The sequence below is a fragment of the Streptomyces sp. NPDC050560 genome, assembly GCF_044457285.1.
Lineage (GTDB): Bacteria > Actinomycetota > Actinomycetes > Streptomycetales > Streptomycetaceae > Streptomyces.
The window spans coordinates 113,934-228,113 of record NZ_JBITGT010000005.1 but is presented as its reverse complement, the minus strand read 5'-3'; the positions used below and the strand labels follow the sequence as shown (position 1 = coordinate 228,113).

Genomic DNA, 114,180 nt, shown 5'->3' with positions numbered 1-114,180 from the left:
CGCGCGTCCAGAGGCCAGAGAAAGCAGGAGTCCGCATGGCCAACCCCCCACGTATGCCAGTCGACCTGAGCGGCGTGTCCGAGTCGCTGCTGTGGAACCTCTACCAGCGGGCCGCCGAGGCCGCCCGTCCCGACGCGATCCTGAAGGACCCGAAGGCCGTCGAACTGGTGAGTGCGCTCGACTACCCCTTCGCGGAGAAGTTCGGCAAGGGGAAGCTCGGCCAGTGGCAGGCGCTGCGCGTGCTGCGCTTCGACCAGGAGGTCGGCTCCTTCCTCGCCGACCATCCGTCGGGTCAGGTCGTGGCGCTCGGCGAGGGGCTGGAGACGCAGTTCTGGCGGGTCGACAACGGGCGGCTGCGCTGGCTCGGCGTCGACATGCAGAACATCGTGGACCTGCGCGCCCAGGTCCTGCCCGACGAGGAGCCCCGGCAGCGCACGCTCGCCTGCTCCGCCCTCTCCGAGGAGTGGATGGAGCAGGTCGACGCCTCCGAGGGCCTGCTGCTCACCGCCCAGGGCCTGTTGATGTACTTCAAGCCCGAGGAGGTGCACACCTTCATGACCACGTGCGCCCGGCGCTTCCCCGGGGCCACCCTGGTCTTCGACGGTGTACCCCCCTGGTTCAGCGAGCGCACCCTGGCCGGGAAGATGACGACCAGCGGCGGCTACGAGAGCCCGCCGATGCCCTGGGCGATCGACGCCGCGGAGAAGAACCGGCTGCGCGCGCTGCCCCACGTGGCCGAGCTGTCCGACCTGCTGCCTCCCCCGGGCCGCGGCCTGATGCGGGGGCATGTCTACCCGATGCTCAACCGCCTCACCGCGGTGCGCGAGATGGGCCTCACCGGACTACCGCTGCAAAGGGTGCGTTTCGGCGACGGCGCCGCGTCGGACTGAGCGGCGCCGCACCAGCCCTCCCAGTGGCACCTTGGGTGTACCCCCGTTGAGAAGTGCTCCCCGCTATGGCTAGCTACCACCCGGACCCATTCATCGTTGCAGCCCAATCTGCTGGAGATCTCCTTGAGATTCAAAGTGTTGGGCCCGCTCGAGGTTAGCCATGACGAGCAGGTCTGTACCCCCCAAGCCCCGAAGGTACGTCAAGTACTCGCACTGCTGCTGCTGCGCTCGAACCAGTTGGTCAGCATCGAGTCACTGATCGAGGAACTGTGGGGTGAGACGCCCCCCCACAGCGCCGTCACCACCACGCAGACGTACATCTACCAACTCCGCAAGGCGACCGCCCGGTTCATGGGTGACGAGACCGGCAAGAAGGTCATCGCCACCACACCGCCGGGCTACGTGTTCCACGTCGACAGCGACCAGTTGGACTTCCAGACGTTCAACAAGGCCACGGAGGAGGGCCGCACCCTGATGGAGCAGGGGCGCCACCTCCAGGTCTCCGAGCGGCTGAGCGCCGCGCTGGCCCTGTGGCGGGACCAGGCGCTCACCGACGTCGTGCACGGCCCGCTGCTCCAGCGCTACGTGACCCACCTCAACGAGCTGTACATCAGCGCGCTCGAACTGCGCATCCAGGCGGACATGGAACTGGGCCGGTACCGGCAGCTCATCCCCGAGCTGGGTGAACTCGTCCAGACCTATCCGTACAACGAGTGGTTCCACGGGCAGTTGATGATCGCCCTCACCCAGACGGGGCGGCGCAGGGACGCCCTCAACGCGTACCAGACGGCACGCCGGCTGCTCGACCAGGAGCTGGGGCTCGCCCCTTCGGCGAGTCTCCAGCACATCCACCAGAGTGTGCTGGGCGCGGACGTGAACGGGTTCCGGCCGGTGTCGGCGCTGCCGCAGCCGTACCACGCCCAGGCGGGCTGACCAGGTCCCGAGCCGACCGCGACGACACGAAGACCGGAGACGCCCCCCAGGCGCCCCCGGTCTTCGTCGTCGTGGCCCTCCCACCGCTCCGATCCGGCTCGAAGACGCCTCAACCACCCCTCCGTCAGCGGTCCCTAACGTGCCGCACATGACCACAGGTACGAGTCTCAAGGGAAGAGTCGCCCTGGTCACCGGGGCGGGCAGGAACATCGGCGCGGTGATCGCCGCCGAGCTGGCGAGGCGGGAAGCGGCCGTCGCGATCAACTACCGCAAGTCGGTCGAGGGCGCGGAGCAGGGGGTGCGCGACATCCGCGAGCGCGGTGGCCGCGCCGGTGCCTACCAGGCCGACGTCCGCGACATGGACGGCGTGCGCGGCATGGTCGACGCGGTCGAGGACGACCTGGGCCCGGTCGACACGCTCGTACTCAACGCCACCGGCTTCGACGACGTCCTGCGCGGCCCTGCGCTCGGCCACACCGTGGACGAGCTTCAGGAGGAGATGGCCGCGCAGTTCCGGGCCGCGCTGGTGCCCGCCTATGTGCTGGCGCCGCGCATGGCCGAGCGCGGGGGCGGCAACATCGTCTTCATCTCGGCCATCTACCCGCGGCGCACCATGGCGGGCGGGCTCGGGCACGCGCTCGCCAAGGTCTCCGTGGAGACGGCGATGAAGCACCTCGCGGTCGAGCTGGGCCCCCAGGGGGTCAGGGTCAACACCGTCATCCCCGACGTCACCCGCAGCGAGGGCTTCGAGCGGGCCATCAAGCTGGAGCACGTGGCCAAGCAGCTCGACTCCTACATCGGCGGTATCCCCCTCCGCCGCATCGCCGAGCCCGAGGAAGTGGCACGGGCGGTCGCCTCGATCGTCAGCGATGACATGTCGTACGTCACGGGCGCCTTCCTGCCGGTGGCCGGCGGAAACCTCATTCTCTGACACCGCGGTTCTCCGCAGGGGAGGAAGAACATGGCTGATCTGCCCTTCACGAGCCGGCACGCCGTCGTCACCGGTGGCGGCGCGGGCCTCGGCCGGGCGACGGCGCTCGCCCTCGCAGAGCGCGGCGCCGCCTCGGTGATCGTCACCGGCCGCCGCGAGGAGCCCCTGAGGGCCGTGGCCGACCTGCACCCGGCGATCAGGCCGGTGGTCGCCGACGTCCGTGACGAGGCGGGGGCGGCGGCCGTCGTGGCGGCGGTCACCGCGGGCTCCGGCCGTCTCGACGTGGTGGTCCACAACGCGGGGGTGTGGCGGTCCACACCGGTGGACGGCCTCGACGACACCGCCGTGCGGGAGGTCGTCGACACCAACGTGGTGGGCCCTCTCACCCTCACCCCCCGGCTGCTGCCGCTGCTGAACGAGGGGGCGTCGATCGTCTTCGTCTCCAGTGTGATGGGGCACCTGCCGGGCCCGGGGCAGGCGGTTTACTCGGCGAGCAAGGCCGCCGTCGACAGCCTGACGCGGTCGTGGGCGAGCGAGCTGGCCCCGCGCCGCATCCGGGTGAACGCCGTGGCGCCGGGGAGCGTGGAGACCGAGGGCCTGATCGCCACGGCGCGGGCCGCGGGCTGGAGCGACGAGAAGATCGAGGCGGTGCGCGCGAGCAAGGCGCGGACGTTCCCGCTGGGCCGGTACGGCACTCCGGACGACGTCACCGCGTGGATCACGCATCTCGCCGCGACGACGAGTTCATGGGTCACCGGCCAGGTGATCACCGTGGACGGGGGCTGGGATCTGCTGTCGGGGCCCGCCGTCTGAGGCCGAGTCCGGCCTAGAGAAATCCGATCAGCCCCTCAGGCCCCGCCCGGGAAGATCCCGGGGAGAAAGGGTTCGGCATGGAGAAGACCCCGAAGAAGAAGGTCCTGCTCATCCAGCAGGGCGTCTGGGCGATGTCGCTGGAGTCGATGCCCCTGGCCTCCGCCTACATCAAGGCGACGGCCCTCGACGACCAGCGGATACGCGACCAACTCGACATCGAGATAAGGAACTTCGACGGCGGCGCGACGCTCGTCAACATCGCTCAGGAGCTGTTCGGAAAGGGTGACGTCCCCGACGTCATCGCCTTCTCCGTGCTCGGCTGGAACTTCCGCACCTTCGGCTGTCTCGCCGAGACCTTCAAGCAGTTGAACCCGGACGGCTGGGTCGTCTTCGGCGGCACCCACGTGGCCCACCAGGCGGCGCGCACCCTGCGGATGTACCCCGAGGTGGACGTGGTCGTCAACGGCGAGGGGGAGCTGACGTTCCGTGAGGTCCTGAACGCCTATCTCGACGGCACCTCGCGGCACGAACTCGACCACATCCAGGGCATCTCCTTCACCGACGGCGGCGACAAGCTCGTCACCACCGAGGAGCGCCCCAGGATCGAGGACCTGGACGTCATCCCCTCGCCCTTCCTCACCGGCGCGATCAGTCTCACGGACGAGAACGGCGAGTTCCCCTACGATGTGGCCCTGTTGGAGACCAACCGCGGCTGCCCGTACAAGTGCGCCTTCTGCTTCTGGGGCGGCGCCGTCGGCCAGCGGGTGCGGGCGTTCTCCCGCGAACGGCTCAGGCAGGAACTGGAGTTGTTCGCGCGGCACAAGGTGCACACCATCGTGCTGTGCGACGCGAACTTCGGCATGCTGCCCATCGACCGCGAGTTCGTCGAGGACATGATCGAGGTGCGCGACAAGTACGGCTTCCCCAGGGCCCTTGAGACGTCGTGGGCGAAGAACAAGTCCAAGCTCTTCTACGACATCGTCCGCATGATGAAGGAGGCCGGCCTGCACAGCTCGTTCACGCTGGCGCTCCAGACCCTGGACGAGAGCGCGCTGTCCCTGATGAACCGGCGCAACATGAAGGTGAACTCCTGGGAGGAGCTTGCGGAGTGGCTCAACAAGGAGGGCATGGAGTGCTACGCCGAACTCATCTGGGGCGCCCCGGGGGAGACGGTCGAGTCGTTCATGAACGGGTACGACCGGCTCGCCAAGTACGTCACCCGGGTGGCGACGTACCCGATGCTGCTGCTGCCGAACACCGAGTACTCGGAGAACAAGGAGAAGTACGGGCTGCTCACCGTCCGGGGTGACCAGGACGACTTCGAGTACCTGCTCAAGCACCAGACGATGACCCCGCAGGACAACGAGCTGATCCACCGCTTCCTGTTCTTCTCCCGCCTCACCGCCGAGAACCCGGTGTTCCGCAGCCTGTGGACGGCGCTGCGGGTGCTCGGCGGCGTCACCCAGTCCCAGGCCATCCGGTCGATGATCGACTGGTTCGGCGCGACGCAGGACCCCGAGGCGGAGCCGATCCAGGACCTGCTCGCCCGCTCCTTCACCAACGTGGACGCGCTGGGCCCGGCCACCGAGTTCGTCTACGGGCGGGTCGCGGCGAAGCGGCTGTTCCAGGAGTGGTGGCAGGAGTCGATGCGGCCGCGCGTCCCCGAGGAGCACCGTGCGCTCCTCGACGAGGTGTTCCGCTACGACATCCAGACGCTGCCCGCGTACGTGTCGGGCGGCGAGGAGGCGTCCGAGCTGTTCCCGCACCCGGGGCTGCCGGTCGTCACCGTCGCGGGCGAGCGCTTCCACGTGCGCGCGGGCATGACGTTCCGCTGCGACGTGCCGGCCCTCGTGCAGTCCCTCAAGCGCGACGAGCCGTACGACCACGCGCTGGTGGAGTTCACCACGTCGCTGTACTACAAGGTGGGTGTCGACGGGTTCGTGGGCTCCACCAACCACGAGGAGATCATCTACTTCATGGGGCGCCTCGAACGGGAGATGGACGGCACCTCCTCCCTCGCGGCGACGGGGGCGGAATAGTGGCCGCGCCCCTCGTACGCCCCCTCGCACGCGGCGCCACGGCGGCGCTCGCCTTCGCCGCCGCCCTCGCCCTCACGGCCACCGACGCCTCGGCGCTGCCCCGGGGCTCCGCCGACGTCGCCTGCGCCGAGGTGTCCGTGCCGCTCTCCGCAGGCGACGGCCGGGCCGTCGGGGGCGAGCTGTGCCGTCCCGACGGGACCAACGGCGTGGTGGAGGTCCTGCTGAGCGGCCTCACCTACGACGCGCGCTACTGGACGCAGGCACCGGCCCCGCAGCAGCCCTCGTACGTCGCCGACGCGAACGCCCGCGGCTTCACCACCCTGACGCTCGACCGGCCGGGCACCGGCGCCAGTGGCCGCCCGCCCGCCGCCGACGTCACCTTCGCGAGCGACACCGCCTCGGTCCACGAGGCCGTCACCGCACTCCACGCCGGGCTCGGCGGCCACACGTACCCCCGGGTCGTGCTGGTGGGCCACTCCTACGGGGCCGGGGAGGCGCTGGCGGAGTCCGCGCGGCACGACGACGTGGCCGCGGTCGTCCTCAGTGGCTTCGCCCATGCGTCGGGACCCGAGGGGGACGCCATCATCCCCTCGATGATCCCCGCGTCGCAGGACCCGGTCGTCGGCCCCACGGGGCCGCCCGACGGCTATCTGACGACGAAGCCCGGCAGCCGCGAGGACCTGTTCTACGCACCCGGCGACGCCTCCGCGGAGACGATCGCGCGGGACGAGCTGACCAAGTCGACGATGACCACAGGAGAGCGGGACTCCCTCAGTGATCCTTATGCCGCCACGCTGGCCGCCATGGAGAAGGCTCCCGTCCTCCTCGCACTGGGCTCGAAGGACGCGCTGGTCTGCGGGGGGCCGTATCTGGCGTGTACGTCGCCCGAGGAGGTGACCACGTTCGAGCGGTACGTGTTCACCGGGGACAACCGTCTTGACGCCTATCTGCTCCCCGGGTCCGGGCACTCCCTGAACCTGCACGGCAACGCCTCCGCCTGGCACACGGCGGCGGCCGCATGGATCGAGGACGCCGTCGGTCAGGGCGACTGAGGCGTCTTGTCCGCAACCGAAGACAACACAACGCCGAGCGAAGGAGTTCCCCGGTGAAAGGTCTCGTGCTGTCCGGGGGAACCGGGACCCGTCTGCGCCCGTTCACCTATTCCATGCCCAAGCAGTTGATGCCGGTGGCCAACAAACCGGTGCTGCACTACTGCCTGGAGAACATCCGTGACCTGGGCGTCACCTCCGTGGGCATCATCGTCGGCCAGCGCGGCGGGCAGGTCGAGCAGGCCATCGGGGACGGCGCGGACCTGGGTCTCGACCTCACCTATCTGTTCCAGTCGGCGCCGCTCGGGCTCGCGCACTGTGTGACGGTGGCCGAGCGGTTCCTCGGCGACGACGACTTCGTCATGTACCTGGGCGACAACATGCTGGTCGGCGGTCTGGCCGACGCGGCACGTGACTTCGCCGCACGCCGCCCGGCCGCGAAGGTGCTCGTCACGAAGGTCGACGACCCGCAGCACTACGGTGTCGCGGAACTCGACGCCGAGGGGCACGTGGTCTCCCTGACCGAGAAGCCCGAACACCCCAGGTCCGACCTGGCGATGATGGGGGTGTACTTCTTCACCCCCGCGGTCCACGAGGCCGTGCGCGGCATCCGGCCGAGCGCACGGGGCGAGTTGGAGATCACCGACGCGGTCCAGCGCCTCGTCGACAGCGGACGGGACGTCACCGCCGAGGTGTACCAGGGGTACTGGGCCGACACCGGCGGTGTGCGGGAGCTGCTGGGCTGCAACCGGGTCGTGCTCGACGCCATCACGGGCGATGTGCGCGGCCGGGTGGACGGCACCTCCGTGCTCACGGGCCCGGTGGTCGTCGGGGCCGGCACCGAGATCGTGGGCTCGCGCCTCGAAGGGCCGCTGACCATCGGCGCGGGGTGTGTGGTGCGCAACGCCAGGATCGGTCCGCACACCGCTGTCGGACAGAACTGCCAGATCGAAAACGCGGACGTCCAGGAGTCGATCGTGCTCGAAAACGTTCATGTCGAGGGAGTGCGCGGGGTGCGCGACTCGGTCATCGGCAGAGGTGCCCGGGTACGGGGCACCTCGTGCGGGTCCGGGGCCCAGCGCCTGCTGTTGGGTGACCAGGCCAGCATCCAGGTGCGCTCCGCATGAGGGTCCTGGTCACCGGAGGCGCCGGGTTCATCGGCGCCCACTACACGCGGGGGCTGCTGAACGGCGAGTACCCCGGCAGCGAGGGCGCCGAGGTGACGGTGCTCGACAAGCTGACGTACGCGGGCAACCTGGCCAACCTGCCGGTCGGCCACCCGCGGCTGCGCTTCGTGCACGGCGACATCACGGACCGGGAGCTGCTCGAACGGGAGCTGCCGGGCCACGACGCCGTGGTGCACTTCGCGGCGGAGTCCCATGTGGACCGCTCCATCACCGGCGCCTCCGCGTTCGTGGAGACCAACATCGTCGGTACCCAGTGCCTGGCCGACGTGTGCGTCAGCGCCGGGGTGTCGCCGTTCGTGTACGTGTCCACGGACGAGGTCTACGGGTCCATCCCCCACGGGGCCTGGGACGAGTCCTGCCCGCTGGCGCCGAACTCGCCCTACGCCGCTTCCAAGGCGGGCGGGGAGCTGATGGCCCGCGCGTACTGGCGCACCCACGGTCTCGACGTCCGTATCACCCGCTGCTCCAACAACTACGGCCCGTACCAGCACGTCGAGAAGCTGATCCCGCTGTTCGTGACGCATCTGCTGTCCGGCCGCCCGGTGCCGCTGTACGGCGACGGCGGGAACGTCAGGGAGTGGATGCACGTGCGCGACCACTGCGCCGCGGTGCACCTGGTCACGGTCGCGGGGAAGGCGGGCGACGTCTACAACATCGGCGGTGACACGGCCCTGAGCAACCGGGAGGTCACCGAGCGCATCATCAGGCTCTGCGACGCCGACTGGTCGCAGGTGCGGTACGTGCCCGACCGGCGGGGCCACGACCGCCGCTACGCGCTGGACGCGAGCCGCATCCGCGAGGAGCTGGGGTTCGTCCCGCGCATCGGCTTCGACGAGGGTCTGGCCGAGGTGGTGCGCTGGTACCGGGACAACCCCGCGTGGTGGAAGCCGCTGGAGAACGCCCCGGCGTCGGGGTGAGCACACCGGCCCCCGCACAGGACCCGTACGCCGCAGCCGCACCGCCCGGCGCCGCCCCCCGCACGGCAGGGGGCGGCGCCGGGTGTGCTCAGCCCCGGGCCGCGCGGGTGAAGACCTCCTCGACCAGGGCGGACTGACGCAGAATCATCTCCAGATGCGGTTCGACGTCGCGGCGTTCCGCGATGGTGTCGGCGAACTCCGCCGCGATGTTCGCGAACTGGTCGTCGGCGGGCAGGGTCCGCTCCTCGCGGACGTCCTGCCGTTCGAGCCTGATCACCGGCTGGAACCCCGCGGGGGGTGTGAAGGCGCGCTCCACGCCGATCCGCCCGGAGCTGCCCCACAGTTCGTAGCGTGAGCGGTAGGCGTGGACGAAGCCGAAGCCGATGTGGGCGGTCACCCCGTCCTCGTCGTGCAGCAGGGCGCCGCCCGCCACGTCCACCCCGCGGCGCGGATCGACCCGCAGATACGATCCGGTGACCCGGATGTCGGAGCCCAGGTACAACTGGGCGGCCCGCAGCGGGTAGACCCCGACGTCGAGCAGCGCGCTGCCGCCCAGTGCCCGCTGGTAGCGGGTGTCGCCGTCGGGCAGCGGAGGAATCCCGAAGTCGGCGGTGAGGCTGCGCAGGGTGCCGATGGCCCCGTCGGCGACCAGCTCGCGCACCCGGGCGTGCTGGGAGTGCCGCAGGAACATGAAGCTCTCCATGAGCAGCAGTCCGCGCTCGCGGGCGAGCGACACCGCCTTGGCCGCCTCCTCGTACCGGGTGACGAGGGGTTTCTCGCAGAGCACGTGTTTGCCCGCCGACAGCGCCCGGGTGATCCACTCGGCGTGCAGCCCGGTGGCGAGGGGGATGTAGACCGCGTCCACGTCGTCCCGTTCGAGCGCGGCCGCGTATCCCGCCACCGGCTCCCCTCCGAAGGTGTCGGTGAAGGCCCGCGCCTTGGCCGGGTCCCGGCTCGCCACCGCCGTGATCTCGATGCCTGGCACGGTCGCCATCGCGGGCAGCATGCGCCGCCTCGCGATGTCGGCGCAGCCCAGCACGCCGACGCGCAGCCGGCCGTCGGGGCGGCCGTTTTCGTTCGTTCGCTGCTCTGCCACTGTCTGCCACCTCGGTCTCGGCCGGTCAGGCACGGTCGGCGACGATCGCCTTGTGCATGGAGTTGGTGCTTGCGTGGAAGCGGACGTTGGTGAACCCGGCTTCGGTGAACATCCACCGGTAGGTGTCGAGGGAGTGGGGCTCGCCCGTCTCGGTCTGCATCAGCATGATCAGGGCGAACAGGTGCGGGTTGGGGTCGTCGGCCGGTGACACCCTCTCGTCGAAGGTGTGCCCGACGACGCCGATCCGGCCGCCGGGGCGCATCGCCGCGTGCAGCCTGCGCAGCAGACCGGCCGCCTGCCGCGCCGAGCGGTGGTGCAGTACGTGGGCCATGGTGACCAGATCGTAGGGGCCGCCCAGCGGGTCGTTGAAGGCGTCGCCCTGCCGGAACTCGGTCCTGTCCGCGACCTCAAGGCGCCGGGCGTTCTCCTCCGCCACCGCGAGGACGCGCGGCGCCCAGTCGAAGGCGCAGAGCCGGGCGCGGGGCTCCCTGCGGGCGATCTCGAAGCCGTACCATCCTGAGCCGCAGCCGACGTCCAGCACGTCGACCCGCTCGGCCGCCGGGTTCCAGGGCAGCAGCAGGTCGGCGACGAGCTGGGCGGCGCCGGTGTTGAACGTCGAATCGGCGCTGTGCTCCGCCCACACCCCGAAGTAGTCGAAGTCCGGGGTGTCCGCGGTGGTCTCCATGACGGGGGCGCCCTTGCGCACGGACTCGGCGAGCCGCTTGTGCGCGTCCCACTCCCAGGAGTCGATGCCGAGCCTGATCGGCCCGCCGAAGTAGTCCTTGCCGCCCTTGACCAGCAGGTCCTCGGCGCCCGGCACCAGTGAGTAGCGCCCCGCCCCGTGGTGCAGCAGGCCGATGGCGGCCAGGGCGTTCAGCAGGATGCGGGTGCCGCGCTCCGACGTGCCGAGGCGGGCGGCGAGGACGTCGACGTCGGCCGGTCCCTGCGCGACGGCGTCGTAGACGCCCAGTTCGACCGAGCAGCGCAGCAGGCTGGAATGGGTGTAGCCGCGCATATAGGTGTGGAGCTTCTTCCGGGTCAGCGCGTCGGCGTTCTCCTGTGGCATCCCTCATCCTCCCGGTCGCGGGGCACGAACTCGGACGCTCCCAGCCTCACCGGGCGCGGTCCGCAGGCGTTCGAGGCCGACTTGAGCGGGGGTGGGGGCAGGGCGCTTCGAACGTTCCTCGACCGGCCGGTGGCACGGTGCCCGGATGGATCTGGGTCTGTCCGGCAGGACCGCGCTGGTGACGGGTGCGACGGGCGGCATCGGGCGGGAGGTCGCCCGTGCCTTCGTCGCCGAGGGTGCCACCGTCGCGCTCGGCTACCGCAACGACCGCGAGGGCGCCGAGCGGCTGGCGCGCGAGCTGAAGGACGCGTTCGCGGTCCGGTACGCGCTCGACGACGCCGACTCGGCGGCCGAGGCGGTCGCGGCGGTGCGCGAACGGCGCGGGGGGACGGACGTGTTCGTCGCCAACGCGTTCAGCTGGGGCCGCAGGCGTGCCCCCGGCACCCGGTTCGAGGACGTCGCGCCGGACGAGTGGGGCCCGGTGGTGGGGCACAATCTGGCGCCGGTGGTGCGTGCCACCCAGCTCGTGCTGCCGCAGATGCGCGAGCGCGGCTGGGGACGCATCGCGTTCGTCTCCTCGCACAACGCCTTCGACGGCCAGCGAGGCCAGGAGTTCTACGGCACCGTGAAGGCCGGCCTCTACGGGCTCGCCCGCAGCCTGGCCTGGGACGTGGGCCAGGACGGGGTCCTCGTCAACGTGGTGGCGCCGGGGCTCACGCTGACCGAGCGGGTGCGCACGGGGCTGCCCGAGGAGATCAGGGAGCGCGAGCGGTCGAGGACCCCGACGGGGCGGCTGAGCACCCCTCAGGAGGTGGCGCGCACCCTGCTGTTCCTGTGCTCCGCGGCCAACGGGAACGTCACCGGCGAGAACGTGACGGTGGCGGGCGGGCGTTGAACCCAGCGGCGCTCCATCAGGGCTCAAAGGACCGGCCGTAGCGTCCGCGCCATGGTCTCGGACTCACTGCAAGGCAAGGTCGTCGTGGTCACGGGCGGCGACTCGCCGTCCACCGTTCCGGTCGCGGCCGAGCTGGCACGGCGCGGCGCGGTGCTCTCCGTGCAGTACGACACCTCGTTCGCCGACGCCAGGGACCTGGTGCGCGGCATCGAGAAGGACGGCGGGCAGGCGATCGCGGTGCGGGCGGCGCTGACGGACGAGTCCCGGATGGAGGCCCTGTGCCGCCGCACCATGGGCGCGCTCGGCGCCCTTGACGCGCTGCTGGTCGACACCTCCGCCGCCGCGCCCGGCCACGGCGAGGCGGCGCCCGCGGAGGCGTTCGACGCGCTGCGGCACCGTCTTGAGGGCTGGCTGGCTCCCGCGCACGCGGCGCTGCGCACCCTGGCGTCCCAGCAGCGGTCGGGCGCGGTGGTGTACCTCACCGCAGGCGCGGGGCCCGACGCCGCCCTGGCCAGGTCCTTCGTACCGCAGCTCGCGGCCGGGGCGCGCCGCTGCGCCGTGCGGATCAACGCGGTCGCGGCGGCCCCGGGGCCCGCGGACGCCGTACGCGGGGTGGTGGACCTGGTGGCCGCGCTGACCGCGGGCGAGCTGTCCCGGCTGAGCGGCGCCGTACTCGCCCTGGACACCGCACCGCTCGACTGACGGCCGCACCCCCCTTCCCCGTCCGAGGAGCCCGGCATGCGCGTGCTGTTCACCACCACCAACTGGAAGGGCGCCTACTTCTGCATGGTCCCGCTCGGCTGGGCGCTGAACGCCGCGGGACACGAGGTGCGGGTGCTGTGCGCGCCCTCGCAGGCCGACGCGGTCCGCTCGGCGGGGCTGGCGCCCGTCCCCGCCCTCGGGGACATCGACATGATGGTCTTCGAGCGGATGGCACGCCACGCCGAGGCGCGGGCGGACGACGGTCTTCCGGTGCTGCACCCGGTCACCGGGCGGCCGCTGGCCTCGCCCGACGAGTACGACGCCGAGGTGGAGGGCGCCGCGTTCCTGAGGGAGTGCGAGGACATCACCCGGTCCAACCGGGACGCCGCGGTGGCGTGCGCCCGCGCGGTCCGGCCCGACCTGGTGGTGCACGACCTGATGTCGCTCGAAGGGCCGCTCGCCGCGCGCGTGACGGGCGTTCCCGCCGTGTACCACTCCCCCGGCATGTTCGGCGCGTACGAGACCGGGCTCGACGACACCGTCGGGTCCTTCGCCCACCACGGGGTGGCGCCGTGGGAGCCGTCGCAGGTGAGCCACTTCATCGACCCCACACCGCGGTCGCTGGCCCAGGACGCGGGCGACGCGGTACGGCTGTGCAGCGGTTACGTCCCGTACAACGGCCCGGGTGAGGTGGCCCCCTGGATGTGGGAGCGCCCCGCCCGCAGGCGGGTCTGCCTGCTGTGGAGCAACTCCGCGCTGGAGATCTACGGCCCCTCGATGCCCGCGCTGCGCCACGTGGTGCAGGCGGTGCGCGCGCACGGCGCCGAGCTGCTGCTCACCGCCTCGGCACGCCAGGTGGCCGTCCTGGGCGAACTCCCGGACGGTGTACGGGTGTTGCGGCAGTGCCCGGTGAACCTGCTGCTCGACTCGTGTGACGCGCTGATCCACCAGGGCAGCGTCAACCCGATGATGGCGGGGGCGGTCGCCGGGCTGCCGCAGCTCATGCTCCCGCTCACCGACGACCAGAGCGAGATGAGCAGGCGGTACGAGAAGGCCGGGGCGGGGCTGCGCGTTCCCGGCCTGACCGCGCGGTACGACGCCGTGCACCGGGCGGTCGGCAGGCTCCTCGGGGACGACGCGCTGCGCTCCGCGGCGCGCACGGTGCGGGACGACGGTGCGCGGCGGCCCCGTGTCTGCGCCCTCGTCGCACCGCTCGAACGTCTCGCCCGGGGCGACGACCCCGTCCTGTGACCGGCCAAGCGACACGACCCAGAACGGTGGTATCCAGTGACGACAGACACCGGCCTCGACGAGATGCGCTCCTGGCTGCTGACGGAGCATCACGAGACCGTCGATCCGGCGCGGTTGGGACATGTGCGCGCGGAGCTTGAGCGTGTCGTGCGCGACGGTGTGCCGGGGCCCGTGGCCGAACTCGGCTGCTACCGGGGCGCGATGACCCTGTGGATGCGGGCGGTCCTCGACGCGTGCGGCGACGACAGGGCCATCCATGTCTTCGACTCCTTCGAGGGGCTTCCCGACACCACCGAGGAGGACGAGATCGTCATGCCGTCCGGGGTGTTCGCCTGCTCGCCCGACGACCTGCTCGCGGCCTTCGACACCTGGGGCAGGCGGCGCCCCGAGGTGCACCCCGGCTGGTTCGACAGCACGCTCCGCGACCAGCTCCCCGACCGGATCGCCTTCGGCTACCTGGACGGGGACCTGTACGCCTCCACCCTGGTCTCGCTGACCGAGTGCGTGCCGCGTCTCGCGCCCGGCGGCGCCCTCATCATCGACGACTACACCGACCCCGCCGCGGGCCCCGACACGATCGCGCCGTTCCCCGGCGTCAAGGCGGCCTGCGACGCGTACTTCGAGGGCCGCTCCCCGGTCGAGACCCTCCCGGGCGACGTCGCGTACGGGCGCCTGCGCCGCGAGCGCGGGTGAGCGGCGGCCGCCCCGGCGCCCCGCCACCCGGACGGCCCCGCCGTACCCACGGCCGCAGGACCCACGCCCCGAGAGAGGACACCCCATGCCCGACGAGCAGCCCGACGCCTCCGTCTACAAGGAGCTGGTCCAGCTCATCAGCTCGTTCCCCTCGGCCCAGTACATCAGGGCGCTGACCCTGCTCGGCGTGCCCGACCACCTGCTCGACGGGCCGCGTCCCGTGGCCGCGCTCGCGACCTCGATCGGGGCACACGAGCGGACGCTCGGCCGCTATCTGCGCTCCTGCGCGGTCCTGGGGCTGACCACGGAGGACGAGCCCGACGTGTTCGGGCTCACCCCGATGGGCGCGCTGCTCGCCACCGGCGGCATGTTCGCGGCCATCGCGCGGGCGACCGCGGGCATGCACCACTACCTGCCGTACTCCAGGACGGCGGAGTGCGTACGCACCGGGAGGCCCATGGGCGAGGAGACCCTGGGGACGTCCTTTCAGCGGCACCTCCAGGAGCGCCCCGACGAGCTGCTGGCCTTCTACCAGTTGGACTCCATGGCCTCGGGCGACTGCGGCGGCTCACTCGCGAAGGCGTTCGACTTCGGGCGCTACGGGACGATCGTCGACGCGGCCGGGCGGCACGGCGACACGCTGGCGCAGGTCCTGGCCGCCGCCCCCGGCGCCCGTGGCGTCCTCTTCGACCTCCCGGCGATCATGCCGGCCGCCCGCGCGAACCTCACGGAACACGGGGTGATCGACCGGGTGCGGCTGGCCGGCGGGGACGTGGGCGAGGAAGTGCCGCCGGGCGGCGGGGACTTGTACCTGCTCAGGACCGTGCTGTGGGAGAACGACGACGACAGGGCCGTACGCATCCTGCGCAACGTCGCCGCCGCCATGCCGGACTCCGCCCGTCTGCTGGTGGTGGAGACGTTCCTGCCGGAGCTGCCGAACGGCATCGGCGGCCCTGACGTGGACGAGGAGACACGGGAGCTGCACCGGGTCAACTTCTCGGTGTTCCTCCAGCGCGGCGGCCGGGTGCGCACCGAGGAGGAGAACAGGCGGCTGCTGGAACGGGCCGGGTTCACCGTCGAGCGGGTCGCCCATGTCGCGGGCGACGCGCGCGGCTGGGACCTCATCGAGGCACACGGACGCCGCCCCTGAGGGGTGTCGCCGTGAACGCCGGTGCGGGCGGGCGCGTCCGACGCCGCTCCCCGCGCGTCCTCATGCCGCGAGCGCCCTGGAGAACCCGCCGTCGCGCTAGCCGTCCCGGTCTCTCCCGTCGGCTGCGGCTTTCCCCTCACCCGCGGCTTTCCCCTCACCCGCGGCTTTCCCGTCGACTGCGGCCGCGTAGGCGGCGGCGAGGCGTTCCAGCGGTCCCGGCCCCTCGTGCGGTGCCAGCTCGGCGCCGAGATGGCGGACGCGCAGCTCGTCCATGAACTCCTCGACGAACGCCGGGCCCTCGGCCCGCATCAGCTCCTGACGCGTCCTCAGCTCCTCGCTCCCGGTGCGCCAGTCGAGGCCCCAGTTGCCGAGCGCGTAGATGATGGGCAGCGTCCGGATGCCGGCTTCGGTGAGGCTGTAGCGGGCGCGCTGTCCGCGCGCGGCGCCCGCACGGGTCAGGATGCCCGCGGCGACCAGGCGCTTCAGCCGGTCGGCGAGGATGTTCGACGCGATGCCCTCGATCGAGCCGTGCAGCAGCTCCCGGAAGTAGCGGCGGTCGCCGAAGATCACGTCGCGCAGCACGAGGAACGACCACTGGTCGCCGAGTGCTTCGACGGCGGCGTTGATGGGGCATCCGGAACGCGGGTCCACGACTTCTCCTTGACGGGGTCTGCGCCGCCAGTATAGTGATTGCGAAATGCAACCACTTAAGGATGGAGCAACGGTGGCCGTACGTGTGGACCTCAACATCTCGCTCGACGGGTTCGCGACCACAACGGGCCAGACGCCCGAGAGCCCGATGGGCGAGGACTGGTCGCGCCTGGTCGCCGCCTACGTCGCGACCCGCACCTTCCGCGAGCGCGTCCTGCACGACACGTCGGGCGAGGGCACGACGGGGGTGGACGACAAGTACGCGCGGGCGTACTTCGACGGGATCGGCGCGGAGATCATGGGCGCGGGGATGTTCGGCCTGCACCACTACCCCGACGACCCGGACTGGCGCGGCTGGTGGGGCGATGAGCCGCCGTTCCGGGCCCCCGTGTTCGTCTTGACGCACACCGCCCCGCGGCCGCCGATGGAGATGGCGGGCGGCACGACGTTCCACTTCCTCACCACGACACCGCAGGAGGCGCTGAAGCTGGCGCGGGAGGCCGCCGACGGCAAGGACGTCCGCGTCGGCGGCGGCGCCACCGTGGTGCGCGACTTCCTCAAAGCCGGCCTCGTGGACCGGCTCCACGTCGGCATCGCCCCGGTCCTGCTCGGCCGCGGCATCCGGCTCTGGGACGATCTGCGCGGCCTGGAATCCGACTACCGGGTGACGGCGGAGGTGGCAGAGAGCGGCACCACGCATCTGACGTTCAGCAGGTGAGAACGCGCGGCGCCGCCGCTAGGGAACGGTCGTCTCCACGAGGAACGAGGCGGGGCCCGCGGGGGTGATCTGCGGGGCGGGGAGGCCGGCTTGTTCCAGGAGGCGGGTGAAACCGGTGGTGGTGCGTTCGCGGCCGCCCTGTGTCGCCAGCATCAGCAGGTCCATCGTGGTGGCGCTGCCCAGCGTCCGCGTCGCGTCGAGCACCTGCTCGACGATCACGATGCGGGCGCCGGAGGGCGCCGCGGCCACCAGGGAGCGCAGGACACCCACCGCCGTGGTGTCGTCCCACATGTGGACGACGTTCTTCAACAGGTACAGGTCGGCCTCGACCGGCAGCGCCCGGTGGGCGTCGCCGCCCAGCACCCGGCACCGGTCGGCCAGGTCGCCGTCGACCAGGCGCCGTTCCGCCCCCTCGACCACCCGCGGCAGGTCGAACAGGACGCCCAGGGCGGTGGGGTGGCGTTCGAGCAGCATGCGTAGCAGGGTGCCCCGGCCCCCGCCGACGTCGGCGACCGTGACGTCCTCGTCGACGCGGAGCGCCTCGACGACCGGCCGCAGGGTGGCCTCGCCCGACTGGGACATGGCACGGTCGAACAGGGCGCCCAGGCCGGGGTCGTTCTTCTCCAGATGGCTGAACAGGTCGGTGCCGAACAGGTCCTGGCAGACGCTGCCGCCGGTGCGCACCGCGTCCGTGAGGTGCGACCACACCTGCCACGCGAACGGCGCCCCGGCCAGCAGGACCATGCTGCGCCTGCTGCCAGGGGTGTCCTCGCGCAGCAGCCGCGAGGCGTCGGTGTGGGCGTACCTGCCGTCGGGCAGGGCCCGGAAGACATCCCTCGCGGCCAGCGCCCGCAGCAGTTGCTCCAGGGCCTCGGGGTGGGCGTCCACCCGCTCGGCGAGCCTCGCGGCGGTGGCCGGTTCGTAGTCCAGGGCGTCCGGCACCCTGAGCTGTACGGCGGCCACCAGGGCGGCCGTCGTACCCAGGCTGAACGCCATCTCGTGCAGCAGCAGCGGGGTGGGAACGCTGTCGGGGGCGTCGTTCATCGGGGTCTCCAGAGTCTCGTTCGGGCCCGTGGGCGCGGCCGGGCGGCGGCGCGCGGTCAGCCGCCGCCGGACAGGGCGTGGCGGGCGTACGCGGCGGCGTTGGGCTGGAGTTGCAGTGCGGCATGGCTCGTCGCGGCGTGCACGTCCCGCCAGGCCCGTTGCAGCGGGTGGTCGCTGCCCTGGGCGCGCGCGCCCGCCGCGCGCTGAAGGCTCTCGACCGCGTCCGTCAGATACTCGGCGGTCACCGCGTAGTCGCGGTGGCTGCGCGCCACCATGTCCGCCGTCACGGGCGCCGTGCCGTCGGCACCGGCCGCGATCCGCGACAGCAGCAGCTCCGCGGCGTCCAGGGCGGTCCCGACGCGGGCGAGGGTGGCCTGCACCGACTCCTTCTCACGGGAGCGGACCCTGCGGCCCATCAGGACCTCGGTCCTTTCGGCCATCCACCCGGTCCAGTGCCGCAGTCCCGCGCGTGCGGCGCCCAGCGCGGGCGCCACCAGGCTCAGGCCGCTCACCAGGCGGAACGGCACGGAGTGGCAGCGCGGCACACCGGAGGGACCGGCCGCGACCGCCGCCCCGTCGAGCAGCGCGCGCTGGGTGAACGAGCGGTGCCCGGGCACGAAGACGTCGTCGAGGACGACGGTCCTGCTGCCGGTGCCGCGCAGTCCCACGGTGAACCAGGTGTCGACCACCGTCCACGCGTCGCGGGGCACGGCGAAGAACCGTATTTCCGTGTCGGTGTCCGGTTCGACGGCGGAGAGCAGCGCCCAGTCCGCGAAGTCGATACCGCTGACGAAGCCCCACCGCCCGCCGAGCCGCCAGCCGCCCGGCGCGGTGCGTACGGTGCCCGAGGGCACGATCGCGGCGCAGACCCGGGCGTCGGGCCCTTCGGCCCACAGCTCCTTCTGCCCCGCGGCGGGCAGAAAAGCCGCCATCCGCGCGTGCGACGCGAACAGGGCGGCGCACCAGCCGGCCGACGCGCACCCCCCGGACACCGCCGCCACCGTCCGCAGCAGGGTGGCGAACGTGCCCTCGGTGCCTCCGAACGCCCGGGGGACGAAGTGCCGTGGGAAGCCCGCGGCGGTCAGCGCGTCCACCACCGCGGGCGACAACCGGCGCTCGTCGTCGGCCCGTTCCGCGTGCGCGGCAGCCAACTCCGCGAGGGCGGCATCGTGGACCCCCGCCGTGTCCCCGGCGCCGCCGTGCGGTGGTGACACGCTCGCCTCGGACATGGCCGTCCCCTTCCCGTTCTTCCCGTTCTTCCCGTTCGGCGTAGGACGGCGGCGGGCGCCGTCGCGCCGCCGCCGAAAGCCCGCCCGCACTATCGGCGAAACGTCTCAAGGGCGGCTCGAACACCGGCGGAGTCGAGCGGCCGTCCAGCCGGTGCCGAGCCGGCACCCGCAGGCTGGTGCGAGCAGGCCGCCCGGCCGTCGAGCGCGAGGGAGTGGGGATGCACAACGAGGTGCGGGTACTGATCGTGGGTGGTGGTCTCGTGGGGCTGTCCCTGGCCGTCTTCCTCGCCGACCAGGGGGTGGCCGCGCACGTGGTGGAGCGCCGTCCCGGCACCTCCGCACTGCCCCGCGGGCGGAGCCTGAACGTGCGCTCCATGGAGGTGCTGTCGTCTGCGGGGCTGGCCCCCGCGCTGCACCGCGCGCCCGCGTCGGTGCTGCGGGACTTCCCCGAGATCGCCAGGGCGCGCACCCTCGACGGGCAGGAGACGTTCCACGCCGTGCGCCCCGCGCCCGACTCCTACGCCCGGGTCAGCCCCACGGCGCCGCTGATGATCGACCAGAACGCGGTCGAGCCGGTGCTGCGCGCCCACGCGTCGCGGCTCGGCTGCCGACTGGGCTTCCACACCGAACTGCGGTCGTTCTCCCAGGACATGGACGGGGTCACGGCCCACCTCTTCGACCGGGCGAGCGGCCGTACGTCCACGGTGCGCGCCGCGTACCTCGTCGGGGCCGACGGGCACCACAGCAGGGTGCGCGAGGAACTCGGCATCGGGGTCGACGGGGGTGCCGAGTCGACCCGTTACGTCAGCGTCCCCTTCGGTGCCGACCTCGAACCCGCCCTGCGGGGGCGCCGGTTGGCCCTGTGCTATCTGGAACGCCCGGCGGCGAAGACCGTGTTGACGCGGCTCGACGATCCGCGGCGGTGGGTGCTGATGGTCCCGGCCGAGGCCGCGGGCGACGACCCGTCCGACCGTATGTGTGCGTCGCTCGTCAGGCAGGCGGTGGGCCGTGACGACGTGGAGATCGAGCTGCTGCGCCGCGACGACGTGCCGCTCGACCGCTGGGAGCTGACGTCGTGGGTGGCGCGGAGCTACCGCGACCGGCGGGTGCTGCTCGCGGGGGACGCCGCGCATGTGACACCTCCGGCCGGTGGCCTCGGCGGCAACACCGGTATCCAGGACGCGCACAACCTCGCCTGGAAGCTGGCCGCGGTCCTCGGCGGCCGGGCGGGCGGCGGCCTGCTGGACACCTACGAGGCGGAGCGCCGTCCGGTGGCGGTGGCGGCGGGCGCGTTCTCCGCCGCGAGCCAGCGTGGCCGCACCGGGACCGGGGGCGCGCACGCGCCGGGGCCCGTGGACCCGCTGGCGGTGGCGCTCGGCTACCGCTACCGGTCGGCCGCCGTGGCGGGCGACGAGGGCGGCGGACCGGCCGGGTCCGACCCCGCCCCGGTGGCCCGCTGGGACGGGGAGCCCGGCAGCCGCGCCCCCCATGTACCGCTGCGACGCGACGGTGTCCCCGGCTCCTCGCTCGACCTGTACCGTGACCGCTTCGTGCTGCTGGCGGGGCCGGGCGCGGGCCGCTGGGCCGAGGCGGTGCGGCAGCCGGGGCTGCCGGTGCCCGTGCGCGTCCACCAGGTCGGCGCGGACCTCGACGTGGAGCCGGACTCATGGGCCGAGGCGCACGGTGTCACCGGCTCCGGTGCCCTCCTGGTGCGCCCCGACGGCTTCGTGTGCTGGCGCGCCAGGGGCGCGGCGCCCGCGGACGCGGCGGGCAGGCTGGCCGGGGTGCTGCGGCGGGCGCTGGCGCTCGACGCGGAGCCCGCGGCGTCGGCGGGCGCGCGAGGCTGACTCTAGCGCGGTGGCGGACGATCCGTGGGCAGGCACATCCGCTCAGGGAGGGCATGTGACGTCCGCAGAGAACGCGCACCCCACGGACGGTGCGGATCGGGCAGCCGGAACACCCGGAGTACACAGGGCGAGCGCGGCGCGGGGCGCGGGCGGCGGCGCCGAGGGGCCGCCCCCGATGCTGGTGGCGGGGGCGGGCCCGGTGGGCCTCACCCTGGCCCACGAGTTGGCGCGCCACGGGGTACGGGTGCGGATCGTGGACGCGCGCCGGGCCCCGGTCACCACGAGCCGGGCCATCGCGACCCACCCCCGCACCCTGGAGACCTACGCCCAGATGGGCATCGTCGACGAGGTGCTGCCGCTCGGCCAGCGGGTCAGCGCCTTCACGCTCTTCCAGAACGGCAAGCGCCTGACCAGGCTTGAGGCCGACTACGGGCGCACCCCGACCCGCTACCCGTTCACGCTGACCATCACCCAGGTGCGCACCGAGAGCGTGCTGCGGGCGGCGCTGGCGCGGCGCGGGGTGGAGGTGGAGTGGGACACCCGTCTCGACGCGTTCGAGCACGACGCCCACGGGGTACGCGCCCGGCTGGCCGGGCCCGGCGGCACCGAGGAGGTGGACGTCCCCTGGCTCGTGGGGTGCGACGGCGGGCACAGTGTCGTGCGCAAGCGGCTCGGGCTGCGGCTGCTGGGCGAGCAGAGCGAGACATGGATGCTGGCGGACGCCCGGGTGGACACCGAACTGCCGCGGCACAGCATCTACTGGGTGCGCACCGGCGGCACCACCCTGATGATGGTCCCACTGTCGGAGCCGGGCCGCTGGCGCCTGCTGGACACCTCACGGCCGCCGCACGACGAGGACCCCGGCCGGGTCGCCGGACGGATGGCCGCCATGCTGTCCTCGGGCACCGGGGGCACGGTGCGGGTGGGCCGCCCCGACTGGGTGTCGGTGTTCACCTTCCAGCAGCGGATGGTGGAGCGGATGCGGGTGGGCCGGTGCCTGGTCGCCGGGGACGCGGCCCATGTGCACAGCCCCGCGTCCGGGCAGGGCATGAACACCGGTATCCAGGAGGCGTACAACGTCGCCTGGAAGCTGGCGGCCGTCGTCCACGGCAGGGCCCCCGAGGAACTGCTCGACAGCTACGGCGAGGAGCGCGTCCCGGTGGGCCGGTCCCTGCTGGACTCCACGAAGACCGCGACGCGCCTGATCCAGCTCAGGAACCCGGTGCTCCAGCGCGCGCTGCCGGTCTTCTTCGCCCTGGTGCGCACGGTGCCCGCGCTGCGGCGGCACATGCAGCACAAGATCCTCGGCACCATGTCGGGCCTTGAGGTGAACTACGCCGCCTCGTCGCTCTCGCTGCCGGAAGACGGCGCGCCCGCGCCGCGCCCGGGCGACCGGGTCTCCCGGATCACGGCGGAGTCGGCCGGCTCCCCGGGCCCCGCCGCCCTGTTGACGGAACTGGCGGGCACCCGGTGGACGCTCCTGTGGTTCCGCGGGGCCGAGGAGGGCGCGAAGGAGCTGGCGAACATCCAGGCACGGCAGGGCAGTTGGCTCTCGGTACGGACCGTCGTGCCGGAGGACGTCCCTGACGTGCCGTCAAGTGACGCTGAAGCTGTCCTGGATGACGGCTCCCTGCGGCGGGCCCTGGGTGCGGAGGCGGACTCCTGGCTGCTGGTCCGTCCCGACGGCTATCTGAGCGCCAGGGGTGTGGGGCTGACCGAGGACGGGTTCGCGGGGCTGCTGGCGCGGCTGCCGCTCGCCGCGGACGGCTGACGGCGGTACGCGGGCGGGTGCGGGGAGGGGGCGGGCGCGTGTGGCGTCCGCCCCCTCCCGTGGCAGCTCCTCAGTGGTCCGCGGTGCCCTCCTCGACGGCCTCGAACACGTCGGGCTCGGCCTCCGCGTGCTTCATGAGCCGCGGTATGTGGGCCTGGAACTCCGGGCTCTGCATGGCCTGCCGGTGGTCGGAGGCGTCGCGCCACTCGGCCAGTTCGACGTAGACGTCGGGGTTGCGTGCCGAGCGGTACAGGCGGTGCGAGACGAAGCCCGGCCTGCCCTTCATGAAGGTGGTCATCGATCCGAGGAGCCGCTCGAACTCGTCGCGGTCCCCCGTCAGCCTGAGGCGGTTTATCACTGTGGCCATGTCAGCCTTCCCCTTCCGTGGAGTTCTCCGGTGGCCTGGCCGGCAACGTCCACCGGGCCACCCTGTCGCGCAGGTCGAGTCGTTGGACCTTGCCGGTGGCCGAGCGCGGGATGCGGTCGACGATCTCCACCCTCCAGAGCCGCTGGTAGTAGGGGACCCGGCCGTTCACGAACGCCGCGACATCCTCGGCCGCCACGTCCGGGTCGCCGGTCTCGACCAGCGCGCAGGCGAGCGCCCCGCGCAGCGGGTCCTCGCGCCCGACCACCACGCAGTCGTCGACCGCGGGGTGTATCCGCAGCACCGCCTCCACCTCGGTCGGTGACACGAGGAAGTTGTCGCACTTGAAGACGTCCTTGATCCGGTCGACGAGGTAGAGACGGCCCTCGCCGTCCATGCGGCCGACGTCCCCGGTCGCGAACCACGCGTCGGGCGCGAGGGGTTCGGCGTCCAGATAGCCCTTCATCAGTTGGGGGCCGCGCAGTTCCACCTCGCCGGTCTCCCCCAGGGGCCGCACCTCGCGGGTGTCCGGGTGGACGATCCGGCACTCGGTCCCGGGCAGCGGCACACCGCACGAGCCCTTGCGGGGCGCGTCCAGCGGGTCGCAGAGGCTCAGCGGCGAGGTCTCCGCGAGCCCGTAGCCCTGCACCACCGGGACCCGGAACCTGCGGGCGAGTTCGTCCGCGCGCCCGACCGGGAGCGCGCTGCCGCCGGAGAGGATGGCGCGCAGCGTGGGGACCGGCTTCCTGCGGTCCGCCCCGGCCTGCGCCATGGCCAACTGCGCCAGGCGCACCGGCAGGCTGTAGTAGTGGGTGACACCGTTGTCCACCGCGGCCTGGACCGAGCCTGCCGGATCGCCCCCGGGGTGCAGCACCTGCTTCGCCAGGGCGCACACGCTGCTGTTGAGGTGCATGAGGTGGTACGTCGGCAGGCAGTTGAGCGTGACGGACCTGCCGTCCAGTTGGTGGGCGAACGCCGTCTGGGCGGCGTTGACGGTGAGGTCGCGGTGGGTGAGCATCACCGCCTTGGAGGCGCCGGTGGTGCCGCTGGTGAACATCACGCAGGCGACGGCGTCCGGGAGCACGCGCGGCGCGGCGGGCGGTGTGGGGGTGCGGGGTGCGAGGTCGCCGAGTACGGGCACACCTGGGGCGTCGTCGGTGGGGTGGGTGAGGACCACGGTGTCCAGATAGGGCAGGTGGAACCGGATGTCGCACAGGACGCGGTACATCTGCGGGGTGACGACGGCGAGTTGGGCCCTGCTGGTGCGCAGGGCGTGCGCGAGGCCGTCCTCTCGCCACAGCGGGTTGAGTACCACGCTGATGTTGCCGCTGCGCGAGGTGCCGTACAGGGCGGTCGGGAACGCCGGGTCGGCCACCGCGGGCACCGCGACGACAGAACCGAGGTCGGGCAGGAGTTCACGCAGCCCCGCGGCGCACCTCGTCACCCGCGCGTCCAGTTCGCCGTACGTCCACTCGGACCCGCCCGCGCGGATCGCGACCCGGTGGGGCGCGTGCCGGGCGGCGCGGGCCGGCAGGGCGTCGACGCCTGGACCGCACGTCAGCCCGTCCAGCACGTCGAGCGAGGGCCCGGAGGCGATGCTGCGCCCCGGTGTGACGGTGGCCCGTAACTTCTTGGTATTCCACACCCGCGATCTCGCCCTCTCAGTCGTCAAGAAGTGCCACCGCGCGCGCCCAGCCGGCCCCGGCGCGCGCCACTTTCACCGGGAAACAGGACATACGGAATCCGGCGGGCGCGGGGAGGTCCGCCAGGTTCGCCAGCCGTTCGATCTGGCAGTACTCGCGCTCCCGTCCCACGAAGTGGGCCGGCCACAGCACCCCGCGGTCGCCGGTGCGCTCGTACTCCTTCATGATGTGGGTGAACGGGGCGTCGAGGCTGAAGGCGTCGGTGCCGATGACCCGGACGCCGAGGTCGAGCAGGAACTCCACCGCCGAGCGGTCGAGACCGACGAACTCCGTGAAGTACCGCTGGGTTCCCACGAGCCGGTCGGCGCCCGTGTGGAGCAGGGCGATGTCGCCGGGGGCGGGCCGGTGGGAGATCCTGGCGCACTGCTCGGCGATGCGGTCGGCGTCCACCGTGCCGGTGGCGGCGTCCCGGACGTCGAGCACGAACGCGGGCCCGTAGAACCAGTCGAGCGGCAGCTCGTCGACGGTGCGGGGGCCCGACGTGCGGTAGCCGGCCGTCGATCCGTAGTGCGCGGGCGCGTCGACGTGGGTGCCGGTGTGGGTGGTCAGGGTGAAGGTGTCGTTGTTCAGGAACTCGCCGCCGGGCAGCGCGTCCACGTCGAAGTCGAGACCGAAGTGCTCCCGCATCTCCGACGCCATGTGGCGGGCGCCCTCGGCGGGCGACATGGCGACATGGCGCACCGGGTCGGGTTCCCAGAACGACGCGTCGACTGGGGAGCTGAGGTCGATCAGGCGCATTCCTGCTCCAGCCTTTCGTACCCGTCCATGAAGTACTCGGAGGAGATCCCCGTCCCGCTCCCGAACGCGATCTGCCGCAGAATCCTGCGGTAGGCGGGGGTGTGGGAGACGAGGGAGGCCATTTTCGGGCGCAGCGCCCGGGAGAACCGCCCCGGGGAGAGCATCATCCTGCTCTGCGCCACCTGGAGCCGCATCATCCTGCGGATGTCGCGCCGCCGCGGTCCGCAGTAGCGTTCGAGGAACGCCACGCCCGCGTCCTTCTCGTGCAGCGACGCCATCAGCACGGGGTGTGCGGCGACCGCGTCCTGGAGGGCGAGGTTGATGCCCTGCGCGCCGATCGGGCTGTGGGTGTGCGCGCTGTCCCCGATCAGCAGCAGGCCCTCCTGCGCCCACTCGGGGGAGAACCCGGCGAACACGTCGAGGAGCGTCAGGTCGGCCATGCTGCGCACGGTGTGCCTGATCTCGCGGGCGTACTGGGGGACGGCGGCGCACACCCGGTCCTTGATGTGCTCGACGCCGCGGGGGGCGAGGGTGCGGTACTCGCGGTGCGGGAGCAGCCAGCCGATCTGGACGCTGTCGGGGCCCGAGGGGTAGAGCAGGACCGCGTCCGAGCCGCCGCGCACGATGCGCACGTCGCGGTGGGCGCGGCCGTTCGCGGGCACCTTGAACCAGAGCACGTCCTGGTCGAAGACGTCGTCGCGGCCCGACGCGATACCGGCGAGGCTCCGGGTCCGCGAGTATCTGCCGTCGGCTGCGACGATGCAGTGTGCCGCGATCCGCAGCGCCCCGCCGCGGCCCTCGGCCAGGGCCCCGGTGACCCGGTCGGCGTGGCGGTAGAGGCGGGTGACCCTGCTGCCCTCGACGAAGGTGAAGCCCGGGTAGCGGCGGCAGCGGCCGAGGAGCTGGCCGAGCACCTGCTGCTGCGGGATGCTGAGCAAGTGGTCGTAGGGGGGCGGTAGTTGGCGGTAGTCGCTGACGAAGAGCACCCGGTCGTCCGCCACGAGCTGGAAGCGGTCCAGCTCGTGGCAGCCCTGGGCGCGGGCGGGCGTGAGGACGCCGAGCGCGTCGAGGACCCGCATGCCTCCCGGCTGGAGTATCTCGCCGCGGTACTCGCGCCGCAGCGTCGCCGTCCGCTCCACCAGGGCGACCCGCGCGCCCGAGCGGAGCAGCAGCAGTGCCAGGGTGAGCCCCGCGGGCCCGCCGCCGACCACGCAGAAGTCCGCCTCCGTCTCCGCCGTCGCGGCCGCCGTCCCGCTCACGCCCGCAGCCCCAGACCGCCGTCGGCCCTGATCACCTGGCCCTGGACCCATGCGGCCTCCGGCGCGCACAGCAGCGCCACCACGTCGGCGACGTCCTCGGGCACGGTGAGGCGGCCCGCGGGGGTGCGGGCGGCGAGCAGGGCGACGGCGGGCGGTGGCGGGCTGTCGCCCTTGTCGAGCTTCGCGGTGGACACGGCGTTGACGGTGATGCCGTGTTCCGCCAACTCGACGGCGAGGTAGCGTACTTGGCTCTCCAGTGCGGCCTTCGCCATGCCGAGTGCGACATAGCCGGGCACCACGTCGTGCGCGCCGGTGCTGGAGACGGCGATGATCCTGCCGCCCCGTGGCATCAGCTCGGCGAGCGCGGGCGCGCCGTGCAGCAGGGGGTTGAGGGCGACGGAGAGGTCCCGCCAGGCCCCGCCGGGGTCCGGTGCCAGGGCGGGCATCGGTGTGTAGTTGGCGGCGTTGTGGACGAACACGTCGAGCCGTCCGTGCCGGTGGCGCAGCTCCCGCAGCAGGGTGGCCACCCCCTCGGGGGTGCCGACGTCGGCGCGTACCGGTGTCACCGTGCCGCCGTGCTCGCCGAGGGCGGCCACGGCCTTCTCGGCCTGTTCCCCGGAGCCCGCGTAGTTCAGCAGGATCTCGCAGCCGCAGGACGCCAGCTTGTGGGCGATGGCGAGCCCGAGCCCCCGGGTGCCGCCGGTGACCAGTGCGATCTTGCCTTCGAGTCCGAGCCGTCCCGGTGCCACGGCCCTCACTCCCCCGCTTCCCCGGGCGCCTCGGTGAACTGCTGCGCCAGCCTGAGGGTGGCCGTGCTGTTGGTGCCCAGCGTCCCGCGCACGGCGGCGCGGGCGTCGGCGACGGTGGCGTCGGCGCCGAGGACGGCGGTGACCGCGTCCGGGTCGATCACCACGGTGTGCTGCGACGTCGCCACGGTGCCGGTGGGGGACGGTGTGAAGCTCCAGCGTCCGGTGTGCGCCAGCAGCACCTTCGGCAGCGTGGTCTGCTTGTAGACGATGTGGCTCGACGGGAAGCAGAGGCGTATCGACTCGGTGGTGTGCACCGAGCCGTCGGGGGCCTTCGTGTCCATGGCCAGGTGCTGGACTCCCCCCGGCTCCTCGCGCAGTTCGAGGCGGGCGACGTGCGGCAGCCGCTCGGGCCACGCCCCGCAGTCCCTGATGAAGTCGTAGACCTCGACGGGCGGTGCCGCGATCTCCACGCTGTCCTCGAACGCCATCATGAGCCGGTCGAGCCCGGGGCCGCGCTCGACCGCCGCCTTCAGCGCGGCCAGTTCGGCCCGGCTGTTGCGGTCGACGGCGCGGGCTATCCAGTCGGCGTGCCCGGGGTCGTCGTCGACCGGCGTGTAGTCGTGGGTCATCACCACGAGGGTGTCGCCGCCCGTCGCCGGTTTCATGATCCATTCGCCGCCCATGGACGCGACGGGGGGCTGCGACACCTCCTGGCGGAAGGCCACCCGGCGTGCCCCCGCATCCAGTGTCCGCCGCGACAGCCACGTCTTGACCTCGCCGTTCGCCAGCGCCCACAGGCGGATGCGCTCCTGGGCGCCGTCGCTCTCGACGCGCTCCGCGTGCAGGGTGGGGCCGAAGACGGCCGGCCATACGGTGACGTCGGCGATGATGTCGTACAGCACATCGGCGGACGCGGTGGCGACGACGGTGTGCTCGGTGTGCCGGACTTCCTGCTGAGCCACGCTGCTGCCTCATTTCTGGAACGCGACGCTGTCCGCGGTCGGGTCAGTAGTTGCCGAGGCCGCCGCAGACGTTGAGCGCCTGGGCGGTGATGGACGCGGCGGTGTCCGTGGTGAGGTAGGCGGCGAGCCCGGCGACCTCCTCGGGGGTGGAGTAGCGGCCCAGCGGGATCTTCGCCTCGAAGCGCCGCAGCACCTCGTCCTCGTCGATGTCCCAGTGCTCGGCGAACCCCTGCCGCACGCGCTGCGCCATGGGGGTCTCGACGTATCCGGGGCACACCGCGTTGACGGTGATGCCCGTCTTGGCCAGCTCCTTGCCGAGTGCCTTGGTGAGGCCGATGACACCGTGCTTGGAGGCCGAGTAGGGCGCCCCCAGCTCCACGCCCTGCTTGCCGCCCGTCGAGGCGATGTTGACGACCCGGCCCCAGCGCCGCTCCAGCATCCCGCCGGTGGTCAGCACCTCGCGGGTGACGTAGAAGACGCTGTGCAGGTTGGTCGCGACGACGTCGAGCCACAGCTCGTCGGTGATCTGCGCGGTGGTGCCGCCGCCGTTGCGTCCCGCGTTGTTGACCACGATGCCGATCGGTCCGAACCGCTCCACCGCCGCGGCGACCACCTCGCCGACCTGCTCGCGCGAGCGGACGTCGCCCGCGCAGCCGTCCACGTCGTAGCCGCGCGCCCGCAGCTCCTTGACCGCCGTCGCCACGCGCTCGCCGCCGCGGGCGCAGATGTACACCCGGTGGCCGGCCCCGGCCAGGGCCTCGGTGACCGCCGCCCCGATCCCACTGGTGGCGCCCGTGACCAGAGCCACGTGCCGCGCGTCGTCCGCCATGCCGCTCTCCCTCCTCGTCGACCGCCGGAATGCTGTCAACACCCGTTAGAGGGGGCCTCGATGTTCGCTGGCCCCGGGCGGGCGGCGCGCGGGCGGCCGGTCGACGGGGGCTCCAACCGTGCTCAACCGCGGTGCGCCAGGCTCGTCGACCGACCCCGAGCGATCGGCTGCGAGAAGAGTGGGATGGACATGATCCAGTCAGTGCGACCGGCGGACGGCTCCGTCGACAGTGCCCTCTACCTGAGGGTCCAGCAGTTCTACGCACGCCAGATGCACGCGCTGGACGGCGGCGACGCGCAGGCGTGGGCGGACACCTTCACCGCGGACGGCGAGTTCGCGGCCAACGCCCACCCGGAGCCGGTGCGCGGCCGGAGCGCGATCCACGCCTCGGCACGCGAGGCCGCGGCGAAACTGGCCGAGCAGGGCATCGTACGACGCCACTGGCTCGGCATGCTCGACGTGTCCCCGGGGCCCGACGGCGCGCTGCACACCCGCTGCTACGCGCTGATCGTGGAGTCGCCGCGGCACGGACGCCCCGACGTGCGGCTGAGCACCCTGTGCGAGGACGTCCTGGTGCCGGAGGGCGACGGGTGGCTGGTGAGCAGCCGCAGGGTGACCAGGGACGACCTGCGCTGAACGACGGCGGTGGGCCGGCCCGCGCTCCCGGGCCGCCCCACCGCGGCGTCCGTCCTCAGCCCTCCCACTCCAGGTAGATCACCGGGGACTCCCTGGCCGGGAGCTGGCGCAGCCGCCCGTGGTCGAGGCCGAGCACGTCGCGCAGCGCGCTCGTCTCGCCCGGCCACTTCGGATGGGCCAGCTCGTCGAAGGCGAGGATGCTCCCCCGGGTGAGGTGGGGGCGTATCACGTCCAGCAGCTCCCGCGTCGGGCGGTAGAGGTCGAGGTCGAAGTAGGCGAGGGCGATCACCGTCTCCTCGTTCTCCGCCAGGTAGCGCGGCACCGTCGTCCTGACGTCCCCCTGGATCACGAAGGTGCGCTGGGTGTGGCCGAACGGCTCGCCCAGCTCGTGGGCCGCCATGACCTCGCGCAGATGACCGACCTCGTCCTCGGGCACGGCGAACCGCCCGGCGACCGCGCTGGTGCTCACCCGGTCCACCTCCGCGATGTCCGGGAACCCGGTGAAGGTGTCGAACCCGACGATGCGCCGCAGCGAGTTGTACGGCTCGTAGAGGCTGCGCAGGGCGGTGAGCGTGGCGAGGTGCCTGCCGTGCAGCACCCCGAACTCCATGATGATGCCCGGCACTTCGGGGATCATCCGGTAGAGCGCGTCCATGCACAGGAGGTCCGCCATCTGATGGCGCCTCAGATACACCGGCAGGTTGTCGATGAGGTACTCGGGCGGGATGGGTGTCTCGGTCAGCAGCTTCGTCAGCCGCAGGCGCGACTCCCGCTCCTGTTCCGACTCGTGCGGGACGACCCGCGGGTCCTTGAATCCGTTCTGCTCCATATCCCGTTAAACCCCTTAGTCTGCTGCGGGATGTCCTGCACGGGGCCCTTCGGCCAGCCTCTCGTACAGGTCGCGACACTGGCCGTACTCCGGGAGCAGCCCGGCGTCGGCCGCCTGACCGAGCAGGGGGGCGCGGGCGTCCTTCTCCGACATGACGAAGGGGTCCGCGTCGCCCCAGGGAATCCCTATCTCCGGGTCGAGGGCGTTGATGTCGATCATGCGGCCGCGCCGGTACTCCGCGGAGCACAGGTAGCTCATGCACGCGTCGTCGGTGAGGGCGAGGAAGGCGTGCCCTATCCCCTCCGCCATGAAGATCCCGGTCCCGGACTCCGGGTCGAGCCTGGTGCGGTCGAACTCGCCGAACGTCGGCGAGCCCACCCGCAGGTCGACCACGACGTCGAGGACCGCGCCCCGCACACAGGTGACCAGCTTGGCCTCGCCCGGGGGCACCGGGGTGGCGTGGATGCCGCGCAGGCTGCCCCGGCGGGAGACCGAGTAGGTGGCCTGGGCCGGCGTGAAGCTCCTGCCGGTCGCCTCGCCGATGCCCTCGTACCTGAACAGCTCGTGCACCGAGCCCCGTTGGTCCTCGAACCGGTGCGGATCGATCCTGAAGGTGTCGGGAATCCTCAACTGGGTGATCAACTCGCCCTCCGCCGGGCCTCGTCGAGATCGCCCGCGGAGGTGGCGCCGCTGTCCGGCAGCGCCAGCCACCACGGGGCGTCCCTGGCCCAGGCCACGGTCCTGGCGAGCCCGTCCCGCAGCGCCGTGTCCGCGGTCCAGCCCAGCACCGCGGCGGCCTTGGCGGAGTCGGGGATACGGCGCTGGAGGTCCTGGTAGCCCGGGCTCAGCCGCTCCGCGGTGTCGACCTGCATCAACTCGCCGCCGTACCCGCACAGTTCGCTGACCTGGGTGAGCACGTCGCGCACGGTGGTCTCCACCATGCTGCCGAGGTTGAAGGTCTCGCCGACGGCCTTCTCCTCGGCGGCGGCGCGCAGGGTGCCCTCGACGATGTCGTCCACGTAGGTGAAGCACCGGGTCTGGGTGCCGCCGTCGTACACGACCAGGGGCTTTCCGTTGAGCGCGCGGTGCACGCTCCGGCTCACGACATAGGCGGGCCGCTGCCCGGGTCCGTAGGCGTTGAAGTAGCGGACGATGGTCGCGGCCGGGCCGCCGCGGCGCCCGTAGGCGAGCGTCAGGTGCTCGGCCAGCGCCTTGCTCGTCGAGTAGCTCCAGCGGTCGGCCGAGGTGGGGCCGAGGACGCGGTCGGCCTCCTCCGACCACGGCACCGCGGGGTTCTTGCCGAACACCTCGCTGGTGCTCGCGACGACCACCCGGGCCCCGGCGCGTGCCGCGAGGTCCAGGACGTTGCGGGTGCCGGTGAAGTTGACGTCGATGACGTCGAGCGGGCAGGCGAGATACTGGTCGACGCCGACCACGGCGGCGAGGTGGTACACCAGATCCACACCGGGTCTGATCGCCCCGGCCAGCCGGTCGAGGTCCCGCACGTCCGCGGGGACCAGGGCGGCGTCGACTCCGTCCAGTGCCCTGGCCCCCGAGGCCGCGTCGACCACCACGACGTCGTCGCCGTTCTCGACGAGCCGACGGACCAGCCGGCCGCCCACGAAGCCGGCGCCGCCGGTCACCACCACGCGTGCCATGCGCTACCTTCCGATTCCTCGATAGAGATAGCCGAGCCGCCGCAGAGAACTGATCTTCTCCTTGGAGTAGTAGGCGCGGCCGTCCAGCACCAGGCAGGGCACGGCCACCGGGAGGGTGGCGTAGTCGAGGGACTCGAAGACCTGGTGCAGTGCCAGCACGGCCACGCAGTCGGCGCCGCGCACCGCGTCGTGCACGGTGGCCGACAGCCCGAAGCCGAGCAGCTTCCTCGCCTCCACGGGGTCGACCAGCGGGTCGTGCACCCGCACCCGCACCCCGGCCGCGCTCAGCGCCTCCACCACCGCGGTCACGGGGGTGCTGCGCAGGTCGCCCGTGTTGTTCTTGAACGCCATGCCGAGGACCGCCACGGTGGCACGCGCGGGCTCCCTGCCCAGGGCCGCAAGTTCGGCCAGGATGGCGTGGGCGGTGTACCGGGGCATCTGCTCGTTGACCCGGCGCCCCGCGGGCGCGGTCAGGATCTCCACGCCGTGGCTCCTGGCCGTCTGCCAGACCATCCACGGGTCCTTGGTGAGGCAGGAGCCGCCCACCCCCGCGCTGGGGAGCAGGATGTTCACGTTCCCCACGCCCTTCGGTATGCCGTTGGCGGCCTCGATCACGTCCAGCACGTCCACGCCGAACAGCGCGCAGAACTTGGCGAGTTCGTTGGCGAGCGCGATGTTCAGGTCGATCCACCAGTTGTCCGCCAGCTTGACGATCTCGGCCGCCTCCAGCGAGTCCTGGCGGGCGACCCGGACGCCGAGCGCGGCGGTCCAGAAGTCGGCGGCGGCCGTGGTGCTCGCCTCGTCGAGGCCGCCGACCACGATGGGGAAGCTCCGCAGCTCGCGCAGTGCCGTCCCCTCCGCCAGCCGCTCGGGGGTGAAGGCGAGCGCGAAGTCCTCGCCGCCCTTCAGCCCGCTGCGCTCCAGCAGCGGCAGCACCAGGCTCCTCGTCACCCCCGGCGGCACGGTGCTCTTCAGGATGACCAGTTGCCCGGGCCGCAGGTGCCGGCCCAGTTCGGCGCAGGCGGTGCGCAGTTGCTCGTCGGCGAGCGAGCCGTCGTCGCGCACGGGGGTGCCCACCGTGATCAGCACGACGTCGGCGCCGCCGACCGCCGCGTAGTCGGTGGTCCCCCGCAGCGTGCCGCGCCGCACCACGCGGCCGAGCAGTTCGGCCAGCTCGTCCTCCTTGAACCGGCAGACCCCGTCGGCGAGTTCGCCGATGAGTCCGGCGTCCAGGTCGATGCCCACGACATCCCAGCCGCCGTCGGCGAGGGTTCCCGCGACGCAGGAGCCCACGTAACCGAGGCCCACGACGGCCACCTTGGTGGGGGCAGACGCCTTCACCCCGTGGTCACCCCCGACGCGTTGAGGCAGGCGAGCAGGGTGCGCGCCTGGATGCCGAGGTAGTGGCCGTGCCCGACCAGCGAGCTGAGCTGCGCCGGGGTCACCCAGCGGTAGTCCTGCGGCGGGTCGAAGTGCTGCCCCACGTCCACCACCAGGTATCGGTTCTCGGCGTTGAGGAACCGGCCGCCCTCCTCCGAGTGGATCGCCGAGTAGAGGACCGCGTCCTCGTCCGCCGCCTCCACGACGTCGGCGAAGAGCGGCGGTTCGCTGCCCGGCAGTCTGGCGAGGTCGCCCGGGCAGTACTGCACGGTCGGCCCGATCTCGACGCCGTTGGCGAAGCCGCCCTCCGGCCTGGCGTGCGCGAGCACGTGCAGCACGCCCTCGACACGGCAGGCGAGGAAGGCGGCGACGTCCTGTGCGTAGGGTTCGAGGAGCGGCTGCGTCCAGCTCGTCACCTCCCGGCTGCCGGCCTGCACGGACACGCCGACGAGCCGGAAGTACGCCTCCCTCACGTGCTCGACGGAGGTGTCGGTCCTGCGCCAGTCGGGCACATCGCGCAGCGGTACGAGCCTGGACGTCACCGCGTAGCGCGCCCTGGCCCCCGCGAACCAGGACAGGACCTCCTTGTCCGAGTGCAGGGCGCCCTCGTCAGGACGCTCGACGGGGACGCAGGACAGCGCGGAGCGCGAGTCCATGTTGATGACGTTGCTGCGGTGCAGCAGTTCGCCGATCTGGGCGAGGGTGAGCCAGCAGAAGTCCTCGTGCAGCGGCACCTCGTCCCAGGTCTGCACGATGACGTTGCGGTTCCTCTTGTGGTGGAACCACTCGCCCTGTTCGGACTGGATCACGTCGGCGAGCACCGTGCTCTTGCCCGCCTCGGCGAAGTACTCGACGTACTTCACGGGTGAACCCTTGTGCACGCCCGTGTAGTTGCTCCAGGTGGCCTGCACCGTGGGCGAGAGCTGGACGACGTTGCAGTTGCCCGGCTCCATCTTGGCCTGCATCAGGATGTGCGGGACCCCGCCGAACTCCTTCACCAGCAGGCCGAGTATCGCCACCTCCGGCTGGCAGATGACCGGCTGGGACCAGGTCGTGGCCGCCGTGCCGCCGGCCCGGTCCTCGATGGTGACGTGCATGCCCTCCACGGTGAAGAACCGCCCGCTGTGGTGGCGGAGGTTGCCGGTCTCCTCGTCGAAGCTCCAGCCGGCCATGTCGGTGATGGGGATGCGGTCGACCTGGAAGTCGTGGGCGCGGGTGCGCTCCTCCAGCCAGGCCAGCACCTGCGCCGTGGTCAGATGCGCGCCCTGCTCGGCCGCGGCCGACCGCGCGAGGCTGTCCGCCGCCGAGCCGTCGGCCCGTCCGCGCAGGCCCACCCCGTTGTCGGACGGTGCCGCGGCTCGGCCGTTGTGCGAAGTATGGGTCTTCATGCCTTCAATCCGGGATTCTCTGGGGAGGGACGGGACGTCGGGCGGGTGCCACCGGGCGCCGAGGGCCGCGCCCGGCCCTCCTGGCGCACCAGTCGCTCCAGGTCGGGGACCAGCCGGGCGGGCGTCGGCTTGGCGCCGATGTCGTCGCGCAGGGCGTGCGCCGCGGCCCGGGACTTCTCGCCGAGCACGGTGCGGGCGGCCCGCTCCACCTGCTCGTCGGACGCGGTGAGGCCGGGCACCGAGACGACCGCGCCGGTGGCCGCCATCCTGCCGCCGAACACCACCTGGTCGGGGCTGAGCGAGAGGGCGAGCTGCGGCACCCCGGCCGCGGCGGCGGTCATCATCGCGCCCGCGCCACCGTGGTGGAACAGGGCGTCGCACGTCTCCAGCAGGGTGTGGAGCGGGAAGCCGCACAACACCCGGACGTTCGGCGGGAGTTCGCCGAGCGCGTCGACCTCCTCGCGGCCCGCCGTGACCACGACCTCCGCGCCGAGGCGGGAGGCGGTCTCGATGGCGGTCCTCAGCACCGGGACGCCGGTGCCGTACATCGCCGTCGCCGAGTACCCCCACAGCACACCGATACGGCCCCCCTGCGGGGGGTCGAGGAGCCAGGCGGGGGGTGTGGCCCCCGGCCCGTTGTACGGCAGGAACCGCACGGGCAGCGGGGTCGTACGGCCGTGCGGGGGCACCGCGAGGCTCGGTGAGGGGTCGATCACGTAGGGCATGTCCTCGCGGCTGAAGGGCGCGAGGCCGTGGCGGGCGAACGACTCCGTGGGGTCGTCGAGCCCCATGTCGATGGGGGGTTCGGTCTCCGCGGCGCCGTACAGGCCGAGCGAGTGGTAGACGGAGGGGGCGCCCGCAAGACGGGCGGCGAGCGCGCCTTCCGGGGTGAGCACGTCGTGGACGACGAGGTGGGGGCGGTAGGCCCGGGCCAGCTCCGCCGCCGCGTCGTAACTGCGGTGCAGGGCCCCGAAGATCTCCCCCATGAACCGGTCGGAGGCGGCGTCGACGTCGAACTCGTCGAGTTTTCCTACCGGTTCACCCGTGTCCGGGTGGAGTGGCATGCCGGGCAGGGTGCGTGTGCCAGCGACCGCCTCCTGGTACCGGGTCAGCCGCGCCCAGTACGTCAGGTCGGGTCCGTCGAGCACGGGGACCGGCACCAGTCCCGCGCCCGAGACCGTGGCCGCCTGGCCGGGCGGGCAGGCCACCCTGACCTCGTGCCCCGCCGCCTGGAGCGCCCACCCCAGCGGGACCATGCAGTAGTAGTGGCCTCCCCAGGTGGAGACCGTGAACAGCACACGCACTCAGGCTCCTCACTTCGCACCGTGGGCGTTGCGCAACGTCTCGCGGAAGGCCATGCACTCCTCGTACGTGGGGAGGATGCCGCGCTCTATCGCCTCGTCGAGCGTCGGCGCGGACTTGTACTTCTCCGCCACGATCGCCTCCTCGACGAGTCCCCACGGCAGGTTGATGCGCTTGTCGAACGGCGTGATGATGAATTCCTGGTCGGGCATGTACGAGGCGGAGCACTGGTAGAAGACGCAACTGTTGTCGACCAGCGAGAGGAACGCGTGCCCGAATCCCTCCGATATGTACAGCGAGCTGCTTGAGTCCGCGTCGAGCCAGGCCACTTCGTACGCGCCGAAGGTCGGCGAGCCGACCCGCAGGTCCACCACCATGTCCAGCACGGCCCCGCGCACACACGTCACGATCTTCGCCTGGCCCGGTGGCACGTTCGTGCTGTGGATGCCTCGTATCCCACCGCGCCGGGTGACGGAACAGTTCGTCTGCTCGATCACGACGGGGTGCCCGACCGCCTCGGCCAGCACGTCCCGCCTGAAAGCCTCGTAGAAATGGCCCCGTACGTCCTCGTGTCTCTCCGCGGAGACAAGGAAGACCCCGGGAAGGCTTCGCTCTTGGACCTTCATGCGCCAGGACCCTAGGCAGGGCCGCTGGAGGGCTGTTGGGGAGGTGGTCGAAGCGCGCCGCCCGGGACCGGCGGGGAGGGGGCGCCGCCGCGGGGCGGCGCCGGGGGCGGCGGTGTCGCGCGGGGCGGCGTCGAGCCGTATTCAAGAGCCCTGCGCGAACCTCGGTGCCCGACCCGACCGTACGGGTGCTCACCGTCCAGGCGCGGAGGAATGTATGCGCGTGCTGTTCACCGTGGCCGGCTGGACCGGCCACTACTACTGCATGGTCCCCTTCGGCTGGGCGCTGCGGGCGGCGGGCCACGAGGTGCGGGTGGCCTGCCCGCCCGAGCTTGCGGGGTGTGTGGCCCGCAGCGGCCTGACCCCGGTACCGGTGCTGCGCGGCGCGGACCTGATGCGCGCCGCCCGCTTCGCCCACCTGCTCAAGAGCGCGGAGGGGCGGCGCGCGCTGCCCGGGCTCCCGCTGCCCCTGCACCCCCTCACCGGCGCCGCCGACTACGACCTGGCCGAGGTGGACGTCCCCGCGGTGGGCGGTGCGCTCTGGGGCGACCTGGCAGCGAGCTACCAGGAGAGCGCCGACGCGGCGGTGGATCTCGCGCGGGCCTGGTCGCCCGACCTCGTCTGCTACAGCCTCATGTCGGGTGAGGGCCCGCTCGCGGCCGAAGTGCTCGGCGTGCCCGCGGTCTTCCTCTCCCCCGGTCTCTTCGGCGCCGCGGAGCGCGGCACCGACCTGGACATGGGACCCGACGACCCGTCAGGAGCCTTCGTACGGCACGGCCTTGAGCCATGGCGCCGGGAGCGCACCCGCCATGTCGTCGACCCGACGCCCGCGGCGTTTGCGCCCGACCACGGGGACGCGGCCGTCCTGCCGGTCCGCTATGTGCCGTACAACGGCGAGGCGTCCGCCGCGCCCGACCCGTCGCGTACCCACGCGTCCCGGCCCCGGGTGTGCGTGGTGTGGGGCAAGTCGGCGCCCGCCATCTTCGGCAGCGACGTGCCCGCGCTCGGCTGGGCGGTGCGCCGCGCGGCCGGCATGGGCGCGCAGGTGGTCATCGCGGCGCCGCGGGAGCAGGTGGACGCGCTGGGCGAGCTGCCGGAGGACACCGTGGTCGCCCCCGGGCTGCCCTTCCAGCTCGTCCTCGACACCTGTGACGCGGTGATCCACCACGGCAGCGCGTGCACTTTGATGACGGCGGCCGTGGCCGGGGTGCCACAGGTGTCGCTCGCGCTCTCCGACGACGCCATCGCCACCGCCCGCCGGGCCGCGGCGAGCGGCGCGGCCCGCTGGCTGCCCGCCCTGATCACCACCGAGGACGAGGTGGACGAGGCCGTGGCGAGCGTGCTGTCGCCCCCGATGCGGCAGTCGGCCCGCGCGCTGCGCGACGACCTGAGGGGGCGCGGCTCACCCGCCCGGCTCGTCCCCGAACTCGAAGAGATCGCCGCCGCGTGAACGGGAGGGGCACACCCATGGACCTCGACGACGACCGCCGCGCGCTGGTGCTGGGCGGCACCGGCTACATCGGCCGCCACGTGTGCGCGGCGTTCGCGGAGGGGGGCTACCGGGTCACGGCCGTGGCACGGCGGGCCCGGCGGCTGCCCCGGGGCGGCCGGCTGCGGATCATGGACCTCTCCCGGGTGTCCGTCGGGGAGCTGTCCCGGCTCTTCGCCGACGAGCGCCCCGACGTCGTGGTCAACGCGACCGGGATGGTGTGGGGCATGGACGAGCAGGCGATGCTGGACCTCAACGTCCGGCTGCTCGAACGGATCGTGGGCGCGCTCGGCGCGAGCGAACCCGCGCCGCGCTTCGTGCAGTTCGGCTCCACACGCGAGTACGCGCCCGCCCCCCACGGTGTCTCGCTCGACGAGGACGCCCCGCTCGGACCCATCGACGCCTACGGCCGCTCCAAGCTGGCCGCCACCCGTGCCGTCCTCGCGACCTGCGCCGAGGGGGCCCTGCGCGGCGTGGTCCTGCGGGTCGGCAACGTCGCGGGGCCCGGCGCGCCGGCCGGCAGTCTGCTCGGCAGTGTCGCCGGGCAACTGCTGGCCGCCGCGGACGCGGGCGGGCCCGCGGTGGTGGAGCTGCACCCGCTGCGGGCGCGGCGTGACTACGTCGACGTCCGCGACGTCGCCCGGGCGGTCCTGCTGGCCGCGGAGAGCGACGTGAGCGGCGAGGTGCTGAACCTCGGGAGCGGAACGGCGGTGCCCGTGCGCACCCTCGTCGACCTGCTCGTCGAGGCCAGTGCCATCCCCACCAGGATCGTGGAGCGTGCCCCCGACGCGTCGGGGGCGCCGACGAGGACCGACATCCCCTGGCAGCAGACGGACGCCAGCCGGGCGGGCGCGGTCCTCGGCTGGTGTCCGCGCCGGTCGCTGCGCGAGGCGGTGCGTGACTTCTGGCTCGACTCGGTGGCGCGGCGGGAGCGCGCCGCCGCGGTTCAGCCGCCGGGAGAGTAGACGGACTCGGCGAGCCGGAGCTTGGCCCCGTGCAGCTCCGCGCGCCGTTCGGGCGAGAAGCCGCCGGACTTCGGCCTGGCCGGGATCATGGGCTCGTTGAGGAGGGACCAGCCGGACCCGGCGTCGATCAGCGACTGGTGCTTGGTGCCGTAGTAGTCGGGCCTGATGTTCAGCGCGATGCCGCCGGCGCCGCCCGCCGCGGCGACCAGGTGGGGGTGGAAGCGTGAGGAGATCCAGATCTGGTCGGCCGCCACCGGCAGGCCCTCGGCCAGCACCTCGTCGACGCCGTAGCGCCGGGCGACCGGCAGCATGCGCTCGGCCAGCTCCAGGATCTCCCGGTCCTCGTCCGGCAGGCATTCGAGGAGCCCGATCCCGTCCACGCCCCACGCCTTGACCACACCGGCGAGGAAGCCGAGCAGCGGCTCCGACTCCACCTCGGAGAGCTGGGACTGGATGCTGAGCACGAGCCGGGGCGCGTCGTCGGGCGCGGTGCGCAGGTGGTCGGCGACCCCGAGCAGGGCGTCGTCGCCGGTGTGGGTGGCGGGCACCGGCCCGAGGAGGGCCGCGGAGGGCGCGTCGCGGACGTCGACGACGTCGAAGTCCGCGGCGATGCGGCGCAGCGTCTCGCCGCCGCCGTCGGCCGCGGGGCACAGGCCCTGGCCCGTCATCACGGCGCGGCCGCCCGAGTGTGCGACCGCGGCGGCCGCGGCGGCGGGCAGCCCCGTGAACTGCGGCCACAGCGAGTTGACGTAGCCGCCGCCGACGATGTGGACGACGTCGGCGCGGCGCGCCTCGCCGATGCCCTCGGCCAGGTCCCCGGCGAGCTGGGGGTCGTCCACCGCGCTCCGTACCCGCCGTACCACCTCCGCCACGTCCGAGGTGCCGCCGCGCAGGCACAGTTGCCACAGCGTGTTGACGCAGCGCACCCCGGGGTGCAGGGCGCCGAGCCTGGCCGCGGTGCGTACGGGGTCGAGGCAGTCGACGACAACGTCCGCGTCGGGGGCCACCCGGTGGATGTGGCGCAGCCAGGTGGCCGCGATGAGTTCGTCGCCGTAGTTGGCGTTGCCCGCCGGACTGACGACGTAGTAGAGCTGGTGGCTTGTGCCTGCCATGCTGTCCCCTCTGGGTCGGATCGGGTCGAAGGCACTCGGGGTGTGACGGTCCTCAGGGTGTGTCCGTGAGAGCGGGGGCCCTCAGGGTGTGTCCGCGAGGGCGGGGCGGGCCGCGGTGAGCCGGTCGAGGTCCCGGCGGTCCAGACGGCCGGTGGCGGCCAAGTGCTCAAGCGCGGGCACCAGTCGGGCGGGGGTGGGCTGTGCGGCGATCGTCTCGGCCACCCGGCGCGCGGCCTTCTGGCAGGAGGCGTCGTCGAGCAGCTCGCGCACGGTGCGGCGCACCGCTTCGGCCTCGGCCCCCAGGCCAGGCAGCACCCGGGAGGCGCCGGTGGCGGCCATCCTGCCGCTGACCGTCTGCTGCTCCTCGTTGAGCGCGAGCGCCAGTTGCGGGGTGCCGACGCACGCCGCGTTCATCGCGGGGTTGGCACTGCCGTGGTGGATGACCAGGTCGCTCAGGGACAGCAGCAGGTGCAGCGGGAACCCGCGCAGCACCCGTACGTTTCCGGGGAGTGTGTCGAGCGCGGCCACCTGGGCGGCGTTGGCCGCGAGGTAGACGGTGTCCGCCGCCCCGGCCGCGGCGTCGACGGCGTGGCGCAACACGGGCAGTTCCGTGCCGAACCCGCCGGTGGCGGAGTTGCCCCAGAGGATGGTGACCCGCCTGCCGGGTCCGGGGTCGCGCAGCCAGTCGGGCAGGCGCGCGGGGCCGTTGTACGGGACGTAGCGCAGCGGGATGCGCAGCGCGTCGCCCACCGGTGGCCGTGCGCCGCGCGGTGACACGTCGATGACGTACTCGATCTGGTCGCCGCGCCACGGCGGCTGCCCGTACCGCGGCCAGGACCCGGAAGGGTCGCCGTCGCCGAGGTCCACGCCCGGCTCTGTCTCGACGTTGCCGATGAGGCCGAACGGGAAGTACACCGAGGGCACGTCGAGGAGCTTCGCCGCCAGCGCGCCCTCGGCGGACATCAGGTCGTACACCACGAGGTCGGGCCGCCACTCCCGGGCATATGCGACGGCGCCGTCGTAGCTGCGGGAGAGGGCGGCGCCGCACTCCGCCCAGTACTTCGGGCCCTCGGTGGCGATGTCGAAGTCGTCGAGGCTCCCGACGGGTTCGCCGGTCAGCGGGTGCGGCGGGAGGCCCGGCAGGTTCCACTGCCCGTCGGCGGCCTCCTGGAAGTACGCCATCCGCCGCATGACGTTGAGGTCGAGGGTGTCGAGCACCGGGACGGCCGTGAGGCCCGCCTCGGCGATGCCGTCGGCCGCGGAGGGGGCGACGGCCACGTGCACCTCGTGGCCCGCCGCCTGGAGGGCCCAGCCGAGCGGAACCATGCAGGAGTAGTGCCCGGCCCAGGCCGAGACCGCGAAGAGTACCTTCATCGAACCTTTTCCCCGCTTCCGATCGTCTCCAGCGCCCGCACCACGTCGGCGGGCGCGGGCTGGTCCCGGTTCTCGTCGCGCAGCCGCGCCGCGGCCTCGCGGAACCCGTCCTCGTCGAGCAGGCGCCGGGTGTGCTCGCCGATGTCGTCCGCGCCCGCCGCGGCCTCCTCGCACCAGATGCCGGCGCCGGTCATGGCCAGCCGCTCCGTGTTGAACCGGCCCTCGGGGATGCTCGTCACACCGAGCTGCGGCACCCCGCAGGCCGCCGCCGTCATCAGCGTCCCGGTGCCGCCGGTGTGCACGATCGCGTCGCACCGCGACAGCAGCAGGCCGAGCGGGACCCACTCCACCGTGCGCACCCGCTCCGGGAGGTCGCGCAGGGGTCCCCGCATCGCCTCGTCCGCCGCGCCGACGGTGACGACGACCTCCACGTCGAGCCGTGCGATGGCCCGGATGTAGTCGCCGAAGGTCTCCACGACCCCCACCCCGAGCTTCTTCTGCTGAGTGGTCCCCCAGGTCACACAGACACGCGGCCGGTCGGCCCGTCTGTCGAGCCAGGACGGCAGTGCGCCCGGGCCGTTGTAGGGGACGTAGCGCATCGGGCGGCTGGGGACGGCGGCCCGCTCCTGGTCCTCCTCGGGCCAGCGCATGCTCGCGGGGCGCGGGTCGATCCAGGCGTCGGGCTGGACGCGCGGCTCGACGCCGTACGGCTCGAAGAGCGCGCCGTAGCCCGCGCGCGGCGTGGTGCCCTTCCACAGGTCGGCCAGTTCGAGGCGCGGGACCCTGGCCATGCCGTAGAGGTGGCCGACGGTGGGGACGCCGAGCACCTGTCCCGCCACCGGGCCCGCGTACGTCACCGGGTCGTGCACGATCACGTCGGGCCGCCAGGAGCGGGCGAAGTCCACGACGCCGTCCGCCATCGCCCGCGCGGTGTCGAACTGGAGCCGCGCCATGTTGTCGACGACCCGCGTGTACGGGTCGCCGCCGCTGTCGGCGCCGGGCGGCCGTGGCGCCAACTCGCCCTTGGCGAGCCGGGCGTCGAGGTCGATGTCGGCGCCGACGGCGACGCCCGGCAGCCCGGACCGCTCGACGGCGTCCGACAGGGACGGTGTGCTGACCATGCGGACCTCATGGCCGGCCAGCACACAGGCCCAGGCCAGCGGCACCAGGGGGAAGAAGTGGGCGCGGGCGGCGTAGGTGGTGAACATCAGGCGCATGGCGGCTGTCCCTTGGCGGTTGACGGGGCGGGAGGTGGGGCGCGGGGCGCCGCGTGCGGGCGGTCCGGGTGCTCAGGGCGGCCGTGGCAGGTGCGGTCGTGCTGCGCGCTAGGAGCGTGGCGCGGGCACCGCGTACGTGACGTCGTCGGGGCCGAGCGATCCGGCCGCGGCCAGCCGTTCGAGCACGGGCACCAGCCGGGAGGGCGCGGGTCGGGCGAGGACGTCGGCTCTGAGCCCGGCGGCGGCTTCCCTGAGGGGCGGGGTGCGGAGGATCTCCCCGACGGCCGCCCTCACCTCCTCGCGGGAGGCCGTGAGCCCCGGCAGCGTCCTGGACACCCCCAGGGCGTCGCTGCGCCGCCCGTAGGCGAAGTGGTCGTCGCTGAGTGCGAGGCCGAGGCGGGGCACACCGGCCGCGAAGGCGTTCATGATGGGGTTGTCGCTGCTGTGGTCGATCAACAGGTCGCTGCCCTCAAGCGCCAGGTGGAGCGGGTGGCCGGGCAGCGGGTGCACATTGCCGGGGAACGGCCGCAGCGCCTCGACCTGTTCGGCCCCGGCGACGAAGAGCACGTCGTGCGCGAGGTCGGCGGCGGCCTCAAGCGCGTGCCGCAGCCCGGGCACCCGGGGGCCGAACATCCGGGTGGCCGAGTTCCCCCACAGCACACAGACCCGCGGCCCGCCGCGCGCGGGCACCGCGCCGGGGCGCGCCGCGGCCCGGCCGTTGTACGGCACGAAGCGGACCGGGAGCCGCAGCGCCCCGGCGAGCGGGGGGACGGCGCGGTCGGGCGAGGGGTCGACGATGTACTCGACGCGGTGGCGCCCCCAGGGGCCGACCCCGTACCTGTCGAAGTGCTCGACGGGGTCGGCGGGCCCGACGTCGAGCGCCTTCTCCGTCTCCACCGTGCCGAAGAGCCCGGGCGCGCACAGCACCGACGGCACCTCCACCACGCGCGCGGCCAGCGCGCCCTCGGCGGCCATCACGTCGTACAGGACGAGGTCGGGGCGCCAGTCGCGGGCGAACGCCACGATGTTGTCGCAGCCGCGGCGCACGGCCTCGGCCGTTTCGCGGAAGAACTTCGGGCCCTCGACGGCGATGTCGGGCTCACCCGGCTCGCCCAGCGGGCGGCCGGTGAACGGGTTCAGCAGCGGACCGTGCTGCGGGCGCAGGCCCATGGAGACCTCGGTGTGGTGGACCACCCGGGTGAGCAGCGCCAGGTCCGGGCCGTCCCCGACGGGGGCGGGGGTCAGACCGGCCCCGCCGAGCGCCGGCACCTGGGACGGCTTGCAGACGACGCGGACCTCGTGGCCCGCCGCCTGGAGGGCCCAGCCCAGGGGCACCATGCAGAAGTAGTGTCCTGGCCACTCCGACGTCGCGAAAAGGATCTTCACCGGCCGTCTACCTCCACTCGCCGCTGGGAGCCCCAGCCTCGCGCGGAGGATTCGAAGCGCCCTGGAGAGCACGGAGACCGTTCGTATCGTCCATGACAATTGTCATGCCGAAGCCCGTACAGAGGAATCTGCCGCGGGGCGGGGCGCACTGCCTAGCGTCGGGAGCATGCATGAGAAGACAGGAGCACCCCCCGCCGTGGCGTTCACGTCGGTGGTCAAGACCTTCGGGGACGTACGCGCCGTGGACGGCGTCGACCTGCGGATCGAGCAGGGCGGGACGGTCGCGCTCCTCGGGCGCAACGGCGCCGGGAAGTCGACGGCCATCTCCCTGTTACTCGGTCTGAACGAGCCCGACGAGGGCGAGGTCGAACTCCTCGGCACCTCACCGGCGCGCGCCACCCGCAGAGGCCTGACGGGGGCGATGCTGCAAGAGGCCAGGGCGGTCCCCCGGGTCACCGTCCGCGAGCTGGTCACCTTCGTGGCGGGGCGCTATCCGGCGCCCCTGCCGGTCGCCGAGACGCTGGAGCTTGCCGAGATCACCGAGCTGTCGGACAGCCGCGTGGACCGGCTCTCCGGCGGTCAGACCCAGCGCGTCCGGTTCGCGATGGCGCTCGCGGGCAACCCCTCGCTGCTGGTGCTCGACGAGCCGACGGCCGCCATGGACGTGGAGGCCAGACACGTGTTCTGGGAGTCGATGCGCGCCTACGCGGAGCGCGGCCACACCGTCCTCTTCTCCACGCACTACCTCCAGGAGGCGGACGACAACGCCCAGCGCATCATCGTGCTGGACCACGGCAGGATCATCGCGGACGGCACCGGCGAGCATCTGCGCCGTTCCGTGGGCGGCAGCCTCGTCACCCTCGACCCGGGGGCGCTCGACACCGCGACGCTCAAGGGGCTGCCCGGTGTGCAGTCGGTCCACCTGGCCGACGGCCGGGCGCATCTGCGCACCCAGGACTCCGACGCGACGGTGGTCGCCCTCGCACACCTGGGCGCCATCCGCGACCTGGCGGTCTCCCCGGCGTCGCTCGACGACGCCTTCCTGGCGCTTACGGCTCCCGAGCAGGCGGTGGCGTGATGCTGGACTATCTGAAGCTGGAAGTGCGCAGGACGCTGCGCGACACCGGGTTCATCACCGGCGGCATCGCCATGCCGCTGATGATGTACCTGCTCTTCACCCACGTCGGCATCGAGGGCGTCGGCGACTGGCAGACCACGTACACGGTCGGCATGGCCGCGTACGGCGCGGTCGGCTCGGCGCTGAACGCGGGCGGCGGCGTCGCGGAGGACCGCGCCATCGGCTGGCTGCGGCAACTGCGGGTGACCCCGATGGCGTCCCGCCAGGTGGTCGCCGGGCGGGCGCTGACCGGCGCCGTGGTGGTGCTGCCCGCGATCTGCGTCGTCCTGCTGGCGGGCGGTCTTGTCAACGGGGTGCGCATGAGCGCCTGGCAGTGGGTGTCGATCGCGCTGCTGCTGTGGCTCGGCTCGATCCCGTTCACCCTGCTCGGCCTCGGCAACGGCTACCGGATGACCGTCCAGGCCACCAACGTGACCAACATGATCTGCAACATGGGGCTCGCGGTCGTGGGCGGCCTGTGGTTCCCGATCAGCATCTTCCCCGGCTGGCTGCGCGGCGTGGCCGGCTACACCCCCACCCACCACTTCCAGGAACTGGGCACGGCGGTCGCCGCGGGACACGCCCCCGCCCTGAAGGCGGTCGGCCTCCTGGCCGTCTGGCTCCTGGCGTTCGGCTCGTACGCGGTGACGTCGTACCGCCGGACCGCGACACAGCACTGACGGGGCACGAGAGACATGCGCGATCCGCGTGGCACCACCCCCCGCGAACCCGGGCGGCCGCCCGAGGCCCCGCCCCCGGCCGGTATCGCCCTGCTGCCGTGGCTGCTGCTGGGGATGGGCGTCCTGGTGAACCTCTTCCAGTTCCAGGGCGGCGGGCACAGCCCCGGGTACTGGGGGCTCGGTCTCGTCTTCTTCGACTCCCTGTACGTCTTCGTCGTCCTGCGCTCCGTGCGCGAGAGCACCCGCGAGGCGCCGGCGACACGGCTTGCGCTCAGCCTGATGACGGGGGTGACCTGTGCGTCCGCCATACTCCTCGGCGACAGCGCGCTGTTCTTCTTCCCCCTGCTTGGCCTGGCGACGGGCGCGGCCATGCGCGGCAGGCGGCTGCGCTCCTTCGCCACCACCGTGACCGCGCTCGCCGCCACCATCTCCTGCCGCCACGGGCTGTGGAGCGGGCTCGGCATCGCGTACGCCACGGCGATCTCGACGATGGTGACGGCCGCGATGCTGTCGCTGTCCGAGGCGATCGGGGCGCTGCGGCTGGCCCGTGACGAACTGGCCAGGCACGCCGTGGAGGAGGAGCGGCTGCGCTTCTCCCGGGACCTGCACGACCTGCTCGGCCACACCATGTCCGTCATCGTGGTCAAGGCGGAGGCGGCGCGCCGCTTCGCCGACCGGGACCCGGAGCGATCGTCCACCCAGGTCGCCGACATCGAGACGATCAGCAGACAGGCGCTCACCGAGATCCGCCAGGCCGTCACGGGCTACCGCCAGGGCACCCTGAAGACCGAACTGGACCGCGCGCGCTCCGCGTTGACCGCCGCGGACACCACCGCGGCGGTGCACCGCTCGGGGCCGCCGCTCGTGCCCGAGGCGGAGGCGCTGTTCGGCTGGGTCGTCCGGGAGGCCACCACCAACGTCATCCGGCACAGCAACGCGACGCACTGCGAGATCGCCCTGAGCGCGACCCCCCACCACGCCCGCCTCACCATCTCCGACAACGGCACCCCCGCCGCCCCCCGCCCCCCGCACACCGAGGGCAACGGCCTGACGGGCCTGTCCGAACGCCTCACAAAGGCCGGCGGCAGCCTCACCACCGACCGCCCCCCGTCCGGCGGCTTCACGGTGACGGCGGAACTGCCCATCAACCCCCTGGGCTGGTCCCCACCTCCAAGAACCACCCCCACCCCCTGACCACCACGCGGCCCGAGACCCCCCGCCGGGTCGCGTGGTGCCCCTTCCCACACGGGACGGCACGCGGTGGAGCCGGGGCGGGGGGCGGCGGGGCGACGAGAAGGTGCGAGGTGTCACGGGCGGGGCACCAGCTGTGGAATGATCCCTGAACAGGGCCAACGGAGGGACACGGGTGTGACTGACAGATTCACCGAAGGGCTCCTCACTCAGGCGGAGACCTCTTTTCATCTCCAGATTCCTCCGTCCACGCTCGGCGACTGGTTGAACGGCAAGGCGGCCGGGGCGCCTCTCGTGCACCAGGTCGAACCGGTACGTTCCGGGCAACCGTCCGTACCCTTCGTCGCTGTCGCGGAGGCGTATGTTCTGCGGTCGCTGCGCACGATGGGGCTGCGGATGCGCGAGATCCGGGAGGCGGCGGAGGCGGTCCGTGACGCGTTCGGAACCCCATACGGCCTCGTCTCGCGACGGATCGCCACCGACGGAGTGGACATCTTCGTCGAGCACGGCCTTGATGATCTGCGACGGGCGCGGGACGGGCAGGCCCCAATCCGGGAGGTCGTGGACCGGTACCTGCGGTACCTGTCGTGGGAGGCGGACGACGACTTCCCCTCCAGCCTCCAGCTCCAGCAGTACGGCGACACGGTCCCGGTTCTCCTCGATCCGCGCTTCGGGCACGGCCTGCCCGTCGTCGCAGCCAACCGGGTACCCGTGAAGGCTTTGATCGACCTCTGGGAGGCGGGCGAGTCCGTTGAGAACATCGCGTACGAGTACGACATGGAACCGGACCAGGTGGACGAGTTGCGCCGGGCAGTGATCAGCCTTGCGGCATGAGTTCTTCCTCGACCGGAACCTGGGACGCCGCGTCGCCGAGGAACTGCGCGCTCTTGGCTGGGCCGTTCACCGCATCGGTGAGGTGTTTCCCACCGACGCACAGGACATCCCCGACCCGGAATGGATCGCCCACGGTCTGGATCAGGGGTGGGTACCGTTGTCGAAGGACGGCCGGATCAAGTCCCGGGACCTGGAGATCGAGCCGGTGCGCGACAGGTCGGCCGTCCTCTTCTACCTGAACAACCAGCAGTTGAGCACCGCCGCCATGGTCGAACGCCTCCACGTCTGCCGTGCGGCGATCCACCGGGCGGTCGAGAAGGGCGGTCCGGCCGCGTACGCAGTCGGTGCGGAGGGCGTCGAGCGCACCTGGCCGTGACACCTGCCCGCGCCGCGTGGACGCGGGCGGGGCACACCGGCTGGTGGGGCGGGCGACGGCGCGTCTCCGCAGTTCGTGGTGTGGTGTCGTCGCTCAGTTCACCAGGGACTTCACCAGGACGGAGAACTCGCGGAGGCGGCCGAGGCTGTCCTCGGGCAGGGGATCGCTGTCGAAGTGGGCGATGCGGTTGCGGATGTCCTTGACGTGGATCAGGTCCTGCACGAAGTGGGCGTGGTTGGTGTGCCAGCCGATGGTGCTCCAGTTGGCCCGTGCGTTGGCGCACACCTGGGGGTTGGGGCTGTTGACGTTGAGCAGTTGCACATAGCCGCCGAACATCAGGTCCGCGATGTCGCCCGTCTGCTTGTTCTTCTGCTGCACGGCCCTGATGGCGTCGGGCCCGAGTCTCCCGCCGAGCCACCGGCGCAGCCAGTACTCGATCTCCCCGACGAGGAAGAACGGCAGCGCGGTCTCGTGGAACCGGTTGGTGATGTCGGTGGCGGTGATGATCCCGCAGAAGCTGCCGTCGTTGCGCCTGACCAGCAGATAGCCGTGCTCGGTGAGCATCGGCAGATGGGCGAAGAGGCTGCTGTGGGTCTCGACGACCGGGAACGGCTCCTTGGTCATGCACTTCGCCAGCGTCGGTGTCTGCCCGGAGGCGTACACAATCGCGATCGAACTCCAGGTGAGCACCCCTCGTAGGTCCCGGTCGCCCACGATGACCGGGATCTGCGAGTAGTTCTTCGACTGCATGACGTACGTGGCCTGGTGCAGGGCCTGGTTCGGCTCCACGGAGGACAGGCCGGCCGTGGCGCAGGGGATGTCGCCGACCTTGAAGGAGTGCTGGGGCAGGGTTCCGGCGGCGAGTTCCGACTCGTCGTCCCCGTGGTTCCCGGAGTCCTCGTCCGTGCCCGTGTGGGCGGCACGGTCCGCCTCGTCTCCTTCGTTCCCTGCCGCGCCCCCGTCCGCCCCCGGTCCGGGGCGCGCCGTCTCCTCGGCCATCACCAGCAGTGACGCGTTCCGCCCGCAGGTCGCGAAGGACGGCACGGTGGCCAGTCCCGCGACGCGCAGGGCGTCGGTGATGACGGGGACGGTCCGGTAGGTCCGACGGCGCTCGCCGAAGAGGGCGAGCAGGTCGGTGAGGGTGACGGTGGTGCCCTTGAGCGCGAGCAGGGCGTCGGTGGTGGGTCGCTGGGACTCGGTCACGGTCGGCTCACCTGTCCGAGGCGTCGCGGTGGACGCTGCGCTTGCCCATCGCCGTGTTGACGAGTTCCAGCAGTTGCCGGGAGCGGTCCGCGTAGAAGCGCTCGAAGTCGCCCTCGTGCAGGTGCTGCGGGTCGATCAGATGGGTGGCGACGACGTCGTCGAACCACTCGGACCTGATGCCGGACTCGGCGGCCAGCGTCTTCAGATAGGCGGCAGGAGAGCCGGTCATGCCGCGGCTCGCGCGATAGGACAGCGGCGTCTTGTTGACGATGGAGCCCGCCCGTCTGTCCTCGGGGGCGTGCCGGGCGAACCACCCCTTGGGGAAGATCTGCCGCACCCACACCGCGTACTGGAGCATCAGGCCGGGGTTGAGGGGCTCCGCGTTGTAGTACCAGTCCACGGCGCCCTGCTTCACGAGCAGCGCGTAGATTCCCTTGTACGCGGCGCTGTTGCGGGTGGTGAGGGTGTCGAGCCGGTCCGCGACGAAGACGGCCTCCGTGATGGTGTCGGGGACCGGCGCCCCCACGGACTCCTCCGGCACCCACTCCAGGAGCTGTTCCAGGTCCCGGGTGAACCGGCTCTCGGTGGAGCCGCTGTACTTCTCGCCGAGCACTCCGCACCAGTACCACCGGGTCAGCCGGTCGAACGCCCGGGGCTTCTCCGCCGCCGCGCCGAGGACGGTGCGTACGGCTGCCAGCGGCACGAGCTGGGTGCGGTACGGCAGGTCGTCGGGGCGCACGATGCACTGCTTGTAGAGGAACTCGCCGACCCAGCGGAACGCGGCGGCCACCTGGGGTCCCAGCCGTACGAAGTCGTCGAGCGGCAGCTCCAGCAGGTCGCGCCGCTTGCAGGACACGGCGGCCGTCCTGCCCTGCCGCTTGCGTTCCCAAGTGAGCACCAGCGCCACCGCCTGGAGGAAGTCGCTGCTTGTGATCCCGGCGCCGCCGCCGTTGCCTGCCCTGCCGAACACCGGGTGCGCGGTGGACAGGTCCTGCACGATCTGGTCCCACACGTCGGGCAGCCGGTAGTAGTCGCCGTGCTCGCGCTCGTACGCGCGGTCGCCCGCGAAGGTGGCCGTCAGCAGTTCGAACACGTCCAGGGGCACTCCGCCGGTGTTCACACGCTCGAAGACCGAGCACACGGCGTCATTGGGCGTCCCGGCCTCCAGCTTGATCATGGGGATGAGGAATGACTGCACGTTCTTCAGGACCAGTTCCTGGAAGCGGGCCCACACCGGCCAGTTGTCGTCGTCGTGTTTGACGAAGCCCTGCTGCCACTTGCTGATGCGCTCCGCATCGAAGACGGCGTGCAGAGGGAAGTAGCCCTGGCGCCACTCCAGTTCGGGGGTGGACAGGTCGAGGTCGGCGCGGCGGCCGAAGTCCGAGCGCAGCACCCGGTCCTCCGGCACGGAGACGATGGCCGCGTCACGGTCGGCAGCCGACCCGAGGGCCTTCGCGATGTCGACGTAGTACCAGCGCTTCAGGGGCTTCCTGCGGTCGTCGGTCGTCAACACCGGCTGGTCCAGGTAGAGGGCCTGGAACAGGGAGGTGAGGCGCTGCTGCCCGTCGAGGAGGAGCAGGTCGGGGACGGTGGTGTCGGCCGCCTGCGAACCTGTCAGCGTGCGCGGGCGGAAGGGCGAGTTGCCACCGGTCTCCAGGGTCATGACGACCCCCAGCGGATAGTCGAGGGTCACGGTCGCGATCAGCTCGCGGATGGCCGTGTCGTTCCACTTCCACTCCCGCTGGAAATCCGGAAGCTGCATTTTGCCCGAGGCGATGTCCTGGAGGACCTTGCTCAGTTTCGGGCTGTCAAGTGCCATGGTGTTCCCCACCCCGTCAGCGCGTTCTGGCGTAACGGAGCATTTGAACGGTGGCACCGAATGCCCGTCAAGCCCAGGTCGTGGCCCATTGGGCGGTGTTGTCTGTTTTTGGCCAGGGTGTACGGCGTCGGGGGGCCCACAGCCTGGGCGAGGGGTGGATACGGCTCTCCCAGGATGGCCGGATCAAGCCCAGCGCCGGAGACCGAGAGCGTGCGGAGCGCGGAGGGCTTCCCGGGACCCGATCCCCCTCCAGTTGCCGCGGCTCACACGTCCGAGGGGGTGTGGGCGGCCCCGAGCCCCCGGGCCGGGAGCGTCACCCGTACGGCCGACTCGGACAGGGAGTATGACAAGCACCACATCCGTCCCGTGTCCGCCGGAGGCGCCCCGTCCGTGGGGGCCGGGAGCGGTGAAACGGGTGCTTCGGGCACGCGCCCCGCACCTGCGGACTTGACCCCGCCATAAGGAACGTAAAACCCGGGCGTGACCCGTGGGGGCCGCCGGGCCGGACGGTGTGCGGCGCTCATATACACGCTCGATGCTTCGCCAACCGGTTCGAACGCTCCCTCCTGCGGGATATGCTTGCAGGGCGCATGCAGTTGCGTGCTGCAACCATCGAAGGAGCGGGAGCATGACCGACATATCGGCCGTACCTGCGGGGCGGCGGGCTCCGTCCCAGGGTGCTGAGGACGCCGAGGACGCGTCCCCCCGGCCGAGCGGTACGGCGCATCTGGCCGAGGCCGTCGAACGGCTCATGCAGATGTTCATCAAGACCCGCCAGTACATGATCGACCGTGCCCGCCACGACGTGGACTGGTCGACGCTGCTGCTCCTCGCCGAGGTCGTCGCGCACGGCCCGATGCGGGTGAAGGAGCTGGCGCAGTCCGTGCAGTCCGACCCGTCCACCGTGAGCAGGCATGTCTCGCAGCTCGTCAAGGACGGCTTCCTCGAACGGCACGCGGACGCGGTCGACGGGCGCGCCAGCGTCCTCGTCCCCACCGACGAGGGCCGCGCGGCGGTCGACGCCCGCAAAGAAGACCGCAACATGCACTACGAGCAGATGCTGAGCGACTGGGACGACGGGGACAGGGAGCAGTTGGCCACGCTGCTCAAGCGGTTCCTCGACGACGCCCTCACGTACAAGAACGTGCTCGCCGGCAAGGACCGGAACCGGGACAACCCGGCGTCCCGAAAGGAAACACACGCATGACGTCAACCGCCGGCGCCGCGTCGGCCTCCGCCGGGGCAGGCGCCCCAGAGCAGGCAGCACCCGGCGGCTACAGCCACCGCGAGATCCTGGTGATCCTGTCCGGACTGCTCCTCGGCATGTTCCTCGCCGCGCTCGACCAGACCGTCGTCTCCACCGCCATCTACAAGATCGGTGAGAGCCTCAACGGGCTCACCGCGCAGGCGTGGGTCACCACCGCGTTCCTGATCACCTCGACGATCGCGACGCCGCTGTACGGCAAGCTGTCCGACCAGTACGGGCGCAAGCCGTTCTTCATGTTCGCGATATCCGTGTTCGTGGTCGGCTCGATGCTGTGCACGCTGTCCACATCGATGTACATGCTGGCCGCGTTCCGCGCCTTCCAGGGCATCGGCGCCGGTGGCCTGTTCTCGCTGGCGCTCGCCATCATCGGCGACATCATCCCGCCGCGTGAACGCGCCAAGTACCAGGGCTACTTCATGGCCGTCTTCGGTACGTCGAGCGTGCTCGGACCCGTCATCGGCGGTGCGCTCGCCGGTGCGGGGCAGGTCGCCGGGATCGACGGCTGGCGCTGGATCTTCCTGATCAACGTGCCGATCGGCATCGCCGCGCTGATCGTCGTCACCAAGGTGCTCCACCTCGACCACGTGCGCCGCGACCACAAGATCGACTACCCGGGCGCGGCCTCCCTGGTGATCGCGCTGGTCCCGCTGCTCGTCGTCGCCGAGCAGGGCCGCGAGTGGGGCTGGGGCTCGGGCCGTTCGCTGGCCTCGTACATCATCGGCGCCGTCGGCATCGTGTGCTTCCTGCTGGCCGAGCGGCGCGCGGGCGACGACGCGCTGCTGCCGCTGCGGCTCTTCCGCAACGGCGTGTTCGCGGTCGGCACCGCGCAGTCGTTCATCATCGGTATCGGCATGTTCGGCGGGATCACGCTGCTGCCGCTCTACCTTCAGCTCGTCAAGGGCAACTCCCCCACCAAGGCGGGTCTGCTGACGCTGCCGCTGGTGCTCGGGATCATGCTGTTCTCGCTGATCTCCGGCCAGGTCACCTCGCGCACCGGGCGCTACAAGATCTTCCCGGTGATCGGCTGTGTGCTGCTGGTCGCGGGCATGCTGATGCTGTGGCGGGTGTCGGCGGACAGCGGCCTGCCGTACATCGACGTGTCGATGTTCGTCGTCGGCGCAGGGCTCGGTCTGAACATGCAGACGATCGTGCTTGCCATGCAGAACGCGGTGCCGCCGCGGGACATCGGGGTGGCGACCTCGTCCACCACCTTCTTCCGGCAGATGGGCGGCACCGTCGGCGTCGCGGTGTTCCTGTCCATCGTCTACTCGCTGGTGGTCGGCAAGATCTCGGACGCGTTCCGCGCGGCCCAGCACACCCCCGCCTTCCAGCAGGCCGCGCAGGCCCACCCGGACCAGCTCAAGCAGCTCACGGGCGCCAACACGGCCGCGCTCAACGACACGTCGTTCCTGACGAAGCTCGACCCGCACCTGGCCCATCCGTTCAAGGAGGGCTTCACCAACTCGATCTCGGTGGCCTTCCTGGTCGGCGCCGGGGTGCTGGTCGTCGCCTTCCTCCTCTCCCTGCTCATCAAGGAGGTGCCGCTGCGCACGCAGGCCGCGGCGTTCTCCAAGGAGGAGCCGGAGAAGGCGGCCGCCGGGGCGGCCGGTGGCGCCGAGGGGCCCGGGCAGGGGCCCGAGGGTCCCGCTCCCGTCGGGCACTAGCCGTGGCCCCCGGGAGGGGGTGACGGCCGCGGACAGCCGGGGCCGGTACGCGCGAAACACCGCGCGCACCGGCCCCGTTCGCATGCCGCCCCCGTTCTCACGCCATACCCAAGGCATCCTCTAGGCCGCTCGGGGAATCTTCTGGCCGGGACTGCGGATGTCCGGGCCGGGAGCACGGTCCGGGGAGGGGAACGGGCGAGCCGATGCGGCGATGGACACGCGTGGTGGCGAACGGGCTCGCGCCCGGTGTCGCCGCCCTTGCCGGGGTCTTCGGGGCACTGCTCCCACTGGACTGGATGGGTGCGGGGGCCGGTTGTACGAGCGCGGGGTGTACGGGCCGCGGTTGTACGGGCGCCCGGTGCGCGGGCCCCGCCCCCGGGCACCCCGAGCGGCTGGTCCCCGAGGTGCCGCCGACCCCGGTCGAGGAGGCACTGTGGCGGCAGTTGGCGGGACACTCCTGATTACTTGGACGCGGGCGGGAGCGGCACTCGGCCCAGGTCCTGTCCTGCACGGCCGGAGACCCCGCACCGCAGGTGGGCCCGTGGCGAAAACTCCCTAGCCGGCCGGCACGTCCCTGACGAAGACGAGGGCGTCGGTCGTCATGAGGTGGGACGGGTCGAGCGGGGCGTAGCCGAACCAGGGGGACACGCGGGGCGCGGGGGGCTCGGTGCCGAGGGCGGTGGCGAGCCGTCGGGTGTCGACGAGACGTTGGTCCTCGGGCAGCGCGTACAGCAGCCCCTCGACGGTGTCGGGCGGCGGTGTGTCCACCCCGCGGTGCCGCAGGGTGCCGAGCGCGGTGGCCACGAACGCGTACTGCCCGCCGAGCCTGGCGCCGACCTGGGCGCCCGCGCTCCACCACTCCAGCCGCTTCCCGTCCATCCGCATGCTGCTCTTCTCCCGTTGCAGATGGGAGTTGTGGGAGTTGACGAGTACCGGACCCCGGTCGGCGAGTGCGAGCAGGTTGCGGGCCATCATCTGGTCGCGCGTCCCGACGAGTCTGGCGAACCTGGCCCGGGAGGTGTCGGCCACCCCGTGGTGGTAGCGGAGCAGCCCCGTGGCGGTGCGCGCGTACAGCCGCGCCCGCTCCCACTCCCGGGTGCCTTCGGCCGCGAGGAGTTGCGGGGTGTACTCGTCGAGCAGCGCCGCCAGGTCGGCGGCGACGAGCCGCAACTCCCCGGCCTCGGGGGACCGTCCGAAGGACCGGGCCGGGTCCCGCATCGCGGCGGGCTCGGTCCAACGCTCGTCGGGGCCGAGCAGGCGGTCGAGGGTCCGCGCGGTGCAGGGCAGCAGGTCGGCGTCGACCAGGGCCGCGAGACGGGTGTGGAGCGCGGTGAGGGCCTGCCGGGGGCTCGCGGCCGCGCCGATCTCCAGCGGGCCGTCGAAACCGGCGAAGCGCACCTGCTCGTCGGCGGGCCTGCCCTCGTTGTGGGTACGCAGCCAGGACACCAGGTCGCGGTTGCCCGCGAAGGCGCCCCAGCCGTGGCTGAAGCCGTGTTCCATGACGTCGTCGAGCGTGCCCGCGCCCGAGGTGACGTGCTCGTCGACGAGGAGTCCCGCGAGGCAGTCGCTCTCGACCGCGATGGTGCGGTAGCCCGCCTCCTCGACAAGTTGCCTGAAGAGTCGGTTGCGCAGGTCGAGGAGTGTGTCCTCGCCGTGGGTGGGCTCGCCGAGTGCGAGCAGTCGGGGCCGGTCGGCGAGCAGTCCCAGGACGGCGGCGGCGTCGACGGCGCTGGTGGTGTCCCTGATGTCGGTAGCCATGGCTTCAACGGTATCGTTGAACTTTCGGTGTAAACTTTCGCGCGAAAATGGCGGGGCTATGGGTCGAAACCTTCAAAACGGCCGACGGCTGCGGCCGGTCGATCTGGCGCGTGGGCACGGTCTCTCGACGCAGGCGGTCAGGAACTACGAGGAGGCCGGCATCCTCCCGCCCGCCGCCCGCACCGCGGCCGGCCACCGCGCCTACACCCCGCTGCACTCGGCGGCGCTGCGCGCGTTCCTCGCCCTGGTGCCCGGCCACGGCCACCGGACGGCGGCGTCGGTCATGCGGGCGGTGAACGAGGGCGCCGCCGAGGAGGCGTTCCGGCTCATCGACGAGAGCCACGCCCAACTCCTCGACGACCGGCGGACCCTGGGGGCCGTGGAGGGCGCGCTACGGGACCTGGACACCGCGCCGCCGGTCGAAGCTGCCGTGGCGTCCACGCCCGGCGACATGTTCATCGGGCCGCTTGCAGCACGGCTGGGCATCGGGCCCGCGACACTGCGCGCCTGGGAGCAGGCCGGACTTGTGCGCCCGCAGCGCGATCCGCGCACCGGGTACCGCGTCTACGGCGAGGCCGATGTGCGCGACGCCCGGCTCGCCCACCAACTGCGGCGCGGCGGCTACCCGTTGGAGCGGATCGCGGCACTGATCGCACAGGTGCGCTCGGCGGGCGGCCTCGAACCCCTGGGCGCGGCACTGCACGACTGGCACACGCGGCTCTCGGCACGCGGCCGGTCGATGCTGTCGGGGGCCGCGGAGTTGGAGGCGTATCTGCGGGAGCGGGAAAGGGAACCGGGCGCCTAAGAGCGCGTAACACGATCTTGTTGAGATGCCCTGGTTGGCCGTGACCGGTGTGGGCCTTGACCCCTGATCCTGGACACACGAGACGCTAAATCCTGAGGATCTGAGGACGGACGTCTCGTGGTCATGAAGAACTACCCGCCGGAGTTCAAGGCGGACGCGGTCGCGTTGTACGAGTCGCGGCCGGAAGCGACGATCAGGTCGGTCGCGGCCGATCCGGGGATCAACCCGGAGACCCTGCGGAACTGGGTGAGGGCAGCCGGAGTAAGCCGCCCGCGGGGACGACGGACGCAGGAACCGTCTCAGCCGCCGGCGCCGCTGGAGGCGGAGAACGCAGCCTTGCGGAAGAAAATCCGCGAGCTGGAGGAGGAACGCGAGATCCTGCGGAAGGCGGCGAAGTACACCACGAGTCGGACGGCACCTACGGTTGCCCGCGCCTCACCGCCGAGCTCCGCGAGAGGAGCGGTGAGGCGCTCGACCACAAGCGCGTCGCCAGGATCATGCGGACGTTCAGGATCGAAGGGGTCCGGTTGCGCCGCCGACACCGCACCACCGTTCCCGACCCTGCTGCGGCCAAGGCGCCGGACCTGATCGGCCGGGCGATCGCCGACCACATGCGCGCGGACAACGCACTCGCCGAGTCCTTCAACGCGAGTTTCAAACGCGAGACCCTGCAAGGACGAAAGAGCTGGTCCACCGAGCGCGAGGCGCGACTCGACGCCTTCCGACGGCTCCACCGCCACAACACCCGACGACGACACACCCACCTCGGACAACGATCACCGATCACCTTCGAAAACGCCCTCCAACACACATCAACCACGCTGACACAAGCCGCATATCCCGTGTCCAGAATTCGGGGTCAAGGCCCAGCCGGTCATGGGAGACTCTGGGCAGAGAAGAGAACGTCACACACGCTGATATTCATCGACTGAGGCCCGCTGGGACGACCGACAACCGCATCGCGCCGTGGCGATCCCTGAACGGAGCAGCAGGGAGGCAACATGTCACAGCACAAGTCACCACGTGCGGTGTTGTGGATCCCGGGACTGCTCTCTCGGAACGGCCTGACCTCCAGCAGCGAGCAGACCCGGGAAGGGATGTCGTGGGCCCGCACGCCCGGGACCCGGGCGCGGATCCGGCGTTGGGCGAGGATCGAGACTGTCGGCATGATGCTGATCCTGACCGGCATCGTGCTGCTGCTTCTGGCACCGTTCGCCTCGATCGCGTTGGCCATCTGGTCGAGCATCTCCGGTGTCAGCCACGCAGGCCCGCACTGGTGGATCTGGGGCACCACGATCGGCGTGCCGGCAGTGGGGCTCACCGCGAACCTCGTGGCAACCGGTCGGCGACAGGCGGCCTGCTTCGCCGATGGGCAGGTCTGCGAGGGCACCGTGGATCGGGCGATCGAGCACCCCGGCAGCGGCGACGACCACACCTGGTACGACCTGCGCATCAGCGCAGCACTCCCTGACGGGGTGACGCTGCGTCGCCGGCTGCATCTCGAAGGCCACCGCTGGGATCAGCGAGTGGGTCGCTCGGTGCGGTTCCGCCACAACACCCTCGGCCCCGAGGATCTGGACGACGTGATGCTCGTCGGGTGGCCGGGCGCGGACGGAAGACGGTCATGACCAGTCGCCGGCTTTTCTCCCGGAAGTGGGACCAGCCCACAACCGACCAGTACGCCGAGCGCTGGGCGAGCGTGGCGAAGACCCCGCAGAGCCGTGCCCGGATCCGTCGCCTGTCGCGCAGCGACAACTTCTGGTCGGCGGTCATGCTGAGCGGCATGGGCTTGTTCGTGCTCATGATCCCTGTGGCGATCGTGCTCGCGCTCTGGTTCTGGATCTCGGGCATCGACCGACCCGAGGTCTTCATGTGGGGGTTCGGGATCGCGTTCGGCGTGACGCTGTTCGGCGCGATCCCGACGGCCATCGTGAGCGACCGGCTGCACAGAGCCCAGTTCGCCGACGCGGACACCGCCGTCGGGATCGTCGAGTGCGTCACCAGCGAGCAGGAGCGAGACGGCGAGGGCGACCTCGTCATCGTCTACCGCGTCCGCGTGACTGCCCGGCTCTCGGACCAGCTCACGCTCATCCGGCAACTCGAAGGCGGAGCGGGCTCCGCTGACACCCCCGACGAGACATGGATCGGGCGGAGAATCCGCTTCCGCCACAACACACTCGACCCGGACGACCTGTCCGACGTCCGCTTCGACGGCTGGGCTGACGAGACGCCTCGGCCCGCTCGCCAGGACAGGAGCGAACGATGAGCAAACAGATCAAGATCACCACCCCGGGGCGCGTCGTCGTCTACGACGAGGACAACACGCCACCGTTCTGGCTCAAGCACCCTGTCGCGCTCGTCGTGATCGGTCTCATCACGCTCGTTGGCGGCATCGCAGGGCTCGCGTTCACCGACTGGGGCCGGGCCACGTTGGTGTGGCTGGGGCTCGGACTCGGCCTGGTCGTGGCCGCCTGGCTCTTCCGCGGGCCGTGGCGAAGCCTGCGCGCCGGGGAGCCCGCCTCGGTCTGGGCGGGCGAAGCGCTCTCCGCGTTCGGATGGGGCGCCGAGATCTTCCTCTTCCTCGCAGGCACTCCTTACGTGTTCTGGCGCGGGCTGGACACCTTTCCTGAGTGGGCCCCCGCCGTGGCTGGCATGGGGATAGGGCTCTTCACCGCGATCGCGTTTCTCGGCGTGCGGCTGCAACTGAGGCGGCCGCTCCCGGCGCTCGACCGGACACCGCGATCGGCACGGGTGCTGTTCAACACCGATGATGCCGAGGGCGAGCAGGACATCACCCTGCGGTACCGCGGCATCGACGGCAAGGACCATGACCCAGCGCTGGCCGACCTCATCGACGACTCCTGGCGTGACCGCTTCGCGCCGGGCACGACCTGGCAGGTCTACGCCTTCGGTGATCCGAAGCTCGCCGACACCGTCGTCTTCCTCACCGAAGCCCACGACGATATCTGGCGCAAGGGATACAAGCTGAACGGCGTCCGCCTCGGCGGCGAGAGCGGGCCCGTTACGCCGCCGGGCCCGGGATCGCCGTTCTTCCGTGCGGACTCGAAGTGGGTGTTCGAGTCATGAGCGCCGAGGAGACCGCCGGGCAGGAAAGACCCTCCCTGCTGCGACGAATACGGAAAGCGCTCGACGAGTTCACTCCGCCGCCGGAACCGCACCCGACCCCGGGCAAGAAGGAGTTCGCCGAGGGCCGAGAAGCCGTCGGCATCATCCGCTATGCGGTGCCGAACGACTCTCCCGAAGGCGGGCTGACAGACGACGATCTCGTCATCCACATCGATGCGAGCGACGACGGCCGGCCACTGACGCTGCCGCGGACGGTCATGTGCCCGCTGCCTGGTCCTTGCGCGGGCCGGAGGCTCATCGGGAAGAAGGTCGTCGTCCGCCATACCACCGTCGACCCGGACTACGACAACGACATCCTCGTGACGCGATGGCCGCAGGAAGTCCAGGAAGCCCTGAAACCCATCCGCTACGCGGGGCCGGGAGCAGTTCGTGCGCGCATCTGGGGCATCCTCTCGGCCTGCTTCTTCGTCATCGGGTACGCCGGGGTCATGCTCACCCCGCTCCTGCTGTGCGACCTGATCTTCGGCTCGCTTGCCGGGCAGAGAGTGCTCGCCGAGATTCTTCCCCAGGTTCACCCGGTCATCGCTCTCGTCGTCAGCGTCGGCGTAATCCCGGCGGGAGTGTTCGTCGGCTGCTCCTGCGCCACGCGCCGCGACACACTGCTCGGGGGAGAGAGGAAGGAGAAAACGCTGACCAGCAACGCTCGCTCCTGAGACCCCCGCCTCGCTGTGGCCCGCCGACCCCGCCTCAGCGTGGGCAGAGGCCGTGCGCTCACCCGAGGGCATCGATCGCTTGCGCGATCCTCCCGACGTCGACGCGGCAGACGCTGCGTCGATCGTGGACTGGCTCGAAAACCAACGGTCGCTGTCGCCCTTGTTCACGATCGTCAGTGCGGCGGTAGGCGCGCTCTTGGCCGACGGGCTGCTGATCGGTCTCGTACGCCGTCCCAACCCACCTGCAGACCGTGAACGGTCGTCGTCCTGATTCTCTACGGCATCGCCTGCACGCTGCGCCTGCCTGCGGTGGCTCTCGGAATCGCCACGAGCGGCTTCGGCATCAGCACGGCCCTGCTCTGGGCAGTACGTGGCCTCCATGTCGGTCGCCGCGCCTGCTGGGCGCTGCTCTGGGTCTCACTCTTCTTGCTGACTGTCGCCACACCATGGACTGCGATCTCGATACAGAACGCGATCGGCTGACATGAGGAGCCGGTCGGACAGTCTCTTCTCGATATCGTCATGGGCATGGACGAGATACGGGAGGCGTCCCATGCGACGACGGCCGCATGGTCGTCTGGGCGTCGATGGACAGTCGGTGTGGTCACTGCTGTGGTTCTGCTGGGGCTGGCCGTCTTCGTCCCCGGTCCTATCTTTCGGGCTGTTCACATGCACAGCGCCCACAAGCTCGTCGACGAGGTTGCGACTGGGCGCGCAGAGCTTCTGGCCACGCAGGACGAGATCCGTTCTCCCATCGAGCGCCTGGGCACGCCGGTGCGCTCCTGGAGCGAAGTATCGTGCTGGCTTGCACCGCGGTACAGCGACGGCGACGGCGAGCAGGGCCTGGTGATGTTCTACAGGCAGGAGTGCGCGCTGGTCGCCTACGAGATCTACGCGCTGTCGCCCGATGCCGGCGACGCGGCCCAGGTCGCGGCGCGTCTGCGAGGCCACGTCAGCGACAACCCTACGTGCGGCGAGCCGATCCTCGGGACGCTGACGCCCGACTTCGGTGCCAGCAGAGTCGACGAGTACGACGCAGAGCTGTGGTGGATAGATCCTGACGCCACGGCACCGGCCGACCAGCCCGAGCGCTGCACACTCCCGAAGCCTGGCGACGCAGACACCGCACGTGTCGAGACAGGCGTGGACGAGCCTCTGGCCGCTGACGCCTACATCCTCTTCCAGGTCCGTTCGCCCATCCAGTCGGTGGACGTCGGCTGCGAACGCTGGTTCGCCTGGCTCGGCAGTTGCATGGGCAAGCCTCACGGTCTCCCCTCGTTGAGCTGAGCGTTCGGCGATCGTCGGCCATCTGAGAAGAACACGGATGTCTGCCTGCCCCTCGGGTGGGTCACAGCATGAGCACCGTCGACCCTGAGCCGCGCTGGTGGCGCAGCGGACACGTGCTGCGCGTGACCGCGAACGTGCTCTGGATCGTCGTGTTCGCCACGACGTCAATCACCGGGTGGCCGAACGCGCTGTACCTCGCAGGCGCTGAGTGGACGCACTGGGCCGAGCCGACTGGCTGACCGGCGACGGCGACGTCCCTGACCAGGTCGCACGGATTGCCGAGTTCTCCCTGGTACTGGTCGGCGCTGTTCCTGTGCGGCGGCGGGGCCTGTCTCGCTGCCCGGCCGGTCTCGACGCGTCTGGTGACCGGCTGGCGCAACCGTAAGGACTGGGCACGTAGGAACGGCGCAGTCGCGCAGGCCGTGGTGACGAAGGTCTGCGCACCCCGGCCGGCGCTCCTCGATCTAGGTCAACCTGCGCAAGCCACAGAAGGACAGCCGCCGTCGGTGAGCTGAGCCGCTGACCCGTCTCGGATGGGGACTGCGCGCATTGTCCGCGTGCGCGTGAGTTCCAGCTTCCCCTCGGCGTGCCAGGACACGGCTGGAGAGAGCGCGACCGCGGGCGCTGCTGGGCCTTTTCGAGGCCGCAGAGGCTCGGGAGAAGACAAACCCATCGTGAGGCGTGTAGCACGAACGTGCTGCACGCTGCGGCTCGCCGTTTCTGCTGGTCTGCCAGGGGTTTTTAGTTGGTCGAGGTGCGGGCGAGAGGCCCGTGGCACGGAGGAGAGGTGCGTCGAGTTCGCCGGCCGCGTTCAGCTCCGCGAGCAGGATCTGGTGCAGCCGGTCGAAGACTCCCGCCTCCTGCCACCGGTCCAGCCGCCGCCAGCACGTCTGCCCCGAGCCGAACCCCAGCTCCAGCGGCAGGAGTTGCTGGGCTATGTCGTTATAGCCGAATCATCACACCGGTCACGGCCAACCAGGGCATCTCAACAAGATCGTGTTACGCGCTCTGAAACAAGTCTGTGAGAAAGACGCCGTCGCTGGAAGTGGACGAAGTCAGTACCTTGGAAGGGGGAACCGAACGGCACTCGACGGACATCTTCGTCCGTGCGCTCACTGACACAGAGAAGATCACGCTTCCGGCATATGCATAAGATCCAAGCGGAGGACAGGGAGCACCGAAATGGCCTGGGACGAATGGGAGCAGCTTAAGGCCGAGGCGGCGCGGAAGCAGGAAGCGAGAACCCGGCTCGACTCGGTTCCGCCGGGAGGCGGTAACCCCGGGGTAGGCGATCTTCAGGCCAACCAGCAGGACCTGGCCGCGATCGGCGACAAGGCGTTCAAGCTATGGCAGCGGCTCGGCACGGACGGCGGGCACGCGGAAGCGAGCGTCGAGAAGGCGGCGGGTGATCTGACGGGGCAGAGTTTCCTGCTGGGCGGGGCCCTGTCGACGACGCAGAAGCAGTGGCGCAGGCAATTACAGTCTCTTCTGGATGCCTGTGCGCAGATCTCCAATCATCTCGACTACACGCAGAAGGCGCACCAGGGAGACGAGTTCTATATCGCGGGTCAGCTGAGCAGCATCGCCACACTCGACAAGGGTTTCGGTGAGAGGAGCTGAGACCGGTGAACCTCTTCGACCTCAGGGACGCCAGGCTTGAGAGCCTGGCCACCGCAGTGGAAGACCTGGGCGAGATGGTCAAGAAGCTGAAAACGCTCCAGGCGGATGCCAAGGACGATCTGAAGGGCCTGGCCGACAGAGCACGCTGGCAGGGGGTGAACGCCAAGGTCGGCAAGGGGTTCATCCACAAGACGGCACGGGAGTTCGTCGACGCGCACCGTGAGGCCGCCAGTATCCACAACATCCTCAAGGACACCCACGACGAACTGGTCGCCCAACGAGGGCTGTTGCACGACGCGCTGGCGGACGCGGACAAGCAGAACCTGTCGGTGGTGTGCTCGGGAAACCAGATCATCGTCACCGCCAAGTCGTCAGGGCCGAACGGCCCCGACCCGAACAGCTATTCCGACAAGGACCTGAAGGCCATGCTGCACCGGGTGCAGGACATCATGACGACCGCCAACGAGATCGACAGCTCCGCGGCATCCGCCCTGCGCGGTTATATGAACCTGACGCATGTGGGGTTCAGCAGCACACCGAAGATCAAGGATCGTGAGGATGCGGCCCGCAGGGAGAAAATCCGGCAGCAGGGATTCAACCTCGATGAGGAGTTCCGTAAGAAGTACGGCCCTCCGATCAGCAGCAAGTTCCTCCATGACCTGCATCCCGCAGAGGTCAAGCTGGCAGCGCTCCGCCCGGAAGAGGTGGGGACGGTGTCCAGCATCTCCCTATGGGCCCAGGACACGGCCAAGGAAAAGTATCCCCACGACGAGGACAAGCAAAATGCGTATCGCCATGTCATCTGGCAGGCCAGGCTCACCCGAGAGCTCGGTCCCGACGCGGCGGAGATGTGGGGCGACGCCCATGAGGCGGACGCCGGTGCGGACGAACAGCAGGATCACAGGGCCGACCTGGTGAACAACGTGTACGCACGGAACCTGGGGCGTCGGGTAGCGGCCGAGTATCCCCACGCCGGCGACGCTCCCGGTCCTCCGCATGGGTTTGATGCGGAGCATGAGTCGAAAGCGAACCTGGAAATCATGAAGCAGGCGGAGCGTTACGCCGAATCGCCCCGGGCGGCGAGGGACGACGAATTCAGCGCAAACTGAGTCCGGCCCCGGGCAGCTTCGCAAGCAGCTCACGGACCGTCCCCAGGCGGTGTCGAAGGTCTTGGTGCCCGGGGTCACCGTGACGGCGGCGGCGTCGCGGCGCCCGTGTGCCGTAGCACCTCTGCCGCGTAGGCCAGGCTCTCGTCGACGGTCCCCGCCACGTACATCAGGTCGACGAAGGCATGGGTGACCGGGGTCCCGGCGTCTGCGGCGGTGAGGGTGCGGGCGGTGTCCTCGGGGCCGGTGCCCGCGGTCGGGTTGAGGCGCAGGACGACGTCGATGTCGGCGGGGTCGCGGCCCGCCTCGCGGGCGACGCGGTGGATCGCGGCGAGCGGCCCGTTCACGGACTCCGGGTCGAAGGGCGCGCCGCCGGGGCGGGCCACGGGCAGCCAGCCGTCCGCGCGCCTGGCCACCCTGGCGAGCGCGGCGGCGGAGTAGCCGCCCAGGTAGAAGGGGGGTCGCGGGCGTGCGACGGTGCGCGGGCCCATGTGGCTCTCCGGGATGCTCCAGTACGTGCCGTGGTGCTCGGCGGTGCCGTCGGACCACAGGGCGCCGAGCGCGTCGAGGCATTCGTCGAGGCGGGCGCCGCGGTCGCGCATCGGCACCCCCACGGCCTCGTACTCGTCGGGCGACCAGCCGATGCCGAACCCGGGCAGCAGCCTGCCGCCGCTGACCGCGTCGAGGGTGGTGAGCTGGCGGCCGAGCACCGCGGGCGGGTACCAGGGGGCGTTGAGGACGCTGGTGCCGAGCAGCGGGCGCGCGGTGACCGCCGCGGCCACCGCGAGCAGCGCGAACGGGTCGAGCGAGGAGTTGAACTCTTCCGGCACCCCGGGGCCGCCCGCGTACCCCACCACCGGGCGCACCGGCGCGAGCAGCCGGTCGCCCACCCACAGGCTGTGCGCGCCCAGTTCCTCCGCGGCCCGCGCGAACCGCGCCACCGCGCCGGGCTCCGCGGCCACCGCGCCGAACTGGGGAAGTGTGAATCCGATCTGCATTGCCGGTTCCTCTCGGTCGCCCACCGTCGATGGACGCTCAACGGCGCGGGCGGTACGGGTCATTCCCGCCGGGCGGGCACGGGCCCCGTACGGCGGAACCGGCCGCCGCCCCCGCCGAGGGAGCGGGGGCGGCGACCGGCCCGTACCGGACGGGTGTTCCGGGTCGCGACGGATCGCGGCCGGTCGGGGTCAGGACGTCTTGATGACCGGGTGGCGCAGGTCGAACCAGGTGGCGATGTCGAGCGCCCTTTCCAGCCCCGCGCGGTCGTCCTGGCCGATGGCGCCCGGGTCGGCGGTGGCGGCCGCGGTGAGCCCGGCGGCGTCGAAGAGTTCGGTCGCCTGATGGTGGGTGTCGAGCAGTTCCCGCACCTGGCGCTGGATGCTGGTGACGTACGCGGGGTCGAAGGTGGCGGGGTAGCCGCTCTTCTTGCGCTCGGCGACCGAGTGCGGCAGCACGTTGCGGGTGGCGGCGCGCAGGATGCTCTTCTCCTTGCCGTCGAACGTCTTCAGCGCCCAGGGGGTGTTGAACACGTACTGCACGAGGCGGTGGTCGCAGAACGGCACCCTGACTTCGAGGCCGACGGCCATACTCATCCGGTCCTTGCGGTCGAGCAGTGTCTGCACCATGCGGGTCAGATGGAGGTAGGAGACCTGCCGCATGCGCCGTTCGAGGCCGGTCTCGCCGTCCTTCAGCGGCGCCTCCTTGAGGGCGGACACATAGTGGTCGCGCACATAGGTGTCGAGGTCGAGGTCGCGTTTGAGGTCGGGGTGGAGCAGTACGCCGGGGCGCATCAGCCCGCCGCCGGCGAGCCAGGGGAAGGTGTCCGCCTCGCGGCGCTCGTCGTGGAACCAGGGGTAGCCGCCGAACACCTCGTCGGCCGACTCGCCCGACAGGGCGACGGTGGAGTGCCCGCGGATCGCCTTGAACAGCAGGTAGAGGGAGTTGTCGCGGTCGCCGATGCCGCTGGGGACGTCGCGGGCGGCGACCACGGCGCGGCGCACCTCCGGGTCGGAGAGCGCGGCGCCCGCGAGGACGATGTCGTTGTGGTCGCTGTCGACGTGCTCGGCGACGGCGTGGACGAAGGGGGTGTCCTGGGACGGGCTGACGTCGATGGCCCGGAAGTTCTCCTCCTGGTTCGGGAAGTCGACGGCGAAGCTGCGCACCCGCTCGCCGTGCTCCCCGAGTTGCTGGGCGGCCAGTGCCGTCATCGCGGAGGAGTCGAGGCCGCCGGAGAGCAGGGTGCAGCGCGGGACGTCGGCGACGAGCTGGCGGGCGATGATGTCGTCGAGGAGTTCGCGCACGTGCGCGACGGTGGCGTCGCGGTCGTCGGTGTGCTCCTCGGCCCGCAACTGCCAGTAGGCGTGGTCGCGCAGGCCGCCGCGGTCGAGGGTGATCAGATGGCCGGGGCGCACCTCGCGCATGCCCTGCCAGATGGCCGCGCCGGGGGTCTTGGCGAAGGCGAGGAGTTCGCGCAGCCCGTCGCGGTCGACGACCGGCGGTGCCAGCGGGTTGGCCAGGATGGCCTTGGGCTCCGAGCCGAACAGCACGCCGTCGTCGGTGGGGTAGTAGTAGAACGGCTTGATGCCCATACGGTCGCGGATCATCACCAGCTTCTCGGTCCGCCCGTCCCAGATGGCGAACGCATACATGCCGTTGAGCCGTTCGGCCAGGGCCTCGCCCCAGACCAGATAGCCGCGCAGTACCACCTCGGTGTCCGAGTCGGTGGTGAAGTGCTGTCCGGCGGCGCGCAGTTGCTCACGCAGCTCGGTGAAGTTGTACGCCTCGCCCGAGTAGACCATCGCGACGGGTCCGTCCGGGGTGTCCACCTCCATGGGCTGTGTCCCGCCGGGCAGGTCGATCACGGCGAGGCGCCGGTGGCCCAGCAGGGCGTGGGGCGCGGTCCAGGTGCCCCGGGCGTCCGGGCCGCGGCAGGACATGGTCTCGGTCATGGTGTCCAGCACGTGCCGCTGTGTCGTCAGATGCCTCTGGAAGGACACCCAACCGGTGATGCCGCACAAAGTGTCTGCTCCTCTCGCTGCCCCCGTGGTTGCCTCAAGCAACTGTCGTGCGCCTACATTGCGCCTGCAAGCCCTCGCAGCGAGTGAGCGGTGTGGTGTTTCTCATGCGTAAAATCTTGTATATAGCAGGTTTCCCGGAGAGGTGAATTGCCTGGTCAGCGAGGTCAGTTCGATGGCCAGTTAACGCCCTTGAAACCTGAGGGGTGGCCATGTGGGTCCGGGGACGGCCTCCGAAGACCCCCTGGAAGCGCCTCGCGACGACGGCAAAGGGGGTGCCAAGTGGCCTGAAATGTGCGGTGGCGAACAGCAATTTCACGCCCCGAGGGGGAGGGGTGGGGCCCTGGGAGCCGGTCGGCACCCGCCGTCGAGACCGGCCAGGCGCACCCCGCATTCCGTCCGCCCGCCCCACGAACCCGGCAGGGACGACCGCCCTCCGGGACGGCCGCCTCCATCCCGCCCCCCCACACACCACCGACCGTATTTCGATTCAAGGGGCAGCGATCTTCCGGAAAGTGACACTTTGCCGAGCGAGGCTTCCGAAGTCCTCCCCGAGGGTGGCGAGATGATCGAAAAGGGATGACGGAAACGCGGCGCGAACCGCGCCGAAGGCGGCTCGGATACGTGCGGCTAAATCACGGCCGCCGCATTGTGCGACTCCCCCGCGATCTCCCGCCCGAATCCCCGCCACTACCCTCCGTGCGACCACTGCCCAACGGCTCCCGCCACCATCACCCGACGACGTGAACCGCCCTCACCCCCGCCCCGTACCACGTAACGGAACGCCGCCGGGAGCCGGGCCCGGAGCCTCAACTCACCCCTCCCGCCGCCGACTTCCCCCTGAATATTTCACCCACACAGGAATACGGGAATAGAATCCGAAGTTCCGCAAACGAAGTCCGGGCATTGCCTCGCCGTATCGACGGCTATCCAGGTAGCGGATTCGGGATACCGAACGCGGAGGTAAAGACTCCGCCAAGTCCATGGGCGGAAAACACCACCCGACACCGCGACTCGTCCCCATCCGTTGTCCGGGGCATAGTTGCGAAATACCATTCACTCGGGGTCATGCTCCCACATCGGTGACGCGATCAAAGAGGATCAGCGTGGGAAATGGGGGAACGATGAAGTCCGCCACCTCGGTAGAGATCTACACGACCACCGGGACACCGCCCTGGCGCCGCACTGAGCTGTGGCGAGAGCACCTGCACAAGATCTGCGGCGTCCTCGACGTCGCCGCGGAGCCCGAGTTCAGCCGCGGCACCCTCGTGATCGGCCGTCTCGGCGCCATGCAGATAGCACTGATCAGCGCCGACGCGCACACCGTACGCAAGACGCGGCGGGACCCCGGCGACGCCGAGAGCCATGTGCATCTGATGGTGCCCGCCGACGGCACCGTCCGTATCCGCCAGGACGACCACGACAGCAGTGTCGGCCGCGGCGAGGTCGCCTCCGTCGACGGCTCCCGGCCCTACACCGTGGACAGCGAGGGCTCCATGCGGCTGGCCGCGGTCCGCTTCCCGCACCGGGCGATGGGCCTGACCCCGCGCGACACCCGGCCGCTGACCGCCGCGCCCTGGTCGTCGCCGCGCGGCGTCGGCGCGGTCGCGAGCGCCCTCATCACCGAACTTGCCGGTCAGTTAACCGAGTTGTCCGTCGCCGAGCTGGTGCCGCTCGGCGCCACGCTGGACGGTGTGGTCCGCTCGCTGCTCGCCGAACGTCTCGGCCCGCCCGTGGGCGCCGGTGCGACGGGCAGACGCGAACTGCTGCTTGAGATCAAGAACTACGCGCGCGAGCGCCTGTCCGACCCCAACGTCTCGCCCCGCACCCTGGCCGCGGAGCACAACATCTCGCTGCGCTATCTGCAACAGCTCTTCGCCGACCAGGGCGAGACACCCGCCCGCTGGCTGCGCGGCGAGCGCCTCGAACGGTGCCACGCGGCGCTGAGCAACCCGCGGCTCGACCACCTCACCGTCGCCGCCATCGGCGCCAACTGGGGCCTCGGCGACGGCTCCCAGATGGGGCGGCTGTTCCGGCGCGCGTACGGCGTCGTACCGAGCGAACTACGCAGGCGCGACGCGGGGTTAGCCGTGGCCTGAAGCGAGCCGCGGGCGCACCGGGGCGCTGCCCGGCCGGGCAGGCGGTGCCAGGTCCGGCCAACAGGCCCGCAGACGTCAGGAGTTGGAGTCGGTGATCTCGAACAGGGCGCTGCTCCAGGCGAATCCGGCGCCGATGCCCAGCATCAGGACCCGCTCGCCGGGCCGCAGACGGTTGTTCTCACGCAGATGGTCGAGGGCCGCGAACTGGTCGCCCGGGCCGAGGTGCCCGGTGCGGCGGGCGAAGTCCCACACGGTGCGCTCGATGTCGCGCAGCCCCAGCGGAATCAGGCACTGCAACATCGTCATGGTGCGGCCGAAGTGCGGCACGATCAGATGCTCGACCTCCTCAAGCGCGACCCCGCCCTCGTCGAGCACCTGACGCACCACCAGCCGCGGCCCCGCGCCGAGCCGCCGCACGAGTTCGTCCTTGCCCATCCCCGCGTCCTGGAACTGGCGGGCGCGCAGCCGCAGATCGATCGGGTACGGCTTGTCGGGCTCGAACGGGCCTATCGGGGCGTCGCCGCGGTGCATCGCCTCAAGGGAGGGGTCGCTCGTCGTCGCCGCGCACAGCAGCCGCGCGAAGCCGGAGTCGGGCGACAGCACCGCCGCCGCGCAGCCGTCGCCGAACAGGAAGCGCTCGGCGCGCCAGCGGTCGAAGTACGGCAGCGGGAACAGGTCGCCCGCCGTGACCACCGCCACCCCCGCGCCCTGCCTGGCCAGATGGGCGGCGGCGAGTTCGAGCGCGGCGAGGCCCCCGTTGGAGCCGCCGCGCACCTCCGCGGCGAAGCCGCCGTCCATCCCCAGCTCCCGCTGCACATAGGCGGCGGCGTTCCAGCCGTCGACCCCGGCGCCGAAGGTACCCGCGCACAGCAGCAGGCCGACGTCGGACGCGGCGGCGCCGGAGCGGGAGAGCGCGGTGCGGGCGGCACGGGACCAGAGGTCGGCGACGTTCGCCCCCGGCTCGGCGACCGCCACCGAGAGGAAGTCCTGCCGCTGGGCGTCGTCCGGGTCGTACGCCCCCGAGGCGACCGCCTCCTTGACGTCGACGGGCTCGCCGAGGCACGACGCCACCGCCCGCACATACAGATCGCCCCAGATCATCGCATCCCCCGTATCCCTCGGCCCGTCCGTCAGCGCGCGCCGGGCAGCGCTTCCAGCCGTCGTGCGAACAGCGCGACGAGGTCGTCGCCCGCGTCCTCGACATAGTGGTGGCCGCCGGGGAACTCCACGACGTCGAGGGCGCCTTCGGTGCGCCCGGCCCACACCCCGGCGTCGGCGGCCGTGCTGCCGGTATCGGACTTCCCGACGAGCACCGTCACCGGGCAGGCCAGCGGTGCGCCCTCGGTGATCCTGTGGGCGTCGAGGATCGTCAGGTCGTGCCGGATCGCCGGCAGCGCCAGGCGTCTGACCTCGGGGTTGTCGAGAAGTGCCGCGCCGGAGCCGCCGAGCCGCCGCACGCTCGCGAGCAGCCGCTCCTCGGTGGAGAAGTCCAGCGGGTCGCGGCCGGTGGGCGGCGCGGACAGGAACAGATGGGCGGGGCCGAGGCGGCGCGCGGCCTCGAAGGCCACCGTGGCGCCCATGCTGTGCCCGAACAGCGCCAGCGTCCTGTCGGTGGGCAGCTCCGCCACCAACTCGTCGACCAGGGTGGGCAGATCGGGGGCGAAGGGATCGCCGAGGCGGTCCTGGCGGCCCGGGTACTGCACACAGACCAGCTCGATCCCGGGCGGCAGCGCCGCGCCCCAGTCGCGGAACGCCGTCGCCACCCCGCCGGCGTGCGGCAGGCACACCAGGTTCACGTCCGCCCGCGGTCGCGGGTGGTATCTGCGCAGATAGCCTCTGTTCACTACTGTCTTCCGTTGATGTCCTCTGCGGGGTTGCGCCGCAGAACGAGCCGAGCCGGAATCACGGACCCCACGAGGCCGAGCAGCACCGCGCCCAGCAGCACCAGGAAGTAGGTGCCGGGGGTGACGCCGGGCGAGGCGGAGCCCACCATGCCGAGGCTGAAGCCGCTCAGCGTCAGCCAGGCCGCGCCGGTGCCCAGCACCGCGGCGACCAGCAGCATCAGCACCACCTCCCAGCGCAGCGTGCGCAGCACCTGGCGGCGGGTGGTGCCGACCAGGCGCATCAGGGCGATCTCGCGAGTCCTGCCGCCGGTCGCCGTGGCGAGGGTGTTGATGACGGCGATCGAGGTGAAGGCGATGATCAGGCCCATGAACATGAGGTTGGCGTCGTTGTTGGTCTTCCGCGCCGACGCCTGCAACTCCCCCAGCGCCGAGCCGTCCTTGACGGTCAGTCCTGGGAAGTCCTTGACGGCGGCGGCGAGTTGGTCCTCGTCGGCGTCGCCCTTGACGAGGAGGGTGCTCGCGAGGGGGGTGTCGACGTGGCCGACGACGTCGTCGAAGTCGAAGAGGATGTCGCCGAAGCCGAGATGGCGCCCGTAGGTCGCGACGAGCCGGAACTCCCCCTTGGTGCCGTCGCCCAGGGTGAGCTGGACGCGGTCGCCGATGTGGTGTCCGCCGGTGGCGTCCTCGCTCATCGCGAGGGTGCCGTGGCCGAGGTCGGCGAGCGAGCCGGACTTCACATCGGGGTCGAGGGTGTCGCGCAGCCCCTGCGGGCCGACGCCGAGGCTCTGCCGCTTGTCCTGGCCGACCCAGACCCTGGTCTGGAGCAGCCCCGTGACCGCGTCGACGCCGCGGGTGCCGCGCAACTCCGTGGTGGCGGCGGCCGGGATGCCGGGGCCCTCGGCGGTGACGACGTGGTCGGCCCTGACGCCGTCGTCGACCTCGCCCCTGGCGGCCTGGCCGATGGTGCTCGGCACGAAGAGGATGGTCGAGGTCATGCCGATCAGCAGCGCGAGCGGGGTGACCACGGAGGCGAACCTGCGGGTGTTGGCGCGGGAGTTCTGGGAGGCGAGGAAGCCGCCGACCGGGAAGGCCCGCAGCAGCCCGCCGAGCAGCGCCACCGCGCCCCGCGCCAGATAAGGCCCGAGCAGCGCCACCGCGACCATCCACAGCAGCACGCTCAGATAGGTGACGGGGGTCGAGGCGGCCTCCGAGTGCAGAACGCCGAGCACCACGGTGATCACGACGGCGACGCCGGTGACGATCAGCCCGGCCAGTACCCGGCCCGCGCCCACGCCCGGCCGCTCGACGGCGGACTCGGCGAGCGCGCCCATCGGGGAGATGCGGGCGACCCTGCGCCCGGTGACACGGGCCGCGATCCAGGCGGCGAGCACGGTGGCGAGTGCGGCGCCGAGCACGGGGAGCGGGCCCCTGGTCATCCGCAGCGCGTCCGGCAGCGCGCCGAGCGATACGAACTCGTCGTGGATGAGGGTGGCGAGCGGCAGCCCGAGCAGTGCGCCGGGGACGGCGGCGACGACGCCGAGCAGCAGCGCCTCGCGGCCGATCATGCGGCGTACCTGCCGGGGCTTCGCGCCGATCGCGCGGAGCATGGCGAGTTCGCGGTAGCGCTGCTGGATGGAGAGCGCGAAGGTGCCGACCACCACCAGCACGGCGACGATCAGGGCCGTGCCGCCGATGGCGCCGCTCATGCTGATCAGCTTGGTCTGGGCGGCGGACGCGTCCGGGTACTCGACCTTGCCGCGGTCGTCGCCGGTGGAGACCTTGGCGCCGGTGCCCTCGACGGCGGCGCGCACCTTGTCGGTGCCGACCCCGGAGACCCCGTACGCCGCGGCCATGCCGGGGTGTCCCGCGAGGGTGCGTGCCTCGTCGGGGGAGAAGAAGAGCGCGGACTCGTGGTTGACGGGCGACCCGGGGCGTACGACGCCGCTCACGTGGAACTTCCGTGGCGACCCGGTGGACTGCACGACCGTGTCGTCGCCCGCCTTCAGCCCGGAGGCGTCGGCGAGGGCGGTGTCGAGGACGACGTCGCCCGCCCGCCGCGGCTCGCTCCCCGAGACCAGCGTGTACGGGGTCAGTGCGGCGGACGACCAGCCGTGGCCCTTGGTCGGCTTGCCCTCGGGCCCCGCGAGGACGTCGCCGTCGGGGCTGACGAGGTTGGCGGTGAACACCAGGTCCTCGGCGACCTCGGCGCCCGGCAGCGCGGCGAGCTTGTCGCCGACCGAGGTGGGCAGCCAGGCGCGGGCGCTGAGCGGGTCCGACTTGGTCTTGGACTTCGTCTTGCCCTTCTTGTGCTTGACCTTGGTCCAGGAGATCTGCTGCTCGGCGGCGACCACGGTCGGCTTGCCCGCGTAGCGCTCGGCGGGGACCTTGCCGTGGATACCGCTCTCCAGCAGCACCCCGCAGGCGCAGACGATGGCGGCGGCGCAGAAGAGCGCGAGGAGGCTGCCCACGGCGGCGCCCTTGCGCCTGCGGAGCGTGGCGAGCGCGAGTCGGATCATGCGGCCCGTGCCCCCAGGCGTGTCATACGGTCGGCGATCTGGTCGGCGCTGTATCCGGCGCCGGTGTCCACGATGCGGCCGTCGGCGAGGAACAGCACGGCGTCGGCGTACGAGGCGGCCACCGGGTCGTGTGTGACCATCACGATGGTCTGCCCCGCGGTGTCCACGGTGTGCCGCAGCAGGCCGAGGATGTCGCGGGCGGTGACGGTGTCGAGGGCGCCGGTGGGCTCGTCGGCGAGGACCACGTCGGGCTTGGTGATCAGCGCGCGGGCGATGGCCACCCGCTGCTGCTGGCCGCCGGAGAGCTGGGACGGCAGGTGTCTCGCGCGGTCGGTGAGGCCGACCCTGGCGAGGGTGTCGGCGAGGTGGGCGCGGTCGGTGCGGCGCCCGGCGAGGCGCAGCGGCAGGGTGACGTTCTGCCGTACGTTCAACGCGTCCAGCAGGTTGAACGCCTGGAAGACGAAGCCGATCCGGTCCCGGCGCAGCTCGGTGAGCCGGTTCTCGGACATGGTGGCCAGATCGGCGTCGGTGTCGCCCAGGAAGACCGAGCCCGAGGTGGGGCGGTCGAGCCCCGCGGCGCAGTGCAGGAAGGTGCTCTTGCCGGAGCCCGAGGGTCCCATGACGGCGGTGAAGGTGCCCGCGGGCACCGCGAGCGAGACGTTGTCGAGCGCGATGACCCGCCCGTCGCCGCTGCCGTAGGACTTGGTGACGGACTGGAGGCGGACGGCCATTGCCGGGGAGGCCGTTTTCCTGCGCGCCATAGGGGGGTCAACCTTTCGAGGCCGCTGGGGCGAGTGGTTTGGTCTCCGCGGGGTGCACCGCACGGCGGATCGCCGGGCTCAGAACCGCAATCAGTGTGATCAACAACAAACCGGCGCCCATCGTGATAATACTCTGACGGGGCGTCATCGCCTCTAGAAGCGGGCCTTCCACCGCCCAGCCGAGCGCCATCGCCCCGTAGCTGACCAGGTTCGCGACGCTGCCGACCCGCCCCTGCATCTCCGGCGGTGTGATGTGCATCACATAGACGAGGGCGGGGACGTTGAACGCGCCCCCGACGTAGCCGCTCGCCGCGAACAGCGCACCGATCAGTACGACGTTGTGCGTCGGCGCGACCAGGACGGTCACGAGCGCCCACACGGCGGTCGCGCCGATCAGGATGCGGCGCAGCCCCCACACCCGCATCCAGAGGGTGGCGGTGAGCGCCCCGAGCAGCCCGCCCACCGACGAGGCGCCGACGACGACGCCGACAAGGCCGCTGCTCCAGCCCTGCTCCTCGAAGAGCGGCAGCATCGCGAACACCAGCATCTGGTAGATCATGTTGGTGCCGGCCAGCACGAGCAGCACGGCGCGCAGGAAGCGCCGGCGCCACAGCCAGCCGATGCCGTCCCTGATGTCCGCGAGGATCGCCGCGGGCGCGGTGGAGCGCCGCGCGTCGAAGCTGCCGCGGATGCCCAGCAGCGAGGCGAGCGCCACCACCCTGGTGCCGATGGCGAGCAGCAGCGGCACCGGGGCGCCGACCGCGAAGAGCCCGGTGCCCGCGGGCTGGCCGAGCATCGAGGCGGCGCGGGTGCGCGCCTCGTTGCCGCTGTAGGCGGCGGGCAGTTGCTCGCGCGGCACGAGCTGCGGCACCGCGGAGCGCTCCGCGAGCTGGTACACCACCTGGAGGCTGCCCTCGACGAAGGCGACCGCGAAGAGGTGCGGCAGCCATATCCGGTCGGCCAGCAGCGGTACGACGAGGCTGCCGACCGCCAGCACGATCCCCAGCTCGCAGACGATCATGAGTTTGCGGCGGTCGCGCCGGTCCACGAAGGCACCCGCGGGCAGTTGCACCAGGAGCTGCGGCAGCAGGGCGGTGAAGCCGAGCAGCCCCGCCGCCAGGGTGGAGCCGCCCGCCCACAGCAGCAGCATCGGATAGACCAGGGCGGTGACCCGCGAGCCCAGGTAGGAGAAGCCCGCGCCCACCCACAGCAGGCCGAAGTCCCGGTTGCGGCGCAGGGGTTTGACCGCCGTCCGCTCGTCCGCAGTGGTCACCCGAGGCACCACCGCAGCACCGCCATGGCGCTGTGCATCTTGTGCTCGGCCTGCCGGAAGGCGAGGCTCGCGGACCCGTCGAGCACGTCGGCGGTGACCTCCTCGCCGCGGTGCGCGGGCAGGTCGTGCAGGAACACCGCCTTCGGGCTGGTCTCCCACAGCGCCCCGGTGACCTGGAACGGCGCGAACACCGAGCGCCAGCCGGGGTCGGGCTTGCTGGTGCCCGTGGTCTGCCACCTGGTGGTGTAGACGGCGTCGAAGCCCTCGGGCAGGCCGTCCATGTCGTGCCGCTCCACGACGGTGGCGCCGCTGCGGGCGGCGTTCCCGGCCGCGGCGCGCAGATAGCCGGCGGGCAGCCCGTAGCCGGGGGGTGTGCGGAACTCCACGTGGGCGCCCCGGTAGCGGCTCATCGCGAGCGCGAAGGCGGTCGCGGTGTTGTTGCCCTCGCCGACGTAGAGCACCCGCAGCCGCTCGATGTGGCCGAAGCGCTCGTGCAGCGTCGTCAGGTCGGCGAGCGCCTGGGTCGGGTGCTCCTGCGCGCTCATCGCGTTGATCACGGGCATCCGGCCCTGGTGCGCGAAGTCGAGCAGTTCCTCGGTGCTTCCCGAGGTGCGGGCCACCAGGGCGTCGATCATGCCGGAGAGCACCCGCCCGGTGTCCCTGCTGGTCTCGCCGGTCACCAACTGCATGTCCTCGGGCCCGTAGGCGATCACCCGGGCGCCGAGCCTGAGCGCGCCCGCGGTGAACGCGGTGCGGGTGCGCGTCGAGGTCTTCCGGAAGTACGTGCCCACGATCCGGCCCTCAAGGGAGGGCGCACGGGACCCGGCGGCGTGGTCGAGGGAGTCGGCCACCAGAGCGCGCAGGGCGTCGTCGGACAGGTCCGACAGGGAGATGAGGTTCCTCATGGGGCCTTCATACCGACGGCGCATCTATTCGCTCCATACTCCGCCGAGCCCGAAGAGTTCCCCCAGCTCGCCGCCGCCGAACAGGGAGTGCGCCGCCACCGGGGAGTCCGGCTCCGTCACCGCGGCGCGCGCGAAGCGCTGGAAGTGGGCGGCGAACCGCTCGACCGTGGCCGCCTCGAAGAGGTCCGTGTCGTACGCGCAGACCATGTCGATGCCCGCGCCGCTCTGCTCGAAGCGGACCACCAGGTCGAGTTGGCCCTCCTGGGAGGGCACGTCCATCAGCGCCACCCGCATCCCGGCGTACTCCACCTCGGGCCCGCACTCCTCGCCCGCCGCCGGGTTGGGGACGGCGGGCTCGCGCCGGTCCATCGCGACCAGCAGCACCGCGATCCTGAACAGCGGGGCACCGGCGGCCAACAGGCCGCAGGGGTAACGGACATGGAGCATCCCGGTACGCAACTGCCCGCTCGCCGCGGCGATCGCGTCACGGAAGGTGGTGTCGCGCCCGAAACGCGCCCTGATCGGCATCGGGTTGACGAACGAGCCGACGACCTCCCGCAGTTGGGTGCCGAGCCGACTGGTGGCGGGGCAGCCGACGAGGAAGTCGTCGAGCCCCGTGTACTGCCGCAGCAGGGCGTTGAACGCGCCGAGCAGACAGCCGAACGGGGTGGCGCCGAGCGCCCGGGCCGCCCCGGGCAGCCGCTCGGCGATGTCCGCGTCGAGCCGCACCTTGTGGGTGGCACCCACGTGCCGGGGCAGCGCGGGCCTGGGGGCGTCGAGCGGCAGTTCCGCCGCGGGCGCCTCGCCGATCCGCCCGGACCAGTAGGCGCGGGAGCGTTCCCCGACGGACGACGCGACGATCCTGGCCTCCTCGGCCACGTACAGGTCGTAGTCCGCCTCGGGCAGCGGCAGGCCCGCGCCGCCGCAGGCGTCGAGGAGGTCGCGCACGATCAGCCAGTGCGACACGAAGTCGCCCGCGATGTGGTGGACGACCGGCACGAGCACCGCGTCGTCCGGCGCCGCCACCACGAGCCCGACCCGGAACGCGCCCTCGGACAGGTCGAAGGGCGCCTCCAGATACCGGCGCACGGCGGCGCGCAGCTCCCCGGGCGCCGTCTCGACGACGTCGAGCCCCGCGAGCGGCGCCGCGCTCGGCACCCGGCGCGGCTCGCCGTCGATCTCGACGAACCTGGTGCGCAGCAACTCGTGCCGCGCGCCCACGCGTTCGACGGCACGGGCGAGGGCGGCGGCATCGTGGCGGGAGCGGATGCGCAGCGCGAGCACCAGGTTGTACGCCGAACTGGCGGGAGCCAGGCGGTAGTCGAGCCACATCGACTGCTGGATGACGGACAGCGGCTTGGAGGCGGGGGCGCTCACCTGCTACCGCACCCGCTCCAGCACCCCGTACACCCCGCCGAGCGTGGTCATCGCGCCCATCTCCTCCGGCGGGACCAGCACCCCGCAGACCCGCTCGACGGAGGCGAGCATGTCCACGAACTGCAAGGAGTCGGCGCCGTGGTCCTCCACGAACCGGCTCGTCAGCGTGACGGTGTCCGGGTCCGCGCGCAGCAGCCCGCAGATGATGTCCTTGATCTCCGCGCGCAGCGGCTCGTCCAGTCCCGCGGTCCGCTCGGCCACGTACGCCTCCCAGGTCGGCTCGCTCGACGTCCACACCTCGCCGGGCAGTGTCGGGCAGCCTTCTATACCCGGGCCATACCGGCTGGGCATAGGGCGGATATAGCGCGGCGGCGCAGTCTTGGCGGCCCGTTGACCTCTGAGTTCGGAAGGGTCGGTCATCCGTGGACGATCAGATTCGCAACGTCGTGATCCTCGGTGGCGGTACGGCGGGCTGGATGGCGGCCGCGTACCTGAGCAAGGCGCTTGAGGAGAACGTCACCGTCACCGTGCTCGAAGCCCCGTCGATCCCGCGCATCGGGGTGGGCGAGGCCACGGTGCCCAACTTGCAGAAGGTCTTCTTCGACTTCCTCGGCCTCGCCGAGGAGGACTGGATGCCGGAGTGCAACGCTGCGTTCAAGACCGCGGTGAAGTTCGTCAACTGGCGCTCGTCCGGCGCCCCGAGCACCGCGCCGAAGCCGCTCGGCAACAGGACCGACCAGTTCTACCACCCCTTCGGGCTGCTGCCCGAGTCCGGCGGTGTGCCGCTGTCGCACTACTGGTTCCGCGACTTCCAGGCGGGGCGCACCGACGAGCCGTACGACTACGCGTGCATGCGCGAACCGGCCATCATGGACGCCAAGCGGGCCCCGCGCTTCCTCGACGGCCGTCGCGCCACCCGCTACGCCTGGCACTTCGACGCCCAGCTCGTCGCCGATTTCCTGCGCCGCTTCGCCACCGAGAAGCAGGGCGTGGTGCACGTCGAGGACGTGCTGACGACGGTGGACCAGGACTCGCGCGGCTTCATCACCGCCCTGCACACCAAGTCGGGCCGGGTACTCAACGGCGACCTGTTCGTGGACTGCTCCGGCTTCCGCTCGCTGCTCATCAACGGCGCCATGCGCGAGCCGTTCCTCGACATGAGCGACCACCTGATCAACGACCGCGCGGTCGCCACCCAGATCCCCAACGACGACGAGAAGAACGGCGTCGAGCCGTACACCTCGTCGATCGCGATGAACTCCGGCTGGACCTGGAAGATCCCGATGCTCGGGCGGCACGGCACCGGCTACGTCTACTCAAGCCGCTTCGCCACCCAGGACCAGGCCACCGAGGAGTTCTGCGCGCTGTGGGGCCTCGACCCCGAGGCCACCGAGTTCAACCACGTGCGCTTCCGGGTCGGCCGCAACCGCCGCGCCTGGGTGCGCAACTGCGTCAGCATCGGCCTGTCTTCCTGCTTCGTGGAGCCGCTGGAGTCGACCGGCATCTACTTCATCACCGCGGCCCTCCACCAGCTCGCGAAGTTCTTCCCGACCAGGGACTGCGACCAGGTGCTCGTCGACCGGTTCAACACCGAGATCGAGACCATGTTCGACGACACCCGCGACTTCCTCCAGGCGCACTTCTTCTTCTCGCCCCGGGTGGACACCCCGTTCTGGCAGGCCAACAAGGAGCTGCGGCTCGCGGACAACATCAAGGAGAAGGTCGCCACGTACAAGGCGGGCCTTCCGGTGAACCCGCCGATCACCGGCGAGGACGGCTACTACGGCAACTTCGAGGCCGAGTTCCGCAACTTCTGGACCAACGGCAGCTACTACTGCATCTTCGCCGGCCTCGGGCTGCTGCCCGACCGGGTGCTGCCCTCGCTGCGGCACAGGCGCTCCGCGGTGGAGGCCGCGGAACCGCTCTTCGAGGAGATCAAGCGGGACCAGCGGAACCTGGTCGAGAGCCTGCCGAGCAACCACGAGTTCCTGACCCGGCTGCACGGCCGGTGACGCGGACGGCCAAGCAACCAGGCGGGGGCCGCCCGGCCCCCGCCGTCCACCGGGAGGACCTGGAAGATGGTCGACCTACGCAGCGTCATGGCGACGTTCCCGACAGGTGTGGGCATCGTGACCGCGATCGGCCGGGACACGAGGCCCGCCGGGATGACCTGCACCGCGATCGCCAGTGTGACGCTCGATCCGCCCTGCCTGCTGGTGAGCCTGCGCAGCGCCAGCCCCACCCTCGACGCCGTGGCCGCGCACGGCGGCTTCGCGGTCAACCTGCTGCGCGCCGACGCCCGTGACACCGCGGAGCTGTTCGCGTCGGGCAGACCCGACCGCTACGAGCAGGTCCGCTGGGACCTGGCGCCCGGCGCGCGCGGCCCGCACCTCAGCGACGCCGCGCACACCACGGCGGACTGCCGGGTGCTGCGGCAGACCGCGGTCGGCGACCACACCGTCGTCTTCGGCGAGGTCACCGGGGTCGTCGAACGCGGGGACGTCAGGCCCCTGTTGTTCGGGCTGCGCGGCTTCGCCGAGTGGCCGGACTCCGCGCTGCTCTCCCCCGGGGTCTGAGCCGCGGGAAGCCGGTGCGCGGGGCGTACCCCCGCACGCCCCGCGCACCGGCGCCGCGGTCAGCCGAAGGCGACGGGCAGCCGGCAGTAGCCGTACATGAAGTTGGAGTGCACCTGCTGCGGCTCGCCGCGCGGCTCGATGGTGTCGACCGTCTCCCGCACCGACTCCACCATCGCCTTCAACTGCGCCCGCCCCAGGAACGACCCCAGGCAGAAGTGGGTGCCGTAGCCGAAGGTGAGGTGCTTGTTGGGGGTGCGCGCGAGGTCGAAGCGTTCCGGTTCGTGGAAGGCGCGCTCGTCGTGGTTGGCGGCGGCGTTCCAGACGGTGACGGCGGAGCCCGCCGGGATCAGGGTGGCGCCGACCACCACGTCGGCGAGGGCGCGGCGGCCGAAGTGCATCGCGGGTGACGTCCAGCGCAGTATCTCCTCGACCGCGCTGTCCGCGGTGACAAGACCCTCCTTCAGGGCGCGCCACTGCTGGGGGTGGGTGGCGAAGGCGTGGATGGCGCCGGTGGAGCTGAGCCTGCTCGACTCGTCGCCGCCGATGATGAGGCTGTAGCAGTTGTAGACGACCTCCTCGTGCCCGAGGAAGCTGGTCGCCAGGGTGCTGACGACGTCGTCGCCCGGCCGGGCGCGGCGCTCCGCGGCGAGTCCGGTGAAGTAGAGCAGCATCTCGTTGCGCGCCGTCACCATCTCCGTCTGGTCGGGGCTCGCGGTGTCGGAGCTGAGGACCGCCTTGCTCAGATCGAGCAGCTCCGCGCGGTCGGCCTCGGGGATGTCGAGCAGGTCGCAGATGGTGTGGATGGGGATGGAGTCCGCCACGTCGCGCGCGTAGTCGATCTCGCCGCGCTCCCTGGCCTGTCCGATCAGCCGGTGGATACGGGTCGCGATGCGCTCGGTGACCTTGCCGAGCACCCGCGGCGAGAACGCCTTGATCATGAGCTGGCGCATCTCGCGGTGCTTGGCGCCGTCGGTGACCGCGAGCATCTTCCGGGACGCCGTGTCCCCGCCGTTGAGGAGGGTGGCGAGCATGTTGCCCTGCTCGGTGGTGAACCGCTCGTGATCGCGGTAGACGGCGAGCGCGTCGGCGTAGCGGGTGACGGCCCAGAAGGCGGGGCGCTCGCCCGACGCCGGTTGCAGCCGGACAGGGCGCTCGTCGCGCAGCCTGCGCCAGAGGGTGGCGAGGCCGGTGCCGTGGAAGGTCGCGGAGTCGGCGAGGTCGAGGGTGTCGAGGTCGACGGTGCGCAGGTCGACGGTGTCCCCGGGGCCTGCGGCGGTGGCCGTGCCGGTGGTGGTGGCGGGCCCGGTGGCGGCGGTGGCGGTGGGTGCTGTTCGGTGGTCTGTCACGGCTTCCCCCGGGTGTGGGCTGCGGTCTCTTCGAGGGTGGCGCCCGCGCGCAGCAGGTCGCGCGGCACGTCGAGGCCGCGCCGCGCGGCGGTGGCGAGGACCGTCAGCAGCGCGAGCGAGTCGGCGCCCGCGTCGTGCAGGGTGGTGCCGACGTCGGTCACCTCGGTGCCGAGGACCGTGCCCCACACCTCGGCGAGCGCGCGCTCCATGGCGCTGCGCGGCGGCCTGCCCGTGGCGGCGCCGCCCGCCGGGGGCGCGGGCAGGGCCCGCCGGTCCAGCTTGCCGTTGCCGGTCAGCGGCAGCTCCGGCACGGCGACGAGGACGGTGGGCACCTGGTGGTCCGGCAGGACGCGCGCCAGGGTGTCGCGGACGGCGGCGGGTTCCGCCGCGGTGACGAGGTAGCCGACGAGCCGCCCGTCGCGCACGGTGACGGCGGCCCGCTCCACCCGGGGGTCGGCCAGCAGGGCCGCCTCGGTCCTCGCCGGGTCGACGCGGTGGCCGCGGACCTTGGCCTGGTCGTCGGCGCGCCCGACGAACTCAAGCCGCCCCTCCTCGGTCATCCTCGCCAGGTCCCCTGTCCTGTAGAGCCTGGCGCCCGGCGGGCCGTACGGGTCGGGCACGAAGCGGGCCGCGGTGCGGCCGGGCGCGCCGAGGTAGCCGCGCGCGAGCCCGGTGCCGCCGACGCACAGCTCGCCGACGGCGCCGACGGGCACCGGCAGCAGCCCCGCGTCGAGGAGTTGGAGCACGGTGCCGGGCAGCGGGGTGCCGAGCGGCGCCGTGAGGCGCCCGTCCACCGGCTCCCCCGCGACCCCGACGGTGGTCTCGGTCGGCCCGTACTCGACGCGAAGACCCGGCAGCAGCCGGGCGGCGTCCGCGCCGAGCGGCTCCCCCGCCGACACCGTCACCGCCGCCAGCCCCGCCGTCTCCTCGGCGCCCAACTGGCTCAGCAACAGGCTGAAATGACTGGCCGTCAGCATCATGAAGCGGTACGGGGCGTGCTCGCGCAACCGGGTGCCGAGGTCGGCCGGGTCGAGGTCCTGCGGGAGCAGGCACACCGGGAGCCCGGCGAGCAGCGGTGCGAACAGGTTGGGCACGGTGATGTCGAAGGCGACCGAGGAGAACACCGGCGCGCCGACCCGGGACGTGCCGCCCGCGGCGTAGCTGCCCGCGGCGTACGCGAGGTAGTTGGCGAGCGCCCTCCTGGTGACGCCGACGGCGTGCGGGCGGCCGGTGGAGCCCGAGGTGTGCAGGACGTACGCGAGCGATTCGGGGTCGGCGGTGTGCGCGACCGGGGGCGCGTCGGGCAGTTCCTCGACGAGCACCGCCTCCCGGTCCCCGATCCGGGCGGCGTGCCCGGCGCAGGTCACCACCAGTGCGGTGCCGACGAGTTGGTCCCGGAGCGCGGCGGTGGGGTGTGCGGGGTCGAGCGGTACGTAGGCGGCGCCCGCCCGCAGCACCCCGAGCAGCGCGGCCACCAGGTCGACGCCCCGGTCGAGCAGTACGCCCACGGTGGTGTCGGGCCCGGCGCCCAGGGTGTGCAGCCGGTGGGCGACGCGGTCGGCGCGGCGGGCCAGGTCGGCGAAGGTGTGGGTGCGGCCGTCGGCGATCACGGCGGCGTCGCCCGGCGCACCGGCGGCGAGCAGGTCGCCGAGGTCGTCCGCGTGGCGCCCGGGGCCGGTGAGCCGGGGCGAGCCCGGCAGCGCGAGGGCGCGCGGGTCGCCCTCGGGGTCGGTCGCCATCGCCTCCAGGACGGCGCGGTACAGGCCCGCGAGCCGGGCGGCCCGGTCCTCGCCCAGCACCTCGGGGGTGCCGGCGATGCTCAGCCTGCCGCGCATCGGGGTGCCGACGACGAGCCGGAACTCGTTGGGGCTGTCGTCGATGCACGCCTCGACGTCGACGAGGGCGCGGTCGACCTGGTGGAAGTCGAGGTAGTGGAAGAGCACGTCGACCGGGCGGCCGCCGTCGACGAGCGCGGGCATGGCGGGCATCGGGAAGTGCCGGTGCGGCCACATCCGTATCTCGGTGCCGAAGGTGCGCTCGACCAGCTCGCGCCAGCTCCTCGCGCCCCTGCGGTGCGGGAACGGCACGGAGTTGAGGAACATGCCGGAGACCCGTTCGAAGCCGGGCAGTTCCGGTCTGCCGTCGCAGACGACGCCGCTGTGGAAGGACTCGTCGGGTGTCAGCATGCCGAGGACGTGCAGGTGCGCGGCGTGCAGCACGCTCTTGAACGGCGCGCCCGCGCGCGTCGCCAGGGCGCGCAGCCGCTCCTCCAGGTCGTCGAAGGGGATCGCGAGCTGGTAGCGGCGGGTGCCCCCGGCCGGGTCGGCGAGCGCGGGCGGGACGGTGAACGCGGTGTGGTCGGTGAGGACGCCGCGCCAGTACTCCTGGTCGGCCGGGTCGTCGAGGGCACGCAGCTCGGTGGCGACGAAGTCGGCGTAGCGGAACGGCGCGGGCTCCCGCGGCTCCGGCTCCTCGCCGCCGCGCAGCCGCTGGTAGGCGGTGAGCATCTCCATGAGCTGGGAGTGGTAGCTCCAGCCTTCGAGGACCGGGTGGCACTCGGTGATCGACAGCCACCAGCTCTCGTCGTCGCACAGGTGGACGTGCATGCGCATGAGCGGCGGGCGGGCGATGTCGAAGAGCACGGCGCGCTCGGCGGCGCAGTGCGCCATGAGCGCGTCCGTCCGGGCGCCCGGCTCCAGGTGTCTGAGGTCGGTGTGGCCGACCGGCAGGGCGGCGTGCGGCCACACCAGTTGCAGCGGCACGGAGTACGACGTGAGGTCGTAGCCGGTGCGCATCACCTCGTGGCGCCGGACGACGAGGTCGACGGCGGCCTGGAGGGCGGCGGGGTCGAACGGGGCGCCGTCCGTGATCCGGAACGCGGTGATGTTGTGGTAGCGGTTGACGTCGCCGCCGGTGAACATCTCCAGCAGCATGCCGCGTTGGGTCAGCGAGAGCGGGAAGGCGTCGACGAGTCCCGGCGGCAGCGCGGCGCGGTCGGCGGCGCCGACGAGGGCGAACGGCTGCACGCCCGTCGGCAGCGGCGCCGTGTCCTCGTCCGCGGCCGCCACGAGTTCGGCGAGACCGGCGATGGTGCGGGCGGCGAAGACGTCGGCAACGCTGATGTCGAGGCCCGCGGCGCGCAGTTCACCGGCGAGGCCCACCGCGCTGATGGAGTCGCCGCCGAGGTCGAAGAAGCTGTCGTCGGCGCCGGGCCGCTCGACCTTCAGCACCCGGGCCCACACCGCCGCGACGGCCTCCTGTGCGGGGCCGCTCGGCGCCCGGTAGCCGCTCCCGGTCAGCTCCTCGCGCCCGGGCGCGGGCAGCGCGCGGCGGTCGGTCTTCCCGTTGGCGGTCAGGGGCAGCGCGTCCAGGGTGACGAGCGCGGCGGGCACCATGTAGGGCGGCAGCGCGGCGGCGGCGCGCTCGCGCAGCGCCCCGGGGTCCGCGTCGCCGACGACATAGCCGACCAGGCGCTCGTCGCGGAGCACGACCACCGCGTCCCTGACCCCGGGCTCCGCGGTCAACACGGCCTCGATCTCGTCGAGTTCGATGCGGTAGCCGCGCAGTTTGACCTGGTGGTCGACGCGTCCCGCGAAGTCCACGGAGCCGTCCGGCAGCACCCTGGCGAGGTCGCCCGTGCGGTAGAGCCGCGCGCCGGGGCGGCCGTACGGGTCGGGCAGGAACCGCTCGGCGGTCTGCCCCGGGCGCCCGGTGTAGCCGCGGGCGAGGCCCACCCCGCCGATGTGGACCTCGCCCACGGCGCCGACCGGCGTGGGCTGGAGGTGCTCGTCGAGTACGTACATGGTGGTGCCGGGGATCGGGGAGCCGATCGGCACCAGCTCCGTGTCCTGGCCCGCGACGTCGAACTGGGCCGAGTTGCCGACGGTGATCTCGGTGGGCCCGTACTCGGCGGCCAGCGGCGGCCCGCCGAGCCGCGCCCAGCGCCGCACCAGCCGCCGCGGGAACTCGTCCCCCGCGGCGATCACGAGCCCGGCGAGCCCGCGCGCCTGCTCGGGGCTCAACTGGCGTGACAGCAGGTCGAGATGGCCGGGCGTCAGCTTCACGAAGGCGTACGGGGCGCCCGCCGCGAGCAGTTCGCCGAGCCGCGCCGGGTCGAAGTTGTCCTGCACCAGGTGGACCGGGCGGCCGGTCAGCAGCGGCGCGAACAGGTTGGGCACGCCCAGGTCGAAGGCGATGGAGGAGAGCAGCGGCGCCCCGCCGGGGCCCGCGGACATGTAGCGCCCGACCGCCCAGGCGAGGTAGTTGGCGAGGCCCCCATGGGTGACGGCGACGCCCTTGGGCCTGCCCGTCGAGCCCGAGGTGTAGATGGTGTACGCCAGGTCGAGCGGGTCGGGGGTGTGGTCGACGGGGGTGGTGGGGCACCCCGAGACGTCGGTGTCCGCGTCCACGACGAGCCGGGCGCCGGAGTCCTCCACCATGTAGGCGACGCGGTCGTCCGGGTAGCCGAGGTCGATCGGGAGGTAGGCGGCGCCCGCGCGCCACACGCCCAGCAGGCAGGCCACGGTGTCGGGGGTGCGGCCCATCCGCACCCCCACGACGGAGCCGGTGCGCGCGCCCGCGCCGAGCAGGTGGTGGGCGTACTGGTTGGCGCGCGCGTCGAGTTCCGCGTACGTGACCTCGGGGCCGCTGCCGGTGACGGCGACCGCATCCGGGCCGCCGCCGAGCCGGAACGGGCGGAAGGCGGGGGCGGGCCGGGGCTCGGGGAGCAGCAGGCCGCGCTCCTGTGCGGGCAGGAAGTCGAGGAGGGCGAGCGGGGCGTCGGGGCGCGCGGTGGCGCGGTCGAGGAAGCGCGCGAAGTGGCCGGCGATCCGGCGGGCCGTGGACGCGTCGAACAGCGCGGTGGCGTATTCGAGGTCGCCGCCGAGGGAGCCGTCGCGGTCGTGCAGGTGCAGGGTGAGATCGAAGCGGGCGACGCCCTCGCCCGCGGGCAGCGCGGTGGCGGTGAGGCCGGGCAGCGCGAGCCCGGGGCCCGTGTCGGTGCGCAGGTCGAGCATGACGTGGAAGAGCTGCCGGTGCTCGCCGCCGCGTACCGCGTCGGCGACCGCGAGGAAGGGCGCGTCGGCGTGGTCGAAGGCGTCGAGGACGGTGTTGCGGTTGGCCGCGAGCAGGTCCCCGAAGCTGCCGCCCTCCCAACGCGCCCGCAGCACGAGGGTGTTGAAGGCGTAGCCGACCAGGTCCTGGAGTTCGGGGCGCTGGCGGGCGGAGACGGCGGTGCCGACCGCCACGTCCGTGGTGCCGGTGTAGCGGGCCAAAAGTGCCTGGAAGGCGGTGAGCAGGACGACGTAGCCGGTGGCGCCGTGGCGCGCGGCCAGTTCGCGCACCCGGGCCGCGACCTCGTCGGGGACCCGCACCGGGACCGTGGCGCCCCGGCCGTCCCACTCGGCGGGGCGCGGCCGGTCGGTGGGCAGTTCGAGCGGCGGGGCGTCGGCGAGCTGTTCGCGCCAGTAGCCGAGGTCGAAGCGGCGCCCGCGCTCCCAGGCCGCGTAGTCGGCGTACTGCACGGCGACCGGCGCCAGCCGCGGCGCCCTGCCCTCGTGTTCCGCCGCGTACAGCTCGCAGACCTCCCGGGTGACGATGCCGTACGTCATCGCGTCGCAGGCGATGTGGTGGAAGACGGCGAGCAGTACGTGGTCGTCGGGCGCGAGCCTGACGAGCCGCACCCGCAGCGGCGCGTGCCGCCCGAGGTCGAGGGGGACCGCCATCTCACGCGCGAAGACGGCGCGGACCCGGGCGTCCCGGGCGTCCTGGTCCCCCGCGGCGCCCTCCGGGCCCGCCGCGCCGTCCGTCCCCGCCGTGTCGTCCCCGCCCGCACCGCTCTCGTCGTACACCGCGAAGTCCACCGCGCCCGCCCGTGTGCCCGGCGGGTGGATGTGCTGGCGGGGCTCGGGCCCCTCCCAGGCGTAGGTGGTGCGCAGCACCTCGTGGCGGGCGGCGAGGGCCGCCCAGGCGCGGGCCATCGCCTCGGTGTCGAGGGGGCCTTGGAGGCGGAGCAGCAGCGGCACCAGGTACTCCGTGCTGTCCGGCGCGGCGGTGTGCAGCGCCCAGAACTGCCGCTGCCCCCAGGACAGCGGCAGCTCACCGGCGCGGTCGGCGCGGCCGATGCCGGTCCCGCCGCCGCGCCCGCCCGCAAGGCGCTCCCTGATCAGCCGCTCCCGCAGGGCAGAGCCGGTCATGCGACGGCGCCCTCGTCGCCCCCGAGTTCCCGGTCGACCGAGGCGCGTACCGCGTCCTCGACCAGGGCGGCGAGCCCGGCGATGGTCGGCCGGTCGAAGAAGGCCCGCATGGACACCTTCACCTCGAACTCCCTGTTGACGTCGGAGACCAGCCGGGTGGCGAGCATGGAGGTGCCGCCCGCCTGGAAGAAGTCGTCCTCGATGCCCACGAAGCGGTCGAGGACGTCCGCCCACAGGCCCGCGATGCGGTATTCCAACTTGTTTCTCGGTGCGCCGGACATGTCGGGCTTCTCCTCTTGGGGCTGCGCGAGGCGGGACAGCGCCTCGTGGTCGATCTTGGAGTTGCGGTTGAGCGGTACGCGTTCGATCGGGACGACCGTGCCGGGCAGCATGTACTCGGGCAGGAAGCGGCCCGCGTGCGCGACGAGTTCGGCGAGCGGCGGCACGTCGCCCACGCAGTACGCGACGAGTTGGTCGTCGCGCAGCGCGACCACCGCGGCGCGCACCCCGGGGTACTCGGTGAGCACCGCCTCGATCTCGCCGAGTTCGACGCGGCGCCCGCGCACCTTGACCTGGCGGTCCGCGCGCCCGGCGAACACCAGCTCGCCGCCCGGCAGTTCGCGGCAGAGGTCGCCGGTGCGGTAGAGCCGGGCGCCGCCGCCCGCGAACGGGTCGGGCAGGAAGCGGGAGGCGGTGAGGCCCGGCTGGGACACATAGCCGCGGGCGACCCCGGCGCCGCCGACGTACAGCTCGCCGACGGCGCCGGGCGGCACGGGCCGCATCCGCTCGTCGAGCAGGTGCACGGTCACGTGCGGGTAGGGGGTGCCGACGGCGACGGCCCCGACCCGCTCCGGCACCCGCCACCGCAGCGCGGCGACGGTGGTCTCGGTCAGCCCGTACTCGTTGTAGAACTCCCTGACCCGGGAGGCGACCGTGCCCAGGTGTCCGGGAGTGGTGGCCTCGCCGCCGGTGAGCGCGACCACGTCCCTGCTGCCGAACCCGGCGTCGAGCAGCATCTGCCAGTGCGGCGGCGAGACCTGGAGGTGGGTGACCCGGTGCTCGTCCATCAGCCGCAACTGCGCCGGGTGGTCGAGTACCTGTTCCGCGTCGGCGACGACGGCCACGCCGCCGCTGCTGAGCGGCAGGAACAGCTCGACGCAGGAGATGTCGAAGGTGAACGCGGCCATCGCGAGCCATGCCGAGTCCTCGTCGAAGCCGAGGTTGTCGCGCGCGGCGGCCAGCATGGTGGCGAGCGAGCGGTGCTCGACCGCCACGCCCTTGGGCCGCCCGGTGGACCCGGACGTGAACATCACGTAGGCGGCGGCGTCCCGTTCGGTCCCGGGCAGCGCGGCGGCCCGCGCGTGGCCCTGCACCGCGGTGGTGTCCGTGAGGAAGGCGGTGTCGATGACGACGTCGGCGCCGGTGGTGCGCAGCATGTGCGCGCGGCGCTCCGGGGCGTCGGAGGGGTCGAGCGGCACATAGGCGGCCCCGGCCCGCCATACCCCGAGCACCGCGACGGGGAACGCGGCGCCGCGCGGCAGCGAGACGCCGACCACGGACTCGGCCCCGACCCCGAGGGCGCGCAGCCGGTGCGCCAACAGCGTGGCGCGCCGGTCGAGTTCGCCGTAGGTCAGGCGCTCGCCCGCGCAGCGCACGGCGACCCGCTCAGGGTCGCGGCCCGCCCACCGGGCGATCGCGGCGGGCACGGTGTCCACGGAGGCGTGCACGGGCCGCCGCGACTGGTGTGCCCGCTCCTCTTCGGTGCGCGGGTCGAGGTCGGCGAGGGGGGTGTCGGGGTCGGCGGCGACCGCGTACAGCAGGCACTTGAGATGGCGGCTCATCCGCTCGACGGAGGCGCGGTCGAAGAGCGCGGTGGCGTATTCGAGGAAGCCCACGAGGTCACCGGCGTCGTCCCGCTGGAGCACCAGGGTGAGGTCGGTGCGCGCGACGTGCCAGGCACCCGCGACGGCCTCGACGTCGGCGACGTCGCTCGCGACGCCGGTCAGGCCGTCCTCGTGGAAGTTGAACATCACCTGGTAGAGCGGGGTGCGCGAGGGGTCGCGGTCCGGCTGCAACTCGTCCACGAGCCGGTCGAAGGGCAGCGACTGGTGGGCGAAGGCACCCTGGGTCACCTCGCGGGTGCGGGCGACGGCGGCGGCGAAGCCGCTGTCGGGGTCGAGGACGCAGCGCATCACCAGGGTGTTGAGGAACACGCCCGCGACGTCCTGGAACTCGGGGCGGGTGCGGCCGGTCACCGAGGTGCCGACCGGCACGTCCCATCCGGCGCCGTAGCGCCCGAGCAGCGCGGCGAAGGCGGTGAGCAGCACGGTGTGGGGCGTGGCCCGGGCGCGGCGGCCGATGGCGTCGAGGCGCGCGGTGAGGCCGGCGGGCACCGTGAAGGTGACGGTGCCCCCGGCGTAGTCGCGGCGCGCGGCGCGGGGCCGGTCGAGGGGCAGCTCGATCGTCGGGAGGTCCGCCAACCGCTCGCGCCAGTAGTCGAGTTGACTTTCGTCGATGCCGTGCTCGCGGTGCCAGACGGCGTAGTCGGCGTACTGGGTGGTGAGCGGCGGCAGCTTCTCGCCCGCGCTCAGGGCGCGGATGTCGCGGGCCAGCACGGCGGCCGACCAGCCGTCGCAGGCGATGTGGTGGACGACGAGGACGAGGAGGTGGTCCTCGCCCGGCTCCCGGAAGAGCACGGCCCGCCACACCGGGCCCGCGGCCAGGTCGAAGCCGCGCCCGAGGGCGTCCGTGAGGTCGACGGGTCCGTCCACGACGGTGGCGGCGACCGGCGCGGGCGGGTCGACGACCTGGTGCGGCTCGCCGGTCCCGGCCTCGTAGCGGGTGCGCAGGATCTCGTGCCGGGCGGCGAGCGCGGTCAGCACCTCGTCGACGTCGGCCGCGGTCAGCTTCTCCGGCAGCCGCAGGAACAGCGGCGCGTTCCACTCATGGCCGCCCGGGTTCATCCGGTCCATCAGCCAGAACTGGTACTGGGCCACCGAGAGCGGCAGCGGCCCGCCCCGGCCCGCGGGGGTCACGAGGGGCGCCTCTGGCGCGTCGGCGAGCAGCCGCGCCTGCGCCTCCACCGTCGTGGCGGTGAAGAGCGCGGGCAGCGGTACGTCGCCGAGCCTGCTGGCGAGCTTCGTCAGCAGCAGCGAGGAGCCGCCGAGGTGGAAGAACTCGTCGTGCGCGCCGACCTCGCCGACGCCGAGCAGTTCGCTCCAGGCGGCGGCGACCTCCTCCTCGGCGATCGTGCGCGGCGGCACGAACGCCGGGCGGCTCAGGTCGGGGCGTGGCAGCGCCCGCCGGTCGACCTTGCCGCTGGTGGTCAGCGGCAGCTCGGCCAGCGTCACATAGGCGCTGGGCAGCGCGGCGGCCGGCAGCCTCGCGGCAAGGAACTCCCGGGGCGGCACCTGCCCGACGACGTAGCCGACGAGGCGGCCGTCGACGAGGGCGACGGCGGCGGCGCGCACCGCGGGGTGGGCGGCGAGCGCGGCCTCCACCTCGCCGGGCTCCATGCGCACCCCGTTCAGCTTCAACTGGCCGTCCAGTCTGCCGAGGTACTCGAGCGTGCGGTCGGAGCGCCAGCGCACCCGGTCGCCGGTGCGGTACAGCCGCTCCCCCGGCGCGCCGAACGGGTCGGGCAGGAACCGCTCGGCGGTCGGCGCGGGGCGGCCGCGGTAGCCGAGGGCGAGCCCGACGCCGCCCGCGTACAGCTCGCCCGGCACCCCGATGGGCACCGGGCGCCCGTCCGGGTCGAGCACCAGGACCCGCATGCCGGGCAGCGGCCTGCCGATGGGGACGGGCCCCGTGCGCTGCGCGGGGTCGAAGCGGTGCGCGGTGATGTCGATGGAGCACTCGGTGGGCCCGTAGGTGTTCCACACCTCGACGTCCGCCCTGGCGAGCAGCCGGTGGCAGAGTTCCGCGTGCAGCGGCTCGCCCGCGCTGAAGAGCAGCCGCAGCGCCTCGCAGCCCGTCCAGTCCTCCTCGGCGAGCATCCGCAGCACGGAGGGCACCGCCTGGAGCACCGTCACCCGGTGCGCGGCCACCGCGCGCAGCATCGCCGCGGGGTCGCGCTCGGCGCCCGCCGGGGCGAGCACCACGCTGCCGCCACTGACCAGCGGGGCCCAGATCTCCCAGCCCGCGGCGTCGAAGCCGACGGCGGTCTTCTGCAACACCCGGTCGTCGGCGCCGAGTCCGTGCCGCTCCACGGCCCACAGGACCCGGTTCGCGATGCCCGCGTGCGGGATCTCGACGCCCTTGGGGGTGCCGGTCGAGCCCGAGGTGTACATCACGTAGGCGGGGAGCGCCCCGTCGGGCGTGACGGGCGGCGCCTGCGCGTGCCCCTCCCGCGGCATGGTGGCCGGGCCGAGGGTGAGGGCGGCGCGGCTGTCCTCGACGATCCACGCCGCGCGCTCCGCGGGGGCGTCGGGCTCGACGGGGACATAGGCGGCCCCGGCCCCCCAGACGCCGAGCAGCGCGGGGACCAGGTCGAGGTCGCGGGGCAGCCGCACCGCGACCCGCGCGCCGGGTCCCACGCCCCGCGCGCACAGGTACGCGGTGACGCGGGCGGCGCGCGCCAGCAGCTCACGGTAGGTGAGGGCGCCGCGGCCGCCGGGGCCGACGACGGCCAGGGCCCCGGGGGTGCGGGCCGCCTGCGCGGCCACCAGGTCCGGCAGGAAGGCGCCGGTGTCCTTGCCTGGCACGGTCAGCCACGCTCCATCCGGCGGCGCAGGCTCAGCGGCCGCATGTCGGTCCAGACCTGGTCGATATGGGCCAGGCACTCCTCCCGGCTGCCGCGCGTCCCCTCGTTGCGCCATCCGGCGGGCAGCTCCCTGCCGTCCCACCAGATCGAGTACTGCTCCTCGTCGTTGACGACGACGCTGTAGAGCACCTGCTCCGCTGACATCCTGCCCCCTCGTTCACGCGATTCGCTCGGTTCCGCCCGGGTCTCACCAGGGCACGGACTGTCCAAGACCGGTGCGCTCGGCCTCCTCGCGCACCATCTCCGCCACCGCGATGTCGAGCGCCCCGAGCCCGAACGGCGAGAACACCGTGGGCTGTTCGGCCGGGCCGAGTGCGGTGCGGCCGTTCAGCAGCCCGCCGATGGTGGCGTGCAGGAAGTCGCGGTGGCCCACCCGCCGGGAGGCGAGGTGGACCGAGGTGTTCTCGCGGTCGACGTGGTCGGGGTCGTCGACGACGTTGCGCGCCGCGAGCAGCGCCTCCGGGTGCAGGTCGCGCAGCGACACGTGGAGCACGACGGTGCCGGGGCCGCAGGCGTCCAGCCCGGTGTGCGGGGTGCCCGCGTTGGTGGCGAAGGACACCAGGCGGTGTGCGGCGAGCGCCTCGTCGAGGCCGCGCGCCACCCGGGCGGTGACGCCGTCCGGCACCCGCGCGGCGAAGGCCGCGGCGCGCTGCGGGTCGGAGTCGTACAGGGTGACGTCGCGCACCGAGGGCAGCAGGTGCCGCACATAGCGCAGCACCTCCAGGTTGATGACGCCGCAGCCGGCGAGCGCGATACCGTCCGGCTCGCCCGCGGTGAGCACCCGGGCCGCGAGCGCGGCGCTCGCCGCGGTGCGGTGGGCGGAGACGCGCGCGCCGTCGAGGAGGGCCGTGGGGCGCCCCGTCTCCATGGAGTTGAGCACGATGGAGGCGCTGGCGCGCGGCAGTCCCGCCGCGATGTTGCCGGGGAACGAGGCGATCCACTTCATCCCGGCGGCGCGCACCTGCCCGCCGACGTACGCCGGCAGGCCGATGATGCGGTTCACCGTGTCGTCGGGGAAGCGCAGGAAGGTGGAGTGGGGCACCACGGTCTGCGCCTCGTCGTGGAGCCGGTAGGCGGTACGCACGGCGTCGACGACCCGCGCCGGCGAGGTGTCAAGGATCTTGTCGACCGCTGCGGGGTCGACGACCAACAGTCTGCCCGTCATGGCCCAAGACTCGAAGGACGCACTATGCACGGCCTATACCTCGACGTCGTCGTCTTTCCACAGGTGGGTGACCTCGCCGAAGTGGGTGGTCACCCAGCCGTCGGAGTAGATGGTGTCCAGGTAGCGGTCGCCGCGGTCCGGGAAGATCAGCACGCAGTTCGCGCCGTCGGGTATCTCGCCGCGCAGCCGGGTGAGCGCCGACACGGTGGCGCCCGACGAGCCGCCCGCGAGCACCGCCTCGCGCTGGACGAGCCTGCGGCAGCCGACGACGCAGTCGAGGTCGCTGACGTGCACCACCCGGTCGGGCACCGTGCGGTCGAGCAGCGCGGGCGCTACGGAGGCGCCGTGCCCGGGGATGAGCCGGGGCGCGGGCTCGCGCCCGTAGAGGACGCTGCCGACCGCGTCCACCGCCACCATCGTGGTCGACATCCCCCGGGAACGGACGTAGGAGGCGCAGCCGTTGAGGGTGCCGGTGGTGCTGGTCGCGGAGAACACGTAGTCGACGCGGCCGTCGAGGGCGAGCGCGATCTCGGCCATGGTGTGCTCGTGGGCGGCCGGGTTGAGCGGGTTGGCGTACTGGTCGGTCGTGTACGCGTGCGGTGTCTCGGCCACGATCTCGCGCACCCGCTGCTTGCGCACCGAGAGGAACTCCCCGGTCTCCTGGTCGGGTTCGGCCACCATGGAGAGGCCGACCTGGTACGCGCGCAGGATCGCGAGGTTCTGCTCGGTGGTCTTGGCGTCCACCACGCAGATCAGGCGGAGCCCGTAGTACTGGCAGATCTGCGCGAGCCCGATGGCGAGGTTCCCCGAGCTGGACTCGACCACCACCGAGCGCCCCGGCACCAGTTCGCCCGACCCGATCGCCGAGAGGATCATGGAGGCGGCGGAGCGGTCCTTGACGCTGCCCCCGGGGTTGAAGAACTCCAGTTTGCCGAAGACCCGCCCGCCGAAGCCCGGCAGCAGCGAGGCCAGTTCGACCAGGGGCGTGTTCCCGATCGTGGCGAGCACGCCCCGCAACGGCTTGTTCACCATGCCGCCGTCCATCCCCTCGTGTCGCCTCCTGGGTCCCGGCCGCCCGGGGGCGCCGGGTCCGCGCACCGGCGGATCACTCGATGACCTGGCTGTCCCCGACGCGGGCGCCGAGCGAGCGGCGTGCGTCGAGGTGGACGAAGGTGCGGTGCAGCCAGCGGTCCCGCCCGTCGTAGCGCGGCACGAACTCGCTGCGGCCGTGCAGGGTGACCCGGTTGTCGAGCACCGCGAGGTCCCCGGTGGCCAGTACGAACTTCCGCTCGGCCGCGACGAGTTGTTCCCGGAGCGCGTCGAGGGCGCGGCGGCCTTCGGCGTCGAGGGCGCGGGTCGCGTGGAAGTCGACGATGATGTCGGGGTTGTCGGGCGATCCGTTCAGCACCGCGTGGTGCAGGTCCTTCGCGCCCGAGGCGGAGAAGGACGGCGGGGCCTCGGTGACGAACCGCGGCCTGCGCAGCGCGTCGCGGACGGCGGCGGGCAGGTGCGGCAGGGCGCGGCGCAGCGGCCCGGTCTGGAGCGCGGCCCGGTTCTCGTGGTCGTTGCGCAGGCACATCAGCATGACGTAGTCGGGGCGGTGCGGGTGGAACGCGTTCTCCGTGTGCATGGCGAGCAGTTCGGAGCCCGCGTTGCTCTGCGACTCCTCCTGTCCGCGCACCGGCACCACGTTCTGGACGAGCGCGCCGCCCTTCTCGTTCTGGTACGCGACCAGTTCGCCGAGGCACATCGCGATCAGCACCTGGGTGGCGGCGGGCAGTGTCGCCTCGCGCTCGACCGCGCCGGGCCTGGCCGGGGTCGGCGGCAGCGCGCCGGGGTCGAGCCACAGGTTCGACAGCAGGAGTACGCCGTCCTCGCCCGGGTCGTGCTGGAAGCGGCGGACGGCCCGGCGCACCCTGAGCGGCACCGCCGCCGCAAGACCCTCCGCCGCGGCCAGCCACTTGCCGTCGTCCACCAGTGCGGGCGGAGTCCGGGTCAGCTCCCGCGCGTGCGCGGACAGCTCGTCTCGTTCCGGGCCGGACAGCACGACGTGGTGGTCCGGCCGGCCTTCAGCCGTAGAAGCGTCCCTCATGACAGCCAGCAGACCGGGGGCGCCTATACCGGAGCGATAAGCGGGCCCCTGCCTCACGGTTCGGGCACCCGGCGGGCCCGTTTCCGGCCAACTGAGTGCCCGTCATATATGGGGGGCCGCGGCCCTCTTCGGGGGGCCGGTGGGCAGCGTACATGCGCGTTCGGTCGACTTTCGTGCGCTGAGTGCTGATCTGCGGGCGCCCGAATCGAGCTAGTCTGTGCTCGCCGATCGAGTCCCACCTGTCACACGGGGGTCTGTCTTGGACATAGACATCGTGGGCGGCGCGTCCGCAGTGTGTTCACACCGGTCGCACTCAGACGAAACGCCCTACGCGAGGCCAGCACACCGGTATCGGGCCGAACGGGCACCACGGTCCCGCTCCCGCCCACGGCCGCGGCCCGGCGCGCGCTCCGCGCGGCGCCCCACGGCCCGGTGGCGACGCGGCCGCGGCCGGTAGACCGCGCGGCGGTGCAGGCGCGCCGGGAGCCGCCGGGCGCCCGCCGGTCCCATGCCGGGAACACCGCGCCGCGCCCGCCGGGTGACGCGGGCGTCCCACCGGGACCCGCCGCCGGACGCACGCCGCCGCGGTGTCCGCGACCGCGCCCCGGGCCGCCCGCGGCGCCACGCCGCGCGCCGCGGGCACCGGCCGACGCGCTGATCCGGCGGACGGACGCGGTGTCGGGCACGGGGGGTGCCGGGGCCCGTAGCCGCCCGTCCCGTCCGTCCGCGCACGCGCGCCGGGCCGCCCCACGGAGCCGAGGCCGCCGTTGGAGCGGCGACCCGGCCGTGCCGCGGCGCGCCCGGCCGCCCACAGACCACAGCCCGATCAGCGTCGCGGGGGCGCTGAGGGAGCAGTACACCGGTTCGCCGCCCACGGGGACCACGGCCCGATCGGCCATCCACGTCCTCGGCGGCTCCGCCCCGCCCGGCGTCCCTCGGGGCGTTTGGGCCCGGCGGTGCCGCGCGGCGCGCCGGGCCGGTCCTTGACGGCTCCGGCCTGCTCCCACCCACACCGCCATGACCCCCCGCCGTGGGACGCGCGTGCCACAAGCCCGCCGTCGCGCGGCCGGGTCGGGTCCTGGCAGAAGAGGAGAGGGACATGGAGTTCAGGGTCCTCGGGCCCGTTCGCGTCAGCGATGGCGAGGACGGCCTGGTCCTGCACGGCGCGAAGCAGCGCACCGTGCTCGCCACCCTGTTACTTGCGGACGGCCGGGCGGTGTCGGACGAGCAGCTCGCCGACCGGCTCTGGGACGAGCGCCCGCCGGCGACGGCGAGCGCGCAGATCTACACCTATGTGTCGCGGCTGCGCAAGCTGTTCGGCGACGCGGCGGTCATCACCCGGCTCGCCACCGGGTACCAGATGAAGGTCGAGGAGTCCTCCTGCGACCATGTGCAGTTCAAGCGGCTGGCGCAGGCGGGGGCCGCGGCGCTGGCCGAGGGACACCACGCGGACGCCTCGTCCGTCCTGCGGCGCGCCCTCGCGCTGTGGCGCGGCCCGGCGCTCGACGACGCCACGGCCCGGCTGATCGCGATCGAGGGGCCCCGGCTGACCGAGGCCAGGATGACCGCGCTCGAAGGGCGCATCGAGGCCGACCTGGCCCTCGGCAGGCACCGGCAGCTCACCGCCGAGCTGACCGGCCTCGTGGCCGAGGACCCGCTGCGGGAGCGGCTGCGCGCCCAGCTCATCACGGCCCTGTACCGCTGCGACCGGCAGGCGGACGCGGTGGCGGCCTACCACGAGGGCAAGCGGCTGCTGGCCGAGGAGCTGGGGGTCGACCCGGGCCCCGAGCTGACGGAGACCTACCAGCGGCTGCTGACCGGGGCGCTCGCCCTGCGAAGACCCGGCGCCTGGGCGGGCGTCGTTCCGGCGATGCTGCCCAGGGACGTCGCCCACTTCGTCGGCCACGAGGCCGAGTCGGCGTCGGTCGGCTCCTGGCTGCGGCTCAGGTCGCCGGACCCGGTGGTGATCACCGGTATGCCGGGGATCGGCAAGACGGCCCTGGCGGTACGGGCCGCGCACGCGGGCGCGCAGGCGTTCCCCGACGGGCACCTCTTCGCGGAGCTGCACACCGCGGCCGACCAGCCGCGCAGGATCGACGACGTCCTGGGCGGTTTCCTCGTCGCGATGGGGATACCGCAGCAGGTGCTGCCGACCGGGCTCGACCTGCGGGTCCAGCTCTACCGCAGCCTGCTGACGACCCGGCGGATGCTGATCGTGCTCGACGACGTCGAGACGCCGGAACAGGTGCTGCCGTTCCTGCCGACCGGCGACTCAAGCGCGCTGATCATCACCTCGCAGGCGCCCAGTGTGGCGCCGGTGGGCGCCCGAGTGATCGGCCTCGAACCGCTCACCGACCACCAGTCGCGCGATCTGCTCGGCGCGGTGGTGGGCGCCGGGCGGCTGCGGGCGGAGCCCGAGGCCACGGCCGAGATCGTCCGCAACTGCGGGGGGCTCCCGCTGGCGCTGCGCATCGCCGCGGCCCGGCTGGTGTCCAACCCGCGGTGGCGGGTGGCCGACCTGGCACGGCGGCTGCGCCCGGCGCACCACCGGGTGGCGGAGCTGCACTCGGGCAACCTGAACCTGCGCCAGCGGCTGCAACGCGGTTACGCCCGGCTCGACACCGCGCACCAGTCGGTCGTACGGCGCCTGGGGCAGAGCGGGACGAGCGCGCAGGGCGGCTATGTGGCGGTGGACGTGTCGCGCATCATCGACGACCTCGCCGAACGCCATCTGCTCAACGTCGGCCAGCAGTACCGGATGCACGAGCTGACGTACCTCTGGGCGCAGGGCCTGGACGACGCGGGGCACGAGGCGCGTTAGTCAGTACGGCGGGAGGTGGGCGCCGTGGCCCCGGCGCCCACCCGCTCGTGTTCCGGGGTCCCGCGCGCGGCGTGGGGCCCCGTTCCCGTCCCGCTCAGACGAGGGCCCGGCGCAGCGCGCCCGAGGCCACCAGATCCACCACCGCGGCGACGTCGCCGCGCATCGGGCGGTCGCTGTCCAGATGGGGCGCGACCTCGCGCACCGCGCCGCGCGCCCTGCGCACCCCGGGGCTGCGCATCTCGTCGCCGCGCAGGTCGGCGGCCTGTGCGAGGGCGAGGAGGTGGATGGCGACGACCTGCTGGGTGAGCCCGACGACGGTGCGGGCGTCGCGCGCCGCGATGGTGCCCATGCTCACCTTGTCCTGGTTGTGCGCCTCCGTGGAGCGGGAGAAGGACGTGGCGGGCATGGTGTTCTTCAGCGCCTCGGCCGCCAGTGACGACGCGGCGATCTGCATGCCCTTGAAGCCGTGGTGCAGCCCCGCCTCCCGGTCGCCCGGCGCGAACATCGGGATGAGGTTCGGCGTCAGGCCGTTGTTGAACTTCTCGTCCACCACCAGTTCGAGCTGGCGGTCGAGCAGGTCGGCGACGCTGGCGGTGGCCGTCTTGAGGGCGTCCATGGCCTGGCCGACGTGGCCCCCGTAGAAGTTGCCGCCGTTGCGCACGACGTTCTCGGGGACGTCGAACAGCGGGTTGTCGTTGGAGGAGTTGACCTCCACGGTGACCCAGCGCCCGGCCCACTCGACGGTGTCCCGCAGCACCCCGATGACGTGCGGCGCGCAGCGCACCGAGTAGCGGTCCTGGATCGGGGTGTCCAGTTCGCGGAAGCCGTCCCCGGCGAGGGCGGCGGCCTCGGGCCCGCGGGCGCCTGAGCCGCCGAGCACCCGGCGGATCATGTGGGCGCTCTCGACCGTGCCGTCGTGCGGCTTCTGCTCGAAGAGGAACGCCGCGAAGTGCCCCGGATTGCCCCTGAGCACCGCGGAGGCCATGGCGGTGCAGACCTCGGCGGCGTGCGCGATCTCGGTGGCGTCGTGCAGCGCGAGCGCGGCGTAACCGGACATGAACGAGGTGCCGTTGACGAGGCCGAGGCCCTCCTTCGCGCTGAGCACGAGCGGCTCGATGCCGGCCTCGGCGAGCGCGTCCACGGCGGGCCGCTCCTCTCCCCCGTGCAGCACGGTGCCCTCGCCCGTGATGAGGGCGGCGAGATAGCTGAGCGGCACCAGGTCGCCGCTGGCGCCGACGGAGCCCTGTTCCGGCACGAGCGGCAGGATGTCGTGCTCCAGGCAGCCGAGCAGGTTCTCGACGATCGCGGGGCGCACCCCCGAGTGGCCGCGGGCCAGGCAGTTCGCGCGCACCAGCATCGTCGCGCGCACCACGTCGGGGGTGGCGTACCCGCCGACGCCGCAGCCGAGGAAGCGGATCAGGTTGCGTTGCAGCGACTCGACCTTGCCCGGGCCGATCTGCCGGGTGTTGCTGTCGCCGAAGCCCGAGGTGACACCGTAGATGGGGATGCCCGTCTCGATGAGCTTCGTCTTCAGCTCGTCCGACAGGCGCATCCGGCGGGCCGCGTCCTCGGCGAGCCCCAGGCCGAGTTCGCCCGGCCTGCGCGCCACGGTGACGATGTCCGCGAGGGCGAGGGTGTGGCCGTCGATGAGCAGTCTTGTCATGGGGCCCTACTTTCCTGCTGGGGAGGGATCGCGGCGGGCCGCGGGGCCGAAGGCCGCCGCCACCGCGGCGCGGACGGCCGCTCGGTCGATCTTTCCGGCCGCGTTGCGGGGCAGCGCGGCGAGGCACAGCACCCGGGTGGGCAGCTTGAAGCGCGCGAGGCGCCCGGCGGCGAAGTCCCTGACGTCGTCGAGCGTGGGCCCGGCGCCCTCCGCCGGGCACAGCACCGCGACCGGGGTCTGCCCCCACTGCGAGTGCGCGAGCCCCACCACGGCGACGTCGCGCACCCCTGGCAGTTCGCTCAGGACGCGCTCGATCTCGGCGGGCGAGATGTTCTCCCCGCCGCTGATGATCAGGTCCTTGATGCGGTCGACGACGAAGCAGAGCCCGTCCCCGTCGACATGGCCGAGGTCGCCGGTGTGGAACCAGCCGTCGGCGTCGAAGGCGGCCGCGGTGGCCTCGGGGGCGTTCCAGTACCCCGGGGTGACGTTCGGCCCGCGCACACACAGCTCGCCCTGCGCGCCCGGCTCGGTGAGCGGGGAGCCGGTCTCCGGGTCCACCACCCTGACCTCGGAGTACGGCATGGCGAACCCGGCGGAGGCCGGTCGTGCGCGGCCGAGGTGCGGCGGCAGATAGGTGGCGAAGGGCGCCGTCTCGGTCAGCCCCCACGCCTGCTGGAGCGGGACGCCGCGCTCGGCGTACTCGGTGACGAGCGCGGGCGGCACCGGGGCGCCCGCGACGACCGCGGCGCGCAGCGAGGAGAGGTCGGTGGTGGCGAACGCCTCGCTGTGCAGCAGCCCCGCGTACATCACCGGCACCATGAACATGCTGGCGACGCGGTATCGCGCGACGTCCCGCAGGCACGCCTCCGGGTCGAACCTGCGGTGCAGCACGACGGCGCCGCCGCGGCAGAGCACGCCGAGGGTGAAGGCGTTGAGGCCGCCGATGTGGAAGAGCGGCGCCACCGCCAGGGTGGCCTCGCGCGGTCTGATGTCGACCGCGGCGTGCACGTTGGCCTGGTTCCACCAGAGGTTCCCGTAGGTGAGGACCACCCCCTTGGGGCGGCCCGTGGTGCCCGAGGTGTACATCAGCATCGCGGTGTCGCCCTCGGCGGGCCGGTGCGCCTCGGGGGCGGCGGTGTCCTGGTCGCCGGCGAGCGGGTGCCAGATGCCGTCCGCCGGCTCCTGGGGCTTGCCGTCCAGGTAGCAGCGGCGCACCGGGACGGCGCCCGGGTCCTCGCCGACGACGGCCTCGGCCGTCTCGCGGTGACCGGCCTCCGCCACCAGGCTGTGGCAGCCGGAGTCGGCGAGCAGATAGGCCACCTCCTCCGCCGCGAGGCGGAAGTTCAGCGGCACGAACACGGCCCCCAGATGGGCCGAGGCGAGCAGGGTCTCGATGAAGAGCGGGCTGTTCAGGCCGAGGTAGGCGACGCGGTCACCGCGCCGTACCCCGCCCGCGGCGAGGGTCGCGGCCGTCTGCCGTACGCGATGGCTCAACTCCTCGAAGGTGAGCGTCTCGTCCTCGTAGTGGAGGGCGGGGGCGGCACCGGATGTACGCGCCCGCCGATGGACCGCCACCGCCGGACTGATCCAGGACTGATTCACACATGCAGGATCACCGCGCCGTCTATACGCCCCCTATCTCCCCGCCGCGCCCCCGGGGCCGCCGGGCGCCGGGGAGCCGCCGGGGGCGCGCCGCGGGCGGGGGCGCGCCGGGTGTCACACCGCCACGGGCGCGCTGATGGCGGGGTGCGGGCGGTAGCCGTCGAGGGCGACGTGTGCGTAGGTGTAGTCGAAGAGGCCGTCGGCGGCTTCGAGGCGGAGGGTGGGGAAGGGGCGCGGCTCGCGGGCGAGCTGGGTGCGGACCTGGCGCTCGTGGTTGTCGTAGATATGGCAGTCGCCGCCGGTCCACACGAAGTCTCCGACGTCGAGGCCGGTCTGCGCGGCGACCATGTGCGTCAGCAGCGCGTAGCTCGCGATGTTGAACGGCACGCCGAGGAAGAGGTCGGCGCTGCGCTGGTAGAGCTGGCAGGAGAGCCTGCCGTCGGCGACGTGGAACTGGAAGAGGGCGTGGCAGGGCGCGAGCGCCATGCGGGGGATGTCGGCGACGTTCCACGCGGAGACGACCATCCGCCGGGAGTCGGGGTCCTCGCGCAGGGTGCGCAGCACCGCGTCGAGCTGGTCGACGTGGCCGCCGCCCGGGGTCGGCCACGAGCGCCACTGCGCCCCGTAGACCGGGCCGAGGCTCCCGTCGGGCGCCGCCCACTCGTCCCAGATGGTGACGCCGTGCTTGCGCAGCCAGCCGACGTCGGCGTCGCCGCGCAGGAACCACAGCAGCTCGTACACGACCGAGCGGAAGTGCACCTTCTTCGTGGTGACCAGCGGGAAGCCGTCGGAGAGCCGGTAGCGCATCTGGTGTCCGAACACCGACCGGGTGCCCGTCCCGGTCCTGTCGCCCTTGCGGGCGCCGTGGTCGAGCACATGGCGGAGCAGGTCTTCGTACTGCGTGTCGGGCATGTACGCGAGCGTAGACGAGCCGCGCTGCCGCCCGCGGCCGCGGCCCCGCTTCCCGGCGGGGCGCGTGCGGCTCCGTACATTCGGCCGATTCCGTACGCCCTCTCGACGGGGCCGCTGGTCGGGCGCGTCCCGGCGCGGGGCGAGGGGGGCGCGCATGTCCGAAACACATCACCGTGAGCGAGCGTGCGGCGACGGGCTGTCAGTGCCGGATGGTGTCCTCGTTCCCGTGGCCGCAGGTGCCGGAGGCGAGGGAGAGGGCATGCCGTGGGTGGAACAGCAGGCGCCGCACGCCGGGGTGCGGCGCGGGGCGCGGGGGGACGGGTGACGGCCGCGCGGCGGCGGGGGCGGCGCGGGCGGCTGCGGAAGCGGACGCGCGAGCGGCTGCGGGTGTGGGGCGCGGTGGCGCTGGCGGTCGCCGCGCTGTGGGCGGCGGGGAACTGGTCGTCGGTGTGGCCGGTCCTCGCGGCGGCGGGCGGCGGCGCGGCGGTGGGCGGCGGCGCGCTGGCGCTGCTGCGGGCGCACCGCTCGGCCGTCGCCGGGGACCGCGGGTGGCGCGCCCGCGAGGAGGCCAGGGCGCGGGAGCTGTCGATGGCCGAGGTGGACGCGCTGTCATGGCAGGACTTCGAGAGGTACGTGGCGGCGCTGTGCCGCAGAGACGGCTGTACGCGCGTGGTGGTGAGCGGCGGGAGCGGGGACCTGGGCGCGGACGTCGTGGGCTACCTCGCGGACGGGCGCAAGCTCGTGGTGCAGTGCAAGAAGTACGCGCCGCACCGCAGCGTGCCCTCGCAGGACATGCAGAAGTTCGTGGGCACCGCCCGCCTCGAACACGGCGCGGACGTCGCGCTGTTCGTCACCACCTGCCGCACGTTCACCAGGGCGGCGCTCGGCCTCGCGCTCCGCCAGGACATCGTGGCCCTCCACCGCGACCTGCTGGGCTCCTGGGTGCGGGGCGCCCCGCTGGAGACCCTGATACCCCTGAACGGCGGCGGTGGCGGCACCGGGGGCCGCTCCGGCTGAGCGGAGGGTACATCACCGTACAACCTGCTGCCCATGGTGCGGACATGAGAAATCGGCCCGGTGGGCGCCGCCCGCGCCGCCGCGTCAGCCGTGCCCCTCGTGCCGCATCACGAGCGTCGGCGCCGGGTGCCGGAACGAGTAGGAGACGTTCTCGATCTCCTCCGCGTCCACGGTCAGCCGCAGCGCGAAGCGGTCGGGCAGCAGGTGGTAGACCGCGTGCTCGATGATCCGGTCCGCCTTGTCGTACGTGGTGCGGGTGAGGACGAGCAGCGGGTCGCCGACCCTGATGCCCAGCGGCTCCGCCAGGTGCGCGGGGGCGCCCACGCTGGTCAGGGTGATGTCCCCGTGCCCGAGGATGAGCCCGAACTCCTCCTGGAGCACCTGGTAGATGGGGTGCTCCTCGATCTGCGCCCGGGAGATCCGCTGCCCCACGTGGTCGGGCACGGAGATGTCGGCCACGGCCTGCGGGGCGCCGTCGATGGTGTACAGGCGCCGTATGAGCAGCCCGGCGGTGGTGTCGAGGCCGCTCAGCTCCGCCGGGTCCTCGGACCACTCGAAGCGCAGGATACGGCCCTCGGGGCGCTTGCCCACGCTGGCGAAGATGGAGACGAAGGGCCTGAGCTGGTCGAGCGGGTGCACCAGCTTCCGGGGGGCCACAAAGGTGCCGGCCCCCTGCCGCCGCACCAGGAGCCCCTTGTCGACCAGCGCGCCGAGGGCCCGCCTGACGGTGGTGCGGCTGACGCCGTAGCGGCGCACGAGTTCCATCTCGCCCGGCATCCTGCCGTCCTGCGGCAACTGCGCGATCAGGGCCCGCAGTCGGTCGGCGAGCTGCTCGTGCATGCTCGCCGAGCTGTCGCGGCGGAGCCGCTCCTGCTCCAAGTTGTCTTCGCTCATCTTCCCGTCCGGTATTGACCTGTCACTAGTTGTATGTTGTCTTGTCCGTGGCCTCAGAGTATCCGCAGAGCGATCCGGAGGGGCAATGCAGCTAACTTCAGCCGAACGGGACATTCTGGAGGGGCGCCGCGGCACCGTGCTGCGGGACGTGCTCCGTGAGCAGATCAGCGTGGGCGAGTTCTTCGGGGCGGAGCGCTTCGTGGAGATCACCAACGCGCACTTCATGGGCGACCGCGAGGTCTTCGGCGCGGCCGGCGCCGGCTATCTGGCCCGGCTGGCCGACGCGGGGGCCACCGTCCGCGTGCCGACCACCCGCAACGCGCAGTCCGTCGACTTCGAGCAGGCCCATCTGCTCGCCCAGTCCCCCGAACTGGTCGACGGGGAACGGGAGACCAGGGCGGTGCTGCGCAGGCTCGGCATCTCGACGGTCAACACCTGTATCAACTACCAGAGCGTCTACCAGCCCCGCTTCGGGGAGCACGTCGCCTGGGGCGACACCGGGACCGTCGCGTACGCGAACTCGGTGCTCGGCGCCCGTACGAACTACGAGTCGGGCGCCGCCGGGCTCGCCGCCGCCCTCACGGGCCGCACCCCCGAGTACGGCTTCCACCTGGACTCGCACCGCAGGGCCAACGTACGGGTACGGGTCGACGCGGACCTCAGGGACCTCGCCGACTGGGGCGCGCTCGGCGGCCTGGTCGGGGAGCGCTCGCGCGGCTACTGGAACGTGCCCGCGATCGAGCTGACCGGGCGCGCGGGCCCCGTCCCCGACGAGCTGAAGCACTTCGGGGCGAGCCTGGCGAGCTTCGGGTCGATGGCGATGTACCACGTCGTGGGCACCACCCCGGAGGCGGCCACCTTCGAGGCGGCCAACCGCGGCCGCGAACTCGTCGACGAGTACCGCCTGGGCCAGGACGACATCGACGCCTTCCTCGCCCGCGACCTCCCCGAGGGCGGCCCCGTCGACCTCGTGGTGTTCACCGCGCCGCAGCTCTCCTTCTTCGAGATCGAGCACATCGCGCGGCGTCTTGAGGGCCGCAGGGTCGCCGACTCGGTCACCCTGCTCATCACCACCAACGGCATGACCTGCGAGGCCCTGCGCGAACAGGGCCACCTGGACACCATCACCGCGGCCGGCGGCGTCGTCCTGCGCGGGACCTGCTGGTATGTGATGGACCCGGCCGCCCAGCGCCGGCACTTCGGCTGGGGCAGCCTCGCGACGAACTCGGCGAAGCTGGTCAACATCATCCGCGCGCACGGCTACACCCCCGCCCTGCGCCGCACCGACGACTGCATCGACGCCGCTCTCACCGGAAAGGTCGCCGGACGATGACCACCGCGAACGAACTGGTCTTCCCCGTCTCCCAGGCCACCGGGGAGGCGGTCGAGGCGGAGGCGGTGGTGAGCCCCGTGACCTTCAGCGCCCGCTACGACCTCGACAGGACCACCGGGCTGATCTCCCGCACCGACCATCCGCTGCGCGGGCAGTCGGTGTCCGGCCGGATCTTCGTCGCCCCCGGTGTCCAGGGCGGTGTCGCCGCGGGATGGGCGTTCCTGTCGATGCGCGGCCTCGGCGTCGGGCCGAGCGGCCTCGTCTTCGGCGCGGTGAACCCGGTGATGGTGCAGGGCGCCGTCACCGCGGGGCTGCCGATCGTCGCCGGGGTCGACCCCGCGTTCTTCCGCGAGGTCGAGAGCGGTGACACGGTGCGTGTCGACCCCGGGCAGCGGTGCGTCGTCATCGTGCGCCGCCGCGCTGAGGCGGCGGCGGGCGACACCACCACGGAGTCCCGTTAGGGACCAAGCGCGCCGACACCTGGCCGCCCTCGGCTGGCCGGGTGCGTCGGCCCCTGCGGCGGCGCCGCGACCGGGAAGAGCCGGCGCCGCCGACACTGAATGACTCCCGCAAAGGGGACAAAGATGTCGCTCATTCAGATCTTCTCGCTCGCCCTGCTCGTCCTCGCGTTCGCCGTCGCGATCGCCCGGCACATCAACGTCGGCCTCACGACGATCCCGGCCGGATTCCTCCTCTGTGTGGTGGCGGGCGTCCCCGTCGACACGTACTACGCGCAGTTCCCCGGCAGCCTTGTCCTGTTGATCCTGGGTGTGACGCTGCTGTTCACCCACGCGCACAGATCGGGCGCGATCGACCGGCTGACGGACCTCGCGGTCGGCGCGACCGGGCGCAGGGACTGGGTGCTGCCCTGGATCATGTTCCTGCTCGCCGCCGTCCTCAGCGGGATCGGCGCGCTGCCCGCGGCGGCGCTCGCGATCGTGGTCCCGATCGCCATGGGCACCGCGCACCGCCGGGGGATCAACCTGACCCTGATGGGCCTCGTCACCATCTCGGGCGCGCTCGCGGGCGGGTTCTCGCCGCTGAGCGTCTGGGGCCAGCTCATCGTGACGCTGACGGACAAGGCGCACCGCCCGATCTCCCATCTGGGGATGTTCGTGATCGAGTTCCTGCTCCAGGTGGTCGTGGCCCTGGTCGCCTTCCTGGTCTTCGGCGGGATCGCGCTGATGCGCAGGCCGCCGGGCGCGGCGCCGGGAGAGGAGCGGGAGGCCGGGCAGGAGCTTGCACAGGCGCCGGGCGAACCGGAGACCTGGCCGTCGGGCGCCGCGCCCGGCACCTCGTCGGGCTCCGGCAAGGCCGTCGCCGTACGCCCCGCCGCCGCCCGCCGCACCACCGCGCCCGGTACCGCCACCGCGCCGCAGGCCACCGCGCCCGCGGGCACCGCCACCTCGACGGCCGCTCCCGCGGCGCCCGCCCCCGCGGGGGTCACCCCGTACCAGGTCACCTCGCTCCTCGGGATAGCGGCCTTCGTCGCCATCGTGCTGGTCTTCGACGCGGACGTCGGGCTCACCGCCTTCTCGGTGGCGCTCGTGCTCCAGGTGCTGCACCGCCCGGCGGAGAAGGAGATGCTGCGGGGGCTGCCGTGGAGCGTGGTGCTGGTGATCACCGGAGTGCTCCTCTACGTGGGCGTGCTCCAGCAGGTGGGCACGCTGGACGCGATCGAGAAACACCTCGGCGGCATCGAGAGCCTGGGGCTCAGCATCCTGGTGCTCGGCTTCGTCGGCTCCCTCTTCGCGTCCTTCGAGTCGTCCTCGGTGGCCGTGCTCGGCCTCGTCATCCCGGTCGCGATCAAGATCACCTCCGGGGTGAGCAGCACCGCGCTGCTGCTGATCCTCTCCGCGGTGTCCTGGGCGATCGTGGTGTCGTCCCCGAGCCCGTACCACGTGTCGGGCGGTCTGGTACTGGCCAGCAGCCCCGACGCCGAACAGCAGGGCCTCTTCCGCAGGCTGCTGCTGTGGGCGGTGTGCGTCGCCGCCACCGTGCCGCTGTTCGGCTGGCTGCTGCCCACCCTCGGCCCCTCGTGACCCGGGCGACCCCACCGACGTGATCCGAAGTATCGAGATCACCGAAAACCACCGAAAGTATCGACGGCGATCGAAAGCGATCGACACGGAGGTTGTTGCATGGCTCTGGAACCGGCCACCGCACGCGAGGAGTTCCTGGCGGCGGTGGGTGCGGACGGCCTGGTCGAGGACCCGGCGGAGCTGCGCTCCTACGAGTGCGACGGGCTCACCGGATACCGGGTGACCCCCGCCCTCGTCCTGCTGCCGCGCACCACTCGGCAGGTCGCCGCCGCGGTCGCGGTGTGCGCGCGCCACGGCATCCCCTTCGTCGCGCGCGGCGCGGGCACCGGGCTCTCCGGCGGCGCGCTGCCGGTCGAGCGGGGCGTGGTGATCTCGGTGCAGCGGCTGCGGGCCGTCCTCGACGTGGACCCGGTCCACCGCAGGGCGCGGGTGCAGCCCGGCGTGACCAACCTCGACATCACCCGCGCCGTCGCCGGTCACGGCCTCTACTTCGCGCCCGACCCGTCGAGCCAGCAGGTCTGCACCATCGGCGGCAATGTCGCGGAGAACTCGGGGGGCGCGCACTGCCTCAAGTACGGGTTCACCGTCAACCACGTGCTGGCGGTCGAGGTGGTGCTGCCCGACGGCACCGTCACCACCCTCGGGGGCGACTCGGCGCACCTCGCCGGGCCCGATTTGCTGGGCGCGTTCGTGGGCTCCGAGGGCACGCTCGGGATCGTCACCGCGATCACCGTACGGCTGCTGCCGCGGCCCGAGGCCGTGCGCACCCTGGTCGCGGACTTCCCCTCCGTCGAGCGCGCGGGCCGCACGGTCGGCGCGGTCATCGCGGGCGGGATCGTGCCCGCCGCCGTCGAGATGATGGACACCCTGGCCATCGAGGCGGTCGAGGTGGCCGTCGCGGCGGGCTACACCAGGGGCGCGGCGGCGGCGCTGATCGTGGAGCTGGACGGCCCGGAGGGCGAGGTCGCCGCCCAGTTCGACGACGTCATACGGCTGTGCGAGGAGCACGGTGCGCAGAAGCTGCGGGTGGCGGACACCGCCGAGGAGCGCGCCACGGTGTGGAAGGGGCGCAAGGCCGCGTTCGCCGCCGTGGGCAGGATCAGCCCCAACTACTTCGTCCAGGACGGCGTGGTGCCGCGCACCCGGCTCGCCGAGGCGCTGACCAGGATCGCGGAGCTGGCCGCCGCCGCCGGGCTGCGGGTCGCGAACGTCTTCCACGCCGGGGACGGCAATCTGCACCCGCTCGTCCTCTACAGCGAGGCGGCGGGCGAGCACGAGCGCGCGGAGGAGCTGTCGTCCGCGATCGCCGAACTCTGCGTCGACCTCGGCGGCTCCCTCTCCGGCGAGCACGGCATCGGCACCGACAAGGTCTGCTCGATGACCCGCCAGTTCACCGACGACGACCTCGCGACCATGGCCCTGCTGCGGCGCGCGTACGACCCCGACGGCATCTGCAACCCCGGCAAGGTGCTGCCGACGCCCCGGCTGTGCGGGGAGCGTCCCGGCGTCCACAGGACGCACCCCCTTGAGGACGCCGGCCTCGCGGAACGGATGTGACCCCCGTGAACACACCTGCCACCCCCGCCCCCTCCGACACCACCGCCACCGCCGCCGTGCCGCGGCTGCGCCCCGCCTCGCTCGCCGAGCTGCGCGATGTGGTACGGGACACCGCGCGCACCGCGCCCCGGCTGCTGGTGGCGGGCGCGGGGACCGCCGCAGGCTGGGGCGGGGCGCCTGAGCCGCCCGACGCGGTGCTCGACACCACCGCGCTCGGCGGCGTCCAGGCCCACAACCCGGCCGACATGACGGTGGCCGTACGCGCCGGGACACTCCTCTCGGAGCTGCGCGAGGAGTTGTCCGAGCACGGCCAGCGGGTCGCCTTCGACCCGGCCCGCGCGGACGCCACCGTCGGCGGGCTGCTCGCCACGGCCGACGGCGGACCGCTGCAACAGGCGTACGGGACGCTGCGCGACCTCGTCATCGGTGTCACCGTCGTGCTCGCGGACGGCACCGTCGCGGGCTCGGGCGGCCATGTGATCAAGAACGTCGCGGGCTACGACCTGGCGAAGCTGTTCCACGGCTCGCTCGGCACCCTCGGCGTGGTCGCCGAGGTGGTGCTGCGGCTGCACCCGCTGCCCGCTTGCGTGCGCACCGTCGCCGTCGCCGCCACCCCCTCGGAAGCCTCGGAACTCGGCGGGCGCCTGATGGCGAAGGGGCTGGAACCTGCCGCGCTCGACTGGGTCGACGGGCTGCTGCTGGTACGCCTCGAAGGCACCGCCGACGGGACACGTACCCGCGCCGACGCGGTACGCGGCCTCGCGCCGCGGGGCGCGGACGCCCGGCTGCTCGACGGCGACACGGCGGCCGGGCACGGGGCGCGGACGGACCTGATCGCGCGCGGCGGGCACGGCGACACGGTGCTGCGCTTCGGCGCGCTGCCGACCGCCGCCGCCCGGATCGCCGAGGCGCTGCCCAAGGCCGCGGACGGCGTCACGGTCGAGACGGCGGGGGCGGTGGGCGTCGGCGTCCACACCGTGCGGCTGAGCGGCGGCGGCGCCGAGGGGCACGCGGCGCTCGCGCACCGGCTGCGCGAGGCGGTCGAGCGCGCGGACGGCACCTGCACCGTGCTGCGCCGCGACGGGCTGCCCGGCTCCTTCCCCGCCTGGGGGAGGCCGCCCGCGGCCGTCGGGGTGCTGAGGGCGGTCAAGAACAGCTTCGACCCCGGGGGCCGCTTCGGCGCGGGACGCCTCGCCGGGTGGCTGCCCGCACCGCCCGCGGCGGCGGGCACCGGGGGCACGGAGGCGGACGCGGACACGGCCGCGGGCAAGGGCGCGACAAGGGCGGAGGAGAGCTGACATGACGACCACCGACGACACAGGGGGCACCGCTGGCACGGGTGGCACGGGTGGCACGGGTGGCACGGGTGGCACAGGGGGCGCCGCGGGCAACGGGGGCGCGGGCGGTCCCGTGGGCCACGGCTCGTTCGACCCCGGCAACCCGCCCGCGCGCGCACTGCTCGACGACTGTGTGCACTGCGGGTTCTGCCTGCCCACCTGCCCCACGTACACCGTCACGGGCGAGGAGATGGAGTCGCCGCGCGGCCGTATCTACCTCATGGACCTCGCCGCGCGCGGGGAGATCGGCCTCGACGAGGCGTTCGGCGGCCACATGGACAGTTGCCTGGGCTGTCTCGCGTGTGTGACGAGCTGCCCCTCGGGCGTCCAGTACGACAAGCTGATCGAGTCGGTGCGCCCCCAGGTGGAGCGGAACATCCCGCGCACCCGCCTCGACCGGCTGTTCCGCGCGCTGATCTTCCAGCTCTTCCCGTATCCGCGGCGGCTGCGGGTGGCGGCGCTCGGCGGGCTGCTCTACCGCCGCCTCGGGCTGCGCTTCCTCGCGCACAGGACGGGTCTGATCGGCGCCCTGCCGCCGAGGCTGCGGGCGGCCGAGGCGCTGCTGCCGCCGGTGACGCTGCGTGCGCTGTTCGCCGGGCCCCGCCCGCACACCCCCGCCGTGGGGCAGCCCAGGCTCCGGGTGGGGCTGCTCGCCGGGTGCGCCCAGCGAGTGTTCTTCGGCGACGTCAACGCGGCGACGGTACGGGTGCTCACCGCGGAGGGCTGCGACGTGCTGGTGCCGCGCGACAACCAGTGCTGCGGGGCGCTCTCCGTGCACGCGGGCCGCGAGGACGAGGGGAAGGCGCGGGCCCGCGCCACCATCGACATGTTCGAGCGGTACGACCTGGACGTGGTGGTCACCAACGTGGCGGGCTGCGGCTCCACTCTCAAGGAGTACGGCGACCTGCTGCGCGACGACCCGGAGTACGCGGAGCGCGCCGCGGCGTTCACCGCGCGGGTGCGCGACATCAGCGAACTCCTCGCCGAACTGCCGCCCCGCGCCCCGCGCTCCACCCTCACCACCCGGGTCGCGTACCACGACGCCTGCCACCTGGCGAACGCCCAGGGCATCAGGAAGGAGCCGAGGGCCGTCCTCGCGACCATCCCGGGCCTTGAGACGCACGACATCGCGGAGGCGGAGCTGTGCTGCGGCTCCGCGGGCATCTACAACCTGGTGCAGCCCGAGACCGCCGACGACCTCGGCCGCCGCAAGGCGCGCAACCTGGAGGCGGTGCGCCCCGACGTCGTCGCCACCGCCAACGCGGGCTGCCTGCTCCAGATCCGCCGCTACCTCGACGCGGGCATCCCCGTCGTGCACCCGGTGCAGCTCCTCGACGCCGCCATCCGCGGCGCCGCCCAGGGGGTGGGGCCCGACGGGGCCGCCGCCCGCCGGGCCGCGGGGTGACGTGGCCCCTGGCCGCCCGCGCGGGTCACTCGGACCCGGCGGGCTGCCCGGCGGAGAGCCGGTCGCGCAGCCGCATCGCCAGCTCGGTGGTGGTGCGGGCGGGGACCGGGAAGTCGACCCGTACGGAGTGCGCGCCGGACTCGTCGACCCAACTGGCGAGCAGCCCCTGCCTGTCGAGTCCGGCGAGCCAGGCGCCCGCCACCAGGCGCTCCGGGACACCGGCCCTGCGGGCGACGAAGCGGCGCATGTCCCCCAGGTGCGCCTCGTTGGTGTGGGCGACGAGACGCCCGGCCCAGTCGGCGAGCGCGTCG

96 protein-coding genes and 2 pseudogenes (1 of these 98 cut by a window edge) are annotated in these 114,180 nt (G+C 72.4%); 49 read left to right on the top strand and 49 right to left on the bottom strand.

Going from position 1 to position 114,180, the window contains the following annotated elements; genetic code table 11:
- Positions 1–35 precede the first annotated feature (35 nt).
- The 8 genes from ACIBIW_RS13215 (at position 36) to rfbB (ending at position 8,759) form a co-directional block, all read left to right on the top strand.
- Positions 36–890: a class I SAM-dependent methyltransferase gene (locus ACIBIW_RS13215; protein WP_399335257.1), complete on the top strand. Its 855-nt coding sequence runs from the start codon at positions 36–38 to the stop codon at positions 888–890.
- A 138-nt stretch (positions 891–1,028) separates the two neighbouring features.
- Complete coding sequence (locus ACIBIW_RS13210; protein ID WP_399335255.1) at positions 1,029–1,823, top strand: BTAD domain-containing putative transcriptional regulator; 795 nt, start codon at positions 1,029–1,031, stop codon at positions 1,821–1,823.
- Between the two features lie 148 nt (positions 1,824–1,971).
- Positions 1,972–2,754 carry an SDR family NAD(P)-dependent oxidoreductase gene (locus ACIBIW_RS13205; RefSeq protein WP_399335253.1) on the top strand — a complete coding sequence of 261 codons (783 nt, stop codon included), beginning with the start codon at positions 1,972–1,974 and terminating at the stop codon, positions 2,752–2,754.
- 30 nt (positions 2,755–2,784) lie between these two features.
- The gene (locus ACIBIW_RS13200) at positions 2,785–3,567 is read left to right on the top strand and encodes an SDR family NAD(P)-dependent oxidoreductase (protein WP_399335251.1); all 783 of its coding nucleotides are present in this window, start codon (positions 2,785–2,787) and stop codon (positions 3,565–3,567) included.
- A 77-nt stretch (positions 3,568–3,644) separates the two neighbouring features.
- The gene (locus tag ACIBIW_RS13195; protein ID WP_399335249.1) at positions 3,645–5,606 is read left to right on the top strand and encodes a KedN5 family methylcobalamin-dependent radical SAM C-methyltransferase; all 1,962 of its coding nucleotides are present in this window, start codon (positions 3,645–3,647) and stop codon (positions 5,604–5,606) included.
- Positions 5,606–6,658, top strand: a complete 1,053-nt coding sequence (locus tag ACIBIW_RS13190; RefSeq protein WP_399335247.1) for an alpha/beta hydrolase — start codon at positions 5,606–5,608, stop codon at positions 6,656–6,658. Before ACIBIW_RS13195 ends, ACIBIW_RS13190 begins: the two co-directional genes overlap by 1 nt.
- A 53-nt stretch (positions 6,659–6,711) precedes the next feature.
- Positions 6,712–7,782, top strand: coding sequence for a glucose-1-phosphate thymidylyltransferase (locus ACIBIW_RS13185; protein WP_399335245.1), 1,071 nt, complete (start codon positions 6,712–6,714; stop codon positions 7,780–7,782).
- Positions 7,779–8,759, top strand: coding sequence for a dTDP-glucose 4,6-dehydratase (gene rfbB, locus ACIBIW_RS13180; RefSeq protein WP_399335243.1), 981 nt, complete (start codon positions 7,779–7,781; stop codon positions 8,757–8,759). Before ACIBIW_RS13185 ends, rfbB begins: the two co-directional genes overlap by 4 nt.
- 88 nt (positions 8,760–8,847) lie before the next feature.
- Here rfbB and ACIBIW_RS13175 read toward each other — a convergent pair whose 3' ends face one another.
- Both ACIBIW_RS13175 and ACIBIW_RS13170 read right to left on the bottom strand, forming a co-directional pair.
- On the bottom strand, positions 8,848–9,855 hold the full coding sequence (locus ACIBIW_RS13175; protein ID WP_399335241.1) for a Gfo/Idh/MocA family protein: 1,008 nt from the start codon (positions 9,853–9,855) through the stop codon (positions 8,848–8,850).
- A gap of 25 nt (positions 9,856–9,880) precedes the next feature.
- Entirely contained in the window at positions 9,881–10,921 is a 1,041-nt protein-coding gene (locus ACIBIW_RS13170; protein ID WP_399335239.1) for a class I SAM-dependent methyltransferase, read from the bottom strand.
- Between the two features lie 145 nt (positions 10,922–11,066).
- On the opposite strand from ACIBIW_RS13170, the gene ACIBIW_RS13165 reads away from it, so the two are divergent.
- From ACIBIW_RS13165 to ACIBIW_RS13145, 5 genes are all read left to right on the top strand, one after another.
- Positions 11,067–11,816 carry an SDR family NAD(P)-dependent oxidoreductase gene (locus tag ACIBIW_RS13165; protein ID WP_399335237.1) on the top strand — a complete coding sequence of 250 codons (750 nt, stop codon included), beginning with the start codon at positions 11,067–11,069 and terminating at the stop codon, positions 11,814–11,816.
- 51 nt (positions 11,817–11,867) lie between these two features.
- Positions 11,868–12,518, top strand: a complete 651-nt coding sequence (locus tag ACIBIW_RS13160; RefSeq protein WP_399335235.1) for an SDR family NAD(P)-dependent oxidoreductase — start codon at positions 11,868–11,870, stop codon at positions 12,516–12,518.
- A 36-nt stretch (positions 12,519–12,554) separates the two neighbouring features.
- A complete protein-coding gene (locus ACIBIW_RS13155; RefSeq protein WP_399335233.1) occupies positions 12,555–13,769 on the top strand; it encodes a nucleotide disphospho-sugar-binding domain-containing protein in 1,215 nt (404 codons plus the stop codon).
- A gap of 36 nt (positions 13,770–13,805) precedes the next feature.
- A complete protein-coding gene (locus tag ACIBIW_RS13150; RefSeq protein ID WP_399335231.1) occupies positions 13,806–14,462 on the top strand; it encodes a TylF/MycF/NovP-related O-methyltransferase in 657 nt (218 codons plus the stop codon).
- 85 nt (positions 14,463–14,547) lie between these two features.
- Entirely contained in the window at positions 14,548–15,612 is a 1,065-nt protein-coding gene (locus tag ACIBIW_RS13145) for a methyltransferase (protein ID WP_399335229.1), read from the top strand.
- Between the two features lie 96 nt (positions 15,613–15,708).
- Here the strand turns inward: ACIBIW_RS13145 and ACIBIW_RS13140 are convergent, their stop codons facing one another.
- Complete coding sequence (locus tag ACIBIW_RS13140; protein ID WP_399335227.1) at positions 15,709–16,263, bottom strand: winged helix-turn-helix transcriptional regulator; 555 nt, start codon at positions 16,261–16,263, stop codon at positions 15,709–15,711.
- 73 nt (positions 16,264–16,336) lie between these two features.
- On the opposite strand from ACIBIW_RS13140, the gene ACIBIW_RS13135 reads away from it, so the two are divergent.
- Positions 16,337–16,981 (top strand): dihydrofolate reductase family protein, encoded by a 645-nt coding sequence (locus tag ACIBIW_RS13135; protein WP_399335225.1) that lies wholly within the window; start codon positions 16,337–16,339, stop codon positions 16,979–16,981.
- Between the two features lie 18 nt (positions 16,982–16,999).
- Here the strand turns inward: ACIBIW_RS13135 and ACIBIW_RS13130 are convergent, their stop codons facing one another.
- Positions 17,000–18,025 carry a methyltransferase gene (locus tag ACIBIW_RS13130; protein WP_399335223.1) on the bottom strand — a complete coding sequence of 342 codons (1,026 nt, stop codon included), beginning with the start codon at positions 18,023–18,025 and terminating at the stop codon, positions 17,000–17,002.
- 56 nt (positions 18,026–18,081) lie between these two features.
- A complete protein-coding gene (locus ACIBIW_RS13125; protein ID WP_399335221.1) occupies positions 18,082–19,254 on the bottom strand; it encodes a hydrolase in 1,173 nt (390 codons plus the stop codon).
- Between the two features lie 218 nt (positions 19,255–19,472).
- On the opposite strand from ACIBIW_RS13125, the gene ACIBIW_RS13120 reads away from it, so the two are divergent.
- Complete coding sequence (locus ACIBIW_RS13120; protein WP_399335219.1) at positions 19,473–21,101, top strand: FAD-dependent monooxygenase; 1,629 nt, start codon at positions 19,473–19,475, stop codon at positions 21,099–21,101.
- A 55-nt stretch (positions 21,102–21,156) separates the two neighbouring features.
- Positions 21,157–22,872 (top strand): FAD-dependent monooxygenase, encoded by a 1,716-nt coding sequence (locus ACIBIW_RS13115; RefSeq protein WP_399335217.1) that lies wholly within the window; start codon positions 21,157–21,159, stop codon positions 22,870–22,872.
- A 70-nt stretch (positions 22,873–22,942) separates the two neighbouring features.
- On the opposite strand, the gene ACIBIW_RS13110 is transcribed toward ACIBIW_RS13115, so the two are convergent.
- From ACIBIW_RS13110 to ACIBIW_RS13080, 7 genes are read right to left on the bottom strand one after another with little or no spacing between them, the layout of a single operon-like run.
- A complete protein-coding gene (locus ACIBIW_RS13110) occupies positions 22,943–23,239 on the bottom strand; it encodes an antibiotic biosynthesis monooxygenase family protein (RefSeq protein ID WP_399335215.1) in 297 nt (98 codons plus the stop codon).
- Position 23,240: 1 nt separating this feature from the next.
- Positions 23,241–24,908 (bottom strand): class I adenylate-forming enzyme family protein, encoded by a 1,668-nt coding sequence (locus tag ACIBIW_RS13105; protein ID WP_399335213.1) that lies wholly within the window; start codon positions 24,906–24,908, stop codon positions 23,241–23,243.
- Positions 24,898–25,677 carry a cyclase family protein gene (locus ACIBIW_RS13100; protein WP_399335211.1) on the bottom strand — a complete coding sequence of 260 codons (780 nt, stop codon included), beginning with the start codon at positions 25,675–25,677 and terminating at the stop codon, positions 24,898–24,900. Before ACIBIW_RS13100 ends, ACIBIW_RS13105 begins: the two co-directional genes overlap by 11 nt.
- Positions 25,668–26,936 carry an FAD-dependent monooxygenase gene (locus ACIBIW_RS13095; RefSeq protein ID WP_399335209.1) on the bottom strand — a complete coding sequence of 423 codons (1,269 nt, stop codon included), beginning with the start codon at positions 26,934–26,936 and terminating at the stop codon, positions 25,668–25,670. The genes ACIBIW_RS13100 and ACIBIW_RS13095 overlap by 10 nt, the downstream gene beginning before the upstream one ends.
- The gene (locus ACIBIW_RS13090; protein ID WP_399335207.1) at positions 26,933–27,685 is read right to left on the bottom strand and encodes an SDR family oxidoreductase; all 753 of its coding nucleotides are present in this window, start codon (positions 27,683–27,685) and stop codon (positions 26,933–26,935) included. The genes ACIBIW_RS13095 and ACIBIW_RS13090 overlap by 4 nt, the downstream gene beginning before the upstream one ends.
- Positions 27,686–27,690: 5 nt before the next feature.
- Complete coding sequence (locus ACIBIW_RS13085) at positions 27,691–28,647, bottom strand: aromatase/cyclase (RefSeq protein WP_399335204.1); 957 nt, start codon at positions 28,645–28,647, stop codon at positions 27,691–27,693.
- Between the two features lie 43 nt (positions 28,648–28,690).
- Positions 28,691–29,476, bottom strand: a complete 786-nt coding sequence (locus tag ACIBIW_RS13080) for an SDR family NAD(P)-dependent oxidoreductase (RefSeq protein ID WP_399335202.1) — start codon at positions 29,474–29,476, stop codon at positions 28,691–28,693.
- Positions 29,477–29,665: 189 nt separating this feature from the next.
- On the opposite strand from ACIBIW_RS13080, the gene ACIBIW_RS13075 reads away from it, so the two are divergent.
- On the top strand, positions 29,666–30,112 hold the full coding sequence (locus tag ACIBIW_RS13075; RefSeq protein WP_399335199.1) for a nuclear transport factor 2 family protein: 447 nt from the start codon (positions 29,666–29,668) through the stop codon (positions 30,110–30,112).
- Between the two features lie 55 nt (positions 30,113–30,167).
- Here the strand turns inward: ACIBIW_RS13075 and ACIBIW_RS13070 are convergent, their stop codons facing one another.
- The 7 genes from ACIBIW_RS13070 to ACIBIW_RS13040 are packed head-to-tail and all read right to left on the bottom strand — an operon-like array spanning position 30,168 to position 37,295.
- Entirely contained in the window at positions 30,168–30,941 is a 774-nt protein-coding gene (locus tag ACIBIW_RS13070) for a class I SAM-dependent methyltransferase (protein WP_399335197.1), read from the bottom strand.
- A 15-nt stretch (positions 30,942–30,956) separates the two neighbouring features.
- Positions 30,957–31,583 carry a dTDP-4-dehydrorhamnose 3,5-epimerase family protein gene (locus tag ACIBIW_RS13065; protein ID WP_399335195.1) on the bottom strand — a complete coding sequence of 209 codons (627 nt, stop codon included), beginning with the start codon at positions 31,581–31,583 and terminating at the stop codon, positions 30,957–30,959.
- Positions 31,580–32,599: an NAD-dependent epimerase/dehydratase family protein gene (locus ACIBIW_RS13060; RefSeq protein ID WP_399335193.1), complete on the bottom strand. Its 1,020-nt coding sequence runs from the start codon at positions 32,597–32,599 to the stop codon at positions 31,580–31,582. Before ACIBIW_RS13060 ends, ACIBIW_RS13065 begins: the two co-directional genes overlap by 4 nt.
- A 3-nt stretch (positions 32,600–32,602) precedes the next feature.
- Positions 32,603–33,940: a nucleotide sugar dehydrogenase gene (locus ACIBIW_RS13055; protein WP_399335191.1), complete on the bottom strand. Its 1,338-nt coding sequence runs from the start codon at positions 33,938–33,940 to the stop codon at positions 32,603–32,605.
- Positions 33,937–35,367, bottom strand: coding sequence for an NDP-hexose 2,3-dehydratase family protein (locus ACIBIW_RS13050; protein ID WP_399335189.1), 1,431 nt, complete (start codon positions 35,365–35,367; stop codon positions 33,937–33,939). Before ACIBIW_RS13050 ends, ACIBIW_RS13055 begins: the two co-directional genes overlap by 4 nt.
- Positions 35,364–36,671, bottom strand: coding sequence for a nucleotide disphospho-sugar-binding domain-containing protein (locus tag ACIBIW_RS13045; protein WP_399335187.1), 1,308 nt, complete (start codon positions 36,669–36,671; stop codon positions 35,364–35,366). The genes ACIBIW_RS13050 and ACIBIW_RS13045 overlap by 4 nt, the downstream gene beginning before the upstream one ends.
- Before the next feature lie 9 nt (positions 36,672–36,680).
- Entirely contained in the window at positions 36,681–37,295 is a 615-nt protein-coding gene (locus ACIBIW_RS13040; RefSeq protein WP_399335185.1) for a dTDP-4-dehydrorhamnose 3,5-epimerase family protein, read from the bottom strand.
- Between the two features lie 214 nt (positions 37,296–37,509).
- Between ACIBIW_RS13040 and ACIBIW_RS13035 the strand changes: the two genes are divergently transcribed.
- Positions 37,510–38,742: a nucleotide disphospho-sugar-binding domain-containing protein gene (locus tag ACIBIW_RS13035; RefSeq protein WP_399335183.1), complete on the top strand. Its 1,233-nt coding sequence runs from the start codon at positions 37,510–37,512 to the stop codon at positions 38,740–38,742.
- Between the two features lie 17 nt (positions 38,743–38,759).
- On the top strand, positions 38,760–39,746 hold the full coding sequence (locus tag ACIBIW_RS13030; RefSeq protein WP_399335181.1) for an NAD-dependent epimerase/dehydratase family protein: 987 nt from the start codon (positions 38,760–38,762) through the stop codon (positions 39,744–39,746).
- Here ACIBIW_RS13030 and ACIBIW_RS13025 read toward each other — a convergent pair.
- From ACIBIW_RS13025 to ACIBIW_RS13010, 4 genes are all read right to left on the bottom strand, one after another.
- Positions 39,728–40,858 carry a polysaccharide pyruvyl transferase family protein gene (locus ACIBIW_RS13025; protein WP_399335179.1) on the bottom strand — a complete coding sequence of 377 codons (1,131 nt, stop codon included), beginning with the start codon at positions 40,856–40,858 and terminating at the stop codon, positions 39,728–39,730. The two genes, ACIBIW_RS13030 and ACIBIW_RS13025, sit on opposite strands and share 19 nt — an antisense overlap.
- Before the next feature lie 81 nt (positions 40,859–40,939).
- A complete protein-coding gene (locus tag ACIBIW_RS13020; protein ID WP_399335177.1) occupies positions 40,940–42,232 on the bottom strand; it encodes a nucleotide disphospho-sugar-binding domain-containing protein in 1,293 nt (430 codons plus the stop codon).
- Positions 42,229–43,449, bottom strand: coding sequence for a nucleotide disphospho-sugar-binding domain-containing protein (locus tag ACIBIW_RS13015; protein ID WP_399335175.1), 1,221 nt, complete (start codon positions 43,447–43,449; stop codon positions 42,229–42,231). Before ACIBIW_RS13015 ends, ACIBIW_RS13020 begins: the two co-directional genes overlap by 4 nt.
- Positions 43,450–43,557: 108 nt before the next feature.
- Positions 43,558–44,835 carry a nucleotide disphospho-sugar-binding domain-containing protein gene (locus ACIBIW_RS13010; protein WP_399335173.1) on the bottom strand — a complete coding sequence of 426 codons (1,278 nt, stop codon included), beginning with the start codon at positions 44,833–44,835 and terminating at the stop codon, positions 43,558–43,560.
- Positions 44,836–45,001: 166 nt separating this feature from the next.
- Between ACIBIW_RS13010 and ACIBIW_RS13005 the strand changes: the two genes are divergently transcribed.
- The 5 genes from ACIBIW_RS13005 to ACIBIW_RS12985 all read left to right on the top strand — a co-directional run bounded on the left by ACIBIW_RS13005 (position 45,002) and on the right by ACIBIW_RS12985 (position 49,033).
- Entirely contained in the window at positions 45,002–45,913 is a 912-nt protein-coding gene (locus ACIBIW_RS13005; RefSeq protein WP_399335171.1) for an ABC transporter ATP-binding protein, read from the top strand.
- Positions 45,913–46,632, top strand: a complete 720-nt coding sequence (locus tag ACIBIW_RS13000) for an ABC transporter permease (RefSeq protein WP_399335169.1) — start codon at positions 45,913–45,915, stop codon at positions 46,630–46,632. Before ACIBIW_RS13005 ends, ACIBIW_RS13000 begins: the two co-directional genes overlap by 1 nt.
- A gap of 15 nt (positions 46,633–46,647) precedes the next feature.
- A complete protein-coding gene (locus ACIBIW_RS12995; protein ID WP_399335167.1) occupies positions 46,648–47,826 on the top strand; it encodes a sensor histidine kinase in 1,179 nt (392 codons plus the stop codon).
- A gap of 174 nt (positions 47,827–48,000) precedes the next feature.
- Positions 48,001–48,657, top strand: a complete 657-nt coding sequence (locus tag ACIBIW_RS12990; protein WP_399335165.1) for a DUF433 domain-containing protein — start codon at positions 48,001–48,003, stop codon at positions 48,655–48,657.
- Positions 48,647–49,033, top strand: a complete 387-nt coding sequence (locus ACIBIW_RS12985; RefSeq protein ID WP_399335163.1) for a toxin-antitoxin system, toxin component, PIN family protein — start codon at positions 48,647–48,649, stop codon at positions 49,031–49,033. The genes ACIBIW_RS12990 and ACIBIW_RS12985 overlap by 11 nt, the downstream gene beginning before the upstream one ends.
- A gap of 93 nt (positions 49,034–49,126) precedes the next feature.
- Here ACIBIW_RS12985 and ACIBIW_RS12980 read toward each other — a convergent pair whose 3' ends face one another.
- Together ACIBIW_RS12980 and ACIBIW_RS12975 are read right to left on the bottom strand one after the other, a co-directional pair.
- Positions 49,127–50,236 (bottom strand): CBS domain-containing protein, encoded by a 1,110-nt coding sequence (locus ACIBIW_RS12980; protein ID WP_399335161.1) that lies wholly within the window; start codon positions 50,234–50,236, stop codon positions 49,127–49,129.
- Between the two features lie 7 nt (positions 50,237–50,243).
- On the bottom strand, positions 50,244–52,055 hold the full coding sequence (locus tag ACIBIW_RS12975) for a DUF262 domain-containing protein (protein ID WP_399335159.1): 1,812 nt from the start codon (positions 52,053–52,055) through the stop codon (positions 50,244–50,246).
- Positions 52,056–52,683: 628 nt separating this feature from the next.
- On the opposite strand from ACIBIW_RS12975, the gene ACIBIW_RS12970 reads away from it, so the two are divergent.
- The 3 genes from ACIBIW_RS12970 (at position 52,684) to ACIBIW_RS12960 (ending at position 55,447) form a co-directional block, all read left to right on the top strand.
- Positions 52,684–53,262, top strand: coding sequence for a MarR family winged helix-turn-helix transcriptional regulator (locus ACIBIW_RS12970; protein WP_399335157.1), 579 nt, complete (start codon positions 52,684–52,686; stop codon positions 53,260–53,262).
- On the top strand, positions 53,259–54,986 hold the full coding sequence (locus tag ACIBIW_RS12965; RefSeq protein WP_399335155.1) for an MDR family MFS transporter: 1,728 nt from the start codon (positions 53,259–53,261) through the stop codon (positions 54,984–54,986). The genes ACIBIW_RS12970 and ACIBIW_RS12965 overlap by 4 nt, the downstream gene beginning before the upstream one ends.
- A gap of 203 nt (positions 54,987–55,189) precedes the next feature.
- Complete coding sequence (locus ACIBIW_RS12960) at positions 55,190–55,447, top strand: DUF6059 family protein (RefSeq protein WP_399335153.1); 258 nt, start codon at positions 55,190–55,192, stop codon at positions 55,445–55,447.
- Positions 55,448–55,541: 94 nt separating this feature from the next.
- Here ACIBIW_RS12960 and ACIBIW_RS12955 read toward each other — a convergent pair whose 3' ends face one another.
- Positions 55,542–56,744 (bottom strand): erythromycin esterase family protein, encoded by a 1,203-nt coding sequence (locus ACIBIW_RS12955; RefSeq protein ID WP_399335150.1) that lies wholly within the window; start codon positions 56,742–56,744, stop codon positions 55,542–55,544.
- A gap of 58 nt (positions 56,745–56,802) precedes the next feature.
- Here ACIBIW_RS12955 and ACIBIW_RS12950 point away from each other — a divergent pair, with 58 nt between their 5' ends.
- The 9 genes and pseudogenes from ACIBIW_RS12950 (at position 56,803) to ACIBIW_RS12910 (ending at position 62,875) form a co-directional block, all read left to right on the top strand.
- Positions 56,803–57,549 (top strand): TioE family transcriptional regulator, encoded by a 747-nt coding sequence (locus ACIBIW_RS12950; RefSeq protein WP_399335148.1) that lies wholly within the window; start codon positions 56,803–56,805, stop codon positions 57,547–57,549.
- Positions 57,550–57,666: 117 nt separating this feature from the next.
- Positions 57,667–58,382 (top strand): annotated as a pseudogene (locus ACIBIW_RS12945) (transposase); the annotation flags it as partial.
- A 168-nt stretch (positions 58,383–58,550) separates the two neighbouring features.
- The gene (locus ACIBIW_RS12940) at positions 58,551–59,177 is read left to right on the top strand and encodes a hypothetical protein (protein ID WP_399335146.1); all 627 of its coding nucleotides are present in this window, start codon (positions 58,551–58,553) and stop codon (positions 59,175–59,177) included.
- Entirely contained in the window at positions 59,174–59,815 is a 642-nt protein-coding gene (locus ACIBIW_RS12935; protein WP_399335144.1) for a hypothetical protein, read from the top strand. The genes ACIBIW_RS12940 and ACIBIW_RS12935 overlap by 4 nt, the downstream gene beginning before the upstream one ends.
- Positions 59,812–60,636, top strand: coding sequence for a hypothetical protein (locus tag ACIBIW_RS12930; protein WP_399335142.1), 825 nt, complete (start codon positions 59,812–59,814; stop codon positions 60,634–60,636). The genes ACIBIW_RS12935 and ACIBIW_RS12930 overlap by 4 nt, the downstream gene beginning before the upstream one ends.
- Positions 60,633–61,349 carry a hypothetical protein gene (locus ACIBIW_RS12925; RefSeq protein WP_399335141.1) on the top strand — a complete coding sequence of 239 codons (717 nt, stop codon included), beginning with the start codon at positions 60,633–60,635 and terminating at the stop codon, positions 61,347–61,349. Before ACIBIW_RS12930 ends, ACIBIW_RS12925 begins: the two co-directional genes overlap by 4 nt.
- Positions 61,350–61,401: 52 nt before the next feature.
- On the top strand, positions 61,402–61,620 hold the full coding sequence (locus tag ACIBIW_RS12920) for a hypothetical protein (RefSeq protein ID WP_399335139.1): 219 nt from the start codon (positions 61,402–61,404) through the stop codon (positions 61,618–61,620).
- A gap of 257 nt (positions 61,621–61,877) precedes the next feature.
- Positions 61,878–62,636, top strand: coding sequence for a hypothetical protein (locus tag ACIBIW_RS12915; RefSeq protein WP_399335137.1), 759 nt, complete (start codon positions 61,878–61,880; stop codon positions 62,634–62,636).
- Between the two features lie 68 nt (positions 62,637–62,704).
- On the top strand, positions 62,705–62,875 hold the full coding sequence (locus ACIBIW_RS12910) for a hypothetical protein (RefSeq protein WP_399335135.1): 171 nt from the start codon (positions 62,705–62,707) through the stop codon (positions 62,873–62,875).
- Between the two features lie 555 nt (positions 62,876–63,430).
- Here ACIBIW_RS12910 and ACIBIW_RS12905 read toward each other — a convergent pair.
- Positions 63,431–63,559: pseudogene (locus ACIBIW_RS12905) on the bottom strand (IS5/IS1182 family transposase); the annotation flags it as partial.
- A gap of 259 nt (positions 63,560–63,818) precedes the next feature.
- On the opposite strand from ACIBIW_RS12905, the gene ACIBIW_RS12900 reads away from it, so the two are divergent.
- Both ACIBIW_RS12900 and ACIBIW_RS12895 read left to right on the top strand, forming a co-directional pair.
- Positions 63,819–64,256: a hypothetical protein gene (locus ACIBIW_RS12900; RefSeq protein ID WP_399335134.1), complete on the top strand. Its 438-nt coding sequence runs from the start codon at positions 63,819–63,821 to the stop codon at positions 64,254–64,256.
- Between the two features lie 5 nt (positions 64,257–64,261).
- Positions 64,262–65,365 (top strand): DUF6973 domain-containing protein, encoded by a 1,104-nt coding sequence (locus ACIBIW_RS12895; protein ID WP_399335132.1) that lies wholly within the window; start codon positions 64,262–64,264, stop codon positions 65,363–65,365.
- A 74-nt stretch (positions 65,366–65,439) separates the two neighbouring features.
- On the opposite strand, the gene ACIBIW_RS12890 is transcribed toward ACIBIW_RS12895, so the two are convergent.
- The gene (locus ACIBIW_RS12890; protein WP_399335130.1) at positions 65,440–66,360 is read right to left on the bottom strand and encodes a TIGR03619 family F420-dependent LLM class oxidoreductase; all 921 of its coding nucleotides are present in this window, start codon (positions 66,358–66,360) and stop codon (positions 65,440–65,442) included.
- A gap of 189 nt (positions 66,361–66,549) precedes the next feature.
- Positions 66,550–68,379 (bottom strand): asparagine synthase (glutamine-hydrolyzing), encoded by a 1,830-nt coding sequence (gene asnB, locus ACIBIW_RS12885; protein ID WP_399335128.1) that lies wholly within the window; start codon positions 68,377–68,379, stop codon positions 66,550–66,552.
- 1,121 nt (positions 68,380–69,500) lie between these two features.
- Between asnB and ACIBIW_RS12880 the strand changes: the two genes are divergently transcribed.
- Complete coding sequence (locus ACIBIW_RS12880; protein ID WP_399335126.1) at positions 69,501–70,475, top strand: helix-turn-helix domain-containing protein; 975 nt, start codon at positions 69,501–69,503, stop codon at positions 70,473–70,475.
- A gap of 75 nt (positions 70,476–70,550) precedes the next feature.
- Here the strand turns inward: ACIBIW_RS12880 and ACIBIW_RS12875 are convergent, their stop codons facing one another.
- Genes ACIBIW_RS12875 through ACIBIW_RS12840 form a run of 8 tightly spaced genes read right to left on the bottom strand, consistent with a single transcriptional unit; the run spans position 70,551 to position 79,502 of the window.
- Positions 70,551–71,576, bottom strand: a complete 1,026-nt coding sequence (locus ACIBIW_RS12875; RefSeq protein ID WP_399335124.1) for a ketoacyl-ACP synthase III family protein — start codon at positions 71,574–71,576, stop codon at positions 70,551–70,553.
- 29 nt (positions 71,577–71,605) lie between these two features.
- Complete coding sequence (locus tag ACIBIW_RS12870; protein ID WP_399335122.1) at positions 71,606–72,319, bottom strand: thioesterase II family protein; 714 nt, start codon at positions 72,317–72,319, stop codon at positions 71,606–71,608.
- On the bottom strand, positions 72,319–74,835 hold the full coding sequence (locus ACIBIW_RS12865) for an FtsX-like permease family protein (RefSeq protein WP_399335120.1): 2,517 nt from the start codon (positions 74,833–74,835) through the stop codon (positions 72,319–72,321). The genes ACIBIW_RS12870 and ACIBIW_RS12865 overlap by 1 nt, the downstream gene beginning before the upstream one ends.
- Positions 74,832–75,596, bottom strand: a complete 765-nt coding sequence (locus ACIBIW_RS12860; RefSeq protein WP_399335118.1) for an ABC transporter ATP-binding protein — start codon at positions 75,594–75,596, stop codon at positions 74,832–74,834. The genes ACIBIW_RS12865 and ACIBIW_RS12860 overlap by 4 nt, the downstream gene beginning before the upstream one ends.
- A gap of 7 nt (positions 75,597–75,603) precedes the next feature.
- A complete protein-coding gene (locus ACIBIW_RS12855; RefSeq protein WP_399335116.1) occupies positions 75,604–76,869 on the bottom strand; it encodes an MFS transporter in 1,266 nt (421 codons plus the stop codon).
- The gene (locus tag ACIBIW_RS12850) at positions 76,866–77,774 is read right to left on the bottom strand and encodes an ornithine carbamoyltransferase (protein ID WP_399335114.1); all 909 of its coding nucleotides are present in this window, start codon (positions 77,772–77,774) and stop codon (positions 76,866–76,868) included. The genes ACIBIW_RS12855 and ACIBIW_RS12850 overlap by 4 nt, the downstream gene beginning before the upstream one ends.
- 24 nt (positions 77,775–77,798) lie before the next feature.
- A complete protein-coding gene (locus tag ACIBIW_RS12845; RefSeq protein WP_399335112.1) occupies positions 77,799–79,151 on the bottom strand; it encodes a condensation domain-containing protein in 1,353 nt (450 codons plus the stop codon).
- Positions 79,152–79,154: 3 nt separating this feature from the next.
- Entirely contained in the window at positions 79,155–79,502 is a 348-nt protein-coding gene (locus ACIBIW_RS12840; protein WP_399335110.1) for an acyl carrier protein, read from the bottom strand.
- Positions 79,503–79,573: 71 nt separating this feature from the next.
- Between ACIBIW_RS12840 and ACIBIW_RS12835 the strand changes: the two genes are divergently transcribed.
- Both ACIBIW_RS12835 and ACIBIW_RS12830 read left to right on the top strand, forming a co-directional pair.
- Entirely contained in the window at positions 79,574–81,163 is a 1,590-nt protein-coding gene (locus tag ACIBIW_RS12835; protein ID WP_399335108.1) for a tryptophan halogenase family protein, read from the top strand.
- 66 nt (positions 81,164–81,229) lie between these two features.
- Complete coding sequence (locus ACIBIW_RS12830) at positions 81,230–81,727, top strand: flavin reductase family protein (RefSeq protein WP_399335106.1); 498 nt, start codon at positions 81,230–81,232, stop codon at positions 81,725–81,727.
- 59 nt (positions 81,728–81,786) lie between these two features.
- Here ACIBIW_RS12830 and ACIBIW_RS12825 read toward each other — a convergent pair whose 3' ends face one another.
- From ACIBIW_RS12825 to ACIBIW_RS12795, 7 genes are all read right to left on the bottom strand, one after another.
- Positions 81,787–83,073, bottom strand: coding sequence for a cytochrome P450 (locus tag ACIBIW_RS12825; protein ID WP_399335104.1), 1,287 nt, complete (start codon positions 83,071–83,073; stop codon positions 81,787–81,789).
- A complete protein-coding gene (locus ACIBIW_RS12820; RefSeq protein WP_399335102.1) occupies positions 83,070–89,267 on the bottom strand; it encodes an amino acid adenylation domain-containing protein in 6,198 nt (2,065 codons plus the stop codon). The genes ACIBIW_RS12825 and ACIBIW_RS12820 overlap by 4 nt, the downstream gene beginning before the upstream one ends.
- Positions 89,264–93,970, bottom strand: a complete 4,707-nt coding sequence (locus ACIBIW_RS12815; protein ID WP_399335100.1) for an amino acid adenylation domain-containing protein — start codon at positions 93,968–93,970, stop codon at positions 89,264–89,266. The genes ACIBIW_RS12820 and ACIBIW_RS12815 overlap by 4 nt, the downstream gene beginning before the upstream one ends.
- Before the next feature lie 2 nt (positions 93,971–93,972).
- The gene (locus tag ACIBIW_RS12810) at positions 93,973–94,173 is read right to left on the bottom strand and encodes an MbtH family protein (RefSeq protein WP_399335098.1); all 201 of its coding nucleotides are present in this window, start codon (positions 94,171–94,173) and stop codon (positions 93,973–93,975) included.
- Between the two features lie 43 nt (positions 94,174–94,216).
- A complete protein-coding gene (gene sbnB / locus ACIBIW_RS12805) occupies positions 94,217–95,194 on the bottom strand; it encodes a 2,3-diaminopropionate biosynthesis protein SbnB (protein WP_399335096.1) in 978 nt (325 codons plus the stop codon).
- Between the two features lie 33 nt (positions 95,195–95,227).
- Positions 95,228–96,226 carry a 2,3-diaminopropionate biosynthesis protein SbnA gene (gene sbnA, locus ACIBIW_RS12800; protein ID WP_399335094.1) on the bottom strand — a complete coding sequence of 333 codons (999 nt, stop codon included), beginning with the start codon at positions 96,224–96,226 and terminating at the stop codon, positions 95,228–95,230.
- 73 nt (positions 96,227–96,299) lie between these two features.
- Positions 96,300–97,286, bottom strand: a complete 987-nt coding sequence (locus tag ACIBIW_RS12795) for a TauD/TfdA family dioxygenase (protein WP_399335092.1) — start codon at positions 97,284–97,286, stop codon at positions 96,300–96,302.
- 1,099 nt (positions 97,287–98,385) lie between these two features.
- Here ACIBIW_RS12795 and ACIBIW_RS12790 point away from each other — a divergent pair.
- Positions 98,386–100,107 carry a BTAD domain-containing putative transcriptional regulator gene (locus tag ACIBIW_RS12790; protein WP_399335090.1) on the top strand — a complete coding sequence of 574 codons (1,722 nt, stop codon included), beginning with the start codon at positions 98,386–98,388 and terminating at the stop codon, positions 100,105–100,107.
- A 94-nt stretch (positions 100,108–100,201) separates the two neighbouring features.
- On the opposite strand, the gene hutH is transcribed toward ACIBIW_RS12790, so the two are convergent.
- The 3 genes from hutH to ACIBIW_RS12775 all read right to left on the bottom strand — a co-directional run bounded on the left by hutH (position 100,202) and on the right by ACIBIW_RS12775 (position 104,284).
- The gene (hutH, locus tag ACIBIW_RS12785; RefSeq protein ID WP_399335088.1) at positions 100,202–101,770 is read right to left on the bottom strand and encodes a histidine ammonia-lyase; all 1,569 of its coding nucleotides are present in this window, start codon (positions 101,768–101,770) and stop codon (positions 100,202–100,204) included.
- Between the two features lie 6 nt (positions 101,771–101,776).
- Positions 101,777–103,372, bottom strand: a complete 1,596-nt coding sequence (locus ACIBIW_RS12780) for a long-chain fatty acid--CoA ligase (protein WP_399335086.1) — start codon at positions 103,370–103,372, stop codon at positions 101,777–101,779.
- Between the two features lie 114 nt (positions 103,373–103,486).
- Positions 103,487–104,284 carry a thymidylate synthase gene (locus tag ACIBIW_RS12775; protein ID WP_399335084.1) on the bottom strand — a complete coding sequence of 266 codons (798 nt, stop codon included), beginning with the start codon at positions 104,282–104,284 and terminating at the stop codon, positions 103,487–103,489.
- Between the two features lie 381 nt (positions 104,285–104,665).
- Here ACIBIW_RS12775 and ACIBIW_RS12770 point away from each other — a divergent pair, with 381 nt between their 5' ends.
- Positions 104,666–105,301 (top strand): restriction endonuclease, encoded by a 636-nt coding sequence (locus tag ACIBIW_RS12770; RefSeq protein ID WP_399335842.1) that lies wholly within the window; start codon positions 104,666–104,668, stop codon positions 105,299–105,301.
- A gap of 84 nt (positions 105,302–105,385) precedes the next feature.
- Here ACIBIW_RS12770 and ACIBIW_RS12765 read toward each other — a convergent pair whose 3' ends face one another.
- On the bottom strand, positions 105,386–106,195 hold the full coding sequence (locus tag ACIBIW_RS12765) for a GntR family transcriptional regulator (RefSeq protein ID WP_399335082.1): 810 nt from the start codon (positions 106,193–106,195) through the stop codon (positions 105,386–105,388).
- Positions 106,196–106,280: 85 nt separating this feature from the next.
- Between ACIBIW_RS12765 and ACIBIW_RS12760 the strand changes: the two genes are divergently transcribed.
- The 6 genes from ACIBIW_RS12760 (at position 106,281) to ACIBIW_RS12735 (ending at position 113,869) form a co-directional block, all read left to right on the top strand.
- The gene (locus ACIBIW_RS12760; protein ID WP_399335080.1) at positions 106,281–107,528 is read left to right on the top strand and encodes an aconitase X; all 1,248 of its coding nucleotides are present in this window, start codon (positions 106,281–106,283) and stop codon (positions 107,526–107,528) included.
- Positions 107,525–107,989 (top strand): aconitase X swivel domain-containing protein, encoded by a 465-nt coding sequence (locus tag ACIBIW_RS12755; protein WP_399335078.1) that lies wholly within the window; start codon positions 107,525–107,527, stop codon positions 107,987–107,989. Before ACIBIW_RS12760 ends, ACIBIW_RS12755 begins: the two co-directional genes overlap by 4 nt.
- 123 nt (positions 107,990–108,112) lie before the next feature.
- Complete coding sequence (locus ACIBIW_RS12750) at positions 108,113–109,570, top strand: SLC13 family permease (protein ID WP_399335076.1); 1,458 nt, start codon at positions 108,113–108,115, stop codon at positions 109,568–109,570.
- Positions 109,571–109,669: 99 nt separating this feature from the next.
- Positions 109,670–111,127, top strand: coding sequence for an FAD-linked oxidase C-terminal domain-containing protein (locus ACIBIW_RS12745; RefSeq protein WP_399335074.1), 1,458 nt, complete (start codon positions 109,670–109,672; stop codon positions 111,125–111,127).
- A gap of 5 nt (positions 111,128–111,132) precedes the next feature.
- Complete coding sequence (locus ACIBIW_RS12740; RefSeq protein WP_399335072.1) at positions 111,133–112,425, top strand: FAD-binding oxidoreductase; 1,293 nt, start codon at positions 111,133–111,135, stop codon at positions 112,423–112,425.
- 1 nt (position 112,426) lies between these two features.
- Positions 112,427–113,869, top strand: a complete 1,443-nt coding sequence (locus tag ACIBIW_RS12735; RefSeq protein ID WP_399335069.1) for a (Fe-S)-binding protein — start codon at positions 112,427–112,429, stop codon at positions 113,867–113,869.
- 25 nt (positions 113,870–113,894) lie between these two features.
- Here the strand turns inward: ACIBIW_RS12735 and ACIBIW_RS12730 are convergent, their stop codons facing one another.
- On the bottom strand, positions 113,895–114,180 hold the 3' end of the coding sequence (locus ACIBIW_RS12730) for a DUF2470 domain-containing protein (protein WP_399335067.1). 416 nt of this gene lie beyond the right edge of the window; 286 of the gene's 702 nt are visible here — the last part of the coding sequence; its start codon lies beyond the right edge, outside the window; it ends in the stop codon at positions 113,895–113,897.

Bases quoted from the DNA above. Each gene is read 5' to 3' on its own strand.
- ACIBIW_RS12965 (WP_399335155.1), top strand. From the start codon at position 53,259: ATGACGTCAACCGCCGGCGCCGCGTCGGCCTCCGCCGGGGCAGGCGCC.
- ACIBIW_RS13130 (WP_399335223.1), bottom strand. From the start codon at position 18,025: ATGAACGACGCCCCCGACAGCGTTCCCACCCCGCTGCTGCTGCACGAG.
- ACIBIW_RS12960 (WP_399335153.1), top strand. From the start codon at position 55,190: ATGCGGCGATGGACACGCGTGGTGGCGAACGGGCTCGCGCCCGGTGTC.
- ACIBIW_RS12915 (WP_399335137.1), top strand. From the start codon at position 61,878: ATGGACGAGATACGGGAGGCGTCCCATGCGACGACGGCCGCATGGTCG.
- ACIBIW_RS13080 (WP_399335202.1), bottom strand. From the start codon at position 29,476: ATGGCGGACGACGCGCGGCACGTGGCTCTGGTCACGGGCGCCACCAGT.
- ACIBIW_RS12830 (WP_399335106.1), top strand. From the start codon at position 81,230: ATGGTCGACCTACGCAGCGTCATGGCGACGTTCCCGACAGGTGTGGGC.
- ACIBIW_RS13020 (WP_399335177.1), bottom strand. From the start codon at position 42,232: ATGAAGGTACTCTTCGCGGTCTCGGCCTGGGCCGGGCACTACTCCTGC.
- ACIBIW_RS13035 (WP_399335183.1), top strand. From the start codon at position 37,510: ATGCGCGTGCTGTTCACCGTGGCCGGCTGGACCGGCCACTACTACTGC.
- ACIBIW_RS12930 (WP_399335142.1), top strand. From the start codon at position 59,812: ATGAGCAAACAGATCAAGATCACCACCCCGGGGCGCGTCGTCGTCTAC.
- ACIBIW_RS12765 (WP_399335082.1), bottom strand. From the start codon at position 106,195: ATGAGCGAAGACAACTTGGAGCAGGAGCGGCTCCGCCGCGACAGCTCG.
- ACIBIW_RS13155 (WP_399335233.1), top strand. From the start codon at position 12,555: ATGCGCGTGCTGTTCACCACCACCAACTGGAAGGGCGCCTACTTCTGC.
- ACIBIW_RS12810 (WP_399335098.1), bottom strand. From the start codon at position 94,173: ATGTCAGCGGAGCAGGTGCTCTACAGCGTCGTCGTCAACGACGAGGAG.
- ACIBIW_RS13040 (WP_399335185.1), bottom strand. From the start codon at position 37,295: ATGAAGGTCCAAGAGCGAAGCCTTCCCGGGGTCTTCCTTGTCTCCGCG.
- ACIBIW_RS13215 (WP_399335257.1), top strand. From the start codon at position 36: ATGGCCAACCCCCCACGTATGCCAGTCGACCTGAGCGGCGTGTCCGAG.
- ACIBIW_RS12755 (WP_399335078.1), top strand. From the start codon at position 107,525: ATGACCACCGCGAACGAACTGGTCTTCCCCGTCTCCCAGGCCACCGGG.
- rfbB (WP_399335243.1), top strand. From the start codon at position 7,779: ATGAGGGTCCTGGTCACCGGAGGCGCCGGGTTCATCGGCGCCCACTAC.
- ACIBIW_RS12745 (WP_399335074.1), top strand. From the start codon at position 109,670: ATGGCTCTGGAACCGGCCACCGCACGCGAGGAGTTCCTGGCGGCGGTG.
- ACIBIW_RS13100 (WP_399335211.1), bottom strand. From the start codon at position 25,677: ATGCGCCTGATCGACCTCAGCTCCCCAGTCGACGCGTCGTTCTGGGAA.
- ACIBIW_RS13030 (WP_399335181.1), top strand. From the start codon at position 38,760: ATGGACCTCGACGACGACCGCCGCGCGCTGGTGCTGGGCGGCACCGGC.
- ACIBIW_RS12925 (WP_399335141.1), top strand. From the start codon at position 60,633: ATGAGCGCCGAGGAGACCGCCGGGCAGGAAAGACCCTCCCTGCTGCGA.
- ACIBIW_RS13110 (WP_399335215.1), bottom strand. From the start codon at position 23,239: ATGGCCACAGTGATAAACCGCCTCAGGCTGACGGGGGACCGCGACGAG.
- ACIBIW_RS12750 (WP_399335076.1), top strand. From the start codon at position 108,113: ATGTCGCTCATTCAGATCTTCTCGCTCGCCCTGCTCGTCCTCGCGTTC.
- ACIBIW_RS13005 (WP_399335171.1), top strand. From the start codon at position 45,002: ATGCATGAGAAGACAGGAGCACCCCCCGCCGTGGCGTTCACGTCGGTG.
- ACIBIW_RS12975 (WP_399335159.1), bottom strand. From the start codon at position 52,055: ATGGCACTTGACAGCCCGAAACTGAGCAAGGTCCTCCAGGACATCGCC.
- ACIBIW_RS13200 (WP_399335251.1), top strand. From the start codon at position 2,785: ATGGCTGATCTGCCCTTCACGAGCCGGCACGCCGTCGTCACCGGTGGC.
- ACIBIW_RS13015 (WP_399335175.1), bottom strand. From the start codon at position 43,449: ATGCGCCTGATGTTCACCACCTACGCCGCCCGCGCCCACTTCTTCCCC.
- ACIBIW_RS13170 (WP_399335239.1), bottom strand. From the start codon at position 10,921: ATGCCACAGGAGAACGCCGACGCGCTGACCCGGAAGAAGCTCCACACC.
- ACIBIW_RS12900 (WP_399335134.1), top strand. From the start codon at position 63,819: ATGGCCTGGGACGAATGGGAGCAGCTTAAGGCCGAGGCGGCGCGGAAG.
- sbnA (WP_399335094.1), bottom strand. From the start codon at position 96,226: ATGGTGAACAAGCCGTTGCGGGGCGTGCTCGCCACGATCGGGAACACG.
- ACIBIW_RS12775 (WP_399335084.1), bottom strand. From the start codon at position 104,284: ATGCCCGACACGCAGTACGAAGACCTGCTCCGCCATGTGCTCGACCAC.
- ACIBIW_RS12970 (WP_399335157.1), top strand. From the start codon at position 52,684: ATGACCGACATATCGGCCGTACCTGCGGGGCGGCGGGCTCCGTCCCAG.
- ACIBIW_RS13060 (WP_399335193.1), bottom strand. From the start codon at position 32,599: ATGGCACGCGTGGTGGTGACCGGCGGCGCCGGCTTCGTGGGCGGCCGG.
- ACIBIW_RS12910 (WP_399335135.1), top strand. From the start codon at position 62,705: ATGAGCACCGTCGACCCTGAGCCGCGCTGGTGGCGCAGCGGACACGTG.
- hutH (WP_399335088.1), bottom strand. From the start codon at position 101,770: ATGACAAGACTGCTCATCGACGGCCACACCCTCGCCCTCGCGGACATC.
- ACIBIW_RS13145 (WP_399335229.1), top strand. From the start codon at position 14,548: ATGCCCGACGAGCAGCCCGACGCCTCCGTCTACAAGGAGCTGGTCCAG.
- ACIBIW_RS12955 (WP_399335150.1), bottom strand. From the start codon at position 56,744: ATGGCTACCGACATCAGGGACACCACCAGCGCCGTCGACGCCGCCGCC.
- ACIBIW_RS13120 (WP_399335219.1), top strand. From the start codon at position 19,473: ATGCACAACGAGGTGCGGGTACTGATCGTGGGTGGTGGTCTCGTGGGG.
- ACIBIW_RS13125 (WP_399335221.1), bottom strand. From the start codon at position 19,254: ATGTCCGAGGCGAGCGTGTCACCACCGCACGGCGGCGCCGGGGACACG.
- ACIBIW_RS12865 (WP_399335120.1), bottom strand. From the start codon at position 74,835: ATGATCCGACTCGCGCTCGCCACGCTCCGCAGGCGCAAGGGCGCCGCC.
- ACIBIW_RS13025 (WP_399335179.1), bottom strand. From the start codon at position 40,858: ATGGCAGGCACAAGCCACCAGCTCTACTACGTCGTCAGTCCGGCGGGC.
- sbnB (WP_399335096.1), bottom strand. From the start codon at position 95,194: ATGACGGGCAGACTGTTGGTCGTCGACCCCGCAGCGGTCGACAAGATC.
- ACIBIW_RS13000 (WP_399335169.1), top strand. From the start codon at position 45,913: ATGCTGGACTATCTGAAGCTGGAAGTGCGCAGGACGCTGCGCGACACC.
- ACIBIW_RS13070 (WP_399335197.1), bottom strand. From the start codon at position 30,941: ATGGAGCAGAACGGATTCAAGGACCCGCGGGTCGTCCCGCACGAGTCG.
- ACIBIW_RS12935 (WP_399335144.1), top strand. From the start codon at position 59,174: ATGACCAGTCGCCGGCTTTTCTCCCGGAAGTGGGACCAGCCCACAACC.
- ACIBIW_RS12880 (WP_399335126.1), top strand. From the start codon at position 69,501: ATGAAGTCCGCCACCTCGGTAGAGATCTACACGACCACCGGGACACCG.
- ACIBIW_RS13205 (WP_399335253.1), top strand. From the start codon at position 1,972: ATGACCACAGGTACGAGTCTCAAGGGAAGAGTCGCCCTGGTCACCGGG.
- ACIBIW_RS13165 (WP_399335237.1), top strand. From the start codon at position 11,067: ATGGATCTGGGTCTGTCCGGCAGGACCGCGCTGGTGACGGGTGCGACG.
- ACIBIW_RS12790 (WP_399335090.1), top strand. From the start codon at position 98,386: ATGGAGTTCAGGGTCCTCGGGCCCGTTCGCGTCAGCGATGGCGAGGAC.
- ACIBIW_RS13195 (WP_399335249.1), top strand. From the start codon at position 3,645: ATGGAGAAGACCCCGAAGAAGAAGGTCCTGCTCATCCAGCAGGGCGTC.
- ACIBIW_RS13050 (WP_399335189.1), bottom strand. From the start codon at position 35,367: ATGAAGACCCATACTTCGCACAACGGCCGAGCCGCGGCACCGTCCGAC.
- ACIBIW_RS12840 (WP_399335110.1), bottom strand. From the start codon at position 79,502: ATGCCCAGCCGGTATGGCCCGGGTATAGAAGGCTGCCCGACACTGCCC.
- ACIBIW_RS13160 (WP_399335235.1), top strand. From the start codon at position 11,868: ATGGTCTCGGACTCACTGCAAGGCAAGGTCGTCGTGGTCACGGGCGGC.
- ACIBIW_RS12735 (WP_399335069.1), top strand. From the start codon at position 112,427: ATGACGACCACCGACGACACAGGGGGCACCGCTGGCACGGGTGGCACG.
- ACIBIW_RS12760 (WP_399335080.1), top strand. From the start codon at position 106,281: ATGCAGCTAACTTCAGCCGAACGGGACATTCTGGAGGGGCGCCGCGGC.
- ACIBIW_RS12850 (WP_399335114.1), bottom strand. From the start codon at position 77,774: ATGAGGAACCTCATCTCCCTGTCGGACCTGTCCGACGACGCCCTGCGC.
- ACIBIW_RS12950 (WP_399335148.1), top strand. From the start codon at position 56,803: ATGGGTCGAAACCTTCAAAACGGCCGACGGCTGCGGCCGGTCGATCTG.
- ACIBIW_RS12795 (WP_399335092.1), bottom strand. From the start codon at position 97,286: ATGAGGGACGCTTCTACGGCTGAAGGCCGGCCGGACCACCACGTCGTG.
- ACIBIW_RS12860 (WP_399335118.1), bottom strand. From the start codon at position 75,596: ATGGCGCGCAGGAAAACGGCCTCCCCGGCAATGGCCGTCCGCCTCCAG.
- ACIBIW_RS12940 (WP_399335146.1), top strand. From the start codon at position 58,551: ATGTCACAGCACAAGTCACCACGTGCGGTGTTGTGGATCCCGGGACTG.
- ACIBIW_RS13075 (WP_399335199.1), top strand. From the start codon at position 29,666: ATGATCCAGTCAGTGCGACCGGCGGACGGCTCCGTCGACAGTGCCCTC.
- ACIBIW_RS12875 (WP_399335124.1), bottom strand. From the start codon at position 71,576: ATGATCTGGGGCGATCTGTATGTGCGGGCGGTGGCGTCGTGCCTCGGC.
- ACIBIW_RS12820 (WP_399335102.1), bottom strand. From the start codon at position 89,267: ATGACCGGCTCTGCCCTGCGGGAGCGGCTGATCAGGGAGCGCCTTGCG.
- ACIBIW_RS12890 (WP_399335130.1), bottom strand. From the start codon at position 66,360: ATGCAGATCGGATTCACACTTCCCCAGTTCGGCGCGGTGGCCGCGGAG.
- ACIBIW_RS12995 (WP_399335167.1), top strand. From the start codon at position 46,648: ATGCGCGATCCGCGTGGCACCACCCCCCGCGAACCCGGGCGGCCGCCC.